Origin of the sequence: Labrys methylaminiphilus subsp. lupini (assembly GCF_051161885.1) — a bacterium.
Lineage (GTDB): Bacteria > Pseudomonadota > Alphaproteobacteria > Rhizobiales > Labraceae > Labrys.
On the sequence record NZ_JBMDIH010000001.1, the window covers coordinates 2,501 to 116,282 of the forward strand.

Consider the following 113,782-nt stretch of genomic DNA (forward strand, 5'->3'; position numbering starts at 1 on the left):
CGCGCAGGCAGCAGCGATTTGGACTTTGGTGTCCGGTGAGTATTGATAATGAGAGCGATCAAGCGTCTTAAGGGCATTTGGTGGATGCCTTGGCACTGAGAGGCGATGAAGGACGTGGTACGCTGCGAAAAGCTTCGGGGAGCTGCGAACAAGCTTTGATCCGAAGATATCCGAATGGGGAAACCCACTTCCGACAATTATTATTTTGGGGTCGTGAGACTGGTGGAGCAATCTGCCGGTCCTGCGGTTCTGGATTAATAATTGTCAAATGGAGGTATTTAGTCCCTGAATACATAGGGGATTAAAAGCGAACCCGGGGAACTGAAACATCTAAGTACCCGGAGGAAAGGACATCAACCGAGACTCCGTTAGTAGTGGCGAGCGAACGCGGACCAGGCCAGTGCTCTTGATTGAGTCAGCAAAAGCAGATGGAAAGCTGCACATGAGTGGGTGATAGTCCCGTATGCGACGATGATATCGAGAGACTTGAGTAGGGCGGGGCACGTGAAACCCTGTCTGAACGTGGGGGGACCACCCTCCAAGCCTAAGTACTCCTCAGTGACCGATAGTGAACCAGTACCGTGAGGGAAAGGTGAAAAGATCCCCGACGAGGGGAGTGAAACAGATCCTGAAACCGGATGCCTACAAACAGGTGGAGCCTGCAATGGTGACACCGTACCTTTTGTATAATGGGCCAGCGACTTAGTGAGACGAGCAAGCTTAAGCCGGTAGGTGTAGGCGTAGCGAAAGCGAGTCTGAACAGGGCGTTCAGTTCGTCTTATTAGACCCGAAACCGATGTGATCTAGCCATGAGCAGGTTGAAGGTGGGGTAACACCCACTGGAGGACCGAACCGGTGTCTGTTGAAAAAGCCTCGGATGACTTGTGGCTAGGGGTGAAAGGCCAATCAAACTCGGAAATAGCTGGTTCTCCGCGAAAACTATTTAGGTAGTGCGTCGCATGAATACTCCAGGGGGTAGAGCACTGGATGGGCTAGGGGGTCTTACCGACCTACCAAACCTAACCAAACTCCGAATACCTGGAAGTAGTGTGCGGCAGACAGACGGCGGGTGCTAACGTCCGTCGTCGAGAGGGAAAAAACCCTGACCACCAGCTAAGGCCCCTAATTCGTGGCTAAGTGGTAAAGGATGTGAGGATCCCATAACAACCAGGAGGTTGGCTTAGAAGCAGCCATCCTTTAAAGAAAGCGTAACAGCTCACTGGTCTAAACAAGGGTCTTTGCGCCGAAAATGTAACGGGGCTCAAGCCACGAGCCGAAGCTGTGGGTGTGCATGCGAGAGTATGTACGCGGTAGCGGAGCGTTCCATAGGCCTGTGAAGGAGTACGCGTGAGCGGCTCTGGAGGTATTGGAAGTGCGAATGCTGGCATGAGTAACGACAAACAGTGTGAGAGACACTGTCGCCGAAAGTCCAAGGGTTCCTGCGTAAAGCTAATCTGCGCAGGGTTAGTCGGCCCCTAAGGCGAGGCTGAAAAGCGTAGTCGATGGGAACAAGGTGAATATTCCTTGACCAGTGGGTAGTGACGGATCTCTTCCGTGGTGTGTGCTTATTGGATTGTGCATGCCATCACGAGGTTCCAGGAAATAGCTCCCACATCAGACCGTACCCGAAACCGACACAGGTGGACTGGTAGAGTATACCAAGGCGCTTGAGAGAACTATGCTGAAGGAACTCGGCAATTTGCCTCCGTAACTTCGGGATAAGGAGGCCTCGTTCGTGGGCAACCATGGGCGAGGGGCACAAACTAGGGGGTGGCGACTGTTTAACAAAAACACAGGGCTCTGCTAAGCCGCAAGGCGACGTATAGGGTCTGACGCCTGCCCGGTGCCGGAAGGTTAAGAGGAGAGGTGCAAGCTTTGAATCGAAGCCCCGGTAAACGGCGGCCGTAACTATAACGGTCCTAAGGTAGCGAAATTCCTTGTCGGGTAAGTTCCGACCTGCACGAATGGCGTAACGATCTCCCCGCTGTCTCCAGCATAGACTCAGTGAAATTGAATTCCCCGTGAAGATGCGGGGTACCTGCGCTTAGACGGAAAGACCCCGTGCACCTTTACTATAACTTTACACTGGCATTCGTGCTTGCATGTGTAGGATAGGTGGTAGGCTATGAAGCATGGGCGCCAGCCCGTGTGGAGCCACCCTTGAAATACCACCCTTACGATCATGGATGTCTAACCGCGACCCGTCATCCGGGCCCGGGACAGTGTATGGTGGGTAGTTTGACTGGGGCGGTCGCCTCCCAAAGAGTAACGGAGGCGTGCGACGGTGGGCTCAGACCGGTCGGAAATCGGTCGTCGAGTGCAATGGCATAAGCCCGCCTGACTGCGAGACTGACAAGTCGAGCAGAGACGAAAGTCGGCCATAGTGATCCGGTGGTCCGTTGTGGAACGGCCATCGCTCAACGAATAAAAGGTACGCCGGGGATAACAGGCTGATGATTCCCAAGAGTCCATATCGACGGAATCGTTTGGCACCTCGATGTCGACTCATCACATCCTGGGGCTGGAGAAGGTCCCAAGGGTTCGGCTGTTCGCCGATTAAAGTGGTACGTGAGTTGGGTTCAAAACGTCGTGAGACAGTTTGGTCCCTATCTGGCGTGGGCGTAGGAGAATTGAGAGGATCTGTCCTTAGTACGAGAGGACCGGGATGGACGTACCTCTGGTGGACCTGTTGTGGCGCCAGCCGCAGTGCAGGGTAGCTATGTACGGTCGGGATAACCGCTGAAGGCATCTAAGCGGGAAACCCACCTCAAGATGAGTTCTCCCTCGAAAGCCGTGGTAGACCACCACGTTGATAGGCCGGGTGTGGAAGCGGAGCGATCCGTGCAGCTTACCGGTACTAATAGCTTGATCGGCTTGATCGCTCTCATTTATCAATACTCACTCGCGGTGAAAAATACCGACAGTGACCTGGAATATTCCATTCTTGCTTCAGATTTTGCTTCGCCGGCCTGGTGGCACTAGCGAGGAGCCTCAACCCGATCCCATCCCGAACTCGGCCGTTAAACTCCTCAGCGCCGATGGTACTATGTCTCAAGACCTGGGAGAGTAGGTCGTTGCCAGGCCTGCAAAGCAAAAATCTCGAATACCATGTAAATTACCTGCCGCGGGGTGGAGCAGCCCGGTAGCTCGTCAGGCTCATAACCTGAAGGCCGCAGGTTCAAATCCTGCCCCCGCAACCAAATCGCATATCAAAAACCCCGATCGAGATAATTACTCGGTCGGGGTTTTGCGTTTGAGTTATGCAATCAAGGCGGGAAATGCGATGTCCCAGGCTGCGCTCTGGATGTTCGAAGCGCTGCCTCGCCATTTTCTCCCTGCTTCGGTAGGTGAACGCAAACACGGGATGATGATGCCGGACTTGATACATGGCATTTCTGTCCAGTATCGACTGCTGCAAAGCTGAATTGGGGGTGCAATGAGTGTTGGCCTGATCGCCCTTCTCGACGACGTCGCGGCCCTGGCAAAAGTCGCCGCCGCCTCACTGGACGACATTGCCGGCCAGGCTGCCAAGGCAGGCGCCAAGGCGGCTGGCGTCGTCATCGACGATGCGGCTGTCACGCCGCGCTACGTCACAGGGTTTGCGGCAAAGCGCGAATTGCCCATCATTGGCAAGATCGCTGCCGGTTCGCTCAAGAACAAGCTTCTGATCCTGCTGCCGGTCTCGCTCGCGCTCAGCCTGCTTGCGCCCCAGGCGATTACGCCCTTGCTGATGATCGGCGGCGTCTATCTTTGCTACGAAGGCGTCGAGAAGATCTATGAACTCATCGTGCCGCATGCAGCCCATCAGCATGAAGCCGAACTCGGTTCGATCAACCCCAATGCGCAATCCTTCGAAGATCAGAAAGTCGCAAGCGCCATCAAAACCGACTTCATCCTGTCGGCGGAGATCATGGCCATCACACTCGGTTCCGTTCCCGATAGCGGATTCGTGACCCAGGCCGTCATCTTGGCCATTGTCGGCATAGGCATTACGGCTGCGGTCTATGGTGCGGTCGCTCTTATCGTCAAAGCCGATGATCTCGGCTTGGCGATGGCCAGGGTGATCTCGCCCTCCTTGATGGGGCGCCTGCTGCGCGGAATGGGCCGTGCGCTCGTCGTCGGCATGCCCTATTTCCTGAAGGTGCTCGGCTTGGTCGGCATTGCTGCGATGATCTGGGTCGGCGGCGGCATCATCCTGCATGGCTTCGAGGCCTATGGCTTGGGCGCTCTCAGCCATGTCCTCCATGAGGCCGCCGAAGCGGCGGCGCATAGTGTGCCGGCGGCTGGTGGGGTGGTGACATGGCTGGTCCAGGCTGCGGGCTCGGGCCTTGTGGGCATTGGCGTGGGGCTGGTGACCATTCCTGTGATCAGCTATGTCGTTGCGCCGATCTGGCGCCTGTTCAAGCGGAGGCCCAGTAGCGCCTGATATCGAGAGCCAATCCCGTCCACACCCAATTCCAAATACCCCCGCCGGAGAAGGCCTCACAGGCTCTCGTCGATCGCGGGGGGGGCATAAAGCCCGTTCTTATGCAGGCGCGTAGCATTGCCGGAAAGGTCATGATAGGTGAAGGCGCCCTGTGCGAAATAGTGGCAGACCATCGCCTTGCGGGAAAGCTTGAGATCCTTGCGAGGCGAGCCGCCGTGCAACAGGTCGGCATGCCAGAACAGGACGTCACCGGCCTTGGCCAGGAAATATTTCGGCTCGAGGCCCAAAGTGTCGATATAGTGTCGGATCGTCGGCTCGTAGCGTGAGCCGTAAACCCCGATATTTTCCTTGAATGCACGCGGCGGAATACCGAGCTCCCCGCTCAGCAAAGGGGGTACGAGCCGGTGGCTGCGTGGATAATATTCCAATGGCCCGCAATCAGTGCCGACATCCTCGAACGCAATCCAACTCGCCAGCATGTAGCCCAGTGGATAGGTCGTCATGTGGATCGTGTCGGAATGCGGACTCTGCCAGCTACCCTTATGTCCCATGATCGTCTGGAACGGTAGGGTCTTGCGTCCGAACAGCACATCCGAAATTCTCAATATCTTGGGATGTTGCTGCAACTCGCGCAGGACCGGCACCGGAATGTGGGGATCGAGCGTACGGCCGGGGTGAATATCGCCGGCACCCCGGCTCTCCGGCGCGACCGTGATCGTTCCATCGGCGATCGCCTTTTCATAGGCTGCCCAGAGGCGATCGAGAAGTTCCGCCTCGATCAGACCAGGCGCGATGCAGTAACCCTCGAATATCCATTGTTTGCACATCGCAGCTTCGGTGTCGTTGAGTTCGCCGGCGGTATGGCGACGTTCGACTTCCAGCAACGCGTTCGGCCTGTCAAGCCAGCAAGCCGGGCCACTGATGGGAAACGCATCGCCGCGAAACTCCTCGATGGCTTCGAGGTCCACCGGCCTCTCCGCGATATAGGTTTCCCGGAATTTCTGCTCGATCACCAAGGGGCTTTCCTTCTTGGGCCCCTTCCTGATTGATTTGGCCTTGATGCCCCGACGGATGAGATTCGCTAGCCCCAACACCGTGTTTCACCTTTCAGCTTGCTGAGCCGTTCGCCGGGCGAAGACGGAAAATGACGGGCCGTTGATGTGTTGGGGATCGTCATGGGCAACGCGCACATCGTCAAAACCCAGTACGCCGAGAACCGCCAGAAGGTCTTCTTTTTCCATCCAATAATGTCGATTGACCGGACCGCCGCAATATGCCGTTTTCTTCCAGGCGCCATAGTAACTGCGCTCGTGCAATTTGATATCGATGCCGCGAAACTCGACTTCGTGGCTGAGTTCCTTGTATGGCGGCTTTTGTGACTTGAACGGAACGCGCCTGAGATCTTCGGGTGGCATTGCAGTTTCGTCGAAGTAATGTGTCCAGATATAGATCGCATCGGCTCTGGCGGCCAGCAATTCGAGCAATCTCAGCGGGTCCTCCATATGATAGAGGACACCGCATGCAACGATGAGATCGTATGGCGGGTCGTCTCGTTCCAGCCATTTGACGAAGTCGCCGAGATGAAAATGCGCACGCTGCAGTCTGAAGATCTCCTTGGCGATCAGGCAGCGCAGGAAGGCCATTTTGTTGGCTTCCACGGCGTCGAGGACGTCTGGACCAAGCCTCTCCAGCATCATCGAGTGGGAGCCTTCCAAAGGGCCCAGCTCGAGAACGCGCCGACCGGAGACGGGCCCGAATTGTTCGACGCACCAGTGGATCCTCCCATCCTCATACATATAGGAAGGTCCCGCCTGGATGCCCAATTCCGGCGGGAAGGCGTGATTCCATCCCGGAATCAAGTCGACAGCGTTCTGGGGCGACGGCTCGGAGAAAACATACCCATCGGTCAGATGGAATTCTTCGACATCTTCTTTCGATTTTGCCGCCCGCACACGGCGGAAAATCTGCTGAAGTGGATTCGTCATTTCTTCCTGCGCTGTAGAAGCATTTATCTCCAAGTCGTCTGTTTAGGTCTAGCTGTCAACTGCATCCCCGGCAAATTTTGTGTCGCTTGTCCAAGCGGTTTAGCAATTGCTTGAGTTAGCCAACTTGCATGGCCAGGAAAGGGGGCTCCATGTTGCCGGTCGGGGGGCCGCGTCGCAGCCCTCACGGTGCTTCGCCGTTGCGTGTCGTGGTGCGCAGATGATCGACCAGCGCACGAAGCTTTGCCGGCTGGCGCTGGCGGCGCGGATAATAGAGATAGAAGCCGGCAAAGGGCGGCCCGAACGCTTCGAGCAGCGGCATCAGGTCCCCGCGGTCGAGATAGGCTCGGAAGGTGTCGTAGACGCCGAAGGTGATGCCGGTGCCGGTACAGGCCAGACGGATCATGGTGCCCATATCGTTGGTCGTCACCCTGGGCTCGACGGCGATCTCGAAGTCGCGGCCGTTCTCGGTGAATTCCCAGCGATAGGGGGCGAGGTCCGGCCGGGCGCGCCAGCCGATGCAGCTATGGGCCAGGAGATCGCGTGGATGCTGCGGGGTGCCGCAGCGGGCGAGGTAGTCGGGCGAGGCCACTGCCAATTGGCGCTGTTCACCTGAGACGGGGATGGCGATCATGTCCTGTTCGATCACCTCACCCAGCCGCACGCCGGCATCGAAACCGGCCTGCACGATGTCGTCTTCCTCGTCCGTCACCGTGAGATCGAGCCGGATGCCGGGATAGGCCTGCAGGAATCCCGTCAGGGCGGCGCCGGACAGGAAGGTCTCGGCGATCGAGGAGACGCTGAGCCGGAGCGTGCCGGCTGGACGCCCGCGCTCGTCTTGAACCGCGCCTAGCGCCGTCTTCACCTCGGACAGGGCCGGGTTGACGCTCTGGTAGAGCTGCTCGCCCGCCTCGGTCAGGCGCACGCTGCGCGTGGTGCGCTGCACGAGCGCGACGCCGAGGCGATCCTCCAGGCGCTGCAGGCCCTGGCTGACAGCCGAACGGGTGACGCCCAGCCGCTCGGCCGCGAGGCGGAAACTGCCGGCCTCCGCCACAGCGACAAAGGTTGAAATGCCTTCGAACACATCTGCCATTGGTTAGGTAACCTAACCAAGTCATCTCGGATTGGCAACTCGATCGCGCCAATTCCCCGGTCTAGGGTGCATTTCAGCGGGGCCGACGGTCGGCCTGCGCGAAACAGGAACCTGACGCGAGGAGGATGGCCATGGCGCATCGCAATGTCGGCGGCCAGATCGCGGTCCATGCGGCGATCGTGACCCTGCTGACGGGGGCGAACCCGGCGCTGGCCTCGAATATGCCGTCCCCCAGCCAGGATCAGATCATGACAAACGAGGCGAACATGGCTGAACACCCTTATGCGGGGATGTGGGTCACGGAAGACGGCCATATCCGGCAGGAACTGCTGCCGAACGGGCGCTATGACGAAGCGCGCGGCAGCCGCAAGAGCGCCTATCGCGGCCGCTACGAGGTCCGTGGCAGGCACATCGATTATTGGGACGACACCGGCTTCACCGCGGATGGCGAATTCGTCGACCGCGACACGCTGCGTCATGGCGGCATGGTGTTCCGGCGCCGCTGAGCGGGCGCCGGGCTGGGGCTCAATGCTCTGGCCGAAAGAGGGGATACTGACATGACAAAGCAAACACCGGTCTGGTTCATCACGGGGGCTTCTTCGGGCCTCGGCCTGGCACTGGCACAGGCCGTTCTCGCCAGGGGATGGCAGGCCGTGCTGGCGGCGCGGCGGTTGGAAGCGCTGGCCGACCTTGCCGCCGCGCATGGCGAGCGTGCTCTCACCGTCGAACTCGACGTGACGGATCCCGGCGCGATCGAGAAGGCCGTGGCGGCGGCCGAGGCTCGCTTCGGGCATATCGACGTCGCCGTCAACAGTGCTGGCTATGGCTATCTGGCAGCGATCGAGGAAGGTGAGGATGCCGCGATCCGGGCCCAGTTCGAAACCAATGTCTTCGGGCTGATCGGCGTTACCAAGAGAATATTGCCTGGCATGCGGGCGCGCCGGAGCGGGCATATCGTCAATATCTCGTCCCTGGGCGGCCTCGTGGCCTTTGCGGCGACCGGCTATTACCACGCCACCAAATTCGCCGTGGAAGCCCTGTCGGAATCGCTCGCCCAGGAGGTCGCACCGCTCGGCATCAAGGTGACGATCGTCGAGCCCGGGGCTTTCCGCACCGATTGGGCCGGCCGCTCCATGGTGGAGGCGCCCACCGTCATCGCCGATTATGCCGACACCGCCGGCAGGCGCCGCGAGCAGACCCGCGCCGTTTCCGGGGGGCAGCCCGGCGATCCCGCCCGCGCCGCCCTTGCCATCATCAAGGCGGTCGAAGCACCGGAGCCGCCACTACGCCTGCTGCTCGGGGCGCCGGCCTTGCGCATCGCCCGCCAAAGGCTGGAGGCGCTGAGCCTCAATTTCGAGACCTGGGCCGAGACCACGCTGAGCGCCGATTTTCCCGACCCGGCGAAGGCCTGATGCCGCGCCTCGGCGCGAACACCTCAACAAGGAACCTATGAGATGAATGCAATTGCAGGAAAAGTCGTGGCCATCACCGGCGCGAGCAGTGGCATCGGCGAGGCCAGCGCGAGAATGCTGGCGGCAGCGGGCGCCCGGGTGGTGATCGGTGCGCGCCGTACTGACAGGCTGGAGAGTCTCGCCGCGGCGATCGCGGCCGAAGGCGGCGAGGTGAGTGTGCGCCCGCTCGACGTGACCTCCCAGGCCGAGGTCGCCGCCTTTGCAGGCTTCGCGCGCCAGGCTTTCGGGCGGCTCGACGTGATGGTCAACAATGCCGGGGTGATGCCACTCTCCCCGCTGTCGGCGTTGAGGGTGGCGGAATGGGACCGCATGATCGACGTCAACATCAAGGGGGTGCTCTACGGCATCGCCGCGGCGCTGCCGATCATGGAGGAGCAGGGCAACGGGCAGATCGTCAACGTCTCCTCGATCGGCGGCCATCGCGTCTCGCCCACCGCCGCCGTCTATTGCGCTACCAAATTCGCCGTGCGCGCCATTTCGGACGGGCTGCGCCAGGAGACGGATCGCATCCGCGTCACGGTGATCTCGCCCGGCACCACCACCTCCGAGCTTGCCGACACGATCGGCGATCCCACCGCGCGGGAGGCGATGAAAGCCTTCCGGGCTGTTACCATCAGCCCGGATGCCGTGGCCGCTGCACTAGCCTATGCCATCGCCCAGCCCGATGACGTCGACGTCAGTGAGATCGTGGTGCGGCCAACGGCGAGCCCGCATTGAGAAAGTTCTTCATTTGCAGGCTACTAAGGCTGCTCACTTCGCAGCCTTCACATAGCGTCGAAGCTGTTCCAGGCTGAGCGCGCCGAAATAGACGTCGTGACCGATCACGAAGCCGGGCGTGCCCTGGAGCTGGAACAGGCGGGCGGCGACGTCGTTCCTGGCCAGCATGGCTGCGATCTCCGGGCCTCGCGCGGCAAGATCCTTGTCGAGCCGCGCGAGGTCCACGCCGGCCTTGCCGGCCGCATCGCGCACGGCATCCTTGTCCATGGTGCGGGGCAGGGCGAAGAGGGCATTGTGCACCTCGCCATATTTGCCCTGCCAATTGGCGGCGAGCGCCACCCTGGCGGCATAGACCGAAGCCTCCCCGAAGATCGGCCATTCCTTCATCACCAGCCTGATCTCCTTGTTTTCGCGCAGGAGGGTGGCGAGACGCGACTGCATCACTCGGCAATAGGGACAGCGATAATCCGTGAATTCGATGATGGTGACCTTGCCCTTGGGATTGCCGAGCACGGGGGAAGAGGGATCGGTGATGATGTCGTTCACGTCGATGTCGGCGGAGGCCGCGCGGGCGGAGCCAGACGGCGCGAGAAAGCCGGCCAGGCTGACGAAGAGGAGAAGGGCCGCGAGAAGCGGGAGCGGAAGGCGCCGAGATGTCATGATATGTCCTTGCTGGCGGGCTGTAGAGCCCGAGCGGCCCGATTCGCCGAGCCCATCGATACTCTTCATGCTGCCGGCATCTTCGGCAAATCACAGTTCTCGGCTGGTGAATCGCATTCACGTGAACGGTCCGCTCAATCTCGTCCAATCATGAAGCGCGAGAGTGCAGCGAAATCGTCCTCGCCCTGGCCGGCCGCGAGCGCCCGGCGGAACAGGCTGTCCTGGCCGAGGATGACGCCGAGGTCGATCTTGCGGGCCTGCATCACCGCCAGCAAATGCTCGAAGGCGTGGTAATGGGTGGCGATCGAGGCAAAGCTCTGCTCGTCACTGGCCAGGCGGCCGGTCTCGTTGCGCTTGATCAGGTCGGCGACCTGACCGTCGATCACCGGCATCAAGGTCTGCCAGAGCCGACCCAGCACGCCGAGTGCCACCCCCTCGGCTTGGCTCACGGCGATGGCGTTGAGCGTGCCGAACAGCGCCCCCCACATCAGGCCGAGCAGGGCGCTGTCGAGCGCATTGGCGAGGCCGGCATCCTCCCCGACATGCTGGACATTGCCGCCGAGGGCCAGGAATAACGGTTTGTTGGCCTCGAAGGCTTGGCTGGGGCCGGCGAACAGGATGGTGCCGGCCTCGGTACCGATGAAATCGGGCGTGGCCATGATGGCGCCGTCGAGATAGGCAGCGCCCTGCGCGGCCGCCCAGCCTCCAGCCTCGCGCGCGCCCTGCGGTGTGCCCGAGGTGAGTTCGACCACGAGCTTGCCTTCGAGGGCCCGGCCGACGCCGGCCTCGCGCAGCAGCGCGGCGGTGGCGTCGTAATCGCTGACATTCACGATGACGACCGCTCCCGCCGCCACGGCTTCGGCCACGGAGGGCGCGACGGTCGCGCCGAGGGCAGCCAGCGCCTCGGCCTTGGCCGGGGTACGGTTCCACACCGTCACCTCATGGCCGGCGCCCAGCAGGGCGCGCGCCAGCGCCGATCCCATGCGTCCCGTTCCCAGCACCGCAATTGCAAGCTTCATCTCGACACTCCATATCCACCAGCGCGGGCTGACGAATTCCTGCCGCGCCTTCCATCGTCCTCGGGCAGATGGGGCTGGCGTGGCGGCGCTCAATACGCACGCCCACGTAAGTGGTTACCAGGTCGTAAGGGGTGGCGAGGGAGAGGGGCATGGCGGATACGGCGAATGATTGCGGCTTTGCGGCGGCGATCCGCATGCTCGAAGGCAAATGGAAGCTCGACATTTTGTGCGAGCTCCATACCGGTGCCCGCCGCTTCGGCCGGCTGCGCCGAGCTATTCCGGCAATCAGCGAGAAGATGCTGGCGCAAAAGCTACGCGAATTGGAAGCCGACAGCCTCATCCACCGCAAGGTCTATGAGCAGATACCGGCCAAGGTCGTCTATTCCCTGAGCGAGCGCGGCGCCGGCCTCATCGCCAGCAGCGCTGCCCTCTGCCGTTGGGGAGAGCAGCTTGGCCTCAGCGAGCCGACGCCGGCGGCCTGCGCGGCGCCGGCCGGGTGAGACCTGCTGCATGGCACTTCCGGCAGGGTCAAAGGAAGGAAATCCAAAGGCTGAACATGCGACACTCAGCCTCGGATTCCCTTGAAAGCAGCGCCTCTGGGGGTGTCGCTACCTTTGGTTGCGCTATGGGCGACACAGGCACTGCGTCGGATCGGGTAATGTCTCCTTCCGCCGGTAAAGGGGTGATTTGCAAGCGGCCTCGCCGTAAGGTGAGGGGCTGTCATGGCGCCGGTCATCAGGTCGGCGGCCTCCCCGCAAGGAGCTGAACTCCATGAAGAATCCCTTCGGTCTCGAACTCCACGGCTCCCTCGCGGAGCTCTGCCGGCCCGACCGCATGGCCGTCATCGTCTACGACATGCAGGTGGGCATCCTCAGCCAGATTGCCGACAGCGCCGCCATCATCGCGCGCAATGCCACCGTGCTGCAGGCTGCGCGGGCGGGCGGTTACCGCGTCATCTTCCTGCGACACATGTCGATGCCGCCCAAATTGATGGGACGCTTCCAATATCGCCAGGCCATGGCCTGGCAGCGCACCGAGGACCCCGCCGCGGTGAAGCCCTGGTTCCTGCGCTCCTCGCCCGGCTTCGAGATCGCGCCGGAACTGGCGCCACGCGAAGACGAGGCCATCCTCGACAAGATCACCTTCTCGGCCTTCGCCGACACGCCGCTCGCCACCATCCTGCGCGATTGCGGTCTCACCTCCTTCGCCATCATGGGCGTCGCCATCGAGATCGGCATCGAGCCGACGGCCCGCCACGGCGCCGATCTCGGCTTCGTGCCCGTTATCGTCGAGGACGCCTGCGGCACCGGCCACCGGGAGGCGGCCGAGCGCAGCTTTACCTCGCTCGCCTATATGGGCGATGCCATCCTCACGCGGAGCGAGGCGCTGGCTGGGATGATGGCTGAGACGGCGGGATGAAGAAGGTGCCTTCGTCGCTGGCTTGGGATTCATCCATTAATAAACGAATCGAGTTGGCTCTTTGTCATTGCCGTGCTTGACCCGGCAATCCAGCTCCTCCCTCCAGACGTCGAAGCAGGGCCCCCTGGATGCCCGGGCATGACAAGGGCGGCGCTTCGGCTATTTCCGGACAATGCCTTCGTTCCAACAAGCCCTGCTCGTGGGTGAACCGGCCGCTTCTCATCCGAAGCCGAATGAAGCGGTGGCCGGTGATGCCTGTGCGGAGCAGATGCCGGTTGCCCACTCCGGCCTCCTTGCCGTCATAGAACAGCCGCAGGCCCCATCGAGGATCGCCGTTCAAATCGGCGTCCGGTTCGGAAATATCCTTCAAAATCATTGGTGCAGGTATCATGAAGCTCTGTACATCGGCTGCTATTGGGGCTGTCCTGCTCGGGACGTTACCCACGCCGTCTCTCGCACAGGCAAAGGGCGAACTCATTCGGGTGGCGGTGTATCGGGGCCCGGCCTCTTGTGAAGGCTGCTCCGAAACCATGAAGACATCGATCGAGCAACTCGGGCCGAACTACCGTGTCGAATTTGTTGGGGCGGGGGAACGGACCGACATCTCCCCCCAAAGCCTGTCACGCTACGACATCTATGTGCAGCCGGGTGGCGGTCAGGACATTCCGGGTGCGTTGCGGAGTCTGGGCAAGGCTCGCATCGGCGCCATTCGCAATTACGTGGCGCAGGGCGGCCATTATGTCGGCGTCTGCATGGGCGCCTATCTTGCGGATGCCACGGGGATAGGCCTGATCCCGCATGATCTCGATTCCGAAGTCGGACGTCCCGGCTTCGCCGTCAAGACGATTGCCGACGCAGCCATAACCGTGCGTTGGGCGGGCCAGAAACAGGGAATATTCTTTCAGGACGGTCCTTACCTGCCGAGCGCAAAGCAGGATGCGGGCTTTCGGCAGATCGCCACCTATGAGAACGGCGATGTCGCGGCGGCGCGCTATTCCTTCGGCAAAGGCAGCGTCGTCTTGAGCGGCCCTCATCCGGAGGCCGACAAGGTCTGGTTCGAGGAGGCCGACATTCCACTGGCGAAAATGCCAGGAGGTAATTTGCTCAGGGATCTGTTTTCACAAGCCAGGCGCTAGCCGGCAATTCTGTCGGGCTGCAGAATCCATCGTGGTGGCCAGCATGTTTCCTGGCGATGCTCGTTCAAGGGCCACGACTATCTGTTCGTTTGGATTGCCGACGGTCACGGCACCGGGATGTCCCGGCGCCGCGCTCCAAGCCTTCCTCCTTCCAACCCGCGGGAAGGAGGACTGGTGATCACTTCGCGGCCACGCCGACCAGTGTGCCGTAAATGAAAGACGTGCCTTCTTTCAAAGACTTGACCGCGATGCGCTCGTCATTGCCGTGCATGCGTTCGAGCGTTTCATTGTCCAGCGGGTATGGATAGATGCCATAGGTCGGTATCCCGCGGTCTCGCCAGGCGGAAGCGTCCGTGCCGGCCTCGAACAAGGCCGAAACCACCGTAGCCTCGGGCCATGTCTTCTTTCCGGCCGTTTCGAGAGCCTTGAACAGGGGCGTGTCGGTCGGGGATGCCTCGGCTTCCGTGCGCTTCTTGTAGTAGGCCTTGGCGTCGGCTTCCGACAGGGTGGTGTCGACGCTGATCTTGATATCCGGATCGGCGATGGCTTTCTCGACCTGGGCTCGCACGTCCCAGGGCGTCGAGCCCGGAATGAGGCGCACGTTCACATAGGCTTCGGCCGTGCCGGGAATGACGTTTTCCTTCACCCCGGCCTTGATGATCGTCGTCGCCACCGTATTGCGCATCAGGGCGTGCCAGAGCAATGGGTAATCACCGGTGGCGGAGACGCGTTTTCCGGCTTTCTTCAGTGCCGCAGGGTCACTGCTTGAGGCCAAGGTCTGGAGATCGCGCTTCATTTGCCCGGTTGCGCTCGATGAAAGGGCCTGGAAATAGGCTTTGGTCTGGCCGGTGAGGGTGGGCTCGGTGTCCCATACCGACAATTTCGCCAGGGCCCTCGTCAATTTGCCGACCGCGCTGTCCGGTTGCGGGCGCGAGGAGTGCGTGGGCGTACCCGTCACCTTGAGCCTGAGGCCGGCATAGATTTTGTCACGCGTCGTGATGTTGACCTGGCGGGTGACGCCCTTCTTGTCCTGGAAGATCCAGCCGCCTTCATTCAAGACGAATTCAGCGTCGATCTTGTCCCAGTGATTTTTCGCCAGCCAGTCGGTGCCGTAATCGCCGGCTTCTTCATCGGCTTCGGCCAGGAAGATCACGTCCCTCGAGAGCGCGACACCGCTTTTCTTGAGCTCCAGGAGAGCCTGGACGAACACCGCCTGACCACCCTTGAAGTCCATGGCACCCCGGCCGAGAACATAGCCATCCTTGATTTCGCCGGCGAAAGGATCGACGCTCCAGGTGTGCCGTTCAACCGGCACCACATCCGAATGCGCAGCCAGAAGCACAGGCTTCTTGCTGCCGTCGCCCTTCAGGCGAGCGATGAAGTGAGCCACGCCTTCCTTCGGGGTCTTGATGATTTCATTCTCGACGCCGGCGGCGTCGAAGATCTTCTTGAGATAGCTCGCTTCCTCCAGCGTTCGTCCCGGCGGGTTGGATGTATCGAAGCGCAGAAGCTGCTGAAGAAGCTCGACCGTCTTGTCGGATTCCTGCGCCGCGAGAGGAGAGGTCGAGCCTATAAGGGCGATGACGCCGAAAACCGTCGCGCAATTTAAAAGAATAGATGGACCCAATTTCATAACTTTTCCTCTTGGTATTCTAAATTTTATGAACCTGCTCCTCTTTCCGGGCGCTTTATGTTGGTTACCCTAGCCAAAAAACCTCGTGCGACAAGCCGCGATAAATCGATACAACATGCCTGCCTTTGATCGTGCCGAAACGACGCAGGCCGTTGCCGATAATTCCGGCATGGGCTTTCGATCGGGAGACCCTCCCGAATACCGTCACACTTGTTACTCCCACCCCTCCTCTTCTCGGTGGCACTCTCTCCTCACCGATGACGAGCCAGCGGCGGCGCGTGCCGATGTGCTTGGCGCGCGAGACGCGACTGGCCGAAATGAGGAGATTTGCGATGACGACTTCAGCCGGAAATGGACAGGACGGAGCCACGGGCATGCACATTCCGCCAGTGGTGTCGCCGCAGGATTGGCAGGCGGCGCATGAGCGGCTGTTGGCGATGGAAAAGGCGCATACCCGGGCCCGCGACGCCCTGGCAGCCCAGCGCCGGCGCATGCCGTGGATGGCGGTGGAGAAGGCCTATGTCTTCGAGGGGCCGCAGGGCCGGGCAAGCTTTGCGGATTTGTTCGAGGGGCGCAGCCAGCTCATCGCCTATCGCGCCTTTTTCGAGCCGGGTGTGTTCGGCTGGCCCGAGCATGCCTGCCGGGGCTGCTCGATGGTGGCTGACCAGGTCGCACATCTCTCTCATCTCAATGCCCGTGACACCACACTCGTCTTCCTCTCGCGGGCACCGCAGGACGATATCGCCAGGCTGAAGCAGCGCATGGGCTGGACCATGCCGTGGTACACCGTGATCGACGATTTCGACTGGGATTTCGGCGTGGGCGAATGGCACGGCACCAATGTGTTCTACCGCGACGGCGACAGGATCTTCCGCACCTATTTCGTCAACAGCCGCGGCGACGAGCAGATGGGCGGCACCTGGAACTATCTCGACATCACCCCGCTCGGCCGCCAGGAGTCTTGGGAGGATTCGCCCGAGGGCTATCCGCAGACGCCGCCCTATAAATGGTGGAACTGGAACGATGCCTACGTCGCGGGCGCGGCACCCGACAAGCGCTGGGTGCAGGTCTCGGATGCGGGCGAGGCGACCTTCCGCAAATAGCGGCGCGCTACTGGTTCGTGGAGGGGCGTTTCCACAACCCTATCAAATCATAAGGGTGGGGGCGGCACACTGATGCACGCCTTGCCTGTGTGGGAATTCGCCTGCCGTCTTGCCAGGGGTGGCGGGTCCCCGCATGATCGTCGGGCAAGGAGGCCCACATGCCCGACGAGATCACGCTGAGCGAGCTGCTACACCAGGAGGCGGTGCTCACCTTCCCGGCCTTCGACAACGACATCGCCATCGATCTGGGCACGCTGGCGCTCGGCATCGCCCGCGAGCGCGCCTTGCCGGTGGCGATCAATGTCAGCCGCAACCGCCAGCAGCTCTTCCATGCTGCCCTGGCCGGAACCTCGCTCGACAATGATCAGTGGATCGCGCGCAAATCGGCGGTGGTCTACCGGTTCGGACATTCCTCCTTCTATATGGGCCAGTCGACGCTGCCGGGCGGTCCCTCCTTCCATGATCGCTTCATGGTCGATCCCAAGGAATATGCCGCACATGGCGGCAGCTTTCCGATCATCGTGGAGGGCACGGGCCTGGTTGGCGCCATCACCATATCGGGCCTGCCCCAGCAGGCCGACCATGAGCTGGTGGTGGAAATCATTACCCGTTTCCTCGAGCAACGCTTCGGCAAGAAAGGGTTGCTGAGCTGAAGGCCGTCCCGCTCAACCGGCTGCTGATCTACGCCAGAGACATCGAGGCGATGGTGCTGTTCTATGAAAAGCATTTCGGCTTCGAGGCGATACGCCACCCCGAGGACAGGATCGTCGAACTCGTCAATCCGGGCGGAGGCATGCGCCTGATGCTGCATCAGGCCGGCAAGGGGCAGCGCAGTGGCCAGTCCCTGGTCAAGCTGGTGTTCGATGTCGAGGACGTGGATGCGTTCTGCGCCCTGAGCGCCCGAAACGGCCTGGTGTTTGGTCCGGTTCATCCGGCGGATGGCTATCGGTTTGCCAATGCCAAGGATCCCTGCGGCAATCCTGTCTCCGTCTCAAGCCGCCATGCCCGGTTAGGCGGCGGGCAACCATCCTGACGGCCTATTGAGTGCAAGACGGCGTCGGGCCCGGATCGCGTGCGGGTACGACCTCGATTGCGATCCGGTACGACCGGCAGGTGCAATCGGAGCAGGCAGGCCTCTCCCGATACCGGATCCGGAGAAGCCCGATGAGACCGCCCGTCCCATTACGCCTGCGCCTGCTGCTGCTCGCTTTTCTGCCGCTGCTCTGCCTGCTGGCACCGGCCGGTAGCCGGGCGGCTGGCCTGAGCCTGATCGAGATTCCGGCCGATGGCGGCCGGCCGGCGCTCACCGGCGGCGTCTGGTATCCCTGCGCCGGCGGCACCCCCACCGCGAACCGCTTCGGCCCCATCGTGGTGGAGGCCGTGCGCGATTGTCCGCCCGCCGGCATGCAAATGCCGCTCGTGGTGATCTCGCACGGCGTCGGCGGCTCCTTCGTCAGTCATCGCGACACAGCGCGGGCGCTGGCCGATGCCGGCTTCATCGTGGCGGCTGTCGACCATCCCCTGGATAGCGGCCGCTCGGCAACGAGGCGGCCGGGGGACATCGCCTCCATGCTGGAACGCCCCGACGACATCAAGCGGCTGGTCGATTTCATGCTGGCGGGCTGGCCCGGCGCCGCCCGGATCGCGCCGGAGCGGATCGGCGTGTTCGGCTTTTCCAGGGGCGGCTATACCGGGCTTGCGGCCATCGGCGGCACGCCGGACTTCCGGCTCATCCTTGGTCACTGCCCGACCTATCCGGGCAACCGCTGGTGCGCACAGATCGAGGTCGGTGCCACCGACGGCCGGGCGCTGACGCATGATGCGCGCATCAAGGCGGCGGTGATCGCCGACCCGGCCTTCGGGGCACAATTCACCGTTGCGGGCCTGCGGCCGGTCACCGTTCCCGTGCAGTTGTGGGCCTCCGAGTTCGGCGGCGATGGCGTGGGGCCGAAGGATGCCGACACGGTGGCGCGCAATCTCACCGCCCGGCCGGAACTGCATGTTGCCGCCAAGGCGGGGCATTTCGCCTTCCTGGCGCCCTGCAGCGCTGAACTCGCCAAGGCCGCCGCCGATTTCGGCGAAGCGGAGATCTGCACGGACGGGGCGGGTTTCGACCGGGTTGCCTTCCATCGGGACTTCAACGCTGAGGTCCTCCGCTTCTTCCGGCGGCACCTTGGCGCAGGGCAGGGGCCTTGAGCCATAGGCCGCGCCCATGCGATGGGTGTTTTGTCGGAGCAGCGTCGGCGCCGGCTCTTAGCTTCCGATCGAAAGCCCCCCGCGATGAGCGTCACCATCTATCACAACCCCGCTTGCGGCACCTCCCGCAATACCCTCGCAATGATCCGTCAGTCGGGCGAGGAGCCGGTGGTGGTCGACTATCTTACGTCGCCACCCTCGCGGGAGAAGCTCGTCGCGCTGCTGGCCGCCATGGCGATGAAGCCGCGTGACCTCCTGCGCGAGAAGGGCACACCCTATGCCGAGCTTGGCTTGGGCGACCCGCAATGGAGCGACGGTGAGATCGTCGACTTCATGCTGGCCCATCCGATCCTGATCAACCGGCCGATCGTCGAGACGGCGCGCGGCACGCGCCTGTGCCGCCCGTCCGAAGCCGTACTCGACCTGCTCGACCATCCGGTTGCGGCCTTCGTCAAGGAAGACGGCGAAGTCGTGACCCCTCGCCGGACCTGATTGCGACTGATCCAGACATGCATGCGGAACGCTCGCCGGTTGCGGCCATCATCGCCCTCGGCATCACCCAGATCATCGGTTATGGCACGCTCTATTACAGCTTCAGCATCCTGGCTGCCGACATGGCGCGGGGCCTGGGCTGGACCACGGAATGGGTGTTCGGCGCCCTCTCGGGCGCGCTGCTGATCGGGGGCGCAACCGCCCCCTGGGTCGGCCGGCTGATCGACGCGATCGGGGCGGGCCGGGTGATGGCGGTCGGTTCCCTCGGCGCTTCGGCGTCACTGGCTGCCTGTGCCATGGCGCCCGGCGGTGTGAGTTTCGTGGCGGCGCTGATCGTGATGGAGATTGCCTCCAATCTGGTGCTCTATGGCGCTGCCTTCGCTCTCCTGGTGCAGATCCGGCCACGCGCGGCCCAGCGCAGCATCACCTATCTCACCTTGATCGCGGGCTTTGCCTCCACCGTGTTCTGGCCCGTTACGTCGGCCCTGCATGAGCGCATGAATTGGCAGGGTGTCTATCTCGTCTTTGCCGGGCTCAATCTCGCGGTCTGTTTTCCCCTGTATGTCTGGCTCTCCCTCGGCCTGTCGAAGCGGGACAGCAGGACGATCGGCCAGCAGCCGGCCGTGATAGGGCTGCTCGCGCCCGCCCAACGCCCGCTCGGCTTCCGGCTGATGATCGTCGGCTTTGCCGCGCTGTCGCTGGTGGTGGCGGCCATTCTGGTCCATATGATCCCGCTGCTGTCGGGCCTCGGGCTCGGTGCGTCGGCAGCGATGATCGGTACGTTGTTCGGCCCGTCCCAGGTGCTCAGCCGCCTGGTCAACATGGTGTTCGGGCGTAACCTGCCGTCGATCGCCCTGGCGCTGATCGCGGCGACGCTGATGCCGGCCTCGGTGGCGCTGCTCGCCCTCACGGCGCCCTCCGCCACGGGCGCGGTGGTGTTTGCGGTGGTGTTCGGCCTGGGCAACGGGCTGTTCAGCATCGTGATCGGCACCCTGCCTCTGGCTCTGTTCGGCAGCGAGGGCTATGGCACACTGCAGGGCAAGGTGATGGCCGCGCGCCTGATCGTGGCGGCGATGGCGCCCTTTGCTTTCGCCTTTGCGCTGACTTCCATCGGCGCCGGCCTGTCCCTGGCGGTGACGGCGCTTCTGGGCGGGCTTGGTGGGCTGTCCTTCCTGGCGATCCGCTTCCTGGTGGAGCCAGCGCGGACAGCTTAGTGGTGCAGGTCAGTGATTGGGTGGAACGGGAGGATGCCGCATGGCCGGCCGCTTGACGATCGAAGCCGAACTGGTGCGCCGCCTGGTCGATAGCCAGTTTCCTGATTGGGCCGATCAGCCGGTCCGGCCGGTCGAGCGCAATGGCTGGGACAATACCACTTTCCGCCTGGGCGAGGACAAGAAGGTGCGCCTGCCGACCGCCGCCTCCTATGTGCCGCAAGTCGAGAAGGAATGGCGCTTTCTGCCCGTGCTGGCTTCGCATCTGCCATTGCCGATTCCCGCACCGCTCGCCCTCGGCCGTCCCGCGGAGGGCTATCCCTATCCCTGGTCGGTCTATCGCTGGATCGAGGGTGAGCCGGCGGTGTTCGAGCATCTCGCCGATCCCGTTGGATTCGCGGCCGACCTCGCGCAGTTCCTGCTGGCGCTGCAGCGTGCGCCCGCAGAGGGGCCGGCCGCCGGTGCGGACAATTTCTATCGTGGCGGGGCGCTGAGCGTCTATGACGCCGAGACGCGGCGCTGCCTCGACCAATTACGGGGCGAAATCGACGCCGGCGCGGCAGGCCGGGTCTGGGAGGGGGCGCTGGCGACACGGTGGCAACGGCCTCCCGTCTGGGTGCATGGCGATATCGCCGTCGGCAACCTGCTGATACGCAACGGGAAGCTGAGCGCCGTGATCGATTTCGGCAGCAGTGCCGTCGGCGATCCCGCCTGCGATCTGGTGATCGCCTGGACCTTCCTCCGGGGCGAGAGCCGGGCGGCCTTCAAGGCGAAACTGGCGGCTGAGGCGGGATTTGACGAGGCTATCTGGGCCCGCGCCCGTGGCTGGGCCCTGTGGAAGGCCCTGCTCATCTGCTGTGGGCACGGCAGTACTCTGCCCACCGAACGATCGGCCCGGGAGGTGATCGCCGCCGTGCTGGATGAGCATGCCGAGAACGGGCCAGCCTGACGCCGCGATTTTGGTTTTCGCGAGCTGTGCCAGGTGCCAATCTCCTACCGGAGCGTTTTCCGGAAGATCGATAGACTCCTCATTGCGAAAACGCGTCAAAGCAAGAAGTCTGAGTGAGCAAGCGTTCAGCCGAGAGGGCGCTTATTGCTGCTGAGGTGTTCGACCATGCTGCCCAGGGCCATTCTCTTTGATCTCGACGATACCCTCATTACCGAAGGGGATCGCCTATTGGCGTTGCAGGATGTGGCTGGTGAATTCGCAGCCGAGCTTGGCCCGCATGCGGCCGACCATGTTGCCGGCGCGCTCGACGAGGCGCTCCAGGCCTTCTGGTCCGACCCCGAGAGGGCCAGGGCGGCGCGGTTGAGCCTCGGCGGCAGCAGTATTGCCGAAGTGCGGCTAGCCGTGATCTCGGCCGCCCTTGAGAAATGGGGGGTGCCGAGCCTGGCCGTGCGCTTCTGCCAGCGCTTTGCGGCGGTACGGGCGGAGCGGCATGGTTTCTTCCCAGGCGCTCTCGAGACCTTGGGGGCACTACGTGCCGAAGGCGTGTGTCTTGCGTTGGTGACCAATGGCGCGGCGGACATGCAGCGCGCCAAGATCGAGCGCTATCAGCTCTCCGGCCTGTTCGACCATATCCAGATCGAGGGCGAATACGGTTTCGGCAAGCCTGACCGGCGGGCCTATGATCATGCTTTGAGCAGCCTCGGCGTGCGGCCGCAAGAGGCCTGGATGGTCGGTGACAATCTCGAATGGGAAGTCGTGGCGCCGCAGCGCCTCGGCATCTATGCCGTCTGGCATGACCCCTTCGGGCGAGGCCTGCCGGCGGCCAGCGACGCTCGCCCGGATGGCATCATCCGGCATCTGCCCGAACTCTTGAAGAGGACGGCACCGGCTTGAAAGGGCCGCCCCCGGCCCCAGCATGCCCGGGGCAGGGGGCGGCCTTATCCGGTATCAGTGATGGCCCGGGCCCTCGACCTTCACCTCGCTGCCCTTGGCATCGTAGAGCTTGCCGTTGAGGAAATAGTCGCCCTCATGCAGCATCGAGATGTCCTGGTAGCGCAAGGTGCGTTCCATGCCGGCTACGAACACGGACTGCTGATCGGAATTACCGGCCCGTAGATGGTTGAACACCAGGTTCAGCGTGATCGCCATCAGGGCGGCCGAGCTGATGCCCGAATGGAAGATGGTGACGAACCAGGACGGGAAATGCTCGTAGAACTGCGGCGCGGCGATCGGAATCATGCCGAACCCGATCGAGGTCGCCACGATGATGAGGTTCATGTTGTTGGCGTAGTCGACCTTGGACAAGGAGCGGATGCCGCTGGCCGCCACCGTGCCGAAGAGCACGATGCCGGCCCCCCCCAGAACCGAGGGGGGTACGGCCGCGATCACCCGTCCCATTACCGGCAGCAGGCCGAGTGTCACCAGGATGAAGCCGGTGGTGGCCACCACGAAACGGCTCTTGATGCCGGTGACCGCGATCAGGCCGACATTCTGGGCAAAGGCGCTCTGGGTGAAGGAGCCGAAGATCGGCGCCAGGGTCGAGGAAAGCATGTCGGCGCGCAGGCCATCGCCCAGGCGACGTGAGTCAACCTTGGTGCCGATGATCTCACCCACGGCCAGGATGTCGGCCGAGGTCTCCACCAGGGTCACGATGATGACGATGAACATCGAGACGGTGGCGGCGACGCCGAAGGTCGGCCAACCGAAATGGAACAGGCTGGGCAGGGCCGCGGTGGGGCCGCTGGCAACCTTGGAGAAGTCGGTCATGCCGAAGGCCATGGCGATTGCCGTGCCGATCACCATGGAGAGCAGGATCGACAGGCGCGAAATGGCGGCGTTGCCGAGTTTGCTCAGGAGCAGCACGGTGCCGAGCGTGGCGCCGGCAAGCGCGATATTGGGCACGCTGCCGAAATCGGGAGACTTGGGATTGCCGCCCATCGCCCAGCGCGCCGCCACCGGCATCAGCGTCAGGCCGATGGTGGTGATCACGATGCCGGTGACCAGAGGCGGGAAGAACTGCGTGATCTTGGAGAAGATCGGCGTGATCAGAAGGCCGAGCAGGGAGGCCGCCATCACCGCGCCGAGCACGGCCGGCAGGCCGCCACCGGTGGGGCTGACGACGATGGCAACCATGGTGGCGACACCGGCAAAGGAGACGCCCTGCACGAGGGGCAGGCGGCAGCCGAAAAGGGGCAGTCCCAAGGTCTGCAGGATGGTAGCAAGACCGCCCGCGAACAGCGAGGCGGTGATCAGCATGCCAACTTCTTCAGGCGCCAGGCCGGCCGCCTGGCCGACGATCAGGGGGACGGCAACGATGCCGCCATACATGGTCAGGACATGCTGCAGGCCATAGGCCAGGTTGGCGCCGATGCCCAGATTCTCGTCTTCGGGGCGCTGCAAGGCAGGGGCAGCGGTGCCGATGGATGTTGAACTCAAGCCGGTTTCCTCCTTCACGCGTTCTTATCGAATGCAATTCCCGGACCAGACGAGCGCGAGGCGATGCCACGACGGCCTGTCAGCCCATGCGGGGGAAGCCCGCATGCAAAACGGGTACTTGGCCTGCTGCTCATCGTCCGCGCGGGGGCGCAGGCAATGGCGGACAGACATGGCGTAGCGAGTGGTGCGCCGCGGCACTTTCAAGAGCCTCGGGCGAAGGAGTGCAGCGTTCCGGTCTCCCTTGGCCAGCATGCACTCGAAGAATTGACTTCGTTCTATTGATTGCAGCTATGATCCAACAGGATAGAAGCTGTTGGAAGTAGGCCCCGATCGGAAGGACTTCCGCGCCGGATGTGATAATGCCTGTGTAGCGCGGCAGGCGGCCTGCGGCGAATATTGCGGCACCGTCGTCAATACGATGCGGCTACTCGGCTGCCGCAGCCAAGGCGCGAGCCGGATCTGTCAGATTGAATGACAGGCTACGATCCTAAAGCAAAAAGCGCTTGAGCGTAAACGCTCCTTTGTTTGAACGCATCTTTGCGGAGGGGCTTTCCTCACGCCGCAAAGTGCTTCGATGCGATCAGCGGCCGGAGGCAAACCACCAGCGGCTCGTGTTGCGCGAGGCAATCTGGCTGCTGGCCTTGCCGTTTCCGGTGACGACCACCAGCCTGTTGACCTCGCCGTTGCGATAGGCGCGCAGGAAGCGAGCATAGTCCTTGAAGGATACGCAACCGTTCGAATCGCCGCGCGGTCCGAGCATGTAGGTGTGCGCCAGCAGGCCGTCGCGGCCGAGGACGGTACCGGATCCGCCGGCAGGGATCATGCGCAGCGCGGCAACGCCATGAAACAGGGCTTCGCGGGGCCTGAGGTCATAGGTCTGGGGCGGCGTGGCGCCCCGGTTCTTCACATGCACCGAGCCGGGATCGTCGAGGAATGGCCCGAGGCCGGAATGGGCTTCCAGGCGCTCGCCGCCGGGCAGATAGACCGTGCGGGCGGAGATGTCATAGACCGCGGTGCGATTGCCGGCCACCGGCCGAGACAGCGGCGCTTCGATGGTGGGGCGGTCGAGAGGGCGTCCCTCATCGGGGGCAATGGAGGCGAGGGCTGTCAGGGGGATGGCCGGACGGGTGGGCGGTAGCGGCACCAGATCGGCTGGATCGCCTTCGGCAAAGCGACTGTCAATCTGGCTGCCATCGATTTGGCCGTCACCGGTCGGGCGGATCGGTGGCAGGGGCAGGGCTTCGGCAGAGGCTTCGGGCAGGCTGCCGGTGACGACGACATCCGGCGCCACCTGCTCCGCTGGCGGCGAAGGCAGGGCCGCGACCGTCTGTACGGAACGAATGACGGGAAGGGCCTCGTGCGTGCCGTCGGCATCCGGGGCAAAGGACATCAGGCTGGCCAGCACGGGTGAGGCCGAGTGAACGCGTCCGCGCGGGGCGGGCAGACGCACGCCCTCCGCGATTTCGGGGCCGGTGTTGTCGGGGGCGGGTTCGGCAGCGGCGACCGGAGTCTCGTGTTCCGTGGGGCGGGGCACCGGCCGGAGCACGCCCGCCTGCACCAGAGCCTTGGGGGCGAAGGGATCTTCGGCGCGTAGTTGGAGATGGGCAGGCCTGGAGGCCGAGACCATCGAGGGCGCCACCAACGCGATCGCTGTCCAGGCCGCGGCGGTCGCTCCGAAACAAAGGCCCGCAAGTGCCATCCAGCCGGCGGTGTTCCGGCGAGGCCTTCGGCCTCGGACATGGCTGCCGGGAGAACGGGCGTGGGTCATGTTACTCGCTTCCGGACGGCCAGGCGGCCTTGCGGCGCGAGGACCTTCGGTTGGGTACTGAATGCGGTTGCTGGCGAGGGGAAACGCCTCGCGTCATCGATCCGCCGATCGACCCGCAAATCTTTGCCCAATCTTGGTAACCAAACCCTTTACATCCGAGCCCGGATTGTCCCGTTCGCACGATTGTGCAGCTCGTTAGCCGCGGCCATCGGCAGAAAGACGGCGCGAGTGACCGTGTCCATGACGATACCGGGCGGCCTCGTGGACCGGGAACGCTGCAATCATACGATGCCCGGCACACCCTCCGGCGGTACCGAAAGCAGGGCTGCCAGCGTGTTGAGGCCCTGGCGCAGGGCATCCTGGCTCGGCGCCGCACCGAGCGAGATGCGCAGGGCTGGTGGCGGGGCGCCGACGGCGAAGGCAGCGCTGCCGACCAAAGCGAGTCCGGCCTTGCGGGCGACCGCGCTGAGATCGGCACCGACCCAGGCTGAAGGCAGGCTGAGCCAGAGATGCTGAGCATCGGAGGCCGCGCGATAGGCGAAGCCGTTCAGCGCCGTCGCGGCGACCGTCTGGCGCGCGTGGTTCTCACGGCGGATGGCGGCAGTCAGGCGCGCCATCGTGCCGTCCTTGATCCAGGCGGTCGCCAAGCCAGCCATCAGAGGTGGCGCCATCAAATTGATGATCCGGGTCTGGGCGGTGATTTCGAGCGCCTCGGCCTGGCCCGGCGTGACGACATAGGCCAATCTCAGCGCGGGCGTCGCGCATTTTGACAGTGTGGCGACATGCCAGCTCCGCTCCGGAGCGAGGGCTGCGAGCGGAGGCGGGCTCTGCTCGGGCAGGGCGCCATAGGCGTCGTCCTCGATGAAGGCGATGTCGTGCTTGCGTGCGATGGCGACCAGGGCCTGCCGGCGCTCGGCGGACAAGGTCGCGGTGGTCGGGTTGTCGAGCGTCGGTACGCAATAGAGCGCCCTCGGCCGGCTCGTTCGGCAGAGTTCTTCGAACGCGTCGGGAAGCAGGCCATCCCCGTCGGTGCGCACCGATGCCAGCCTCACGCCGCAGCGGGCGGCCACCGAGCGTAGGCCGGGATAGGTGACTTCAGGCGCCGCCAGCACGGAGCCCGGCTCGAGCAGGGCCGAGACCACGGCGAAGAGGGCGGCTTGCGAGCCGGAGGTCACCACCAGCCGCTCGGGTGCGACCGGCCCGAGGCGGGGCGCCAGGAAGCGTGCACCGGCCGCACGGTCGCCGGGAATGCCGGCATTGTCCTGATAATGCAGCCGCGCCAGCGCATGGGGCGAGGCGAGGACGGTGGCGATGCCTTCGGCGATGGCCTCGCGCAGCCCGGCCTCGGCCGGCTGGGGCGGCATGTTCATGCTTAGATCGATCAGGGCCATCGCCTCGGCCGAGCGGGGTTCGTCGACGATCACGCGGGGAGGCACGATCCTGGCAAGGCTGACGATGGTGCCTCGCTTGGTGTTGCCCTCCACGAGTCCGGCGCGGCGAACCTCGTTGAAGGCCCGCGTCACCGTGGTGAGATCGACACCCAGCGCCTTGGCGAGCTGGCGCTGCGGCGGCAATTGCACGCCCGGTGCCAGGCGTCCTGAACGGATATCTGCCGAGAGTGCCTGGGCAATGGCGAGATATTTAGGCGCATCGCGGGCCAGTTCGGCGGGGAGCCAGAATGCCGCAGGCGAATTGTCTTGCATTTGTATGCCTACAATAATACAAAGAATGTGCTGATCGTCCGAGAAAATCGTAGGATTTTGATTTTTAAGGGCCGATCTCCTGATTCTTGTAGGCAGGATAGCGATATTTGTATGGAATATCAATCCATACATTTGATGCGGACGAAGGAGCTCTTCGATGGAAGAACAATCGGCAGCCTCTCAATCGATCTGGCGCTGCGGCATGCGTGGCCGCTGCCCGCGGTGCGGACAGGGCAAGCTCTTCAACGGCTTCCTGACGATCGCTCCCAAATGCAACGCCTGCGGGCTCGATTATTCTTTCGCCGATCCGGCGGATGGGCCGGCCTTCTTCGTGATGATGACCATGGCTTTTCCGGCCACCGGCTTCGGCATGTGGATGGAACTGAGCTTCGAGCCGCCGCTCTGGGTGCATTTCGTCACCACGCTGCCCTTCCTGCTGCTCTCCTGCATCCCGATCCTGCGCCCGATCAAGGGGGTGCTGGTGGCAAGCCAATATATCAACAAGGCGGAGGAGGGGCGCCTGGTGCCGCCGGACGAGATCCTGCAAGAGCCGCCGCGCCTGGCTCGGCAGACCTGAAGGGACCCGGTTGCCTCTTCCGGTTGCAATGGGTCAGAATGGCGGGCCTCTCCAAGAGCAAATGCTCAATCGACTGAAACAGCTGGGCTCGCCGTATGTATTCGTCCTTCGCCGCTCCCATATCGCCGCGCGATTTCCATGACCACATCTATGCCGGTGAAATTGCCCGTTTCGCCGGACTGATGCCGATGCAGGCATTGGTGGCCTTCACGCGCAGCCTGCTGGAAGATGCTTTCCATCCGCATCAGCCGACCGAGATTCATCGCCATCTGCCCCATGACAGGCAGGTCGAGGAGTTTTCCCGGCTGCAGAAGGCGTTCGTCCAATCCGCGGAGGTCAAGCGCCTGTGGGGTGAGGTCTTCGCGACGCTCGGGCTCGATCCGGAGAAACTCGCCCGTGACCGGCTGCATCTTCGCTTCCAGCCTCATCAGGCCCCCGCTGTGAACCTGCCGAGGGCGCGCAGCACCGCCACCATCGCCTTCCACCGCGACACCTGGGGCTCCAACCTCTATGCGCAGACCAATTGGTGGGCGCCGATCTATCCGATCACGGCCGGGCGCACCTTTGCAATCTATCCGGATCTGTGGACCCGGGCGGTACCCAATACCAGCGCCTCCTTCGATCTCGAGGCCGTGCTGGCCCGCTCCAGGATCGCGGGCCGCCATGCCGTCGATGCCGATGATGCCATTCCGCATCTGAGCGCACCGGTGGATGTCGGAGCGGTCGAGCCGGTGGTGATCGAGCCGGGCGAGATAATCGCCTTTTCCAGTGCGCATGCGCATGCCGGCGTGCCCAATAGCACCGATTTCACGCGCATTTCGCTGGAGACGAGGACGCTCTGGATCGAGGATGTCGTGGCTGGGCGCGGCGCTCCCAATGTCGATGGCGACGCGCCCTGGATGGCACCCGGGTGGTTCCGGCGCGTCAGTGACGGCGCCAGGCTGACGGAACTCCTAGGGCTCAATGCCCTCGAGCCTTATCGGCGCGAAAGCCCGGTGGCCTGAGGACCGGCCGTCGTAGCGCTCAGGTCGCCTGCTCTGCCTCGTGCCGATTGCGATGGCCGCTCATCGATGCCCCGGCATTATGGGGCAGCTTGGCGCTCACCGGCGAAGCCAACAGTGAAATAGCGGTGACGAACAGGAACGCCATCGAGAAATCGGTCAACGTGGCGTGTTCGTGCCCCAGCACCAGCTTGGAGCCGGTCAGAGCGAGGGCGCCGGCGCAGATGCCGAAGGACAGCATCAACTGCTGGAAGGTGGTGTAGAAGCTGTTGGCCGATGATGTGCGGGTCGGCGGAATGTCATCGTAGCAGACGGTGTTGTAGGCGGTGAACTGCAGCGACATCGAGAAGCCGCAGACCAGCAGCACGGCGAAGATGGCCCAATGCGGCCAGTCGGGACGGAACAGGGCGCAGGCCGCATAGAGCAGGCTGGAAAACAGGCTGTTCCAGATCAATGTGGTGCGAAAGCCGAACCGCTTGAGGATCGGCTTGGCTGCCGCCTTCATCAGCATGGAGCCGCAGGCGGTGGCGAAGGTAAGCAGGCCACTCTCCACTGCCGACATGCCGAAGCCGATCTGCATCATCAGCGGCAACAGGAAGGGCTGGGCGCCTTGCGTGATGCGCGAGAGCGAGCCGGCGACCAGCGAGACGCGGAAGGTGCGCACCCGCATCAGCGTCAGATCGAGGATCGGGGCGAAGTCGCGTGGTTTGCGGGCATGGACGATGTAAACAGCGCCGCTGACGACGCCGATCACCAGCAGTGCGATGGCGAGCGGCGCTTCCTCGGCGCTGCCGCGGCTGGTCATTTCAAAGCCGAACAGCAGGCAGGCGAGCGAAACACCCGAGAGCACGAAGCCTTTCATGTCGAAGGGCTCGCGCTTGTCCTCCTTCATGTTGGGAATGAAGATCTGGGTCAGCACCAGCCCGAGCAGGCCGATCGGGATGTTGATGTAGAAGATCCAGCGCCAGTCGAGGAAGGTGACGATGAAGCCGCCGACTGGCGGGCCGAGGATCGGGCCGATCAGCGCCGGCACCAGCAGCCAGCCCATGGCAGAGACGAGGTCCGATTTGTCGACGGTACGCAGCAGCACCAGACGGCCGACCGGCACCATCATCGCGCCGCCCGCGCCCTGCAGCAGCCGCGCGGCGACGAGGACGGGCAGGGTCGGTGCCCAGGCGCACAGGATCGAGCCGAGCATGAACACGGCGATGGCGATGGAAAATACGCTGCGGGCGCCATAGCGGTCGGCGATCTTGCCGCTGGCGGGGATCAGCACTGCCAGGCTGAGCAGATAGGACGTCAGCGCGATGCTCATATGGGCCGGCGAGACGTCGAAGGAGTTTGCCATGGTGGGCAGGGCGGTCGCCAGGATGGTGGCGTCGAGCTGTTCCATGAACATGGCGCTGGCAATGATCAGCGCGGTGGTTCTGAAATTGGGCCGTGCCATTCGAGGCATCAGGCCGGCGGTCACTTCGGACATGGGAGCAGGCAATTCATGACAAGGCCCGTCCCAAAGGGCGGGCCAAAATTGTGGCCGACTCGACGCCGGTCATGACGCTTGGATATTTATAGGCAGGCTTTTGTTCCGACGAAATGGCAAAAGTAGGGAGAGACAACATATAGTTTCGCATAGCTGAATCGCGCTGCGCGAAACACAAGCCACATCGCAGGCGGAAGGAGCCGATGCCGCGAATCCTCCAGATCTTATCTGCATGTATAAGATATTATCTGATTGGATCAGGCTCATCGGAAAAGAGCCGAATTCTCTCGAAATTTTTGCTGTTTTCGCGAGTGATTGGTGCTTTCGCGCTTGATTTTTGTCGTTTTCGGGCGGCATAAGCCTAGTCATGGAGAAGGGGATGGGCCCCTTCCTTCAAGAACCGGACATGCCGTTGCCGACCAGTTTCAACATCTTTGCGTTTGCGGATGACGCCTCCCAATTGCCGGCCCTGGTGCCGAGCATGGGCATGCCTATCTGCAGCTTGGGCAAAGGTGGCGGCAGCGAATTGTCGAATACGAACCGTATGATCGTCGCCCGACTGGCGCTGGATCACACGAGAATCTGAACCGGCGGCAGGGCAGTCCCCTCCGCCTTGATGGCAGGAGGGTATGTACGCGCGCGGCACATTCCAAACAATCCGAAGCAAGCGGCATGTGCGCATGCCCGGGCATGCGTGCATGCCTGTCCAAGCAGAGTTTCCCAGCGCGGCCCTTGCACGGGCCTCGCCGGGAAACTCTGCAAATGTTCGGTATCGCGCAGAGCTGCGTGCACATCATTCTACTGTCATCATTCCGTCTTTTCGTTGCCGGACAACTGTCCAGCTAGACCAGCCAACGGGGCTGGCCGGGAGTCAGACAGCGAAAACCAGCCGCCGGCCGGATAACCGGTCATCCATTCCTCAAACCAGTGCCCAATCCCCGGAGTTCGAGCGTTGAGGTAGTCATGTCGTCCCACCCCGCTTTGATTTTAAATGCCGATTTCAGACCCTTGCGGTATTTCCCGCTCTCGCTGCTGTCGTGGCAGGATGCGCTGCGGGCCGTTTTTCTCGACCGCGTGAGCGTGGTGGCGGAATATGATGCCGTGGTGCGCAGCCCGTCGACGACGATGCGCCTGCCGTCGGTCGTTGCCCTGCGCGACTACCAGAAGGTGGAGCGCATGGTGCCGTTCACCCGCTTCAACCTGTTCCTGCGCGATGGCTTCACCTGCCAATATTGCGGCGATGGCTTCCAGGCGCGCGATTTGCAGTTCGAGCATGTGGTTCCCCGCTCCAAGGGCGGCGCGACCTCGTGGGAGAACATCGTGGCGGCCTGCGGCGACTGCAACGCCCGCAAGGCGGATCGCATGGACATGAAGCCCCTGCGCAAGCCGGCGAGGCCTTCGCCCTGGGAACTCCTGGAGACGAGCCGGCATTATCCGCACAACTATCTGCATGAAAGCTGGGTCGACTATCTCTACTGGGACAGCGAACTGGTTTCGTGAGGATTGGTGGACCGGAGGAGGGCGGTGGCGACACCGCCCTTTTCGCGTCATGGTGGCATAAGCTTGGCGACGCGGGTGGGATCGCAGGGCCCCGGGAGGAGAAAGAGATGCCGAAACTCACCGATTTCAAGGTCTTGACCTTCGATTGCTACGGCACGCTGATCGACTGGGAAACCGGCATCTGGAACGCGCTTCAGCCGCTGCTCAGCGCCAGCGGTCGCGCGATCGGCCGCGAGGAGGCGCTAACCGCCTTTGCCCGCCGCGAGACCGAGCAGGAACTCGAAACGCCATCGCTGCTCTATTCGACCCTGCTTACCGTCACCCATGCGCGGCTGGCGCATGACTGGGGCATTGCCGTCCATGCCGACCTGCATGAGCGCTTCGGCGCTTCCGTGCCGGACTGGCCGGCCTTTCCGGATTCGCGTGAGGCGCTCGCCTATCTCAAGCGGCACTACCGGCTGGCCGTACTCTCCAATGTCGACCGTCGCAGCTTCGCCGCCAGCAACACCAAGCTCGGTGGCCTCTTCGATGCGGTCTACACCGCCGAGGATGTCGGCTCCTACAAGCCGGATCCGCGTAATTTCAGCTATCTGCTCGAGCATTTGTCGCTGCAGTTCAGCCTCGAACCGGCCGATGTACTGCATACGGCCCAGAGCCTGCACCACGATCACGTCCCGGCATCGCGGATCGGCCTGGCGCGGGCCTGGATCGACCGCCGCGCCGGCAAGCAAGGTGGCGCCACTTTGACGGTCGAGGGTGTGTCCGAGCCCGATTTCCACTTCCACAGCCTCGGCGCGCTGGCCGAGGCACATCGCAAGGCGCATTCAGGCTGAAGGCGCCTTTCAGGGCGCCCTCGCATCGATCAAGCCCTGTTGGCGCAGATCGCTCCAGAAGGCGTCGGGGATGGCGACGCCGAGCAGGCTGACATTCTCGCGTGCCTGTTCGGGCGTGACGGCCCCCGAGATCACGCTCGCCACGATGGGATGGCGCAGCACGAACTGGAAGGCCGCCGCCTTGAGCGGCACGTTGTGGGCGGCGCAGACGGCCTCGATCTTGCGCACCTTCTCGATGATTTCGGGCGCGGCCGGGGTGTAGCGATAATAGGGCGTGGGCACGCCGGCTCCGGTGGCGAGGATGCCGGAGGCGAAGGGCGAGCCGATCACCACACCGACGCCGCGCTCCTCACAGAGCGGGAATTCGAGGTCGAGCGGGCCCTGGTCGATCAGCGTATAGGGCATGGCGACCAGGAAGAAATCGAGGTCGAAGCGCTTGAGCATTTCGGGAATGGTGCCGAGCACATTGACGCCGGCACCGATGCCCTGGATCTCGCCGTAATGCTTGAGCATTTCGAGCGCACGCCAGCCCGAGCGCTCCAGATCGAGGAAATGCTGCGCGACGAGGTCGGCCGAGCCGACATGCGGCACGTCGAGGTCATGGATGAGCAGGAGGTCGATACGGTTGATGCCGAGCCGCATCTGGCTTTGCTCATAGGCACGCATCACGCCGTCATAGGTGTAGTCGAAGCGCTCCTGAAAGGAGAGGCCGCCATACCAGAACGGGCCCTTGTAACTATCGACGTCCTTGGGGCGGTGGAAGGTGCGCCCGATCTTGGTGGAGAGGATGAAATCGGAGCGCGGCCTTTGCCGCAGTGCCTCGCCGAAACGCAATTCGCTGAGGCCGCGGCCGTACCAGGGCGAGGTATCGAAATAGCGGATGCCGGCATCCCAGGCGCCCCTGAAGGTGGCGCGGACTTTCTCCTCGTCGAGATTCTCGAACATGTCCCCCATCGGGCCGCCGCCGAGGCCGACGGGCGTGAGCATGACGGAGGTCTTGCCGAGCCGGCGCGGCGCGGCATTGCCGGGCATGATGGGGAGTTGCATGGGTTCCGTCCCTGGGATTTTGAAGATGGATTCTGATTTGTCCGACAATGGTAGTGGCAAACGCCGCCCTGTCCAGAGGGGGACGGCACAATCACCCTTGCTCAAGCCATGTCCGCGCCGTGCGCAGGATCGAGGCGGTGATGTCCTGGAGGCCTTTTTCGACGGCCCGGCTCCAGTGCCAGTAGAGCGGTACCATCAGCCGCGAACCTGGATGCATCGCGACGAGAGATCCCTGCTCGAGATGGGCCTTTACCAGCGATAGCGGGTTCATGCCCCAGCCGAGCCCGGCCAGGGCGCCGTCGACAAAGGCGCCGGAGGAGGGGATCCAATGGCTGGGCCGGCTGATAGGCCGGCCGAAAGTCTCGACCAGCCAGCGGTCCTGCAGCGCGTCCTTGGTGTTGAAGGTGAGGCAAGGGGCGTGCCGCACCGCTTCCTCGTCGAGACCGTCGGGGAACCAGCGGCGCATGAAGGCGGGGCTGGCGGTGGCGACATAGGTCTGCATGCCCAAGGCGCGGCTGCTACAGCCCTGTACGGGCCCCGGAGCGATGCCCACCGCCGCGCTGACTTCGCCGCGCCGCAGCCATTCGGCTGTGTTGCTTTCATCGTCGAGCACGAGATCGAACAGGCGCCCCTCCAACCCGGACAATGCGGGGAGGAACCAGGTCGCCAGGCTGTCGGCATTGACGGCGATGCGCACGGTGGGAGCCGGGCCGGATGGCACCAGGCCGCCGAGCTCGCTGCGCAGGCTATGCTCCATCAGGCCGACTTCCTCTGCATGGCGGCAGAGGCGTTTGCCGGCTGGCGTCGCCGTGCAGGGCTGCCCCCTGACGATCAGGCCGGTGCCGAGGCGTTCCTCCAGCAACTTCACGCGCTGGGAGATCGCCGAGGGCGTCACGCCAATTTCCTGCGCGGCTTTGTCGAAGGAACCGCTGCGCACCACGGCAGCCACGGCTTCCAGCAGGGCATAGTCCAGCATGGATTAATTTTCCTAATCCAATGGTAGATTATTTAAATTTTCTAATCCCGCCAGGATGTGTAGTCAAACCCTGCTCCGGCGACGACACCGGCGCATGCTCTGAAGGGGAGACCATGACCAACGCGCTCATATCCGGATTCCTGCTCGGCCTCAGCCTGATCGTGGCGATCGGTGCGCAGAACGCCTTCGTGCTGCGGCAGGGCCTGCGACGCGAGCATGTGTTTTGGGTCAGCCTCACCTGTGCCTTGTCGGATGCCGTGCTGATCAGCGCCGGGGTGGCCGGTTTCGGCGCGGTCGGCGTGGCCGTGCCCTGGATCGAGCCGGTGATGCGCTATGGCGGGGCCGCTTTCCTGGCGCTCTATGGCCTGCGCAGCTTCCGCTCCGCCCTTGCCGATCATGGCGGGCTCGATCCGGCCGAGGGCGCCGGACTGGGTTTGGGGCGGGCCCTCATGACCTGCCTCGCCTTCACCTGGCTCAACCCCCATGTCTATCTCGACACGGTGGTGCTGCTCGGCTCGATTTCCACGCAATATCCGAATGCCAAGACCGCCTTCGGCATCGGTGCGGTCTGCGCCTCCTTCCTGTTCTTCTTCTCGCTCGGTTATGGCGCCCGCCTGCTGCGCCCGCTCTTCGCCCGGCCGGGCGCCTGGCGGGTGCTGGACGGGCTGATCGGCATGACCATGTGCGGATTGGCGCTGAAGCTGGTGATGTGAGCATGGGGGCCGGTCTTCAGACCGGCCTGCATTCTTACTCCTCATCCTTCAGCCGGTAGCCGATGCCGGGCTCCGTCTGGATGATGCGGGGATTGGCGGGATCGCGTTCGATCTTGGTCCTGAGCTGACCGATGAAGACGCGCAGATAATGCAGGTCCTCGACATGCGCCGGGCCCCACACCGAGGTCAGCAATTGGCGATGGGTGACGACGCGGCCGGCATGGCGCGCCAGCATGGCGAGCAGGTCATATTCCTTGGGCGTGACGCGAACGGCCTCGCCGTCGCGGCTCACCAGCCGTTTCAGCGTGTCGATGACGAGGCCGTCGCTCTCGAAGCGGGTGGCGTTGCCCTCGTCATGGGCCCGATGGCGCAGGGCCGTGCGGATGCGGGCGATCAATTCGCCGATACCAAAGGGCTTTTCGACATAGTCGTCGGCGCCGAGATCGAGAGCGGCGATCTTCTCGGTCTCGCGGTCGCGGGCCGACAGCACGATGACAGGCACTTTCGACCACTCGCGTACCTTGGTGATGATGTCCTTGCCGTCCATGTCGGGCAGGCCGAGATCGAGGATGACGAGATCCGGCGCGGCGGTGGCGATCAGGCGCATGGCGTCGGCGCCGTTGACGGCCGGCGTCACCTCATAGCCGGCGGCGATCAACGCCGGTTTGAGGAAACGCTGGATCTGCGGCTCGTCGTCGACAACCAGAATGTGCATAAGACGGGAAACTCTTGGTGTGCCGGTCTTTAGAGCTCCATCAAGTGATGGAACGAGACCGGCATGGCAGCGGAGAATGCCGGTCTGAAGACCGGCACACCGGAAAGGTACACGCCATCATGCCCCGACCGGCAGGCGAATGACAATGCGGGTGCCGCGTTTGCGCACGGCCGGACTTTCGGCGGTGATGGTGCCGCCCATGGCTTCGATGAAGCCGCGGCTGATCGAGAGGCCGAGACCCGTGCCCGGCGCGCGGCCGTCGACCTTGCCCCGCCGATAGAACTTATCGAAGATCTTCTCCAGGTCGTCAGGCGGAATGCCCTTGCCCTGATCGGTGATGGTAACAACCACCTCGGCATCCTCGCGTCGGGCGAACACGGCGGTCGAGGAATCCTCCCCGCCATATTTGTGGGCGTTGTCGAGCAGGTTGAACAGCACCTGGCCGAGCAGGGCCTGGTCGCCGCGCACGGGCGGCAGGTCGGTCGCCAGGCTGGTCTCGATCAGGCGGGTTGGGAAAGCTTTGCGGGCGCGATCCACCGCGGCTCGGACGACATCGGCCACGTCGATGAAATCGCGCCGTGCATTGAGGGCGCCCGCTTCGAGGCGACTCATGTCGAGGAGATTGGCGACGAAGCGGCTGAGCCGGGCCGCCTCTTCCTCGATGGAAGCAAGCAGATCGTCGCGGCTTTCCTCGCTCATCTTGGTGCCGAGCTGGCGCAGCGTGGTGACGGCACCGGTGATGGAGGCCAGTGGTGTACGCAAATCGTGCGAGAGGGAGGAGAGCAGGGCGCTGCGAAGCTTCTCGCTTTCCTCGAGGGCGGCGGTACGCACATTCTCTTTGGCGAGCTTTGCCCTGTCGATGGCGATGGCGGTCTGGTCGAGAATGGCAACGAGAATGCGCTCCTCGGCCGGCGAGAGCGGTTCAGCTCCTTCGAGCTGGGCCAGGCCGAGCACGCCGACGGCCCCGTTCGGGGTGAGGATCGGCCTGAATTCGAAGGCGATGTTGGGCAGGGTACCCGTGCCCCGGCCGGCAATTTCCCTCTTCTCGAACGCCCAGCGCAGCGCCGTCATGTCGGTGGTGTCGAGGCTGATGTCCGGCGGCCAGGCGGCGGCGACGCTGAGCTCGTCGTCCTGCGGCACGGCGATGACGACGCGTCCGTGCAGCGTCGCCTGGGCATGGGCGACGGCGGCCCAGAGCACATCGTCCAGGCTGGTAATGCCCGAGAGTTTACGGGAGAACTCGTAGAGCGACATGATGTTGGCGGCGCGCCGCCCTTCGCCCTCCGCCCGCTCGCGTACTCGCCCGGCGAGGTCGCCCGCCACCACGGCCACGATCAGGAACACCGCGAGGGCGAAGACTTCGTGCGGCTCGGCGATGGTGAAGTTGTAGAGGGGTGGGATGAAGAAGAAATTATAGGCGAAGAAGGACAGGACCGCCGCGGTGATGGCGCTCCAGCGCCCGACCGTGAGGGCGCTGGCGAGCACCGCCATGAGGAACAGCATCGAGGCATTGGGCAGATAAACGAAATGCCTGAGGCCGATACCAATGCCGACGGCTGCCGTAACGCAGGCCACCGCCATGGCGAGCCCGGCCAGCGAGGGCTGCAGGGCAATCCGGCGCCACCATCGTCGCGCCGGCGGAGCTCCGGCCATGGTGTTGGTGATGATGGTGACGTTGATCTCTTCGGAGCGGTGCAGGAGGTCGTCGGCCAAAGAGCGCCCGGTCAGGCGCTGCCACCAGCTCGATTTGCCGCTGCCCAGCACGATCTGCGTGACGTTTTCGGCCCTGGCCAGCCTGAGAATCTCGCCGACATAATCGTGGCCATTGAGCCGCCGCACCTCCGCGCCCAGGCGCTCGGCAAGGCGTAGATTGGCCTCGAGCTGGGCAAGCGCCTCCCCCCCGGCCTCCTGTCCCGGGCGCTCAACCGTAACGGCCAGCCAATCGGCGTTCAGCCCGGTGGCCAGGCGCCCGGCCGCCCGTACGACCTGCTGGGAAAAATTGTCGGAGCCGATGCAGACGATCAGCCTGTCTGCCGTCTCCCATGGGCCTTCGATGGCATTCTGGCGCAGATAGGCCAGCATCTGGTCGTCGACGCGTTCCGTGGTCCGCCGCAGGGCAAGCTCGCGCAGGGCGGTGAGGTTGCCGGGCTTGAAGAAGCCGTCGGCGGCGCGCTTGGCGTTATCGGGCAGATAGACCTTGCCGTCCTCCAGGCGCTGGATCAGTTCGGTGGGCGTGATGTCGACGACGATGACCTCGTCCGCCTTCTTGATCACGCTGTCGGGGACGCTTTCGCGCACCGTCACCCCCGTGAGGCGCGAGACGACGTCGGTGAGGCTTTCCAGATGCTGAATGTTGAGCGCCGTCCACACGTCGATACCGGCACCGATCAGTTCCTCAACGTCCTGGTAACGCTTGGGATGGCGGCTGTCCGGCGCGTTGGTATGGGCAAGTTCGTCGATGATGATCAGGCGCGGCCTGCGGGCGAGCGCGCCATCGATGTCGAACTCCTCGAGCTGGCGGCCGCGATAGTCGACCGTCCGCCGTGCCATGATCTCGAGCCCATCCGTCAGGGCGGCCGTCTCGCTGCGGCCATGCGTTTCGACGATGCCGACGACGACGTCGATGCCCGCTTCCTTCTCCCGCCGCGCCCGCGACAGCATCGCGTAGGTCTTGCCGACACCCGGTGCCGCGCCGAGAAAGACGGTGAGGCGGCCGCGACCTTCCCGTCCCGCCAGGGTCAGCAGGGCATTGGGATCGGGACGTTTGTCGGAGGCAGCGCTTGGCATGGGGCCTCAAATGCGATGTGCCGGTCTTCTAAGCTCCATCGAGAGATGGAGCGGGACCGGCACGATTCGATGCTTCACCAGTGGAAGACCAGCACAACATCACTTCAGCTTGATTGCATCAAGCGCAAGGTTCAGGGCGAGAACATTGACACGCGGCTCACCGATCACGCCAAAGAGCCGGCCTGACGTCTGGGCATCGACCAATGCTTTCACGTCTGCTTCCGGCAGGTTGCGAGCCTTGGCGACCCGCGGGATCTGCAGCGCGGCATCGGCTGGCGAGACATCGGGGTCGAGGCCGGATCCCGAGGTCGTCACCGCGTCGGCAGGAACGGCGCCGGTCACGCCCTGCTTGCGCAGGTCCTCGACCGAGGCTGCCACGCGATCGGCCAGCGCCTTGGAGGTCGGGCCGAGATTGGAGCCGGTCGAACCGCTGGCGTTGTATGGCTGAGACACGGTCTTGCTGGAATCATTGGGATCGGTGCCGGAGGTTGCCGAGGGGCGGCCCTGGAAATAGCGTTCCGACGTGAAGTTCTGGCCGATCAGGGACGAGCCGATCACCGTGTCGTTGCTGGCGATCAGGCTGCCATTGGCCTGGCCGGGCAAGGCGACCTGGGCGATGCCGGTGACGAGCAGCGGATAGACGATGCCCAGCAGCAGGGTGAACAGGGCCATCATCACGATGGCGGGGCGAATATGGGTCAACATGGGCTTGCTCCCTTGGAGCGCGAAAACGGGATTGCCTCGGAAGGCGGGAACCCTCCCCGTGGGGAGGGGCAGTGTATGGGCCTGGGATCGGTGCTGGCCGGACAGAGCGAGCCAGCGGGCCACGCTCCATCCGTTCCTCATGCGCATCGCCGTCACACCAGATGCAGGGCGGCGACGACCAGGTCGATCAGCTTGATGCCGACGAACGGCACCAGCAGTCCGCCGAGGCCATAGACCAGGAGGTTGCGCCTGAGCAGCGCGGCAGCGCCGACCGGCCTGTAGGAGACGCCTTTGAGGGCCAGTGGGATCAGGGCGACGATGATCAGGGCATTGAAGATCACAGCCGAGAGGATGGCCGACTGGGGCGAAGCCAGGTTCATGACGTTCAGCGTACCGAGCTCGGGATAGGTCGCGATGAACAAGGCCGGGATGATGGCGAAATATTTGGCGACGTCGTTGGCGATCGAGAAGGTGGTGAGCGAGCCACGCGTCATCAGCAATTGCTTGCCGATGCCGACGATCTCGATCAGCTTGGTGGGGCTGGAGTCGAGGTCGACCATGTTGCCCGCTTCGCGTGCCGCCTGAGTGCCGGTCTGCATGGCGACGCCGACATCGGCCTGGGCCAGCGCCGGCGCGTCATTGGTGCCGTCGCCGCACATGGCGATCAGGCGGCCGCCCGTCTGCTCCTTGCGGATATAGGCGAGCTTCTCCTCGGGCGTCGCCTCGGCCAGGAAGTCGTCGACACCGGCCTCGGAGGCGATCGCGGCGGCGGTGATCGGGTTGTCGCCCGTCACCATGACGGTACGGATGCCCATCGAACGCAGCTCGGCGAAGCGCTCCTTGATGCCGGGCTTCACCACGTCCTTGAGGTGAACGACACCGAGGACGCGGCTGCCGTCCGTGACGCCGAGGGGGGTACCGCCCGTGCGGGCTACCTTTTCCACCGCCTGCCGGAAGGCTGATGGTGCCGCCTCCAGCGTGGTGCCGGCGAACTTCACGATGGCATCGACCGCGCCCTTGCGGATGGAGCGTCCGTCGATGTCGATGCCCGACAGGCGAGTCTGGGCGGCGAAGGCGATGGTGGTGATTGCCTTGCAGGTCAGGTCCGGCTGAGTCAGGCCATATTCGCCCTGGGCGAGCGCGATGATGGAACGGCCCTCGGGCGTCTCGTCGGCGAGGCTGGCCAGGAGCACGGCCTCGGCCAGATCCTGTTCGCTGACGCCCGGCACCGGCAGGAACTCGGTCGCCATGCGGTTACCGAAGGTGATGGTGCCTGTCTTGTCGAGCAGCAGGGTGTCGACGTCGCCGGCGGCCTCCACCGCGCGACCGGAGGTCGCCACCACGTTGAAGCGGATCAGGCGGTCCATACCGGCGATACCGATGGCCGAAAGCAGGCCGCCGATGGTGGTAGGGATGAGGGTGACCAACAGCGCCACCAGCACTGTGATGGAGAGCAGCGTGCCGGAGTAGCCGGCAAGGCCCCAGAGCGTGACCACGGCGATCAGGAAGATCAGCGTCATGCCCGACAGCAGGATCGACAGGGCGATCTCGTTGGGGGTCTTCTGGCGCTCGGCGCCCTCGACCAGCGCGATCATGCGATCGATGAAGGAGGAGCCGGGCTGGGTGGTGATGCGCACCTTGATCCAGTCCGACAGCACCTGCGTGCCGCCGGTGACGGCGGAGCGGTCGCCGCCGGATTCGCGGATCACCGGGGCGGATTCGCCGGTGATGGCGCTTTCGTTCACCGACGCGACGCCCTCGATCACCTCGCCGTCGCCGGGGATGAGATCACCGGCTTCGACGATGACGATGTCGCCAACCACGAGCTTGGTGGCGTCGATCACCTGGAAGTTTCCCAAGGCGGCCGCGGCCGAAGGCATACGCTTGGCCTTGAGGTCGGACTTGGTGCGCTTGAGGCTCTCGGCCTGCGCCTTGCCGCGCCCTTCAGCCACGGCTTCGGCGAAGGTGGCGAACAGCACGGTGAACCACAGCCAGGCGGCGATCTGGGCACTGAAGCCGACGCCGGCCCCGGTGAAGGCGTCACGCAGGCTGAGCACGGTGACCAGGGCGGCCACGACCTCGGTGACGAAGATCACCGGATTGCGGACGAGCAGCCTGGGATCGAGCTTGACGAAGGCATCCTTGATCGCCGGCAGCAGGATGGCCGCGTCGAACATGGAGGGGGAAGTGGGTTTGGAAGACATGACAGCCGTTCCTTAGAAAGTTTTGCCGGCGAGCATGACGAAGTGCTCGACGATCGGCCCCAGCGCGAGCGCCGGGAAGAATTGCAGGCCGCCGACGATCAGGATGACGCCGACCAGCAGGCCGACGAACAGCGGCGTGTGGGTCGGGAACGTACCGGCCGAGGCAGGCACCTTGGTCTTGGCGGCCAGGGAGCCTGCAATCGCCATCACCGGCACGACATAGGCAAAGCGTCCCAGCAGCATGGCGATGCCGAGCGTGGCGTTGAACCAGGGCGTATTGGCCGAGAGGCTGCCGAAGGCCGAACCGTTATTGGCAGTCGTCGAAGTGTAGGCGTAGAGCAGTTCAGAGAGGCCGTGCGGGCCGGCATTGCCGAGCTGCGACAGGGCGAAGGGCGCCATGGCCGAGATCGCAGTGAAGCCAAGGATCGCGGTGGGCAGGATCAGGATCGCCATCACGGCGAATTTCATCTCGCGCGACTCGATCTTCTTGCCGAGGAACTCCGGCGTGCGGCCGACCATCAGGCCGGCGATGAACACGCTGAGGATGGCAAAGACGATCATGCCATAGAGGCCCGAGCCGACGCCGCCAGGCAGGATTTCGCCGAGCTGCATCAGAAACATCGGGATGAGGCCGCCGAGAGGGGTCAGCGAAGAATGCATGGCGTTGACGGCGCCACAGGAAACGCCGGTGGTGACGGCGACGAAGACGGCGGTCATGGCCTGGCCGAAGCGGATCTCCTTGCCTTCCATGTTGCCGAGGGCCCCGTCGAGGCCGAGATGCGCCAGGATCGGATTGCCCGCCGTTTCAGACCAGTAGACCACGGCGGCGCCGGCGATCAGGATGACAGCCATGGCAGACAGCAGGGCCCAGCCCTGGCGGCGCACCCCAACCATCTGGCCAAAGGTGTAGGTCAGAGCCGCGGCGATGGCGAGCATCGAGAAGATCGACAGGTAGTTGGCGAGAGCCGTCGGGTTCTCGAAGGGATGGGCCGAGTTGGCATTGAAGAAGCCGCCACCATTGGTACCGAGCTGCTTGATCGCTTCCTGGCTCGCCATCGGTCCCATGGCAATGGTCTGCTTGGCGCCTTCCAGCGTGGTGACATCGACACTGGCCTGCAGGGTCTGCGGGATGCCCATGGCGACGAAGGCAAGCGCCACGATGATGGCGATGGGCAGCAGCACATAGAGCGTGGAGCGGGTGAGATCGACCCAGAAATTGCCGAGCGTGGCCGCGCTCGAACGTGCAAAGGCCCGGGTAAGGGCGATGGCAAGTGCGATGCCGGTGGCGGCCGAGACGAAATTGTGCACGGTGAGCCCAGCCATCTGGCTGAAATGGCTCATGGTGCTTTCGCCGGCATAGTTCTGCCAGTTGGTGTTGGTGACGAAGCTGATTGCCGTATTGAAGGACAGATCCGGCGGCAGATTGTCGAAACCCTGCGGGTTGAGCGGCAGATAGGCCTGCAGCCGGAAGATCGCGTAGAGCGAGGCGAAGCCTGCCATGCTGAAAAACAACATGGCGAGCGTATAGGCGAGCCAACCTTGCTCCCGGGCGGGATCGATGCCGGAAAGTTTGTAGAAACCCTTCTCGATGGGCGCCAGGACGGGCGAGAGGAAGGTTCTCTCACCGGTGAAGACACGGGCCATATAGGCACCCAGTGGCTTCACCGCTATGAGCACCAGGGCGAGCAGAAGGATGATCTGAAGCCATCCGTTCAGGGACATGGAAATTCTCCAAAAGAGCACGGGCCCCGCCAATTCTCTCGCGAGAACGGTTTCTCTCGAGAGAGCGGCGTGGGGCCCGGAAAAGAGGGGACGAGCAGGGAGCGGGGCCGTTTCCCGATGAGCCGGCCCCGCTCCCGTCACGCGCCATCGCGCCGGCGCGGGGGCGGCCGGCGAAGAAAGGCGGTGAAGCCGTAAAACTCAGAAGCGTTCGGGGCGCACTAGCGTGAACACGAGATAGGCGCCGAGCAGGACGGCCACGAGGAGGCCAAGGAGGGGATCGAACATGATGCGCCTCACAGCCTGTCGAGGACGCGGGCATAAAGGACCATCAGGAACAGGCCACCAAGCCCCAGCGCCACATAGGCAAGATCTAGCATGACAAAACTCCAACCCGATTGGGCATGGGTCTGGTTTGCCACCAAAGCGCGTCAGGGTTCGATTCCGATTATCGGGCCCCGGCATAAGGAAAGTGTAAGGATGGGCCGGGTCGTCGCCGGGGCTGGAGCAGGGCTAACACTTCCCAGTTGCGTTGGCATAAGAGAGCGCCGGATATACGGAGTGTCAGCCTCACAGCTCCATCAGGTGATGGAGCAGGGCTGACATCCTTTGCCGGCAAGCGCTTTTTTCAAGATGTCATCCAGGAGGCTGACACTCCAAACTCCTTCGAAGGAAAACACAACGATCGTGCTAAGGCAGAAATGGATTGACGATCCGCAGGCGCCCGTCGATGAACAGGCCGTTCTGCATGTCCTCGGACCACAGCCTGTCGCAGTTGCTCGTCAGGGCTGCCGCGACGATCATGGCATCGTAGACGGAGAGCTTGTAGCGTTCGGCTAGGTCGATCCCGGTCCCATGGATCTCGACGGTGTTGGGCACCACCTGCAATAGGCTGCGCAAAGGCGACAGGAACTGCCGCGTTTCCTGCCATGACATGGCGAGTTTGCAGCGGGTCACATTGGCGATTTCGTTCAGGACCTGAACGCTGATCGTGCCGCCCGCGAGGAGGAGCTTTTCTGCCCGATCCGCCTTGCTCGTATCCGACGAGGCCAGGTAGAGCAGGATATTCGTGTCGAAGAAATCACCGGGCATCGGCGCTATCGCGCATTTGCTTCATCACGGTCGAAGGTGAAATCCGCAGGCAGCCTTCCGCGAAACGCCCGCAACCGGCGCAGCAACTCTTCGCGACCAGGCTTGCGGGCGATTTCCAACCGACGCTCTTCGGCGATATGGACTTCGATCTCGTCGCCCTCTTTCAACTGGAGAGCCTCGACCACGACGGCGGGGATGCGAACAGCCAGGCTATTGCCCCATTTAGCGACCTGCATGAATATGGCTCCGGATATACATGCTGTAATATGTATAGGGTCTGGTCGCCCGTCAACCTCGTCCCAAGCTATCGCGTGCCCGGCGCCCAGTCCGGCGGGGCCAGCTCGAAGCCTTCGAAGCGGAAGCCGGGGGCAACCGTGCAGCCGACCAGGGTCCAGTCGCCGAGGCTACGGGCCGCCTGCCACACGCCCGTCGGCACCACGCCTTGTGGCCGCTGGCCGGCGTCGAAGTCGGTGCCGAGAATCAGGCGCTCGGTGGTCGCGCCATCGGCCGAGAGGTCGAGGGCCAGCGGCGCGCCGGCATGGAAATGCCAGATCTCGGCGGCGTCGACCCGATGCCAATGCGAACGCTCGCCCGCCTGGAGCAGGTAGTAGATCGCGGTCGAAGCCGGCCTGTCGCCGTGGAGAGTGCCGTCGGAGAAGGTGCTGACATAATGGCCGCCTTCGGGATGGGGCTGCATGTCGAGGAGGGCGATGATCTCGGCGGCGGTCGTCATGGTCATTCCTGTTGTTTTGCGAGGATATCGTGCCCGAGCGCTCCCACCGGTCGCGAAAGGAGTATCCCGGTGCGTTCTTTTGCCCGATCAGAACCGGTTCTTGCGCTCGCGCAATTCGGTGAACACGGCGACAGGATCTGATCCCGCCAGCCCGATCGCCTCGGCAACGCCGGGATCGTCGGCACGCAGGAAGGGGTTTTCGCGCTTCTCGGCGCCAAGAAGGACTGGCAGGGTGAAGCGGTGGGCACCACGCTGCGCCTCGACCTCGGCGGCGCGCCTGGCAAGCGCCTGGTTGGCGGGATCGACCGTGAGGGCGAAGCGCGCATTGGCCAGCGTGTATTCATGTCCGCAATAGAGCTGCGTATCGTCGGGCAGGGCCCGCAATTTGAGCAGCGAGCGCCACATGTCCGCCGGCGTGCCCTCGAACAGCCGGCCGCAGCCGAGCGAGAACAGGGTGTCGGCGGCAAACAACAGCTTCTCCTGCCTGAACCAATAGGCGATATGGCCGACTGTGTGGCCGGGCGTGTCGATGATCTCGGCCACGAGGGAACCGACAGCGACGGTATCGCCTTCCCCGACCATCTCGTCGACGGCCGGGATGCGGTGGGCATCGGCCTTGGCCGCCACCACCCGGCAGCCATAGGACGTCTTCAACGCCTCGATGCCCTCGACGTGATCGGCATGATGATGGGTGACCAGGATGTCGGTCAGCCGCCAGCCTCGCCGTTCGAGGGCCGCTTCGATCGCTTCGGCCTCTGGCGCGTCGATGGCCGCGGTGCGTCCGGTCGCCTCGTCGTGGAGCAGCACGCCGAAATTGTCGCTCCGGCACAAGAACAATTCGATCAGCGCGCTCATTCTCACCCTCGCAGCATGCACATTTCCTTGGAGATGCGACTCCTTCTATGCGATTGGCGATGTTAGGTCACGCAAACGATGGCGCGGACCGATGGTGATGAAGGAGCCCAAGGAATGTCCGGCGAACCCGTGGTGATCGGCGATGCGCCTCTGACCATCGATGCGCTGACGGCCGTTGCCCGCGAGCGCCGCCCGGTCGTCCTGTCATCCTCTGCCCGCGAGCGCATCTGCGCGGCGCGCTCGGTGATCGAGCAAGCCATCGCCGAGAACAAACCGATCTACGGCCTGACCACCGGGCTCGGCGCCGGCGTCGACACCCGGCTCTCGACCGACGATCTCGCCGCTTTCCAACGGCGTGTCGCTTTTGCCCGCGCGGTCGGCGTGGGTGACGAAATGCCGGTCGCCGAGGTCCGGGCTATGATGGCGGCGCGTATTGCCGGCATGAGTGTTGGCCAGACCGGCGTGTCGCTCGCCGTCGTCGAGGCCCTGGCTGCTGCCCTGAATGCGGGCTTTCATCCCATCGTGCCGTCCATCGGCTCGATCGGGGCGGCCGACCTCGCTCCGCTCGCCCATATGGCCCTGGCGCTGCTCGGTGAAAGCGAGGCCGAATATCGCGGCGAACGCCTGGCCGGCGCCGAGGCGCTGCGGCGGGCCGGGCTGCAGCCGGTGCCGATCGGGCCGAAGGATGGGCATGCCCTCGTGGTGGCCAATGCCGCTTCCACCGGGCGCGGCGCCCTGGTGCTCGCGGAGGCGCGCCTGGCGCTCGATACGCTCGACCGCGCCGCCGCGCTGTCGATGGAAGCCTTCGGCGCCAATATCACGCCTCTGGCGGAAGCAGTGAATACAGCCCGTCCAGCTCCCGGGCAAATCGAGGCGGCCCGGACGATCTATGCCCTGCTGGCCGGCGGCCCACTCGGCGACAACAAAGCGAGCCGGCGGGTTCAGGACCCGCTGTCCTTCCGCTGCGTGGCCCCGGTGCATGGCGCCGCGCGCACCGCCTTTGCCGAGGCGGAGGCGATGGTGCTGCTCGAACTCAACCATTCCGGCGACAACCCGGTCATCGTCGAGGGGCAACTGGTTTCCAACGGCAATTTCGACATGACCGGCTTCACCCTGCGTTTCGAGGCGCTGTCGCAGGCGCTCTCCCATGTGGCGACGATCTCGGCCCAGCGCGCCCTGAAGCTGATGTCGCCCGTCTATTCCGACCAGCCGCGCTTCCTTACCCCGATGGGCCAGAGCCGCACCGGCTTCGCCACGCTGCAGAAAGCCATTGGTGCCCTGGAGGGCGAGATCCGGGCTCGAGCCCAGCCGGCGACCCTGGCCTTGCTGCACGCCGCCGACGGCGTCGAGGATCATGCCGCCAATGCGCCGGCCGCGGTGACCAAGCTCGGCGAAAGCGCGGCGCGGGTGCTGGTGCTGGCGGCCTGCGAGATGATGGTTGCGGCCCAGAGCATCGACTTGCGCGGCGCGGTCGCGCTGGGCGAGGGCACCGCGCATATCCGCGATTTCGTGCGCGCCCATGTCGAGCGTCTGGAGGAGGATCGCCCGAGCGGCCCGGACGTCTCCCGCTTGGCGGAGGCGATCCGGACGCGGGGCTGGTGAGAACGCAGTTTGCCTGCTGGTTGACCGCTCAATTGTCAGGCAATAGCATTGGCTCAACCAAAAAGATCAACGCCGTCGGGAGCAAAAGCGCGTTTAAGCGCAAACGCGCTTTTGCGGTTCTTGGTGATTCCACCAAATCGCAAAACGCCATAGGCCCAATATCATGCTCGACTACCCCATCATCGATAGCCACGTTCATCTGCTCGACCCGGCGCGCCTGGGCTATGCCTGGACGCAGGGTATCACCGGTCTGCGGCCGAAGGCAGTGCCGGCGGATGTGTTCGCTGCCGCCAAACCGGTCGAGATCGAGCGTTTCGTCTTCGTGGAAGTCGATGTCGATGCCGGCCAGCATCTCGACGAAGCCGCCTGGGTGACGGAACTTGCGGCAGCCGAACCGCGTCTCGGCGGCATGGTCGCGAGCCTGCCGCTCGAGCGGGGCGCCGCCGTCGAGCGGGACCTCGAACGCCTGCGCGAGCACAAGCCCCTGCGGGGCATCCGGCGGCTGATCCAGGGCCAGTCCGATCCGGAATTCTGCCTGCAGCCCGATTTCCTGGCCGGCCTGAAGCTGTTGGCCCGCCACGACCTGTCCTTCGACATCTGCATTTTACATCATCAACTGCCGAGCGTGATCCGCATGGTGCAGCAATGCCCGGATGTCCGTTTCGTACTCGACCATATCGGCAAGCCGGCCATCAAGGCAGGCGAGATGGAGCCCTGGCGCGCCGATTTGAAGCGGCTCGCAGCGCTGCCCAACGTCTATTGCAAGATTTCCGGCGTATGCACGGAGGCCGATCACCGCACCTGGACCCGCCAGGAGATCACGCCCTATGTCGAGCATGCCCTGGAGAGTTTCGGTTTCGACCGCGTGATGTTCGGCTCGGATTGGCATGTGCTGGAACTGGCGGGGACCTATCCAGACTGGGTGCATGTCGTCGACGAGATCGTGCATGACTGCTCGCCGTCGGAGCGGCGCAAGCTGTTCAGGGACAATGCGGCGGCGTTCTATCGACTCGGGTGAGGGGCTGCGGCTACTGCGTGACGACCTTGACCCGATCACCCGGCCTGACCGGGCTGGTTTCGTCGAAGCCGTTCAGCACGAGGAAGCGTTCCAACTGGTCCTGGGGGTCGGCCATGCGGGCTGCCAGGGATTGCAGCGTATCGCCCGAGCGCACGGTGACGATGTCGATATGCTCGGGGCGCACATTGCGCTGCTCTTCAGGTGTCATGCGCCGGAAGCTGTTGGCCGTTTCCTGGAACAGCGCATCGGTCGTGGCATTGAGATCGCGTGCTGCCAGGATCAGGCGATAGACGTCGCTGCCGAAGCGGATGGCATAGAGGCGGAAGCTCCAGTCCTGGCCGCGGGCGAGGGCTGTCGCCGCCTCGTTGCCGTTGATGCGCAGGGTGGAGACCGAGGCGGTATCGACACCGCTGATCCAGCCAGAGGCGAGATAATCGGACAGCGACTGGCCATCCTTGGTCTTCACCGTATCGAGGCGCAGCGCCCGGCCATTGCCGTCAATGCCGAGAATGGCTTGCGGCGTGTTGTCGAGGGTGAAATTGGGCGGGGAGGTGAAGGTGAAGGCCAGGCGCGGCTGCCAGAAGATGCGGCCCTGCACATAGCCCTGTGCAGGATCCTCGCCATAAGTGAGCCCGTCGATCACCGACAGATAGCGGAACTTGTCATGCTCGCCCGAACCAGGCGCGCCATATTGGGCAGCCTCGGTGTTGGCCTTGGCGATGCGTTCAGGCGTGGAGGGATGGGTCGACAGGAAGTCCGGCGTGGCCTGGCGCGAACGCGCCTCCACCTGCCGGCGCATCGAGGTCAGGAAGCGCGCGGCGCCATAGGGGTCGAAGCCGGCCTTGGCGATGGTGCGGATGCCGATCTCGTCAGCGTTCAATTCCTGCTGGCGCGAGAAGCTCGCCAGACTGTTCTGGCTTGAGGAAACCAGGCCGGGATTGTGCACCATGCTCGCCACCTTGGAGACGACCACGGACTGGCGCTCGCGATCGGCACGTGCTGCGGCATGGCGTGCGGAGACATGCGCCATCTCATGGGCGACCACCGCGGCGATTTCGGCATCGTCATTGGCGAGCGCCAGCAGGCCGCGCGTCACATAAAGCCGGCCGGAGGGCAAAGCGAAAGCGTTGATCGACGAGGCGTTCAGCACCGTCAGCTTGTAGGGAATGTCGGGCCGGTCCGACTGGGCGGCAAGACGCTGGACGAGATCGTCGAGATAGCGCTCCAGGGCGGCATTGCGATAGGCCCCACCATAAGAGGCGAGAACGCGGGCGCTTTCGCGGTCTTCCGCATTGGGAGGAGCAATGACGCGAGGGGCCTCGGCGGGGAGGGCCGCCGGCATGGCGCGCGCAAGCTCGCCCGACTGGTCGTTGTCGCCCACGGTGGCGCAAGAAGACAGGCCGAGCGCGACCGCCAGGGCGCAAACCCGCCACCAGTTCGGTTGTCTTGTCGCACCCCCCAGCATCTCGCTCAGCTCTCCACTCCTTTCACGGCGACACCGGCGCGACCTGTTCGATCGCCGCCGGTTCGGTAATTTCGATGCGAGGCCCGTCGCGCATCGTCACGACACCGCGGGCCCTGACATAGCTGCCCTCAAGGGCAGCAGCGCTGAGACCGGTTGCCTCGAAACGTGGCCATTGTTTGGCGGGGATCGCCAAAGTCACGTCTTCGCGCCAGATTTTGCCGAAATCGATCCACACGGTCGTCTTCGTCACTCCAACATGCAGCACGCGTCCCGCCACGATGGCGAAGCCATCGGCGTGGCGGGCAACGGCCTCAGGAGTCGCCGCATCGGCGACTGCATAGCCCGGTTCAGCCCAGAGGCCAAGCCGAGCCCGACGGGCATTGTCTTCCGCAGTCATTAATTCTGTGTAACACACCTCTTCCCCAACGGAAGGCCGAATGCGCGCCAATCCACGAGCCGCGAGATCGGCCGCCAGGTCGCGCCCCTCCAGATAGAGCGCTCCCCGAAGGGCGCCGTGCCTGTCGGGGCCCGCCGAAGCCACCAGGGTGGCAGTGCCGTTGGTGAGATCGGGCAGGCGCAGCGAGGCCAGATCCACGCCCGCAAGCCTGACCTTGCGGCCGTCCGCGAGCAGGAGATGACCCTCGCCGATCTTGCCGGCAATCGTCACATTCTCGCCCGCTTCCGCCGGGACTGAGCACGGATCCGCCAACGCCGTATGCACATTGCTTGAAAATATCGCAACGACGGCCATTGTGCCCAAAATTTGTGCATGCCTTGGCAAGCGAGTGGTCCTCACATGGCAGGAGGGTAATTTTTGTCGTGATTTTTCATGATGTTAGCATGGCGTTTCGCAGTTGGCACGCGGCTTGAAAGAGCATGTCCGACCGCCAAATCGCAAAACGCTTTAAGGGGATAGAACAGCATGAAAATAGTGATGGCCATCATCAAGCCGTTCAAGCTCGAGGAGGTGCGCGATGCCCTCACGGGTCTGGGCGTGCACGGCCTGACCGTGACCGAGGTGAAGGGATATGGCCGCCAGAAGGGGCATACCGAGATCTATCGCGGCGCCGAATATGCGGTGAGCTTCCTGCCCAAGCTGAAGATCGAGGTGGCGGTGCCGAGCGATCTCGTCGCCAAGGTGATCGATGCGATCTCGGCAGCCGCCAAGACCGGCCAGATCGGCGACGGCAAGATTTTCGTCACGCCGATCGAAACCGCGGTGCGCATCCGCACCGGCGAGCGCGACGGCGACGCGCTCTAGGTCCCCTCTGCCGATGCCCTCGACTTCCATGAGACAGGATGCTTTCCCGATGACTTCCCTTCGTTCCCTCAAACTCGCGGTGTCGGCCTTGCTCGGCGCCGGGCTGCTGGCAGGCCCCGCTCTCGCCCAGACCGCAACGCCGCCGCCCACGCTGAATTCCGGTGACACCGCCTGGATGCTGGTGTCCTGCGCGCTGGTGCTGATGATGATCGCGCCGGGCCTCGGCCTGTTCTACGGCGGCCTGGTGCGCGCCAAGAACATGCTCTCCATTCTCATGCAGGTGCTGATCGTCGCCTCGGTGGTGATGGTGATCTGGGTCTTCTACGGCTACACCCTCGCCTTCAGCGACGGTGGCCCGCTCTTTGGCGGCTTTTCCAAGGCCTTCCTCGCCGGCATCACCAAGGACACGCTGAGCGGCACCATTCCCGAATATGTGTTCGTGTGCTTCCAGATGACCTTCGCTGCGATCACGCCGGCCCTCATCGTCGGCGCTTTCGCCGAACGCATGAAGTTCTCGGCCGTGGTGCTGTTCTGCCTGCTCTGGGTCACCTTCATCTACATCCCGGTCGCCCATTCGGTGTGGCAGTCGACGGGCTGGCTGTTCAAGCTGGGCGCGTTCGATTTCGCCGGCGGTACCGTCGTGCACATCAATGCGGGCGTCGCCGGCCTGGTGGGCTGCCTGATGATCGGCAAGCGCACTGGCTTCGGCAAGGAGCAGATGCCGCCCCATTCGCTCACCCTGTCCTGGGTCGGCGCCGGCATGCTGTGGGTCGGCTGGTTCGGCTTCAATGCCGGCTCGGCGCTTTCGGCCGGTGCCAGCGCGGGCCTTGCCATGATGACGACCTTCGTCGCTACGGCCGGGGCGATCCTCGGTTGGTCGCTGATCGAGTGGCTCACCCATGGCAAGCCCTCGATGCTGGGTGCGATCTCGGGTGCGGTTGCTGGTCTGGTGGCGGTGACGCCTGCCGCCGGTTTCGTCGGCCCTGCTGGCGCCATCGCGCTCGGCTTCATCGCCGGTATCGTCTGCTTCTTCTTCGTGACGACCGTGAAGAATGCCTTCGGCTATGACGACAGCCTCGACGTCTTCGGCGTGCATGGCATCGGCGGTATTCTCGGTGCCCTCGGCACCGGCGTACTGGCGTCGCCCTCCCTGGGCGGTGTCGGCTATGCGGACGGCGTGACCATGGCCAGCCAGCTTTGGGTCCAGGTCGAGGCGGTCGCCTTCACCATCGTGATGACGGGCGTCGGTTCGGCGATCCTGTTCAAGATCATCGATCTCGTCGTCGGGCTGCGCGTCGACCGTCAGACCGAGGCCGAAGGCCTCGATATCGTCGAACATGGTGAACGCGCCTATCACAGCTGATCCCAACGGCATGCAACAGATCCGAACCCCGGCCTATGGCCGGGGTTTTCGGTTATCGGGGCGGATGGGCCTGATATCGTCTGTAATTGCTTGCTTCGTGGGGGATCTCTTTTGGCCGGAAACGATGAAAATCAGGCCTGCTCGTTGAAAATTCGGGCTTTACCTGACGTTCAAATCTGCAAATCTGGCGTGATCTAAGCTTGACGAAAATGAAGGAACGTCGCGCTGCTGTCATTTGATGTCGTTTGTAGGTCTCTTGCACAGCGGCTTGCAGGACACGATAGTGGGCAGGTCGAACGCTCGGGCAACGAGCGCAAATTCCATACAGGCGAGCCGCAGGGAACATTGACATGACGGGTAAGAACTTCACGCAGCAAGGGTCGGGCCTGATCCTTGATCGTCGCGAATTGATGAAGAGTGCGGCTGCGCTCGGCTTGAGCCTCGGCGCCTTGGGTGCGCTCGGCGGCCCGGCCCTGGCGGCCGACACCCCCAAGAAGGGGGGCACCTTGAAGCTGGGCATGGAGGGCGGTTCCGCCTCCGACAGTCTCGACCCTCGCACCTATGCCGATTCCGTGCCGATCTCCTACGGCTACCAGATCTGCAACGGTTTCGTCGAAATCGGCGAGGACGGTCTGCCCAAGGGCGAATTGTTCGAGAGCTGGGAATACAAGCCCGGCGCCAAGGAATGGATCTTCAACATCCGCAAGGACGTCACGTTCCACAATGGCAAGACGCTCGATGCCGATGACGCGATCTATTCGATCAACCTGCATCGCGGCGATACCAAGTCTGCCGCCAAGGATCTGCTGAGTTCGATCACCGACGTCAAGAAGCTCAGTGCCAACCAGGTCCAGATCACCCTGTCCGAGGGCAATCTCGATCTGCCCTACAATCTCTCCGATTACCACGTCCTGTGCGTGCCCAATGGCTACACCGACTTCTCCAAGCTGATTGGCACGGGCGCCTACAAGCTCGAAGTGTTCGAGCCCGGCGTGCGCGTCGTGACCAAGAACACCGGCAATTACTGGAAGCCGGGACGCGGCAATTTCGATGGCATCGAGCTGCAATATATCCAGGACCAGGCGTCCCGCCTGCAGGCCATGATTTCGGGCCAGGTCGATGCCATCAACCGTCTCGATGCCAAGACCATGGATATCGTGACCTCTTCGCCTGACGTGAGTGTGGTACAGAGCAAGGGTACCGGCAACCGATTCGCCTTCGTGGCGCTGTGCGACACCGATCCTTATACCAACGCCGATCTGCGCTGGGCGCTCAAATACGGCATGGACCGCAAGAAGATCGTCGACACGGTCTACCAGGGTTACGCCACCATCGGCAACGACACCACGATCAGCCCGTCACACAAATACTACGCGAAGGACGTGCCGCAGACGCCCTACGATCCGGAGAAAGCCGCCTTTCACTACAAGAAGGCCGGTAGTCCCAAGATGGAGCTCAAGGTCTCGGAAGGCGCCTATAACGGCGCGACGGACGCTGGCTTGCTCTATCAGGAGGCCATTAAGCAGGCGGGTATCGATCTGACGGTCACCCGTGTCTCGGGCGACGGCTACTGGTCGAACATCTGGCTGAAGGATCCCTTCTGCGCCGTCTATTGGGGCGGACGTCCCAACATCGATCTGCAATTGTCCCAGACCTTCCTGTCCACCGCCAATTGGAACGACACCCACTGGAAGCGTCCTGAATTCGACAAGCTCCTGATCTCCGCCCGCGTCGAGAGCGACGAAGCCAAGCGCGCTCAGATCTATGCCGATTGCCAGAAGATGATCCACGACGATGGCGGCATGGTCTGTTATGCGGTCGGCGACTATCTCGACGCCTACTCCAAGAAGATCATGGGGACGGCCCCGCATCCACGCTACGACATGTGCGACCAGCGCGTCGCCGAAAAGGGCTGGTTCGCCTGAGAACTCTGGAGCAAGGGGCGTTTGGCGACAACGCCGCTTTGCCCCTGCTCTTTGTTTCGACGCGTTCCTGCGATCCCTGGTGTATCAGCCAGATCGTGGAGCGCTTCGGGGGCGACGCGCGTGAGGCGCCTCGCTCTTCTCCTTTCATATTGCAGAAGGCCGGGCGCATGCGGGGGGAACTGCTACGTGCCCGGTCTCCGTCGGCAACAGGTCGAAAGGGCACATTGTGGGACGTCTTATTGGTTGGCGCATCGTCCAGGGGCTGGTGACGCTCTTCGCCATCTCGCTCATTCTGTTTATTCTAACCCTCAATTTGCAGGGCAATGCGGCGGACGCCGTGCTCGGCCAGGCGGCCACGGCAGAAACCAAGGCCGCCTTTGAACGCAGCATCGGTCTGGATGTGCCGGCCTGGCAGCGTTATCTGAACTGGCTCTGGAACATCGTCGCGCATTTTGATTTTGGTCGCTCCTACACCAACCAGAACGCCATCGTGAACGATCTGTGGCCGCGCTTCACCAATACGATGTTCCTGGCCTGCTACGCGGCCGTGATCGCCGTGCCGCTCGCCGTCATCACCGGCATCACCTGCGCCATCACCGAGGGGCGCTTGGCCGACCGTGCCGCCAACGTGCTGGCACTGATCGCCATCTCGCTGCCGGAATTCTTCATCGGCGGGGTACTGATCCTGCTCTTTGCCGGTTATTGGCGCTGGTTTCCGCCGCTGGCGACCGTCAATTCCGACATGGGCTTTTTCTTCCGTCTCTATGTGACCTTCCTGCCGGCGGTGGCGCTGACCTGTCTGGTTACCGCCCATATGATGCGCATGACGCGCAATTCCGTGCTGTCGATCATGTCGACACCCTATGTCGAAATGGGCTTCCTCAAGGGCCTGACGCGGGCCCGTGTCGTCACCAAGCATGCGCTACCCAACGCGGCCTCGCCGATCATCTCGGTGGTCGCATTGAACGTCGCCTATCTGGTGGTCGGCGTGGTCGTCATCGAGAAGGTCTTCACCTATCCGGGTGTCGGCCAATACATGATCGACGCGGTGACCAAGCGCGACGTGCCGGCGATCCTGGCCTGCGGCATCCTGTTTGCAGCGGTGTTCATCATCCTCAATACGATTGCCGACGTGCTGGCGATCATCCTCAATCCGCGTCTGCGGCATCCCCGGTAGGAAAGCAGCATGGTCATTTTCGGACACAAGGCGCCGCTCACTGCCGTCATCGGCTTGTTCATCATCGCGCTCAACGTCGTCGTCGCCATCGCCGGCCCTTGGCTCGCTCCTTATTCGGAGACGCAGACTGTCGGCAAGACCTGGGCGACGATCTCGGCGGCCAACTGGCTGGGGACCGACCAGATCGGGCGTGACATGCTCACCCGCCTGATCTATGGAGCGCGCCTCACCATCGGCATCGCCCTGGTCACCACCATCATGTCCTTCGCCATCGGCATCACGCTCGGCCTGGTGGCGGCCGTGACCGGGCGGTGGATCGACGCTGTGCTCTCGCGCGCCGTCGACATCGTCATGTCGGTGCCGCTGCTGATCTGGGCGCTGATCATCCTGTCGATCTTCGGCCAGACCCTGACCTCCCTGGTGCTGACCATCGCCTTCCTCGACTCCAGCCGCGTCTATCGCCTTGCCCGCGCGCTCGGCATGAACCTCGCCTCGCTGGATTTCGTCGAGGTGGCGAGGCTGCGCGGCGAGGGCATCTGGTGGGTGGTCTGGCGCGAGATCCTGCCCAATGCCGCCGCGCCTTTGATGTCGGAGTTCGGACTGCGCTTCTGCTTCAACTTCCTGTTCATCGCCGCCTTGAGCTTCATCGGTCTCGGCGTTCCCCTGCCCTATGCGGACTGGGGCGGCATGGTGCGCGACAACATCACCAGCCTTAAGCTCGGGCGGGCCGCGGCACTCTATCCCGCCGCCGCCATCGCCCTGCTCACCATCGGCATCAACCTGGTGGTCGATTGGTTCCTGTCGATCGATGCCCGCCCATCCGGCGCGCAGGCGGAAATGTAAGGGGGCTGAGATGGCAGACGACAAAACCTCTTCCGACATGATCCTCGAGCTGGAAAAGCTCCGGGTCGAGACCATCACCGGCCGCGTTCTGGTCGACAATGTTGACGTGACGTTGCGGCGGGGAGAAATCCTCGGCCTCATCGGTGAGTCCGGTGCCGGCAAGTCCACCATCGGCCTGGCGTCGATGGCCTATGCCCGGGCCGGCATGCGCATCACCGGAGGCTCGATCAAGCTCGACGGCACCGAACTGCGCGCCTCCACCGCCGCGCAGCGCCGCAATTTCCGCGGCAAGAGCATCGCCTATATCGCCCAGAGTGCCGCCGCTTCCTTCAATCCGGCCATGACGCTGATGGACCAGGTCTGTGAGGCGCCGGTGGTGCATGGCGTGATGACGCGGCCAGAGGCGGAAGCCTATGCCCGCAAGCTCTTTCGCATCCTGCAACTGCCCAATCCCGACACGATCGGCGACCGCTATCCCCACCAGGTCTCGGGCGGCCAGCTCCAGCGCGCCATGGCGGCGATGGCAATGAGCTGCCGGCCCGACGTGATCGTGCTCGACGAGCCGACCACGGCGCTCGACGTCACCACCCAGATCGAGGTGCTGGCGCTGCTGCGCGACCTCATCCGGGAATTCGGCACGGCAGGTCTCTACATCACGCACGACCTTGCCGTGGTGGCCCAGATCGCCCATCGCATCATGGTGCTGCGTCATGGCAAGACCGTCGAGGTCGGCGAGGCCCAGCAGGTGCTGGAGGCGCCGCGGACCGACTATGCCCGGGCGCTGGTGAACGAGCGGCGCGAGGCCGAGCATCTCCAGCTCACCGCCCCGGCGGAGGGGGCCGAGCCCGTACTCTCCATGACCAACGTCACCGCTGGCTACGGCCCGGTGGCGATCGTCAAGAACGCCTCCTTCAAGCTCGCAAAAGGCGAGACCCTGGCGGTGGTGGGCGAGTCCGGCTCCGGCAAGAGCACGATTGCGCGTATCGTGGTCGGCCTGCTGCCGCGCTGGGAGGGGGATGTCTCACTCAACGGCAAGACCCTGCCGCCGGCCTTGCCCCAACGCAGCAAGGACATCCTCCGCCGCCTGCAGATGGTGCACCAGATGCCGGACGTGGCGCTCAATCCGCGCCAGAGCCTGGGGCAGATCATCGGGCGCCCGGTGAGCTTCTACTTCAACCGTTCGGCGGGGGACGTGCGCAAGCGGGTGCTCGAACTGCTGCATCAGGTCGGTCTGCCGGAGGAGTTCGCGGACCGTCGGCCCGGACAGCTCTCGGGCGGCCAGAAGCAGCGCGTCTGCATCGCGCGTGCCCTGGCGGCCGAGCCGGAGGTGATCATCTGCGACGAGCCGACCTCCGCCCTCGACCCGCTGGTGGCGGAAGACGTGCTCAAGCTCCTCAAGAAGCTGCAGGACGATCTTGGTCTCGCCTATATGTTTATCACCCACGACCTCGGCACGGTGCGCCGCATCGCCCATCGCACGGCGGTGATGCTCAAGGGCGAGATCATCGCCCAGGGCCCGACGGCCGACATCTTCGCGCCGCCCTTCCACCCCTATACGGAGAAGCTGATCAGCTCCGTGCCGGAGATGGATACCCACTGGCTCGACAACATTCTCGCCAGCCGCAAGGTGGCGTGATCCAATAGTTCGTAGAAAGGGCCGGTCCTCGGACCGGCCCTTTCGTTTGTCTTTCATAAAGTCTCTTCCGATGACCGCGACCCGCACGATCGAACATTTTTTTATCCCACTCGCCGATGGCACCCGGCTCGCAGCCCGCCTCTGGCTGCCCGAGGATGCGGAGGCCAGGCCTGTGCCGGCGGTCCTCGAATATATCCCCTACCGCAAACGTGATGGCACGCGCGGGCGGGACGAGCCGATGCATGGCTGGTTCGCTGCCAATGGCTATGCCGCCATCCGCGTGGACATGAGAGGCAGCGGCGAATCCGACGGCCTGCTCGAGGATGAATATCTGCAACGCGAGCTCGACGATGCCTGCGAGGTGATCGCCTGGCTCGCGGCCCAGCCCTGGTGCTCGGGCGCCGTCGGCATGATGGGCAAGAGCTGGGGCGGTTTCAACTGCCTGCAGGTCGCGGCGCTCAACCCGCCGGCGCTCAAGGCTGTCATCACCGTCTGCTCGACCGACGACCGCTATGCCGACGACATCCATTTTATGGGCGGCACCCTGCTCAACGACAATCTGTGGTGGGGCAGCATCATGCTGGCCTACCAGGCGCGCCCGGCGGATCCGGCGCTGGTCGGCGAGGCCTGGCGGGCGCAATGGCAGCACCGGCTCGAACGTCTGCCTTTCTTCCCGGCGCTCTGGCTCGCCCATCAGAGGCGCGATGCCTATTGGCGGCACGGCTCGATCTGTGAGGATTTCTCGGCCGTGCAATGTCCGGTTTTCGCAGTCGGCGGCTGGGGCGATGCCTACACCAATGCCATTCCGCGCCTGCTGGAGGGCCTGGAGGTGCCCAGGCTCGGCCTGATCGGGCCCTGGGCCCATATCTACCCGCAGGACGGCGTGCCGGGCCCTGCCATCGGCTTCCTGCAGGAGGCGACGCGCTGGTGGGATCACTGGCTGAAGGGCCGGGATCGCGGCATTATGGCCGAGCCGATGATGCGGGCCTTCATCGAGGAATGGACGCCGCCCGGTCACCGCGATCCGGTGCCTGGCCGCTTTGTCGGCGAGATGACCTGGCCTTCGCCGCAGATCACCGCCAAGACCGTCCATCTAGCGCCGGGCACCTTGACGCCCGAGCCCGGCCCGGCCAGCGAGATCGCCTTCGCCTCGCCGGCCTGGACGGGGGCAGCGGCCGGGGAATGGATGGGCACCGGGGTCAGCGGCGAGGAGCCGGCCGATCAGCGGCATGACGATGCCTTCTCCTGCAGCTTCGACGGCGAGGTCCTGACCGAACGGGTCGAATTGCTTGGCGCCCCGGAGATCGAGATCGAGGTCGCCTCCGATAAGCCTCTGGCCCAGCTCTGCGCCCGGCTCTGCGACGTCGCGCCGGATGGATCTTCTCGCCGCATCGCCTATGGCGTGCTCAACCTGACCCATCGCGACAGCCATGTCGACCCCGAGGCGCTGGTGCCCGGCCGCTTCTATCCCATCCGCCTCAAATTGAGCGATTGCGGCTATGCTCTCGCCCCGGGGCATCGCATCCGCCTGGCCTTGTCGACGGCCTACTGGCCGCTGATCTGGCCGGCGCCGGAACCGGTGACGCTGACCCTGCGCTGCCCGGGTCGGCTGAGCATGCCGGTGCGCGAGGCCCGCGCGGACGACTTCGTCGTCGCCTTCGAGCCCGCCGTGAGCGCGGCGCGTACCCCGATGTCCAAGGTCGCCGAAGGGCGGATGGCGCGTACCACCTCGCTCGATCTCCTGACGAACACGGCCACCTATGTCACGGAGGGGGAGGGCGGCCTGTTCGGAGAGGGCGTGCTGCGCTTCGACGAGATCGATACCACGCTCTCCCATAGTCTCCGGCGCGAACTCACCATCAGAGGCGATGATCCACTCAGCGCGCGCTACCACCTCACCGAGAGCTATGAGATGGGGCGCGAGGGCTGGCAGATCCGTATCGAGGTGAAGACCGCGATGCAGGCGACCGCGGCCGATTTCATCCTGGAAGGCGAGCTCAAGGCCCTCGCCAATGGCGAGGTGGCAGCCGAGCGCCGCTGGCATGAGAAAATCGCCCGCGATCTCTTGTGACCGCAATTGTGCCTCGAGCGTGCCACACCCGGCCATTCCATTGAGGACTTCCCTCGATGGAATGGCCGCCATGACCCGGAGTGTTTTTTGATTTTGGCGGTCACGCCAAGAATCGCAAAGACGCGTCGAAACAAAAAGCTGGAGCAAAGAGACGTTTATGTGAAAACGCGCTTTGCTCAAGGTGGTCACCGAGAACGGCATCAAATGCAAATATATGGGCAAATATATGGACTGTGTCGCCGAGTGCCCGGTGGATTGCTTCCGGGAAGGCGAGATCATGCTTGTCATCGATCCCTAGAGCAAAGCGCGTTCATGACTGAACACTTGTTTGCTCCAGCTTTTTGGTTCGACGCGTCTTTGCGATTCTAGGTGACTCCGCCAAATCGAAAAACGCTTTTGCTCTGCATCGATTGCGGCATCTGCGAACCGGTTTGTCCGGCGGATGCCATCCATTCCGGCGCCGAGCGGGGGCTGGAGGCCTGGGTTGAACTGAACGCGCGCTATGCCTATCTCTGGCCGGAGATCACGATGAAGCGCGAAACCCCAGCGGACGCCAAGCAATGGGACGGCAAGCCTGCAAGCTCGCTTTGCTGTCGCCCCGGCCGGGCGCTGGAGATGCAGGACAGGCCGGGTAGAGGACAGGTCCAGTGCCCCGTTTGTGATGAACTGTGTTAAAGCCAGCACCGCGACGAATGGCTGCTCTGTGCTGGTGCGCCTTGAACCGTCGGCACAGTTCGGCTAGGCAGTTTTAGCAAGATTATAAACTTTCGGGATTTTCTGGCATGACCTACGTGGTCACTGAGAACTGCATCAAGTGCAAATACATGGACTGCGTGGAAGTCTGCCCGGTGGACTGTTTCTACGAGGGTGAGAATTTTCTCGTCATCCATCCCGACGAATGCATCGATTGCGGTGTCTGTGAGCCTGAATGTCCGGCGGATGCCATCAAGGCCGATACCGAAAAGGGCCTGGAGGCCTGGCTTGAGCTGAATGCCAAATTCGCGCAGAGCTGGCCCAATATCACGGTCAAGCGCGACAGTTTCCCCGATTCCAAGGAGTGGGACGGCAAGCCGGACAAGTTGCCGCTGCTCTCTCCGGAACCGGGCCAGGGCGACGCCTGACCGCCAGATCCCGGCCGAATTCGGCAGGGTTCGCCTCCACTGTGCGGGCAGCATGGCTGCCCGTTTTCTGGGCCTCGGCCACAGGTGGCCGTCGGGATGCGCTCGCATGTGCCCGTCGCTTTTTGCATAGCGGCTATTCACAAAAACCGCGTGGTATCAACCTTAACGAGCGCTTTACGCGCCGTTTTTGCGTGTAAAAGCGTTGATTTTTGCCGATTTTTGGTGTATACACACGGGATGGTCAAGAGAGAGACCGAGTTACCCCCGCCGCTGCTCCGCACAGGGGCAATTTTTTTGTGCTCAGCTTCAAGGGACCTCAGTCGGTCGGTGCGGGTAGCGCCGATAGATACATGGAATTTTTGACCGTCCTTCAGTTCGACGTTCCTCGCGGCGGCTCCTTGAAGCTTTGGCCTGGTTCCACTGTCGAATGGTGTTTGCGGCAACAGGCGCGAGCCTGTCCGTGGTTTGGTGCGGCTGCCGGTTCGGCATCCGCCAATGATAGGAGCGTTGAAGCGTCATGACGACAGCGAAAAAGACGTCCACGAAGCAGGGTTTCAAGACGGGCGAGAGCATTGTTTACCCCTCGCATGGCGTCGGCAAGATCGTGTCGATCGACGAGCAGGAAGTAGCCGGTTTCAAGCTTGAGCTGTTCGTGATCTCCTTCTCCAAGGACAAGATGACGCTGCGCGTGCCCACCACCAAGATCGCTTCCGTCGGCATGCGCAAGCTGTCCGAGCCGGCTGTGGTCGCCAAGGCGCTCGAGACGCTCAAGGGCCGTGCCCGCATCAAGCGCACCATGTGGTCGCGCCGTGCGCAGGAATACGAAGCCAAGATCAATTCGGGCGACCTGATCGCCATTGCCGAGGTGGTGCGTGATCTCTATCGCTCCGACGCGCAGCCCGAGCAGTCCTATTCCGAGCGTCAACTCTATGAAGCGGCCCTCGATCGCATGGCGCGCGAGCTCGCCGCCGTGGACGACCTCATCGATTCCGAGGCCGTGAAGGTGATCGAAGCCAACCTCGCCAAGGGCCCCAAGCGTGGCGGTGCCAAGGAAGCCGAGGCAGAGTTCGACGACGCCACCGAAGAGGAGGAGGAGGCCGCCGCCTGAGGCGCTTCCCCATCCATCACAAAAAAACCCCGCTTCGGCGGGGTTTTCTTTTTTCCTGGGATCGCAGGCGTCCTCGCCTGCATCGTCCCATCCTGTGAGCGCTGCCCTTCCAAGAGCAGGCGAGGACGCCTGCGGTCCCAGCAATAACGCCGCCTTAGGTCGGGTCGGGGCAGGCTACCGCCGCTGCCCGCTCGCTACCAACGAAGGTGAGTGCGAGGCCGGCAAGGGCCAGCAATCCGCCAGCAATCGGTATGGCTGCATAACCCAGGCCCAGGCTGAGGGTTGCGCTGCCGATGGCGGCACCGAGGGCGTTGCCGAGATTGAAGGCGCCGACATTGATGGAAGAAGCCAGGCCCGGTGCCGCCGACGCGACCTGCATCACCCGCATCTGCAAGGGCGGCACGATGGCGAAGGCGGCCATGCCCCAGATGACAAGGCCGATTGCGGCGCCCCAATGATTGGTCAGAGCGAGCGGCAGCACCATCATGATCACGCCGAGGGCTGCCAGTGAGAGCCTGGCGGCGCCGTCCAGCGACCAGTCGGCCAGGCGGCCACCCAGCGTATTGCCGAGGGTCAGGCCAATGCCGATTAGGGCAAGGGCGAGGGTGATGAAACTGGCGCCGGCTTGGGTGATCTCGACCAGTACCGAGGTGACATAGGTATAGAGGACGAACATGGCACCCGCACCCATCACGGTGGCCGCCATGGCGGTCAGCACGCTGCGCTGGGCAATGGCGCCGAATTCCCGGCGGATGTCGGGCATGCTGCCGGGGTCCCCTTTCGGGAGAGCCAGGAAGAGCGCCAGGATGGCCGCCAGCCCGAGCAGGGCCGTCGCAGCGAAGGTCTGGCGCCAGCCGATGGCCTGGCCGATCCAGGTGGCCGCCGGCACGCCGCCGATGGTGGCGATGGTCAGGCCCAGGAACATCGCGGCGATAGCGCTGGCTTGGCGTTCCCGTGGCACGATGCTGGCAGCGACGACCGAGCCGAGGCCGAAGAAGGCACCATGATTGAGGCTGGTGACGATGCGGGCGGCCATGAGCGTCCAGTAGCCGGGTGCGATCGCCGCCAGCAGATTGCCGATGGTGAAGATGCCCATCAGCACCATCAGGGCCGTGCGCTTGTGAAGGCGGGCCAGCAGCAGCGTCATCACCGGTGCGCCAGCCATTACGCCGATGGCATAGGCGCTGATCAGCAGGCCGGCGGTCGGAATGTCGACGCTGACGCCTTGCGCAATGTCGCGCAGCATGCCCATGGGCGAGAATTCGGTGGTGCCGATGCCAAAGGCGCCGATGGCCAGCGCCGTCAGCGGCCAGAAGCTGGACGGCGTGCCGGCATTGGCGGTACGTGGTAGTGGGGCCATTGCATCCATTGTCGTTTCTCGACTTTCGATTCCTTGGTTTCCAAGCGGCGACGGCATCAGCGCTGCCGCCTGGGTTCAGGTGGAGGTAGGGCCGCGTCGGGTTCCGGGAAAGGCGCCGGGGATCACCTTATTTATGAAATCGTTTCACGAGTAAGAGCAGGCAGCAGATGGACAACCGCTTTGGCGAGATGCAGGTGTTCCGGCTGGTGGTCGAAACCGGCAGCTATTCGCGTGCCGCCCGGCAGTTGCGCATGACGCCTTCGACGGTGAGCAAGCTGATTGCACGGATCGAGACGCGCCTGGGATTGCGATTGTTCGAGCGTTCGACCCGGCGTCTGTCTCTTACCGGGGAAGGGCGGGCCTATTATGAGCGCGGCGGTGCCGTCATCGACGACTTCGATGCGATCGAGCGGGATTTGAGCGGGCAGGCCGTGACCCCCAGCGGTACCGTGCGCGTGACGGCTTCGCTGGCCTTCGGGGCAATGGCGATCGAGCCGATCCTGCCGGCCTTCTGGCAGGCCTATCCGGAGGTTGCCGTCGACCTGGCGCTTTCGGAAGAAAAGCTCGATCTCTATCAGGAGCATATCGACGTGGCTTTCCGGGTGGGTGCTTTGCCCGACTCGCGTCTGCGGGCACGCCGTATCGGCACCTCGCGACGCCTGATCGTCGCAGCTCCGGCCTATCTCGACCGTCATGGCATGCCGCGATCGGTCGATGACCTCATACGGCACAATTGCCTGGGTTTCAGTTTCCGCCGTGCCGTGCCGGTATGGCCGATCAGTGAGAGCGGCCGCATCGTCGACCGTGCCGTGCGCGCTTCCCTGCTCGCCAACAATGGCGAGACGCTGCGCCGCATGGCCGTCGCCGGTGTGGGTTTGGCGCGCCTTGCCGATTATCACATCCGCGACGAGCTGGCGGCTGGACGCCTCGTCGAGATCCTCGCTGATGCGGTCACGCCTGACGAGGAGGACATGCATGTCCTCTTCTTCGGCGGCGACAACATTCCCCATCGCGTCAGGGTGTTCCTGGATTTTTGCGTGCCGCTGCTGCAACGCTTTCTGCGGGATGGAACTGGTTGAGCGCCTGCTCTAGACGTCAGGCCGGCCAGCGGCCGGCGAGAGCCCGGGCGACGCCACCGAGATCTTTGCGCGCCGGACCGATCATCTCGAAACCGGCTTGACGCATCAGCGCCGCCACGGCGTCCTCCTGGCCGATGCCGAGCTCGAAGACCAGCAGCCCGCCCGGGCGCAGCAGGCGAGGCGCGTCGGCGACAATGGCACGATAGGCGTCGAGGCCGTCCGTGCCACCATCGAGGGCCAGCAGCGGGTCGTGCTGGCGGACCTCGGGTTCCAGCCCGGCAATATCGGCGGAGGGAATATAGGGCGGGTTGGAGACGATGAGGTCGAATTTATCCTCCAGGCCCTCCGTCCAATTCCGGGGCTGGAATTGAGCCCGGTCGGCAACGCCATTGTCGGCGGCATTCAGGGCAGCAACAGCCAGGGCGTCGGCAGAGCGATCGATCCCGATTCCGCTCGCTCGGGGTCTTTCATGGAGCAGGGCAATCAGGATGGCGCCGGTGCCGGTGCCGAGATCGAGCAGACGATAGGCTGCATCCCGCTCGGGCAGCAGGGCAAGGCAGGTTTCGACGATGGTTTCGGTGTCCGGCCTTGGCGACAGGGTGGCAGGGCCGAGGCGGAATTCCAGGCTCCAGAACGCGCGGCTCCCCAGGATGCGGTCCACCGGCTCCCCGGCCAGGCGCCGGGCGCGGAAGGCGTAGGCTTTCGCAGCGGCCTCGGCCGTTATCGGGCTGTCGGGTGAGAGCGTGATCGCGGTCGCCGGCAGGCCTGCGGCCTCGGCGACCAGCCACCGCGCGTCGAGCTCGGGCGTGGCAAGGCTCGCTGTGCGGAAGTCGGTCAGGATCTCCCGATAGAGGCCGCCGAGCGTGGTCATGGAAGCGCCCATGCGCGTCGTTTGCCGTGCAGACCAAGCTTGTCTCTCACGCCCGAGCCTCGCTGGCGGCGAGAAGCCGGGCCTGGTTTTCGGTCACCAGCGCGTCGATCACCTCGTGGAGGGCATCCCCGGTGATGATCTGATCGAGCTTGTAGAGGGTGAGGCCGATGCGATGATCGGTGAGCCGCCCCTGCGGGAAATTATAGGTGCGGATACGTTCGGAACGGTCACCCGAGCCGACCTGGTCGCGCCGGTCGGCCGCACGGGCGCTGTCGACCCGCTCGCGCTCGGCCTCGTAGAGGCGTGCCCGCAGCATCGCCATGGCCTGCGCCCGGTTCTTGTGCTGGGAGCGTTCAGCTTGTACCGCGACGGCGATGCCGGTGGGCAGATGGGTGATGCGCACGGCACTGTCGGTGGTGTTGACGTGCTGGCCGCCGGCGCCGGACGCCCTGAAGACGTCGACTTTGAGGTCCTTCTCCTCGATGGCGATATCCACCTCTTCGGCTTCGGGCAACACGGCGACCGTGGCGGCGGAGGTGTGGATACGTCCGCCTGCCTCCGTCACCGGTACACGCTGCACGCGATGCACGCCGGATTCGAATTTCAGCTTGGCGAAGACGCCCTTGCCCCTGACTGCCACGGCGACGTCCTTGTAGCCGCCCATGGTGCCTTCGGATTCGGTCAGGATCTCGGTCTTCCAGCCCTGGAGATCGGCATAGCGCATATACATGCGCAGGAGGTCGCCGGCGAAAAGCGAGGCCTCGTCGCCGCCGGTGCCGGCGCGCACTTCCAGGATGGCCGATTTTTCGTCGGCGGCGTCCTTGGGCAGCAGCGACAGCTTGATCGCGGTCTCCAACTCGCCGAGCCGTTCGAGCAGCGACTTGCGTTCCTCCTCCGCCATCTCGGCCATCTCGCCGGCCATGGCCGGTTCGGCAATGATGACTTCGACGCCTTTCAGTTCTTCCTGGGCACCCTGCCATTCGCGAATGATTGCCGCGACGGGATCGAGTTCGGAGAGTTCGCGAGCCAAGGCCACATAGGACTCGGCATCCGGGCCGGAGGCGAGCTCCGCCTCGACGAAATCGCGGCGGCGAAGCAAGGCATCAAGGCGGTCGAGGGGTAGCATCTATTCATCCTGGGGGCGCGGACGTCCTCGTCCGCATCTTGGAAACGGTGCGCATGGGGAGAAAAAGCGGGCGAGGACGTCCGCGCTCCCGGAGCAGCCTCGCTATAACGGGATGCCGCGTTCGGCAGCGAATTCCCGCAAGGCAAGGCGCAGCGGCTTCTCCGCTTCCGGCTTGAGGTAGTGGTTGACGAGGTCTGTGATCTCGCGCGTGTCGATTTCGAGCAACATGGCCTTGACCGGGCCGATCGCGGACGGCGTCATCGACAATTGCCGGAAGCCGAGGCCGATCAGGGCAAGCGCCTCCAGCGGTCTGGATGCCAGCTCGCCGCACAGCGTCACCGGCACGCCGGCGGCGTTGGATTTGTCGGCGATCATCTTCAGGGCCCGCATCACCGAGGGCGAGAGCGTGTCGAAACGGCCGGCCACACGCGCATTGCCGCGGTCGACCGCATAGAGGAACTGGAAGAGATCGTTCGAGCCGACGGACAGGAAGTCGGTGCGCTGCAGGATCTCGTCGAGCTGGAAGAGGAGGCTGGGCACCTCCACCATGGCGCCAAGCTTCACGAGATCCGGCAGGGGCTTGCCGTGGCGGCGCAGGAAGGTGATCTCGCGTTCCACCACCCCGCGAGCCTGGTCGAATTCCTCGGCGGCCGAGATCATCGGGAACATCACCCTGAGCTCGCGTCCAGCGGCGGCCTGCAGCAAGGCGCGGAGCTGCGAGCGCATCAGGCCGGGACGGTCAAGGCCGAGACGGATGGCGCGCCAGCCGAGCGCCGGGTTCTCCTCCTCGATCTGGTGCATATAGGGCAGCACCTTGTCGCCGCCGATATCGAGGGTGCGGAAGGTCACGGGCCGGTCACCGGCAGCCTCCAGCACGGCCTTGTAGAGCGCATATTGCTCGCCGGTACGCGGGAACTGCGAGGCGATCATGAATTGCAGTTCGGTCCGGAACAGCCCGATGCCGTCGGCGCCGCTCTCCTTGATATGCGGCAGGTCGACCAGGAGGCCGGCATTGATGAACAATCTGATATCGCTGCCGTCGCGCGTGCGGCTGGGCAGGTTGCGCAGGGCGAGATACTGCTCCTGCCGCTTGGCCCGGAACCTCACCTTCTCGGCATAAGCGTGTTCGACATCGGGCGCCGGACGCACCTGGACCTCGCCCACCGAGCCGTCGACGATGATGGCATCGCCCTGTTCGACCAGGCTGGTGATGCCCTCGACCTCGCCCACGGTGGGAATGCCGAGCGCGCGCGCCACAATGGCGACATGGCTGGTCGGGCCACCCTCTTCGAGGATGAGGCCGCGCAGGTTGTCGCGCGAATAATCGAGCAGGGCCGCCGGCCCCATTGAGCGGGCCACCAGCACCGCATCCTTGGGCATGGCGTCGGAGGACACGTGATGCCCGTCGCCGGTGAGCTGACGCAGCAGGCGGTTGGCGAGATCGTCGAGATCGTAGAGGCGCTCGCGCAGGATCGGATCGGCGACGCGCTGCATGCGCGCGCGCGTGTCGGACTGCACGCGCTGCACCGCCGCCTCGGCGGTGACGCCGGTGGCGATGACCTCGCGCATCTTGGTGATCCAGCCGCGGTCCTGCGCAAACATGCGATAGGCTTCGAGCACGTCGAGCGTCTCGGTGGCGCGGGCGAGGTCGCCACGGTCGAGCATGGCGTCGATGGCGTCGCGCAGGCCGACGATGGCATTGTCGAGGCGGTCTGTCTCGCGCCCGACGTCATCGGCGATAAAGGTCTTCACCACCACGCGTGGCTCGTGCAGCACGACATGGCCGAGGCCGACGCCCTCGGAAAGCGGGGCGCCGGTCAACTGCAGGGCGCGACGGCTGGCGAGATCGGCGCCCGGGCGGGCGAGGGCCTGAAGCTCGCCGGAAGCGATCATCTCGGCCAGCACCATGGCGACCGTGGCGAGCGCCTCGATCTCCTCTTCCGAATAAGCGCGCTGGGCCTTGTTCTGCACGACCAGGACGCCGAGCGTCTCGCCGGCGCGCAGGATCGGCACGCCGAGGAAGGCGTTGTAGATTTCTTCGCCTGTTTCCGGCTTGTAGGCAAAGGAGGGATGGTGCTGCGCGTCCGAGGTGGTGACGGCCTCGGCTTCCTTGGCGACGAGGCCGACCAGGCCCTCGCCCTTGCGCATGGTGGTCAAATGCACCGCGTTCGGATTGAGGCCTTCAGTGGCATAGAGTTCGAGCGTGCCGTCGGTGCGCAGGACATAGACCGAGCAGACCTCCGCGACCATGTTCGCGGCGATCAAGACAACGGTCTTGTCCAGCCTCTCCTGCGCCGAAACAGGCTCCGCCATGACTTCGCGGAGCCGCTTGAGGAGCAGGCGCGGGCCACCGATCGCGCCACGCATCCGATGCCTCCATGTCCTCGACAGATCTGACGACCCGGCGAACCGGGGCCGTCCGCTGTCTCAGAGGGCCGGCCGGTTCTGGCGAAGCGGCCGGTACCATAATGAATAGGGGGCGTACCTCGCGCGAGAATCCAAACGAAGCACGCACTAACTTTTTGTTCTGTCGCAAGATCTCACGGAAATTGAAAGAAGTATTTCCGATCTTGCCGGGCACTGCGTCATCGGGGCGCTATGCCGTCGTCATGAGAACAAGGCGTGGTTGCTCAGGCCTTGTCGAGCCCGTAAAGCGTGTGGAGCGTGCGTACCGCCAGTTCGGTATAGGCCGCGTCGATCAGCACGGAGATCTTGATCTCGGAGGTGGTGATGGCGCGGATGTTGATGCCGCGGCCGGCGAGGGCCTGGAAGCAGGTTGCCGCTACGCCGGCATGGCTGCGCATGCCGATGCCGATCACCGAGATCTTCGAGACGTCCATATTGGTTTCGACATTGTCGCACACCACGTCCTTGCGGGCCTTGTCGATCACGTCCTTGGCGCGCTGAAACTCGGCCTGCGGCACCGTGAAGGTGATGTCGGTGGAAGCCCCGTCGGCGGAAATGTTCTGCACGATCATGTCGACGTTGATGTTGGCATCGGCCAGGGGCACGAAGATGGCGGCGGCGACACCCGGACGGTCGGCAACATCCCGCAGGGTGATCTGCGCTTCATCCTTCGAATAGGCGATGCCGGTCACAACCTGCTGTTCCATGATGTCTTCCTCGTCGCAGATCAGGGTTCCGGGATTGGGGTTTTCTGGATCGTCGAAGGACGATCTTACATAGGTTTTCACCTTGTGGACCATGGCCAGTTCCACCGAGCGGACCTGCAGCACCTTGGCGCCGAGGGAAGCCATTTCCAGCATTTCCTCGAAAGCGATGCGGTCCATGCGCTGGGCCTTGGGCACGATGCGCGGATCGGTGGTGTAGACGCCGTCGACATCGGTGTAAATGTCGCAGCGCTCGGCACCGATCGCGCCGGCAATGGCGACGGCCGACGTGTCGGAACCACCGCGGCCCAGCGTGGTGATGCGCCCGCTTATGGGTTCGACGCCCTGGAAGCCGGAAATCACCGCGACTTCCCCGGCGGCAAAGCCGTCATCGAGATTCTTGGAGGGGATCGCCGAAATGCGTGCGGAGCCGTGAGCGGCCGAGGTCTCGATCGGCACCTGCCAGCCCTGCCAGGACCGGGCCTTGATGCCGATGCTGCTGAGCGTCAGGGCCAGGAGGCCCGAGGTCACCTGTTCGCCGGAGGCGACGATGGTGTCATATTCGCGCTGATCGTAGAGCGGCGACGCCTCGTTGCACCAGCCCACGAGCTCATTGGTCTTGCCGGACATGGCGGAGACCACCACCGCCACGTCGTAGCCGGCGGCGACCTCGCGTTTGACATGCTGCGCCACATTCTTGATGCGCTCGACAGTGGCGACAGAGGTGCCGCCAAACTTCATCACAAGACGGGGACGCGGGCTGCCGGACATACGGCCACTAGGCTCCGATGAACTCTCGAACGTGCTGAGACGCTCTCGATGAGGGGACGCCGCACAAAAGCGGCCAGGATGCGATCCCGGCCGTGGCTGTTATGCATGAGGCGAGGAGACGCGGAGACCAGTTGCCACCGCGCCGCGGGATTTAAGCGAAAGGGGAAGCGATGGCAAGCAAAAGCGGCGCGCATCCGACAGGGATGCGCGCCGCGATCTTTATCGCAGCCGTCACTTCTCCAGCAGAGGCGTGATACGGCGCAGGGTCACGCGGCGGTTTTCCTGCTCGGGCTCCGGCGTCGGGATCTTGAGATAGCGCTCGCCCAGGCCCGCCGTGACCAGATTGTCGGGCGAGATCACGTAATATTGCGTCAAGGCCTGCTTCACAGCCTCGGCCCGCTCCTTGGACAGGCGCAGATTATAGGCATCGTCGCCCACCGCATCCGTATTGCCCTCGATCACGAAGACCTCGCCCGGATGGGCGGCCACGATGCGCTCGAGGATGCGCCCGATGCGGTCGAGATTGGCGATCTCTTCCTCGCGTACGAATGATTCGTTGAAGCCGAAGTGGATGGTATCCAGTTCGACGCTGGGAATGGACTGGCGCACGGCGGGCTGTTCCATCACCACCTCGGGCCGGGCAAGAAATTCGGCACGTGGATAGCGGCGCGGCAGAGGCTTGAGGGGACGGGCGGCAAATTGTTGCTCGATCTGGTCGTCATCGACTTCGGCGGCCCAGACGCTCTGATAGCGCTGCCCGCGCGGGTTGATGTCCATGTCGAATCGCCTGCCGTCTTCATCGCCCCGCAGGCGGTCAGTGCGCTGACCGCGATCGCTGAGCAGGCGGCGGCGCAGATCGTTGCGGTCGTCCAGCAGATATTGCGCGAAGGCCTCACGGTCCTCGGGATTGTAGCGCTGGTCGTTGGAGGCGTCGCGATAGACCAGGATACGGCGGTTGAGCTGTTCGATGGTCAATACGTTGGACGGGCGCCGATCCGCCAGGATGGCGGGAATATCCTGGGGACGGGGCGAACCCTGGCGGAACTGGGAGCGGCCGAACGGCGAGCCGCGCCCGGCCTGGCCTTGCTGCTGCTCGCCGCCATATTCCTGGTCGGCGACGCGGTTGCGCAGGGCCGCGCGTGCGCCGTTGAGGCGCTGGATCAGGGCTTGCTCGGTGGCTTCCGACAGGTTTCCGGTCGCCAGGGCCGAGCGATAGACGTTGAGGCGCTGGCGCAATTGCTGGTCGTTGAGACGGTCGGGCGGCGTGGTATCACCCAATAGGCCGATGGCGCGCTGTTCCGCCGCCCGATCGACCGGGCCCTGCAGGGGGCGGCCCTGGCCTTGCTGGCTGCCGTTGTCCGGCTGCGGCGGAAGGCCCGGGCGCCCCTCCTGACCCTGCTGCGTGCCGTCGGCCGGCAGGGGAATGCCGCCTTGGCCGGGAAGCTGGTTGCGCCCGCCTGAGCGGCCGTCCAAAGGACGGTCCTGGGGGCGGTCTTGGGGGCGTTTCTGCGGCTGGCCGTCGTCGACGCCCTGCGGCACGCCGTCATTGCCGGGCTGGCCCTGGCCAGGCTGGCCCTGCGTGCGGTCGCGGCGCTTGCCGCGCGGTTCGGGCGTGCCGCCGTTCTCCTTGTCCGTCTCCTGGCCTGCAGCCGGCTGGTCGTCGCCGGCGGCAGGCTGCTGGGGCTTGGGCTGGAGAGGCTTGGGTTGCGCGGGGGCAGTACCGGCACCTTGATCCGTATTCGGCTGTACAGGAGCGCCGGGCATGGCGGCCGGTGTGTCCTGCCAGCTGTTTTCGCCAGGGGCGGTGGGTTTCTGGCGCTTCGGCTTGGTCGATGGAGCCGCCGGTGCCGGCTCGCCAGCGGCCGGTTTTCCAGGAGTTTCCTGGCCGGCCGCATCGGGTGCCGGCTTCTTGGGCTTGGGCTTGGCGGCAGGAGGCGTCTCGGCCGGCGCCGGTTCGCCGGGCGCGTCCTGGCTAGCCGCATCGGGCGCAGGCTTCTGACGCTTGGGCTTGGCGGCGGGGGCCTCGTCAGCGCCGGAACCGGGCGCTGCCCCCTCCTGCTCGGCAGCCGGCTTCTGCCGCTTCGGTTTTGCAGCGGGAGCGCCACCGTCCTGGTCCTGCGATTCGGCGGGGGCAGCCCGTTTTGCCGGAGCCCCTTCGCCATCCTGGCCGCTGCCCTTCTTATGGCGCTTCAGAATGTCCTCGACCGAGGGCTTGGCGCCCGGCGCGGGCGCTTCCGTGGTTGGGGCCTGGGCGTCCTGGGCCATGGCATCCTGTACCAGCACGATCGCCGTGGGCGAGACGGCGAGCATCAGGGTTCCAGCCAGACCGAACAGTTTCTTGCGCAGGAGCATCTCGACCTCTCATGATTTGGCCGCCATCATCCCGATTGCGGCTGAACCGAAACTGAACGTCGATTATCGAAGATCCGTCGGTGTCGGGATCGGTCACCGCCCAGCTAACGTTCGATCCGGGTCGACAGGATGAGAGAGGTCGAGGTGCGCTCGACGCCCTCCAGCGCCCCGATGCGATCGGCGAGTTCGTCGAGTTCGCCCACGGACCGGGCCTCGATCACTGCGATCATGTCGAAATTGCCGCTGACCGAGTGCAGGGTGCGCACGGACGGAATTTCGCGCAGGCCCGCTTCCACCTGGCGGATCAGCTTCGGCACGGTGGTCAGCAGGACATGGGCGCGCAGGAGCGAGCGCGTGTGTTCCTCGGAAAGCCGGATGGTGTAGCCGACGATCACGCCGCGATGTTCGAGGCGGGCCAGGCGGCTCTGCACGGTGGTGCGGGAGACGCCGAGGCGCCGGGCGATCTCGGCCGTGGAGGCGCGGGCATTCTCGCGCAGGATGGCAATCAGGGCATCATCGGCGGGTGTCGTCATAATGACGATATAACGCCCTGCATTGTGCAAAGAAAGTTCGGCATATCGTCGAAATGCAGGCTTCGAAACAAAAGGAGGCAGGCGTAGGCTTTTGAGCAAGAATCGCGACAGGGGAGGCCGACGATGCGCAAGATCGTGGTAGCGGGAGCAGGCAAGATCGGGGCGTGTATCGCCGATATTCTGGCGGTCAGCGGAGACTATGAAGTCACAGTCATCGACCGTTCGGCCGAGCAGCTGGAAAGTGCCGAGCTTTCGGCGGCGGTGGCGCAACGTGAACTCGATCTCCAGGACGAGGCTGCCCTCGGTGCAGTGCTCGACGGTGCCTATGCAGTGCTCAGCGCGGCACCCTTTCATCTCACCACCCGTATTGCGGAAGCGGCGGCGCGCGCCAATGTCCATTATCTCGACCTGACCGAGGACGTCGCCTCGACGCGCCGCGTGCGGGACCTCGCGGCTTTGGCCAAAAGCGCCTTCATCCCTCAATGCGGGCTGGCGCCCGGCTTTATCTCGATCGTCGCCAATGATCTCGCCCAGCAATTCGACAGCCTGGATTCCATCCGCATGCGGGTCGGCGCCCTGCCGCAATATCCCTCCAACGCGCTCAACTACAACCTGACCTGGTCGACGGATGGGGTCATCAACGAATATTGCGAACCCTGCGAAGCGATCGTCGATGGCCATCGCGTCGAAGTGCCGGCGATGGAGGAGCGTGAGGAATTTTCGCTCGACGGCGTCACCTATGAAGCCTTCAACACCTCGGGCGGCCTCGGTAGCCTGTGCGAGACCTATCTGGGGCGAGTGCGCACGCTGAATTACCGCACCATTCGCTATCCCGGCCATGCGGCGATCATGAAGGCGCTCCTCAACGACCTCGATCTCAGGCATCGCCGCGACGTGCTCAAGGACATTCTCGAAAATGCCCTGCCGGCGACGATCCAGGACGTGGTGGTGATCTTCGTCACCGTCAGCGGCAAGCGCCACGGCCACCTGGTGCAGGAGACCTATGCCAACAAGATCTACAACCGCCGCGTCGGCTTGCGCCTGCGCAGCGCCATCCAGGTGACGACGGCCTCCGCCATCTGCGCCGTGCTGGACATGCTGGCCGCAGGAGAATTGCCCCAGAAGGGCTTTATCCGCCAGGAGGACATTGCCCTGTCGGCCTTCCTGGCCAATCGCTTCGGCAGCGCCTATGCGCAGACGGCGGCGCGATAGGAAAAGATGTATCCAGGAACTTGGATGCCGCATCCCTAAGCGCCGACTTGGGAGCCGACTTGGGATGTGAGATGCGACGCTAGCCTCTCCCCGTAAGAACGGGGCGAGGGGACACATGCGTCGAGTTCTATTGTCGCCCTTGTCATCTCGCGGGTCCGCTACCTTGAGGACGCATGGACGAGAACGTCCGCGTTTCCGGGAAGCGTTCCCCTCAATCGTGTCATCTCGCTTGATAATTAAGCATAGTGCTTTAATAATTGAAGGATCCTTCCGGCTCGAGATCCTTCATTCATTGGAGCACGATGGCGATCATGTCCCAGCCGAACGCGCCGGCGAGCCGCAAGGGCAGCAATTCCGTCCAGGTCCGGCGCTACAATGAGCGCGTGGTGCTCGAGGCGCTGCAGCGTCTCGGCCAGGCCTCCAAGGCCGAACTCGCCCGCTCAGCCAATCTCACGCCCCAGGCCGTGGCCGTCATCGTCGACCATCTCGAGGAAGTCGGGCTCGTGAGGCATGAAGGCAAGCGCGCCGGACAGGTGGGGCAGCCTTCCACCCTCTATGCGCCGGCGCCCGACGGTGCTTTTTCGATCGGCCTGCATGTCGGCCGGCGAGCCTTCGATGCGGTGCTGGTCGATTTCACCGGCCGCACCCTGCGCATGGAGACCAGCGACTACGAATATCCCGAACCACAGATGGTGGCGGAGCTGGCCGCCGCCTATGTCCGCACCTTCCGGGCCGGCCTGGCGCCCGATTTGCGCAGCCGGTTGGTCGGCGTCGGCGTGGCGATGCCCTATTTCATGGACAGCTGGACCAAGGAGCTGGGCATGCCGGCTTCGATCACCCAGGCCTGGGAGGATTTCGATTTCGCCAAGGCCCTGGCCGACAGCATAGATCTGCCGCTTTTCTTCGAGAACGATGCCTCCGGTGCGGCGACGGCCGAACTGGTCTATGGCCGGGGGCGCGAGGCCAGGGATTTCATCTATCTGTTCATCTCCACCTTCATCGGCGGCGGACTGATCATCAACGGCAATCTGGAGACCGGCCCGAACGGCAATTCGGCCGCCTTCGGCCCCTATCCCGTGACGCCCTCGCTGCTGTCCAGCGTGCCGGCGCCAAAAGGGCCATTCGAGATCCTGCTGCGCCGGGCCTCGATCTATGTGCTGACCAACCATCTGCGCCAGAACGGCGTGCCGATCCGGCGGGCCCACGAACTGGCCGAGATCGGCGAGGCGGCCGAACCCCATCTCGGCGCGTGGGTGGAGGATTGCGCCGACGCGCTCGCCCAGGCGATCGTCGGCGCCATCGCCGTGGTGGATGTGTCGGCGATCGTGATCGACGGCATCCTGCCATCGGCCATCCTGCAGCGGACGGTCGAGGCGGTGTCGCGCCGTTTCCAGGCGATCATGCCGGAAGGGCTGTTCGCGCCTGATATTGCGGTCGGGACGATGGGGCCGCAGGCGGCGGCGATCGGCGCGGCCATCCTGCCGCTCTATGCCATGTTCGCGCCGGACAGTGCCACGCTGGTGAAGGCCAAGGCGCCGGGCATCGGGCGCGCCAGCCTGAAAACCTATATCGGGGCCGGCTAGGGGAAAGGGCATCCGCTTGACAGTCCAGGGGCATCGATATATCCATTTGCTTTAATAATTAAAGGATGCGGGAGGATGATGGTGGGGGTATCTCGGTCGCGTCATCGCCGGCGTGCAATGCCATGAAGAGCAGCCTGGCCGATGAGGGCCTCGGAACCTCGATCGCGTCCCCCGCGGCGGCTGCCGGGTTGGTGAACGCCTCCAAGCGCTTCGGAGGAACGATCGCTCTTTCCAACGCCAGTTTCGATCTCCTGCCCGGCGAGGTGCTGGCCCTTTTGGGCGAGAACGGCGCGGGCAAGAGCACCTGCGTCAAGCTGCTTGCCGGCGTCTACAGGCCGGACGAGGGCGCGGTCGCCATCGATAACCAGCCGGTGGAGCATTGGTCTCCGCTCGAAGCCCAGCGCCGCGGCATTGCGGTGATGCATCAGCATCCCGGCCTGTTCGGCGACCTGACGGTGTTCGAGAACATTTTCGTCGGCCACATGCCGCAGCGCTCCCTGGGCCGCATCGACTATGAGCGCATGCGCGAGGAAGCGCGCGCTCTGCTCGACGTCGTCGGACTGAAATGCTCGCCCGAGGATCAATTGAAGGAGCTGCGCACCTCCGAGCAGCAATTGGTCGAGATCGCCCGTGCCCTATCGGTCAACGCCAAGGTGCTGATCATGGACGAGCCGACCGCTGCCCTGTCCCAGCGCGAGGTCGAGCGCCTCTTCGCCGTGGTCGCCGATCTCAAGGCCCGGCAGGTGGCGATGATGTTCGTCGGCCATCGCATGGAAGAGATCTACCGGATCGCCGACCGCATCGCCGTCCTGCGCGACGGCCATCTGATCGGGGTGAGGCGGGCGGTGGAACTCGATCGCGACCAAGCCGTGCGGATGATGATCGGGCGGCCGCTCAAGGCCATCTATCCGCAATGGGACTCCAAGCCCGGCCGCGAGGTGCTCGCCGTTTCCGGCCTGTCGCGCGAAGGGGCCTTCGACGACGTCTCCTTCAGCGTCCGGGCCGGCGAGATTCTCGGCCTCGGCGGGCTGGTGGGCAGCGGGCGCACCGAGATCGCCCGCGTGCTGTTCGGCATCGACCAGCCGACGGCGGGCCGCATCGAGATGGAAGGAAGGGCGGTATCCTTTGCCGATCCGCCCGCCGCCATGGCCGCCGGCATCGCCTATGTCTCGGAAGACCGGCTCGGCCAGAGCCTGGTGATGGATTTTCCCATCCTCGACAACGCCTCCCTGCCGGTGATCGAGAAGGCCACCATGGCGGGGCTGGTGATGCGCCGGCAGGAACTGGCTTTGGTCGAGCCGCATTTGCGGCGCCTGAAGCTGAAATTCCGCAGCTTCGCCCAGCCTGTGAAGACACTTTCGGGCGGCAATCAGCAGAAGGTGGTGCTGTCGAAATGGCTCGCCACCCAGCCCAGGCTGCTCATCCTCGACGAACCGACCCAGGGCATCGATGTCGAGAGCAAGTCCGAAGTCCATACCATGATCGCCGAACTGGCCCAGCAGGGGCTGGCGATCATCCTGATTTCCTCGGAACTGCCCGAACTGGTGAGCATGTGCGATCGCATCGTCGTGCTGCGCGAGGGCCGGATGGCTGGCGCCTTTGAGCGCGGGGAGGCCGACCAGGAAAAGGTGATACGCGCGGCCACCGATGCCGGTGGGGTGGTTTTGGACAAGCAGTCGGCGCTGGCGCCGCGGGATGAGGCCGCAAAGCTCGATGAGCCTCCGGGCAACTGGCTCAAGGCGCTGCTGCGCCGGCGCGAGGTCGGGCTGGTCGGGGCCATGGCAGCCGTTGTCCTGCCGGTGATGTTCCTCAATCCGCGCATGGTCAGCCCCGAGAACCTGACCGCCATCGCCATGGACGCGGCGCTCCTGATGATCGTCGCTGTGGCCCAGATGCTGGTCTTGCTGACGCGCAACATCGATCTGTCGGTGGCCTCCGTGATCGGCCTGTCGGCCTATGGCGCCGCCAGCTTCATGCATGCCCATCCCGAAAGCTCGGTGCTTCTGGGCGTCGCCACGGCTTGTGCCATAGGCCTGGCCTGCGGTGCCCTGAACGGGCTGGTGGTGACCCTCGGCCGCGTGCCGGCGATCGTGGTCACGCTCGGCACCCTTTCGGTCTTCCGCGGCCTGAACAGCCTGTGGGCGGGCGGTCGGCAGATCAGCGCCGACCAGGTGCCGCAAGCCTGGCTCGACATGACCAGTGCCCGCATCATCGGCATTCCGGCCGTGATCCTCATCGCTCTCGCCTGCCTGGTGGTGATCGGGGTGATCCTGAAGCACTGGCCTGTTGGCCGGGAGCTCTATGCCATCGGCTCCAATCCGGATGGGGCCGTCCTTATCGGCATCCGCCGCACGGCTCTCGTGCTCGGCGCCTTCATGCTGGCGGGCCTGCTGGCCGGCTTCGACGGCGCGCTGTGGGCCTCGCGCTATGCCACCATCGATGCCCGCGTGGCGCTCGGCTTCGAACTCACCGTGATCGCCTCGGTGGTGGTGGGTGGCGTCGCCATCAGGGGTGGTGCCGGAACGGTGCTCGGCGTCGCCCTCGGCGCGCTGACGCTCCTGGTGATCCAGAACGGGCTGACGCTGGTGCGCGTCGATCCGCTCTGGCTGCAGGGGGTCTATGGCCTCGTCATCCTGCTCGCCATCGGTGTCGACACCATCATCGGACGGCGGACCCATCAGGGACGGAGAGGGCGATGAAGACGAGCCTTATCGAAAGGATCGCCAGCTGGGAGAATTTCCTGGCGCTGCTCACCGTAGCGGTGCTCGCCTATGCGGTGCTGGCCGTACCGAATTTCGCCACGGCCTTCAACATCTCGCAGGCCATTGCCGGTGCATCCGAGCGAGCCCTGATCGTGCTGCCGATGGTGCTCTTGATCATCGCCCGCGAGATCGACCTGTCCGTTGCCAGTATCCTGGCTCTCAGCAGCGTGGTGTTCGGCGTGCTGATCCGCGAGGGCCTGCCGCTGGAGGGTGCGATCGCACTGGCGCTGCTGACGGGCATCCTTGCGGGCGCGTTCAACGGCCTGCTGGTGACCTATCTCGGCCTGCCCTCGCTGGTGGTCACCCTCGGCACCATGGCGATGTTTCGCGGCATCGGCTACATCCTGCTCGGAACCGGCTCGGTGAACGAGTTTCCCGAGAGCTTCACCGATTTCGGCATCGACACGCTGGGCGACACGCCGATCCCCTGGACGATCGTGCCTTTCCTCGTGCTGGCGCCGGTCTTCGCCATCCTGCTGCAGGTGAGCAGCATCGGCCGGCGCATCTACGCCATCGGCGGCAGCCCTGATACGGCGCTCTATGCCGGGGTGCGGGTGGCGCGCATCCGCCTCGGCCTGTTCGTCCTCAGCGGCTTCATCTGTGCCATCGCCTCCATCGTGTTCACCGCCCGCCTTGCCAATGCCCGGGCCGACAATGCCATCGGCCTCGAACTCGACGTGATCACCATCGCGCTTCTCGGCGGCGTCAGCGTGTTCGGGGGCAAAGGCAAGCTGACCGGCGTGTTCCTGGCGCTGGTACTGATCGCCACGCTGCGCAACGTGCTGGGGCTGAGCCAGATCGGCGGCGATGCGCAGGGCACCGTGATCGGGCTCTTGCTGATCTTCTCGCTATTGCTCAGCACCACGGCCCAGCGCCTCTATGGCGGTCTCCAGGCCAAGTTCAAGGCAGCCGGCCGGCCGCGAGAACCGGAACGAACGACCTGACTGAAAGCGTAAACCAACAACGACCTGAAGAAAGGCGTGAAGGAGGAGACGAGCCATGAAAAAAGCGATGAGAACACACCTGATCCTGACCACGGCCATCATGCTGGGCGCTCTGGCGGCGCCGGCCTTCGCGGCCGAGAAATGCGCCAAGGAGCCCGTGACCGTCGGCTTCCTGCCCAAGCTCGACACCGATCCCTATTTCCAGGTCGCCAAGACCGGGGCGGAGGAGGCCCAAAAGGAGATCGGCGGCAAGGTGATCCAGCAGGCGCCTTCCCAGGCGACCGCCGAAGCCCAGATCGAGTTCATCAACAATCTGGTGTCCCAGAAGGTCGACGTCATCGCCATCTCCGGCAATGACGCCAATGCTGTGGCGCCGGCCCTCAAGCGCGCCGCCAAGCAGGGCGTCAGGATCGTCTCCTACGATTCGGACGTCTCGGAAGCCGCCCGCTCGCTGTTCTTCAACCAGGCCAAGGGCGACAGCCTGGCCGAGATGATGCTGGAGAGCATGGGGCAGATGATCGGTTATGAGGGGGATTTCGCCATCCTCTCCTCCACGCCGACGGCCACCAACCAGAATGCCTGGATCGACTTCATCAAGAACAAGATGAAGGAGCCAAAATTCGCCAAGATGAAGTTGGTGCAGATCGCCTATGGCCAGGAGAGCGAGCAGGTCAACCAGCAGCAGGCCCTGGCGCTCGTCCAAGCCTTCCCGAACCTCAAGGGCATCATCATCCCCGCCGGCATCGGCCTGCCGGCCGCGGCGCGCGCCCTCGACCAGGCTGGCAGCCTCGGCAAGGTCAAGCTCACGGGCCTGGCGCCGGCCACCCTAATCAAGAAATACATCCAGAACGGCTCCGTCCAGGACATCTGGTGGAACGTCAAGGATCTCGGCTATCTGACCTATTACGGTGCCCAGCAACTGGCGCAGTGCAAGATCACCGGCAAGCAGGGCGACAAGTTCAAGGCCGGGCGGCTTGGCGACTATACGGTGGGCGAAAAGGGTGAGGTGGTGCTCGGCCCCGCCAAGATCGTCACGCCGGCCAATGTCGAGGAATTCAAGTTCTGAGCACGAGTTCCGGGCGGCGACCAATCTTGCCGCCCGGATACTCGCCCCGCCGGAAATCAGGAAATCTACATGCCGCAAACCTGGTCGCTCGACTGGTCGCATGGCCAGGTGACGGTACATGCCGGCGCTGCCGCCCTGGGCCGCACGCGCTTTCGCTTGGAGGACGGCCGCTTCGTCGAACCCTTCCACGAGGCGCCCTGGATCACGGCCGGCGAAAAAGTCGAGCCGGGCCTGGAGAACCTCCGGGGCGACTGGCCCTGCCTGCCCTTCGGGAGGCTCTACAGCAGCGACGATCCCCTGATCGGCGTCTGGCGGGGGCTGGTGGATGCTTCGTTGCCGGACAGCGGCCATCCGCTCGGCCCGAGTGATCACCTGCTGCATGGCCACAGCGCTGCCGCCGAATGGAGCCTGGTGTCGCGCACGCAAGATGCGATCACCCTCGGCCTCGATTATCCCAGCGACTCGCCCATCGAGAGGACCACACGCACGATCCGCCCGATCGACGGGCAGGCGGGACTGGATGTTTCCGTCGAGATCCGGGCCCGGCACCGTTGCGTCAGGCCGTTCGGCTTTCATCCCAACTTCGCCCTGCGTGGAAAACCAGGATCCTTTCGCATCGAGCCCGGTCCCTATCGTTTCGGCCTCAGCCATCCCGTTGCCGAAGCGGCAGCCCGGGCCGAGCCGGACAGGAGGTTCACGACGCTTGCCGATGTCGCGGTCAAGTCAGGCGGGAGCGAGTGTTTCGACAGGCTACCCTTCGCCGACGACCGCGAGGACATAATGCAACTCTGCGGCATCGAAGGCGGCGTCCATCTCGTCGACGAGCACGACCGGGTTGCCTGGGATCTTTCCTGGGACACGACGAAGCTGCCGTCCTGCCTCTTGTGGATGAGCAATCGCGGGCGCAAATTCCCGCCCTGGAACGGGCGGCACCTGTGCGTCGGTGTCGAACCGGTGGCCTCGGCCTTCGATTTCGGATCGGTAATTGGCGCCTCGGACAATCCCATCGCCCAGTCCGGCGTGCGCACGGCGATCACGATCGAGCCGGGAATGCCGCTCACACTCGGCTATCGCATTCGCGGCCATGCGCTGGGGCCAAACTAGAGCGTAGTCTGTGCTGTCGGCTCGGCTTTGCGAGCTCATGTTTCAACGGGCTGACGGGGCGTTGATCGCAAATTGCGCGGCAAAGGCCCTGACATAAGCGGGCCGAACTTCCCCGCGGGCGACATAGGCGGCCAGGTTTTGATATTCGTCCAGAAGGCCCGACATTCTCAGTCGCAGCAGCACGGATACCATCAATAAATCGCCTGCGCTGAACGCCCCATCGAGCCAGTCGGCGTTGCCCAGCCGGGCGGAGAGCTGGTCGAGCCGGGCCCGAACGCGGTCCTTTACCAAGGGCAGACGCTCCTCGCTCCAGGGCTTGTCGGCTTCGAAGATCCGTGCTGTCGTCAGGTCGAGGATCGGCGGCTCGACGGTGTTGAGTGCGGCAAACATCCAGGTGATCGCCCGCGCTCGGGCATCGCGATCCCCAGGCAGCAGGCCCGCATGCCGCTCGGCGAGGTGAAAGACGATCGAGCCGGTCTCGAACAGCGACAGAGAACCGTCCTCATAAGTGGGGATCTGGCCGAAGGGGTGGATGGCCAGATGGTCAGGCGTCTTCATCTGCGCGAAGGAAACCAGGCGAACCTCATAAGGCTGGCCCACTTCTTCGAGCGCCCAGCGAACGCGCGTATCGCGCGCGAGTCCCTTGCCGCCATCGGGTGATCGTTCAAACGCCGTGATGGTGATCGTCATCGTATCCATTTCCTTGCTGGGCGAATTTCTTCGGCCTCCTATCGTGACGACGAATGAGCCCGCCGGAGGGCGACATCGGTCTTGAATTATTTTCATTACCGGGCGCAGATCGCGCATGCCCGATTCCGATCAAGGGTCGTGGGGCAAGAGTGGGGCCGCATGAACTATCCTGCCGGAACAGCCTATATCGATGGCGGCTTCGTGCCGATGTCGGAAGCCAAGATCTCGGTGCTCGACTGGGGCTTCCTGCGTTCGGACGCGACCTATGACGTCGTACATGTCTGGAAGGGCCGCTTCTTCCGCCTCGACACCCATATCGAGCGGTTCCTGCGCTCGGCCGACAGGCTGCGCCTCACGCTGCCGGTCTCGCCCGAAAAGCTGGCTCAGATCCTCGCCGAATGCGTCTCCCGCTCCGGGCTCCAGGATGCCTATGTCGAGATGGTGCTGACGCGCGGCATCTCGCCGACCTTCTCGCGCGACCCCAGGGAGGCCCATAACCAACTGATCTGCTTTGCCATTCCGTTCGGCTGGATCCTCAAGCCCGAACAGCGCGAGACCGGGCTTTCGATCGTGCTGTCCGACATTCGCCGCATCCCGCCGGATTCGGTCGACCCCACCGTCAAGAACTATCACTGGCTGGATTTCGTCATGGGCCTCTACGATGCCTATGATCGCGGCGCGCAGAGCGCCGTGCTGACCGATGCCGACGGCAATCTTGCCGAGGGGCCGGGCTTCAACATCTTCACCGTGCGCCAGGGCCGGATCGCCACACCCGATCGCGGCGTGCTGCGTGGCGTGACGCGCCAGAGCGCGATCGAACTCGCCGCCGAACTCGGCTTTCCCCCGGAGGAGCGGGTCGTGACGGCGGCCGAGGCGCGGGCTGCCGACGAGGTCTTCATTACCTCGACGGCCGGCGGCATCATGCCGGTGACGCGGATCAATGGCGCCGCCGTCGGCGAGGGCCGCATGGGGCCGGTCACCCGGGCGCTGCTCGAGGCCTATTGGGCCAAGCACACGGATGGCAGTTGGTCGACGGCGGTGGAGGATGTGCTGTCGGGCCGGGCGCCGGGATAGGCGCGCGACCTGTCTTCCCCCGCTTCGCGGAGAAGGCAAACAACGCTTCATTCCGCCGGCTGCATGGCAGATGGTTCGACGTCGTCGCGGCATTTTTTCTTGTCTCTTGGCAGGTGGCAGCCCTATGTGCATTCATGCTGTCATGCAGCATGACCATGCTCCCGGCACTTCCCGCCTTTTCGACACCTTGTTCCAACGGCCTAGAGACTTCCCTCCATGTATGATTATGACATGCTCGTCATCGGTTCGGGCCCGTCCGGCCGTCGCGCCGCCGTGCAATCGGCCAAGCTCGGCAAGTCGGTCCTGGTGGTGGAGAAGGGCCGGCGCGTGGGTGGCGTGTCGGTGCACACCGGGACGATTCCCTCCAAGACGCTGCGTGAGACGGTGCTGAACCTGTCGGGTTGGCGCGAGCGTGGCTTCTACGGCCGGGCCTACCGGGTCAAGCAGGATATCGGCGCCACCGACCTGATGGTCCGCCTCCAGAAGACGCTCGACCACGAGGTCGAGGTGCTGGAGCATCAGTTCAGCCGCAACACCGTGCGCACGGCCCGCGGCGAAGCACGCTTTCTCGGCCCGCACGAAATCGAGATCACCACGGAGACCGGCACGCGCAGCACGGTGACGGCCAATTACATCCTGATCGCCTGCGGCACGCAGCCCTTCCGCCCCGACTATGTGCCGTTCAATTCCGACAATGTCTTCGACAGCGACGAGATCATCGAGCTGCCCCGGCTGCCGCGCAGCCTCACCGTGATCGGTGCGGGCGTGATCGGCGTCGAATATGCCACCATCTTCAGTGCTCTCGACGTCGCCGTCACGCTGATCGAGCCGCGCTCGAGCTTCCTCGATTTCATCGACAAGGAGCTGATCGAGGAGTTCATGCATGAATTGCGGGACCGCAACGTCTCGCTGCGCCTGGGTTCCCCGGTGGTCTCGATCGAGCGCGAGGAGAGCCGCGTCGTCACCAAGCTGGGCGATGGCCGCAAGGTGTCATCGGAGATGCTGATGTTCGCCGCCGGGCGCGTCGGCAATACGGACAGGCTGAACCTCGACGCCGCCGGCCTCAAGACCGATCATCGCGGCCGCATCGGCGTCAATCCGGCGACCCTGCAGACCGAGGTGGCGCATATCTACGCGGCCGGCGACGTCATCGGCTTTCCCAGCCTCGCCTCCACCTCGATGGAGCAGGGGCGGGTGGCCGCCTGCCATGCCTTCGGCCTCGAACCTCCGCCGCCACCCGAATATTTCCCCTATGGCATCTATTCGGTGCCGGAGATCTCCACCACGGGCCTGACCGAGGAGGAAGTGCGCCAGAAGGGCATTCCCTACGAAGTCGGCATCGCCCGGCTGCGTGAGACCTCGCGCGGCCACATCATGGGGCTCGACAGCGGCATCATGAAGATGATCTTCTCGACCAAGACGCGCCGCCTGCTCGGCGTGCACATCTTGGGCGAGGGCGCGACCGAACTGATCCATATCGGCCAGGCCGTACTTAACCTCAAAGGCACGATCGACTATTTCATCGAGAACACCTTCAACTATCCCACCCTCGCCGAGGCCTACAAGATCGCCGGCCTCGACGCCTGGAACCGGATGGGGCGCTAGAGCATCGTGTCGAAAAGTGGATGCCGGTTTTCGGAAAAAACGATGCGACAACAAAATCTTACAGTACGGAATCCGATTCCGATATCGGATCCTGTACTGTAGCGCGGCCCTGTCCGCGCCCTGTCCCCACTTTCGCGTAACATCATAGGAGTTCGCCGTGTCCCCTGACCGCAAGCTCGTCGTCCTTCTCGACGTCGACAACACGCTGCTCGACAATGACCGCTTCGGCGAGGACCTCGGCGACCATATCGAGGAAGCCTTCGGAGCGGACCAGCGCGCGCGCTACTGGACGATCTACGGCAAGATCCGCGACGAATACGGCTATGCCGATTACCTCGCCGCGCTCCAGCTCTTCCGCGCCGGGCTGGACGACGACCCCGACCTGCTCCAGATGTCGAAGTTTCTCCTGGAATATCCCTTCGCCGAGCGCGTCTTCCCGAAGGCGCTGGAAGCGATCGCCCATCTCAAGAGCTTCAGCGCTCCCGCCGTGCTTTCGGATGGCGACATCGTGTTCCAGCCGCGCAAGGTGCAGCGCGCCGGCCTGTGGGACGCGGTGGAAGGGCGGGTGATGATCTATCTGCACAAGGAGCAGATGCTTGACTCCGTGCAGCGCCATTATCCGGCCGAGCATTACGCCATGGTCGACGACAAGCCCCGCCTGCTCGCCAAGATGAAGGCGGTGATGGGCGACAAGCTCACCACCATCTTCGTGCGGCAGGGCCATTACGCCCTGGAAGCGGATATGAACACCGTCGATCCCAAGCCCGACGTCACCATCGAGCGCATCGGCGATCTTCTGTCCCTGGACCGGGCTGCCTTCACGCGGGCGGGATAGATGTTTCGTGCTTCCTTGCCGCCGACGGCATGAATCCGGGGGACGGGTCTTCAGATCCCTTTCAAGGTCTTCCGAACAAACCGGAGAAAGGCGGATGAGGGGTTGCATCGCTCTGGCACTTCAGACCCGGCATCTTCATCCCTGGCAGGCGCCGCGCTTCAGGCTGGTCTGAAGACCAGCCCCCCGAGAGCCGGCAGGCTCAGCGCACCAGTTCGAGGATCTCGAGCGTGCTGCAGCAGGTTTGCGGCAGTTCCAGGCGCAGCTTGCGCGGGCCGGCCTTGAACAGATAGGCCACCGCGTCGGATTTGGGCGATGCGCCATAGGCGACCGGCGGATCGTCGCCATTGGCATTGCCGCCGAGGAAGACGAAGCGGGTGTTGCTGACGCGGTAGAGAAAGCCGCTGACGCGCTGGGAGCCGTTCACCTTGGCGAAGAAGAGCTTGCCGCCGCGCTCGCTGATGGCGCATTTGAAATAGGGATAGGCATAGATGCTGCCCTTGCCGTCATTGGCCTTCGAGCCGTCGTCGAGCTGGGCGCTGCGGCAGCGCCAATTGCCGACGAGTTCGCGCGTATTGGCGATCGGCCTGGGATCGCCGGCGAGGATCTCCTCCAGGGCGATGCCGTCGGCGGTGTGGCGGGCATTGGAGCCGAGCACCGCATCGATGGCGCTGCGGCGCGTCTGCTCGAAATTCATCAGACGGGAGCGGTCGGCCTCCTCGATCGAAACAGGCAATAGCGGCGTGGGATCGAATTCGGAGGCGGCCAGGGCCGTGCCGGTGGAGGCCGCGAACCAGGCGAGAGCGACTACGGCCCAATGACATCTCGTCATGATGGAATTTCCAAGTGGCGGGGTGCCCTGTTTGCACCAGTCCACGCGATCCTGGCAAGGCGGCCGCGGCGTCATGGGTCATTGCCCAAAGGCTGGCCCGTCGTAGCCAGGAAGCAGGAGGTCAAGAAGCAGCAGGACGCCAAGAAGCACTTGCCGAGGAGCTCGGCTATGGCGATAGAGAAGGCCGCGCTGGCAGTGGCGGGGCCTTGTTTGTGAACCTTCGGCTGTTCCCAAGCAGAGTTTTCCGACGGGCTCCGTCCATGGACCCCGCCGGAAAATTCTGCAAATATTTGATGTCTTGCAGATTACTCTCGATCGGGCCGGGGCCACGATCGAGAGTAATCTGCTTGACGACGATGCTGCTTCTTGCCGCCTTCGCCGGCATGGCCATGGTGGGCCGAGCCGAGGCGCGCCAGGAGAGCCTGGACGAGGCGATCTGCCGCCTGATCGAGACCACGGCCAAGGACAAGGGTATTCCGCCCGAACTCTTCACCCGGCTGATCTGGCGCGAGAGCAGTTTTCGTCCCCACGTCATCTCCAGTGCCGGCGCGCAGGGTATCGCCCAGTTCATGCCTGGCACGGCGGCCGAATGGCAACTCGACGATCCCTTCGATCCCGAAAAGGCGATTCCGGCTTCGGCCGCCTATCTCAGCGCGCTCAAGACGCAGTTCGGCAATTGGGGGCTGGCGCTGGCGGCCTATAATGCCGGGCCCAAGCGCCTCTCGGACTGGCTGGCGGGCGGGCGCTATCTGCCCTCGGAAACACGTGCCTATGTCTATTTCATCACCCATCGCAGCGTTGACGACTGGGTTTCGAACGACGGGCTCAAGGCCGGGGAGGAGCCCGCCGCCAAGCCGGTCGATTGCCTCGCCGTCGTCACCACCGTGCGCCGGGAGGTGCCGCGCCTGATCGAGGGCCCCTATGCGCCCTTCGGCGTGCAGCTGTCCGGAAATTTCTCCAAGGCGATCGCCATCGCCTCTTATGAGCGGGCGGTGAAGCGCTTCTCGGCCGTCCTGGCGGGCCGGGAGACATTGATTGTCGGCACGCGCATGGCCGGGCGCGGCCGGCGGGCCTTCTATCGTGTCCGCCTGCCAGCCCGCAGCCTGCGCGAGGCGAGCCTGCTCTGCGACAAGCTGCACCGAGTCGGCGGCAGTTGCGCGGTGCTGCGCAATTGAGGCTGCAGCAGCATCGTGCCGAAAAGTGGACTCCGGTTTTCGGCAAAAACGATGCGACAACAAAGATCCACGGCACTGGATCCGCTTCCGAAATCGGATCTTGTGCCGTAGCGGTCGGGCAAAGAAAAAGCCGGATGCGGGGGCACCCGGCAGTTGGGTCGTTGGGTCGGGCCAAAAAGCCCGAGGAAACTACGAGTGCGTCAACAGCTCGAAGTCATGCGGGCGGGCCCGCTCGAATGCCAGGAACGGTCTCAAGGCATCCGACTGCACACTCAACCGGTGGGCCGGGATTTGGTTCCATGATTCGTGCAGATTTTTTCAGGCGTCTTGCCTGGCTGTGGGCGATCGGGAGCAGGCTCGTGTCGGTGTCGTCTATATCAGAACATAACATGAACAAAATGCTCGACAGCCGCAGCCGGCTCGCCTAATTTTCCGGTCTCGAATCCGAAAGCATTTTGCGATTTGCCGAAGCGGATGAATCGCAACGGCATGTCGAAACAAGGCGTTGGAGCAAAAACGTTCTCGCATGAACGCGCTTTGCCCTGCGTTCGTGCCGATCAGGGCCGAGGCGAACCGTCCGTCCCGTCATCGGGGCAGGGCTCATGCGCCGTCCCGGTGGGGCGAGATATCTGCCGATTCCAGTCCTCTGAACAAGGAGAACCGTCAATGACCTCGCAAGCCAGCAAATCCGAACAGGCTTTGCCGGAAGATCTGGAAGCGAGCGTGGAGCGCGTCATCGCCGATTGTGACGGCGATGCGCGTGCGGCGGTGCGCGTCTTGCTGGTCGCCAACAGCCACGCCATGGCCGAGATCGCGGCGATCGAGGGCGAGATGGCCAAGCTCCTTGCCGACGTCTCGCGCGGCTATGCCCGCGGGCACTGGGAGTGGCTGCTGGAACGGGCGGAGATCGCCATTCCCTATTCCAGAGAGTAACCGAACGGAAATCAGTGCAGCCGATTTGTCTGGTCAATGCAGGCAGGAAAAGAAAAAGCCCGCTTGCGCGGGCTGGGAGGTTAGACGAGAGAGAGACGAGCTGGAAAGACACGAACGACACGGCAGGGAGGGGATCTGTTCGGAGAGTGCCGCGCCGTTCGCAGAATCAACTTAGCCGCTACGTTGTGTTCGCGCACACCGGCAAATTTGACGGACATTGAGAGACTCCGGCACGCTGCTTCTGTCAGGCCGCTCCGTGTCGCGGGAGGCCGCCGGATCGCTTGCATCGCTCCGGGCCGGTGGCTTATGACGGCCGGTATATCCGGCCCGGACACAGCGTCCGGGAGCCGGCTTCCGGCGCCCGCCGGGACGGCAGCCGAGAACGGCCGGCCGGGATTTCTGCAATGATGTGAAATGGATAATGAGTTATCTCGATAATTTCATCAATCGCATGACGGCCCAGCGCAACTGCCTCGACCTCGCCGTCGAGCTCATCCGGGGGATCGAGGGGCCGGTGCTCGAATTCGGCCTCGGCCATGGCCGGACCTATGACCATTTGCGCCAGAACTTTCCCGATCGGGATATCTATGCCTTCGAAAAGCGCGTGAGCCCCAATGTCTTCGTGCGCCCGGCGGATGAATTGCTCTTCCTCGGCGATATCGGCGATACCATCCGCACGGCTGGACAGCGCTTGCCGCGCAAGGCCGCGCTGGCCCATTCCGACCTCGGCCTCAAGGACCGGCAGGGCGCCGTGCCGATCGTGGCCGATATCATCGCCTATCTGCCCGGTTTGATGGCGCAGGGAGGCTTCTATATCTCCAATGTCGATATTGCCCTGGTGGACGGCAAGCTGCCGCCCGCCTTCCGGCGCCGGGCGTTTCCGCAGGCGACGGGCGATCAGTATCACATCTACGAGATCGTCTGAGGCGGGCCACCGGGAGAACGACCATGAACGACAGCGTCGAGGAGATCGGCGGCGTCCGGGTGCTCGTCTGTGCTGCAGACGGTGAGAAGCTCGCCAGCGAAGCCGATATAAACGATTTTCTCAGCAAGGCCTGGGAACACGAGGCGGGGCTGGTTGCCATTCCGGTCACGCGGCTTGGCGACAACTTCTTCCGCCTGCGCACGCGGCTCGCCGGCGCCGTGGCGCAGAAATTCGTCAATTATCGCATGCGCCTCGCCGTGATCGGCGACATCTCAGCTTGGATCGCCGGGAGCGATGCCCTGCGCGATTTCGTCTGGGAAGCCAATCGCGGTCAGGACATCTGGTTTGTCGCCGATTTGGCAGAGTTGCGCAGCCGGTTGTAAGCTGGCAGCGGGGCGCCTGTCTCTTCCGCAAATGACGGCGCCGTCTCAAACGGGGTGAGCTACGCGAAAACGGGACCAATGGTACGACTAGTTACCATCAGGCCGAAAACGACAATAATTTCAGGAGTAAATGGCGGAGAGGGAGGGACTGGCCCTTCTGCGCTCATAAATCTTTATATTTCAGTGCCTTAGGCTGTGCTCAGCATAGTGATTTGTACCACCGTCACGTACCAACGTCTACCGGGAGAACACCCTAAATCAAGCAGGGCTAGGCCGCCCGGCCCGTGCATTCCCTCCTGCCGCCCCTTTCGACAGCCTCGGATACTTCACTAGCGCCAATTCCGTGGTAGTAGGCATGGCGGCGTGTGCGAATATGCCCCTGCTATCCCGTTGGAGTGGAAATGTTCTTCCTAAAGACGTGTCGTATAGTCGCCATCCTAGCCTTGGTGTTCGGGGGTCTTCAGTTGACCCATGGGCTCTTGCTAGCGACGGAGGTATGGTCGCCCGCCCCGGGTATCGTCCATGAACCTACAGGACGAAAAATCGACAGGGCAGTGTATATGATATTGTTCAGTTTCGTAATGGGAGCGTTGGCCGAAATGAGCTTGGCAATGGTCCGCATGGAGCGCGGCAAAGAGAAATAAGGGCGGAATAATTTAGGCCAAAAACCTGAGACAGGGCCTCGACTAGAATAGTCGCGCAATCCCCCCATGCCCCCCCTCGCGATGCCACGCACGCGCCCGGAAGATCAAGCACGCGGACGGTATCGCGCCCGCTTTGAAACTTCTATCTATCTCTTTTGCCCCGCTTTCCCCCAAACCAACACGGTGCCGCCCACCACCAAGGACCCCACAATGGTCCACACAACTTGTTCAGGCAGTCCCCTACTCGACAGGTGCGGGGTGTTGAGCCACCGCCAAAAGCCTTCGTTCGAGTCTGATCTTTGGCTATAGGCGAACGCCGCGCCAAGCCATCCGCCTACCACGCATGCCACGACAAGAGCCGCAAAGCGCTCTACCGACCAATTGAACACGGTAAATTCCTCATATCAGCGCAGCGTCACCATAGCACGGCCCAAACGAGCCCGTATCGGGTTGACTAGAGCACGCGGGGAACCCTGCGAACTCTTGCCGTGATTAACTCCCCGCTCTCGCTTGTAAGGCAGACCCGCCGTCCCTCCAGGCTGTCATAGCTCCCATTGTCGGGAGCTTCCTGCCATGAGCCGACGATGGTGTTCACCTCCGGTAGAATAGCGGCATGTGCCTCTTCCCGCGTTATGCCATTAATTTGGTAGAGGCTGTCATAGTCGGTCATCTTGTGACGGACATAGCTGTGGATGGTCATGCCCACGGCACGCCCCAACGTGGTCTTCGTCCACCACGGACGTGAGGCGACCTTGCGTGCAATCGTTGCCTTGGTTGCCTCAGGGCAGAGAGGATGATGGTGTTGTATATGCGCCAGGACCTCTTCAAAAGTGAAGCGCGTAGACGTTCTGCGCCTCTTAGAAGCCGCTGCGGGTTCCGTCATCGGCTCATCATCTGCCACTGCCATGCCGCTTCAGTTCCTCTAGGAGTCCTTTCGCAGCATCGGCAGGCGTCTAAAGTTTGTCGCTGTTGGTTCGGATCACAGGGTCTTGGCCGAAATTGCCTTCGCGCCAATCGTGGAAACCTATGCACATGCCATCGGAATTGAACAGATCCAGGACCACGGGTTCGCTTGGCGCAGCATGGGAAGCCGGCTCTAGTTTTGCGCTGAAGCCCAGCGTCACTTGATGCTCATCATTCGTCAAACGGCCAGAAACGCCATCTATGACCATCATCAGCCCATAGAGTGCGTCATTGATTGCCTTTTCGGCGGCTTCGCGTGCAACCGGATCGAGGCCGGGGGCAATCTCGCCCCGCGCATACTTTCCTACATCCTCGAATAGGATAAGCCCAGCCGCGTGCATCAGCCATAACTCCCGGTCACGACCCGTTTCCGGGGGCGGAGCTAGTTCAAATTCGTAGCTCGCCATCACACACCTTCCAGCGATCAACATCGATACAGCGTTGCATCCTTTCACTTGCGCTTGGCTTGTCAATGCACGCCGCTGGGAGATGGCGTGTCCATTGGACCCTGCCCATCTGGACGTGTCCGCTTTCATGGTGAAAGGCGTCCAATAGGATGGGCATTGACATTTTGGACGCAATGACTCATACGGTCATAACCCTATTGGACATTTTGTAGATTGAACGGGCTCGGGGACCACTATGCTTATCGGATACGCCAGGACATCGACCGTCGAACAGGAAGCCGGGCTTGAAGCCCAAGTGCGAGACCTCAGCGCCATTGGCTGTGGGCGCGTCTTTTCGGAGCGGGTCTCCTCCATGGCCACGAGGGAGCAACTAGGGCACGCCGTGGCATTTGCCCGTGAAGGCGACACGCTGGTGGTTACGAAGGTGGACCGTTTGGCCCGCTCCACGGTGGGTCTCTGGGACATCGTGAAGGAGCTTGACGCCAAGGGCGTGGCGCTGCGGGTGCTCAACCTCGGGGGTGAGACGGTGGATACCAAGAGCGCCACTGGGCGGCTCATCCTGAATATCTTCGCAGGGTTCGCACAGTTCGAGCGAGAGATGATGCTTGAGCGGCAGCGTGAGGGCATCGCCAAGGCCAAGGCTGAGGGGGTCTACAAGGGCAGGAAGCCCACCGCGAGGGCCAAGGCGGATGAGGTTCGCAAGATGCATGCCGAGGGCAAGACCCCTACGGAGATTGCGAAGGTCCTGGGGATCGGCAGAGGGAGCGTCTACAGGGCCATTGAAGCGTAGGCGAGCCCGGCCAATCTAATCGTCACGCCATCCACTGCTGTATCCTTCTGGGCGCGGAATCACGGAGAAACGAGGTTGATCGAAAGCGAGTACGTCAAGACAGGTCCAGCCAGTGACGAGTCTGTAGTGGGTTGCTAGTTCGGGTCCCACCTTTAGGACCGCAGATTGATCCCGCCAGAATTTTGCATTCTCGACCCGATAAGCAAAATGCTCTGGTATCAAGCCTTCTTTTTCCTCGTCCTCTTCTGTGCTGAGGTACATTTCGTCCAGAACTCGCAACATAATCGTGTTATCAAAGGCAGCTCTCAGCGCAGACTTTTCATCATTCGGAATAATGAAATCTGCAACAATACCATCTCCGTTTCCCCTTTTGCCAAGTCGCCAGGCTAATTGAAGCAAATCACTTGCGCTCGCCTGGATGGCTGGGACCGCCGATATAGGAAAATACGTGGGCATGTGGTGAAAAGATCCTGTTTGTCCGCTTTGCGGCCCATCAATCCATTATAACCTGGGCACATTCCACTTTCCTAACCGAGTACCCCTTGTACTCCTTGTAGACCTGAGGTGCCCACAGGCAGCAGGGCGGCATATGGCAAACCTTGTATGGTCCCGAGGTATCGACGCCGGCAGGACCGGGACGGGAATCGTACACGATGCATCCATGTGCGGTCGCGAACTTTTGCCTGACGCCTAGGTCGCTATCCTGCTCCTTCTGTTCCCGCCGTGTCAGGGTACGACGAAGCATCTTCTTGAGGGAGGTATTACGGAGGTATTACGGTGACAGTGCACTTAATTGGCAAGACGCATCTCAGAGATCGCCACCTTCGTGCCAAAAACGATAATGATTTCAGGGATAAATGGCGGAGAGGGAGGGATTTGAACCCCCGATGGAGTTGCCCCCATGCCGCATTTCGAGTGCGGTGCATTCAACCACTCTGCCACCTCTCCGCAGCTGGTCGGGCGCTTCATATAGATATGCGCCGCGCGGGGCAAGACCGGAACGGCGGAAAAATTGGGAGAAAGTTGCGGCAGCGGTGCTGCGCGGGATCACGGCGGGATGATCTGTCCGGGTCTCCCCGGCGCCGGGGTTCCGCCAACAAAATCGAGGCCTGCGTCGGTGTTTCGATTGCCAGCGGCAAGCGAGGTGCTTAAGTCGGGGGGCGCCTGCGTCGGGCAGGCGCCCTCGCGGCATTACAGCGGAGCCCATGTCCGTCACCTCTTCCGCCTATTCGGGATTTCGTCTCGCTCTGGAGGCGTTGCGCGGACATCGCGGCTGGGGCCCGGCCTGGCGCAAGGCGGCACCCAAACCGGCCTATGACGTGGTCATCGTCGGCGGCGGCGGGCATGGCCTTGCCACCGCCTATTATCTCGCCAAGAATCACGGCATCGCCAATGTCGCGGTGCTGGAGCGCGGCGGCATCGGGCTCGGCAATGTCGGGCGCAACACCACCATCATCCGCTCTAATTATTTCTCGCCCGAGAACATCCGCTTCTACGACTTTTCGCTCAAATTGTGGGAAGGGCTCGAGGCTGAGCTCAACTACAATGCCATGGTCTCGCAGCGTGGCGCCCTCAACCTCGTGCATGCGGACGGCCAGCGCGACCTGCTGGCCCGCCGTGCCAACCAGATGCTGCTGGAAGGCGTCGATACCGAACTGCTCGACAAGGACGGCATCAAACGCCTGGTGCCGCTGGTCGATGTCGACAACGGTCGCTTTCCCGTGCTCGGTGGCTTCCTGCAAAAGCGCGGCGGCACCGTGCGCCACGATGCGGTCGCCTGGGGCTATGCCCGTGCCGCCGACCGGCGCGGCGTCGATATCGTCGAGAAGTGCGAGGTCACCGGCCTCACGCGTGAAGGCGAGGCGATCACCGGTGTTGAAACCAGCCTCGGCAGCATCCGCGCCGGCAAGGTGCTGTTCGCGGTGGCCGGGCATTCCTCGCTGCTGGCTGCCATGGCCGGCTTCCGCCTGCCGCTGGAGACCCATGTGCTGCAGGCCTTCGTTTCCGAGGCGGTCAAGCCGCTGATCGACTGCGTCGTCACCTATGGCGCCGGCCATTTCTATGTCAGCCAGTCGGACAAGGGCGGCCTCGTCTTCGGCGGGGCGCTCGATGGCTACAACTCCTATGCCAGGCGGGGCAGCCTGCCGATGGTGGAGGATGTGCTGGCGGCTGGCCTCACGCTGATGCCGGCCCTCGGGCGCCTGCGCGTGCTGCGCCAATGGGGCGGGGCGATGGACATGACCGCCGACGGCAATCCGATCATCTCGACGACGCCGGTGCGCAATCTCTACCTTAATGGCGGCTGGTGCTATGGCGGCTTCAAGGCGATCCCCGCCGGCGGTTTCACCACGGCGCATCTGGTGGCGACCGGCACGCCACACCCGCTGATCGCCCATTTCGGCCTGGAACGCTTCCGGGAGGGGCGGGTGATCGACGAACGGGGCATCGGCCCCTATGCCTGGATGCATTGAGATGAGAAGCATCGCAATGACCGCAATTGTCATCCCCGGCCGAGCAGAGCGAGGGGAAGGGGCCATGGATCGTGCTCGTCAGCCCTTGGATCCCCTTCCCGCCACCTGCGGTGGCGCCGGGGATGACAGCCCTCTCGGTCCAGCGGATTTGCGAAGCGTCCTGACCGTCGAGGCTCGCCCATCATGCTGAGAATTGCCTGTCCCCATTGCGGCCTGCGCGACGAGGTCGAATTCCGTTATCGGGGCGATGCCTCGGTGCGGCGGCCGGGCGAAGAGGCCGAGGCGCAAGCCTATTACGACTATGTCTATGAGCGCGCCAATCCGGCAGGTTGGCATCTGGAATGGTGGCAGCATGTGCATGGCTGCCGGCAGGTGCTGAAGGTGCTGCGCGATACGGTCAGCCACGAGATCCAGACCGTGGTTAGCAGACATGACGAGATCGCCCTGCCGGAGCGTTCGGCATGAGCGGTCCCCATCGCCTCGCCGAGGGCGGGCAGGTCGATCGCGGCAAGCCGCTGTCCTTCCGCTTCGACGGCAAGATCCTGCACGGCTATCGCGGCGATACGCTCGCCTCGGCGCTCCTGGCCAATGGCGTGCGCATCGTCGGGCGCTCGTTCAAATATCACCGGCCGCGCGGCATCTTCACGGCGGGGCCCGAGGAGCCCTCGGCCCTGGTGGAACTGCGCAAAGGCGCGCGGCGCGAACCCAACATTCCAGCGACCACGATCGAACTCTTCGAGGGACTGGAGGCGGTGAGCCAGAACCGCTGGCCTTCGCTCGGTTTCGACCTCGGCGCGGTGAATGGCTGGCTTTCGCCCTTTCTGCCGGCGGGCTTCTACTACAAGACCTTCATGTGGCCGCCAGCCTGGTGGGAGAAGGTGTATGAACCGCTGATCCGCCGGGCGGCGGGGCTGGGGCGGGCGGCGCGGGAGCCGGATCCCGACAGCTACGACACCATGCATGCCCATTGCGATCTGCTGGTCGTCGGCTCCGGCCCATCAGGGCTCGACAGCGCCCTGGCGGCGGGGCGGGCCGGCAAACGCGTGATCGTGCTGGAACAGGACTTCGCCTTCGGCGGCTCGGCGCTGCTCGATCCGGCGATGCGCGATGGCCTGACGGACAAGCTCGCCGAACTTGCGGCGCTTCCCGAGGTGACGCTGCTCAACCGCACCGGTGCCTATGGCCTCTATGACGGGCTGGTGGTCGGCGCCGTCGAGCGGGTGGCCGATCATCGCGCCACGCCGAAGGCAAACGAGGTGCGCCAGCGCCAATGGATCATCCGTCCGGGCAGGATCGTGCTCGCCACCGGCGCACAGGAACGCCTGATCGCCTTTCCCGGCAATGACCGGCCCGGGGTGATGCTGGCTTCGGCGGCCGCGACCTTCGCCGCGCGTTTCGGCGTGGCGCCGGGCCGGCGGGCGGCCTTCTTCGTCAACAATGATCGCGCCTATGAGGCGGTGAGGCAGCTTGCGCAAGCCGGCGTCGAGATTGCCGGTATCATCGATGTCAGGGCTGATTCGGCGGCCGGCCGCGAGGCGGAGCGATCGGGCATCCCCGTCTGGTTCGGGTCGCAGGTCTCCGCCACCGAAGGCACTCCCCTCCATGTCCTGACCATCACCTCGATCGCGGCAAGGCTGCGGCCGCAAATGCTGCTGGCCGATCTGCTCTGCGTCTCGGGCGGCCATGATCCCCGGCTGCAGCTGGCCGGCCAGGCCCGGTTGCCGTTCGAATGGGACGAAAAGGCCGTGTCTTTCTGCACCAGGGGCAATGAGCGGATCGAGCTCGTCGGCGATGCCGCAGGGACGGAGGGCGAGGGCACGCCGCCCCAACCCTTCTGGGAGGTCAAGACTTCGCGCGGCTCCAGCAAGGCCTTCCTCGGAAAGGCCTTCGTCGACCTGCAGCACGACGTCACCGCCGATGACCTGCGGCTCGCGGTGCGCGAAGGCTATGGCCATATCGAGCACGCCAAGCGCTACACCACGCTCGGCATGGCCACCGACCAGGGCAAGACGGGCGGCCTCGTCGGGAGTGCCATCCTCGCCGGCGAGAAGGGCGAGAGCATCGCCGAAACGGGCCTGCCGACCTTCCGGCCCTATGCCGCGCCGGTCTCCTTCGGTGCGCTTGCCGGCGCCGAGACGGGCGAGCATTTTCGGCCCAAGCGCCGGCTCGCTCTGCATGACTGGCATTCACGGCATGGCGCCGTCTTCGTCAAGTTGGGCCTATGGCTGCGGCCCCTGGTCTATTCTCCCTCGCGCGATACAAGCTGGGCGCCGGTGCTGGCCGAAGCGAAGGCGGTGCGCGAGGCCGTCGGCGTCACCGATGCCTCCTCGCTCGGCAAGATCGACGTCCAGGGCCGCGATGCCGGCGTCTTCCTCGATCGCATCTATGCCAATGGCTTTTTGTCCCTGCCGGTGGGACGAGCCCGCTACGGCCTGATGCTGCGCGAGGACGGCATCGTCTTCGACGATGGCACTACGTCGCGATTGGCCGAGGACCATTATTTCGTCACCACCACCACGGCCAATGCCGGGCCGGTGCTGGAGCATCTCGAATTCCACCATCAGGCGGTGTGGCCCGATCTCGACGTCCAGATCACCAATGTCGCCGATCAATGGGCGACCTTCGCGGTCGCCGGGCCGAAGGCAAGGGCGGTGCTCGCCCGCATCGCCAGCCAGGATCTCGATGACCAGGCCTTTCCCTTCATGGCTGTCGTCAAGACCGTGATCGCCGGGGTTTCCGGCCGGCTCTTCCGCATCTCTTTCTCGGGCGAACTCGCCTATGAGGTTTCGGTGCCATCGGGCCATGCCGAGCCGGTATGGGAAGCGATCCTCGCCGCCGGCAAGCCCTTCGGCATCAAGCCCTATGGGCTGGATGCCCTCAATCTGCTGCGGATCGAGAAAGGGCATGTGGCGGGCAGCGAACTCAACGGCCAGACCACGGCCGATGATCTCGGCCTTGGCCGCATGCTCAAGAAAAAGGGCGATTATGTCGGCCGTGTCCTGGCAGGCCGTCCTGGCCTGGCCGATGCCGGGCGCTTTACCCTGGTCGGCGTGAAGGTGGACGACCCCGGCCGCAAGCTGCGGGCCGGTGCCCATCTCACCGCCTCGGCCGAAACCAAGGAGAGCCTGGGCTTCCTCACCGCCGCCTGCCCGACCACGCAGGGGGAGGGGTTCATCGGCCTTGCCCTGCTGCGCGGCGGCAAGGAGCGGATCGGCCAGAGTCTTCATGCCGCCGATCCCGTGCGCGGCGAAGCCTGCGAGGTCACCATCGTCTCCCCGCATTTCATCGATCCGGATAATCTCAGGGTGAAGGACGCTTCGCCGGTCGGAGCCGTCGAGCCGCTGCCTCTGCCGCGTTCCGTGCCCGGTCATCATGCTTTGATTCCGGATCGCCCCTCTGATCGCGTCGCCGAGGTGCAACTGGCCGAGCGCAGTCCCGACATCGCCGAGATCAAGCTGCGGCGGGGCGGCGATGCGGCCCTGCGCCGTGCGCTCCAGGCAGAATTCGGGCTCGATCTACCCGAGCCGGGCCGGTCGGCGGTCTCGGGGGCCCTGAAGGTGCTGTCATCGGGTCCCGGCGATTGGCTGGTTCTAGACAAGTATGGCCGGCCGGGCAGCCTTGCCGTCAGCCTCAAACATGCGCTCGGCGAGAGCGCTTCGGTAGTGGATCTGTCTTCCGCCTTCGGCGTGCTGCGCCTGTCGGGCGCCAAGGCCCGCACCGCCCTCATGAAACTATGCCGGATCGACCTGCATCCACGCGTGTTCGGGCCGGGTCGTGTCGCACGGACCGTGATGGCGCAGATTCCCGTCCTGCTGCATCAGGTGTCCGACGAGCCGGCCTATGATCTTTTTGCGCCCTCGACCCTGGCCCAGGCTTTCGCCGAGGTGCTGGTCGAAAGCGCGGCCGAATATGGTCTGAAGCTGGATTGAGGTGACACGGTGGTTGCGGGCTTGAGGAAGCCCCCTCATCCCCCTGCCGGAGAAGGTGGCGGCAGCCGGATGAGGGGTGAACCTCATCCGGGCCACCCTTGCCTCAATGCTTGCTGGCCGACGCGGCACCGATACCGGTCTGCGAACGGACATACTGATCGTCGAAGCCGGCCCGGTCCTGGGCGGCGCGCTGGCTGTTGTCGAGCTTGGAGAACAGCCAGATCCCGGCAAAGGCGAGCACCATCGAGAACAGCGCCGGGTTCGAATAGGGGAACGGCGCCGAGCCCTTGGGGTGGCCGAGCACGGCTTCCCACACGCCGGGCGAGAGGATGACGCCGACGAGGGCGGAGATCAGGCCTAGATAGCCTCCGATGACCGCGCCGCGCGTGGTCATGCCACGCCACATCATCGACATCAGCAATACCGGGAAGTTGCAGGAGGCGGCGATGGCGAAGGCGAGGCCAACCATGAAGGCGACGTTGACGTTCTCGAAGGTGATGCCGAGCACCATGGCGACCACGCCGAGCACGACGGTGGTGATCTTGGAGACGCGGATCTCGTCCTGCTCCTTGGCCTTGCCGCCCTTGATGACCGTGGCGTAGAGGTCGTGGCTGATGGCGGAAGCGCCGGCGAGCGTCAGGCCTGATACCACCGCCAGGATGGTGGCGAAGGCGACGGCGGCGATGAAGCCGAGGAAGATGTTGCCGCCGACGGCCGAAGCCAGATGCACGGCCGCCATGTTCTCGCCGCCGCGGATGGAGGCCAGGCCCTTGGCCGGATCGGTCAGGAACTCCGGATTGGTCGAGACCAGGGTGATGGCGCCGAAGCCGATGATGAAGGTGAGAATGTAGAAATAGCCAATGAAGCCGGTGGCGTAGAACACCGATTTACGGGCCGCCTTGGCGTCCGCGACGGTGAAGAAGCGCATCAGGATATGCGGCAGGCCGGCCGTGCCGAACATCAGCGCGAGGCCGAGCGAAATGGCCGAGATCGGATTGGAGATCAGCGAGCCCGGCTGCATGATCGCTTGGCCCTTGGGATGGACCTCGACGGCCTTGGCGAAGAGGGCCTCGGGGCTGAAGGAGAAGGTCGCGAGCACCATCAGGGCCATGAAGGTGGCGCCGCCGAGCAACAGGCAGGCCTTGATGAGCTGCACCCAGGTGGTGGCGACCATGCCGCCGAAGGTGACATAGAGCATCATCAAGACACCGACGATAACGACGGCGTAGCTGTATTGCAGGCCGAACAGAAGCTGGATCAGCTTGCCGGCCCCGACCATCTGCGCGATCAGGTAGAAGGCGACCGTGACCAGGGTGCCGCAGGTCGCCAGCACGCGGATCGGCGTCTGCTTGAAGCGGAAGGACGCTACGTCGGCGAAGGTGAACTTGCCGAGATTGCGCAGGGGTTCGGCGATCAGGAATGTCACGATCGGCCAGCCGACCAACCAGCCGATCGAATAGATCAGGCCGTCATAGCCGGAAAGATAGACCAGGCCGGAAATGCCGAGGAAGGAGGCGGCCGACATGAAGTCGCCTGCAATGGCAAGACCGTTCTGAAAACCGGTGATGCCGCCGCCCGCCGTATAGAACTGGGAGGTCGACTTGGTCCGCCTGGCTGCCCAGGCGGTGATAGCCAGGGTAAGGAGCACGAACAGACCGAACATGATGATGGCGTGCCAGTTCGTGGCCTGCTGCTGCACGGGCCCCGAGACCGCATCGGCGAAGGCCCGATTTACAGTCAGGGCGAGGATAGGGGCGGCGAGGAGAAGGGCGCGGCGTGCCATCAGCGGGCCTCCTCGACGATTTCACGGGTCAGCGTGTCGAATTCGGCATTGGCCTTGCGGACATAGATGCCCGTGAGGATGAAGGCGGTGATGATGACGAGCAGGCCGATCGGAATGCCGATCGTGGTCACCCCAGTACCCAGATGCTGGCCCAGCACGCCGGGCAGATAGGCGACGACCAGGATGAAGCCGAAATAGATGATCATCATGATGGCCGAAAGCGTAAGGCCAAGCGTTCGCCGGTGCCTTACGAGTTCCTGATATTTTGGATTTTGCTCAATGGATTTGTAAGAAGACATTGCGTTTCCCCCGACGACACCTTGCAGGCAAGGCGGCCCAAATGTTTTGCAGGCCCACCGTCCGGTTCAACCTAGAATTAAGCCAACATGTCGCGCAATGGACAATTGCGGCTATTCCCAATCCATTGAACGCCTTGCGCTTGTTGTTGGGAGCTATTCCGATGATCGGGCTTCGGCCGTACCGGATTCCTTAGGAGAGTCGTTACCGGCCAGAGGGAATGTTGGATCCGACGCACCCCGGAGAACTGGTGAAAACTCGGACTGGTCAACAATATCTTAACAGCCGCTACCTAGCTTGACCGCGTCACGAGCGGATAAGGTGGGCATGGAGACGATCTCGGTCATTCTACTTTTGTTGCTGGCGGTCGTTCTCAGCGGCGTGCTGGCCAGGATGCTGCCGATCGTCCTGCCGCTGCCGCTGGTCCAGATCGGTTTCGGCGCGCTCATCGCGTCCTTCGCCAGCTTCAAGGTCGAGCTCGACCCGCAGGTCTTCTTCCTCCTGTTTCTGCCGCCGCTTCTGTTCCTGGATGGCTGGCGCATCCCCAAGGACGGCCTGTTCCGCGACAAGGGGACGATCATAGAGCTCGCTTTGGGCCTGGTGGTCTTCACCGTGATCGGTGTCGGCTTCTTCATCCACTGGATCATCCCTTCCATGCCGCTGGCGGTGGCTTTTGCGCTTGCGGCCGTCGTTTCGCCGACCGATCCCATCGCGGTATCGGCCATCGCTGCCAGGGTCCCCGTGCCCAAGCGGCTGATGCATGTGCTGGAAGGCGAATCGCTGCTGAACGACGCCTCCGGCCTCGTTTGCATGCGTTTTGCCGTCGCCGCGGCCTTGACCGGCACCTTCTCCTTCACCAGCGCGCTCGGCACTTTCATCTGGGTGGCGAGCGGTGGCGTCGCCATCGGCATCGCCGTTACCTGGGGGGCGTCCCTCGCCAATCGCTGGGTCGCCCGCCGCTTCGGCGACGAGGCGGGTTCGCAGGTGCTGGTCAGCCTGCTGATCCCCTTTGCCGCCTATCTCCTCGCCGAAGAACTGCATTGCTCAGGCATCCTGGCTGCCGTAGCCGCCGGCATGACCATGAGCTATGTCGAGCGCCTCGGCCAGTCGCTGGTCGCTGCCCGCATGCGCGGCGGCGCGGTGTGGGACATGGTACAATTCGCTGCCAACGGCATCATCTTCGTGCTGCTAGGCGAGCAGATCCCGCAGATCGTCGCCGCTGCGGCCGAAAGCCATGGCGCGATCTGGATGATCGTCTATGTCCTCGCTATCACGCTGTCGCTGGCGATCCTGCGTTTCCTGTGGGTGTGGACCTCGCTGCGCTTCACCCTGTTCCGGGCCGCGCGCAAGGGCAAGGTGGAGGTACTGCCGAGCTGGCGGCTGATCGCCGCCGCTTCGTTGGCCGGCGTGCGCGGTGCCATCACCCTGGCCGGCGTGCTGACGCTACCCCTGACACTGACCGACGGTTCGCCTTTCCCGGCGCGCGATCTTGCCATCTTCCTGGCGGCCGGGGTGATCGTGATGTCCCTGGTGGCTGCGAGCGTGGGGCTTCCCCGCCTGCTCAAAGGCCTTGAGCTGCCGCCCGAGCCCTCGCATCAGGAGGAAGAGGACCAGGCCCGCATCGCCGCGGCGGAAGCCGCGATCAAGGCGATCGAGCGGACCCAGCACGAATTGGGGCTGGGGCGCAGCGATGCCGATCTCTATGCCGATGCCAGCGTGCGCATCATGGATCTCTATCGCCAGCGCATCGACGGGCGGCTGCAGACCGGTGAGGAAGCCGAGCTGACGCGCCGCATCGACGAGATCGAGCGCCAGCTGCGCCTGGCGGGCCTCAGGGCCGAGCGCGACCAGATCTTCCAGTTCGCCCGGACCCGGCGTCTTTCGGATGAGGTGGCCCGCAGATTGGTGCGCGAGCTTGATTTGCTGGAAGCGCGCTTCGCGACGGGGTGAGCCCTGGAATCGCAGGCTTCCAGCCTGCGTCGTGGAAACGCTATGCCTGTGGCAGGCGAAGATGCAGGCTGGAAGCTCATAGGCGCCAACTTTGCGGCCAGAGGCGCGGGTAGCGTGGAGGGTCGATCTCCACAGCTCCATCAATTGATGGAGCGAGATCGACCACCTTTGTCCTCTATCTGGCCGACATTTCCAAGATGGTCGATCTGGAGATCGACCCTCCAATCTGGTGCCACCACCCAAAGTTAGCGCTCATGGGCTGGAAGCCTGCGGTCCCAGGGTCAATGCGTTTCCTTATCCATCATTTGTTTCCTATCCTCACTTTTAGCCTGAAAAATCTGATGAGTTGACTCTGGTCATGTTTGTTTTGTCATCAGGACGTTTTCCCTACCATCGTCGCGGAGCGGCCTGATGTCGTGTATCAGGGACCTGTTGCCGTGAAAGGGTCCCGAGAATGAAGAGCGAAGTGCGTGCCGTGGTCATCGGCGGTGGCGTGGTGGGATGTTCCATCCTCTATCACCTGGCCAAGATCGGTTGGACGGATGTCGCGCTCATCGAGAAGAACGAGCTGACCTCGGGTTCGACCTGGCACGCCGCCGGCGGCATGCACACCTTCAATGGCGATGCCAACGTCTCCAAGCTGCAGAAATATACGATCGACCTCTATCGCGAGCTGGAGGCCCTGACGGGCCAGTCCTGCGGCATCCACGCCAATGGCGGCCTGATGCTGGCCGCCAATGAGGGCGAGATGGACTATCTGCGCCTCGTCGCCAGCCGTGCCCGCTATCTCGACATGGAAACCGAGATCATCCCGGTGGCCGAGGCCAAGCGTCGCAACGTGCTGATCGAGGAGAAATACTTCACCGGCGCGCTCTGGCGCTCGGATGGCGGCCATGTCGATCCCTGGGGCACCACCCATGCCTATGCCGGCGCAGCCCGCAAGCTCGGCGCCGAGATCCATCGATTCACCCGCGTTACAGGCCTCAGCCAGCGTCCCGACGGCTCCTGGGACGTCGCCACCGACAAGGGCTCCATCCATGCCGAGCATGTCGTCAATGCCGGCGGCCTTTGGGCCCGCGAGATCGGGCGGATGGTCGGCATCGAATTGCCGGTGCTGGCGATGGAGCACCATTACATCGTCACCGAGGCCATCCCGGAGCTGGAAGGACTGGACAAGGAGATCATCAACACCACCGATTTCTCCGGCGAGATCTATGTGCGCCAGGAAGGCAAAGGGGCTCTGCTCGGCACCTATGAGCATAATTGTACGCCCTGGTCTGTTGACAAGACGCCGGATGATTTCGCCACCCAGTTGTTGCCCGACAATTTCGACCGCATCGCCCCAGAACTCGAGGTCGGCTTCGAGCACTTCCCCGCTGTCGGCCGGGCCGGCGTGAAGAAATCGATCAACGGCCCCTTCACCTTCGCGCCGGACGGCAACCCGCTGGTCGGCCCGGTCAAGGGCCTGCCGAATTTCTGGGTGGCCTGTGCCGTGATGGCGGGCTTCAGCCAGGGTGGCGGCATCGGCCTGACCCTGTCGCGCTGGATGGCCGAGGGCGATCCGGGTGCCGACATCATGGCCATGGACGTCGCACGCTTCGGTGTGTTCGCCACGCCGCGCTATACCAAGGCCAAGGTGATCGAGAATTACCGCCGGCGCTTCCGCCTTGCCTTCCCGAACGAGGAGTTGCCGGATGCGCGGCCGCTGCGGCGCACGCCTGTCTATGGCCGCCTGAGACGAGCGGGTGCCGTGTTCGGCGCTAATTTCGGCCTGGAGCATGCGCTCTGGTTCGCCCCGCCCGGGGGCGAACCCGTCGAGAACCCGACCTACCGGCGCTCCAACGCCTTCCCGCATGTCAGGGACGAATGCCTGGCGGTGCGCGAGGCCGTCGGCATCTATGAGACCTCCAATTACGGTAAATACGAGATCGAGGGCGCCGGCGCCCGCGCCTGGCTCGATAAGCTGCTGGCCTGCAAGCTGCCGAAACCCGGCCGCATGGCGATCGCGCCGATGCTCAACCCTGAGGGGCGCATCGTCGGCGATCTCTCCATCGCCTGCCTTGCCTTGGACCGCTATCTCCTGATCGGCTCGGGCTTCGCCGAGGCCTATCACCTGCGCTGGTTCTGGCTGCAGAACCCGCCCGCCGACGTGCATGTGCGCTCGGCGGCATCGACGCTCACGGGTTTCTCCATCGCCGGCCCCAATGCCCGCACGCTGATGCAGCGCCTGGTGCGTGAGGACCTCTCGCCCGATGCCTTCAAGCTCTTCGCCGTAAAGGAAACCGCCGTCGGCATGTCCCCGGTGATCTTCTCCCGCGCCGGTTTCACCGGGGAGCTCGGTTATGAGATCTGGGCGACGCCCGACTACCAGGCCACGCTCTATGATGAGATCTTCGAGGCCGGACGCGATCTCGGCCTCAGGCATTTCGGCGGCCGGGCTCTGTCGTCCCTGCGCATCGAAAAGGCCTATGGCTCTTTCAACAAGGATTTCAGGCCCGATTACACGCCTGCCGAAACGGGTCTCGATCTCTTTGTCGACTTCAAGAAGGGAGGTTTCACAGGTCGCGACGCCGTGCTCGCGGAGCGCGAGCGGGGCCCGAAGAAGAAATTCACCGTGCTGGAGGTCGACACCGATACCGAGGTGATCGGCTATGAGCCGATCCTCAAATCGGGCAAGGTCGTCGGCCACGTCACCTCCGGCAGCTATGGCCATTATGTCGGCAAGAGCGTGGCCATCGGCTACATCAAGTCCGAATATCACGAGGACGGCGGCGAATTCGCCATCGACATCTTTGGCAGGGAATGCCCGGCCATCATCCGCAAGGCTCCCTTGCACGATCCGAACGGCGGAAGGTTGCGCGGATGAGCCAGGATCCCTCGGACCAGCCTATCGCCCGCGAGAACACGCCGCCGGAGCACGGTCGTGCCGGCCGCCGCGAACGCGGCAGCCGCAACACTGGGGCGGCAACCCCGCCGATGCCGCGGCTCACCAATCGCTTCGCGCCGGTCGACATCCTCTCGCCCGAACAGGTCGAGCGCATCCTCGATGCCGCCTTCACCCTGCTCGAAACCGACGGCATGAAGATCCTCAGCCCGAGGGCGCGTGAGACCTATCGTACCCACGGAGCGCTGGTGGACGAGGCGACGCAGATGGTGCGCCTCGGCCGCGATATCGTCGAGGCCATGCTGGCCAAGGCTCCGTCGTCCTTTGTGCTGCATGCACGCAACCCCGAGCGGGACCTGCATGTCGGCGGCAATGTCGTCAATTTCGGCCCGGTCAACGGCGCGCCCAATGTGCGTGACCTCGAGCGCGGCCGGCGCTATGGCGACTTGGAGGCCTTCCGCGACATCCTCAAGATCACAAATGGCCTGGGCCTCCTGCATTGGCAGGGCGGCGTGGTGGTGGAGCCGGTCGATATCGCCGTCCCCGTGCGGCATCTGGAAATGTATCGCGCCCATATCGAATTGTCGGATCTGGTCTGGGCGGGGCGCGGTGTCGGCGGCGTGCAGGCGCGTGATGCGCTCGCCCTTTCGGCGATCGAGCACGGCTGCAGCATCGAGGCCCTGGCGGACCGTCCAACCCTGATGACGGTGACCAATGTCAACTCGCCCCGCGTGGTGGACGAGGAGATCATGGACTCCATCATGACCATGGCCGAGCATGGCCAATGCGTGGTGATCACTCCCTTCACCTTGATGGGCGCCATGGCACCGGTAACTTTGGCCGGTGCCCTGGTGCAGCAGACGGCAGAAGCCTGCGCCATCATGGCTCTCTGCCAGATGCTGCGTCCCGGCGCGCCCTGCGTGATGGGCGGCTTCACGTCGAATGTCGACATGAAGACGGGTTCGCCCGCCTTCGGCACGCCCGAATATGTCAATGCGGCCCTGGCGACCGCCCAACTCGGCCGGCGCCTCGGCGTGCCGGTGCGCACCAGCGCCGTCAATGCGAGCCCGGCGCCGGACGCTCAGGCGACCTGGGAGACCAGCTTCTCGCTCTGGGCAGCGATCATGAGCCATAGCCACCTCATCAACCACGCGGCCGGCTGGCTCGAGGGCGGCCTGTCGGCCAGCCTCGAAAAGATCGTGATCGACGCCGAATTGCTGCGCGGCTGGGCCGAGATCCTCAAACCCATCGAGTTCGGCGACGACGAGATCGCCCTCGATGCCATCCGCGGCGTGGCGCCGGGCGGCCATTTCTTCGGCTCGCCCCACACGCTTGCCCGTTATGAGAACGCCTTCTACCGCCCCGTGCTCTCTGATTGGTCCAATTTCGAGAATTGGCGCGATGCCGGTGAGCGTACCGCGACCGATCGTGCGCTGGGGATTTGGAAGAAAACGCGGGATGCCTATGTCCCACCGCCGCTCGATCCGGCCGTGCGTGATGCGGTGGACGCCTATATCGCCAAGCGCAAGGAGGAGATCGGGGGGTGACCCCGGTTCACTTTGGGGAACGGCTCTGATTTGTCATAGCCGGGCTTGACCCGGCTATCCAGAAGCCACGCACGCAACAGGGCTTAGGACTGGATTGCCGAGTCAAGCCCGGCAATGACAAAGCTCGCGCGAGTTCGAATGACGTATGAGTGAACCGTGTTGGGCATAGTCCCTACAAATCCCAGGCCCTATAGAGTTCATTGAGCGCTTTCGCCGTATGGCATTCGACGGCCGGCAGGCCGGACTGGCCGATGATCGCCCTATATTTGCTGCTGCTGTCGCGGGTCTTGACCAGGATCCAGTGGATCATCTCCCATTTGAGGCTGTCCTTGGCGCCCACCAGATGGCCGGCACGGCTGGAGCGGTTGACCAGCGTGCGCTTGAGATAGCGATAGAAGCGCAGCCAGTGATGGGAAGTGATCAGGATCGCGCCGGTGGCCCGAGCGAAGCGCTGGGGCATCAGGCGCGAATAATTACCTTCCATCACCCAGCGCTCTCCCATGATGGCGGCATCGTGCAGGGCCGCGAACTCCGCCTCTGGCCGGGGCTGCCAATCGGTATGGGGCCGATGGTGAAGCTGGTCGAGGTGGATGGCGGGAACCGCGAGCTTTCTGGAGAGGGCGACGGCGAGCGTCGACTTGCCGGCATTGGAGGGGCCGAGGACGACGATGCGCTCGCCGAGGCAGGCCAAGGGCAGCATGGTGGCACCGATCAGGAAAATTGGGGGCGAGCCCAATGCGCCAGGCAGCCGGTCTTGTCAATGCCGGCAAGCCGGTAGATGCGGCTCAATCTTATATCAAGGGCGCCGAACCTGATCCGTCATCCCCTTCCCCTCGTTGCGCTCGCGAGTGGCTCAGCCGGGGATGACAAGTCAAAGATTTCTCTTCTCAATCCCGCAGATAGTCGAGAGCGATCGCCTGCATGGCGGCGCGGTCCATGCTGTCACCATGGCCGCCATGGGCCACCGCGATGTCGAGCCGGGCCAGGCGCTCCATCGTCCTGCGATAGACTATCTTATCGGCGCCCGGCACGTCGTCGACGAGGCCGCCGCGATAGATCGCATCGCCGCTGAAGAACAGGCCGCCCTGCTCGTCCAGCAGTCCGATCGATCCGGGCGAATGGCCCGGCAGATGCAGCACGCGTAGCCTGACATTGCCGAGATCAATGGTGTCGCCCTCCGCCAGACACGCGGTGAGGGGAGTGGGGTCGAGGCGATAGTCTGCCGCCTGCCAGGATGGGACCGGCGGACGTGTGACGGCGCCATCCATGTCGCGGAACAGCGAGGCGAGCGTGTCATCGTCGCGCATCTCGGCGAAGGCCGCCTGCTCGGCGACATGGCCGAAACGCTGCTCGAATTCGTGGAAGGAGCCGACATGGTCGACATGGCCGTGGCTTGCCACTGCCAGGACGGGCTTGCCTTCGGTGAGTTCCAGGGCGCCGCGCAGCGAGGACAGGCCCATGCCGAAATCGAGCACCAGATCGGCATCGCGGCCCCTCAGGTGAAAGATGTTGGCCTGGAAGAAGGCGTGCACGCAGGGTTCCCACAGCCGGGTCAGGTCGGGCGTAAGGCTTTCCCTGGCAAACCAGGCAGTAGGAGGGACCACGGTCATGCCATTACTCCAGGATCAAGGCGTGATTTCTTCGAATGAGGCAGCGCGACGTTTATGGAAGGCGGGAACATCAACGCCGGCCTCGCGCGAAGATCGCCTCGGTCCGCATCTGGATGGCGGTCAGGATCGAGACCATCACGAGATAATAGACCAGCGCTGCGCCATACCACTCCATGAAGCGGAAACTGGTGGCGATGGCATATTGGGTGACAGTCATCAGTTCCTTGAGCGAGATCACCGTGGCAAGCGACGTCGTCTTCAGGAGCGTGATGAACTCGCTCATCAGGGCGGGCAGGGCGATGCGCATGGCCTGGGGCAGCGTGACGAGGACGAAGATCTGGCCGCGATGCAGGCCGAGCGCCGCACCGGCTTCACGCTGTCCCGGCCCCACGGCCGCGAAGGCGCTGCGCAGGATCTCGGTGAGATAGGCCACCTGGATCAAGGTGAGTGCGATGAAGGCGGCCAGGAAGGGCGAGAACCAGCCGGCCCGGAACAGCGGCGAAAGCTGGGGCAGGCCGTTCCAGATGAACAGCAACACCAGCAAAGCCGGCGTTCCGCGCAGCAGCCAGACATAGCCGACGATGCTCCAGCGCAGCAGGCGCCGCGGCGAGGTGGCGAGGGAGGCCGTGCCCATGGCCGTCAGCATCGATACGGCCATTACCACCAGCGACAGCGCGATGGTCAAGAGGGCGCCTTCGGCCAGGGGCCAGCCGAAGACGGCTTCGAGGAACAGATGGAAATCGAACATCGCGCCGGATCATCGAGCCGCAACGCCGTCGATCTCGACGGCCTGGGGCGACAGGTTCCATTTCTTCAGGATGTCCTGCATGCGGCCATCCGCCAAGGCCTCGAGGCCGGCGCGCACGGCGTTGCGGTCGCCAACATCCTTGCGCAGATAGATCGCGTAAAATTCCTTGTCGGCATAGGCATAGGGCATCTGCAGCCGCCCGGGCGTTTGCGCCATGCGATAGGCTGCCGTGGTGTCGAGGGTGATGGTCGCGGCCGCGCGGCCGACGAGGATCTGCTGGATGACGGCCGCGGCCGAGGGATAGGGCTGCAGCACGGCCTCGGGCCGTCCGGCCTTGGCAAAGGTGGCGTTGAGGGCGGCGAGAGTCGGCTCGAAACTGGTGCCGGCCTCGACGGCGACGGTCTTGCCGCTCAGATCCTCGGGGGTGCGGGTTTCGCTGTCGCCGGCGGCCGTCACCATCACGGTGGAGGTCTGGAAATAGGCGATGCCGTCATATTTCTGCAGCCGCTCGGGCCGCAGCGTGATGCCGCTGATGACGGCATCGCAGCGCTGGGAATCCAGCGAAGGCAACAGGCCCTTGAAGTCGCCGACGACATAGTCGGTCCTGGCCCCCCATTGCCTGGCCAGTGCCTCAGCCACATCGATCTCGAAGCCGACCAGGGCCTTGTCGCCGGGCTTTTCGTAGAATTCCATCGGCGGGAATTCGCCGGCGGTGCAGACCTTGAAGGTGCCGTTCTGCACGAATGAGGGGACATCCGCCGCCCGTGCCGACCCGATGAAGATCCACGGGAAGACGGCAAGGCCGCATAGAATGGCGCGTGCGATATGGTTCTTCGTCGAGCGCATGGAAGCATTCCCCTGATGCCGTGATCCCGGCTGTTCTGTTCTGGATTGCCCGACTTTCAGGCAGGGAAAGCATGGAAACAAGCTAAATGTTCTGCTAGTCTAAGAAGCAGAAAAACTAAATGATCTGACTCACATGCTTCCGCCGCTTCATGCCTTCAAGGTCTTCGAGGTCGTCGCCCGGCTCGGCCATGTCGGGGCTGCCGCCGCCGAACTGCATGTCACGCCGGGGGCGGTGAGCCAGCAATTGCGTTCCCTGCAGCTCCATCTCGGCGTGGAACTCTTCACCAAGACAGGCCGCCGGCTGGTGCTGACGGAGGCGGGCCTGGGATTGCGGCAATCCGTCGGGGCCGCCATGGCCGAGATTGGCGAGGGCGTGCGCAATCTTTCGGCGCAGCGCATCGACAGCCAGGCCGAGGTCATCGTGAACCTCTGCATTCCGCCGGTGCTGGGCACGACATGGCTCGCGCCCCGGCTGTTCGCCTTCATGGCGGAGCATCGCCACCTCAGGCTGCAGGTTTCCTCCGGCGTCGAGTTCCACGCCATCGACTGGCGCAGGACCGATGTCGCCATCGTCTATGGCAACCCACCCTGGCCGGGCTTCTGGTGGCGCATGCTGCATGGCGTCTATCTGATGCCGGTCTGCAGCCCGCAATTGCTGCGAGGGCCGCATGCCATCCGCCAGCCTGCCGACGTGCTGCATCATCGCCTGTTGCACGAGGACGACGGCTCGGAATGGCGTCGATGGCTGGCACAAGCCCGGGTGAAATATCCGGGTGCGGCCGACATCTATTTCGGCGACTTCGCCCTCATCCTGCAGGCAGCGCGGGATGGCCATGGCGTCGCCTTGGTGGACGATGTGATCTCGGCGCGCGATCTCGACGAAGGCAGGCTCGTGCAGCCGCTGACGCAGCGTGTGCCGGCGGCCAAGAACTATCACTGCATCTGCAGCGAGGAAAACCTCGCCAAGCCGGAGATCGGCGCCTTGGTCGACTGGCTGATCGATCAGGCTTCGCGCGCGCCGGCGCCGCGCATCGGCCTGGGCTAGGACACGTCGTCTTTCTCCTGCTCACCCCGTTGTGATCGGCCTATCATCGGGAACACGAATAAAATCCGGCCCAGTGTGTTTTCCAGCCGAACCTCCTGTGTGACGGATCGAGACGGAATTGAGCCATGACCACCGCCAGACTGAATAGGCTCTCTCTGGGAGCCATACCCGTGATCATCTGCCTGCTCGGCGCCAGCCAGGCCGATTCTGCGCAAGCGCGCAACTGGCGCATCAATCCAGCCCGAACGTCGGTGGGCTTTGTCGTCGACGGCATCGGCTGGCCGCGCACCAAGGGGCGCTTCCATGATTTCGATGGCAGGATCTCGATCAATTTCGACAATCCCGCCGCCAGCCGCGTCACCTTCAAGGTGGTAGCGAAATCGGTGGATGTCGGCTCGCCCTCCTTCAACGACTATCTGCGCACCGATGCCTTCTTCGACGTGGCGCAGTATCCAACCATCAGCTTCACGTCCACCAAGGTCGAGAAGGTCGATGGCAGCCATGCCCGGGTCACGGGCGACCTCACCATGCGCGGCGTCACCCGCCCGCTCACCATCGACGTCGCGCTGGACAAGCCCGCCAACGGGGGAAGCTCGCAGATCGG

100 protein-coding genes, 2 tRNA genes, 2 rRNA genes and 1 pseudogene (1 of these 105 only partly in view) are annotated in these 113,782 nt (G+C 63.9%); 60 read left to right on the forward strand and 45 right to left on the reverse strand.

Annotation, left to right across the window (positions count from 1 at the left end; genetic code table 11):
• Nucleotides 1–56 precede the first annotated feature (56 nt).
• The 4 genes from ACN6KF_RS00020 (at nt 57) to ACN6KF_RS00035 (ending at nt 4,426) form a co-directional block, all read left to right on the forward strand.
• Nucleotides 57–2,882 (forward strand): 23S ribosomal RNA (locus ACN6KF_RS00020).
• 86 nt (nt 2,883–2,968) lie between these two features.
• Nucleotides 2,969–3,083 (forward strand): 5S ribosomal RNA (gene rrf, locus ACN6KF_RS00025).
• 40 nt (nt 3,084–3,123) lie between these two features.
• Nucleotides 3,124–3,200 (forward strand) — tRNA-Met (locus tag ACN6KF_RS00030).
• Between the two features lie 236 nt (nt 3,201–3,436).
• Nucleotides 3,437–4,426: a DUF808 domain-containing protein gene (locus tag ACN6KF_RS00035; protein WP_434954860.1), complete on the forward strand. Its 990-nt coding sequence runs from the start codon at nt 3,437–3,439 to the stop codon at nt 4,424–4,426.
• A 56-nt stretch (nt 4,427–4,482) separates the two neighbouring features.
• Here ACN6KF_RS00035 and ACN6KF_RS00040 read toward each other — a convergent pair whose 3' ends face one another.
• The 3 genes from ACN6KF_RS00040 to ACN6KF_RS00050 form a co-directional block, all read right to left on the reverse strand.
• Nucleotides 4,483–5,520, reverse strand: a complete 1,038-nt coding sequence (locus ACN6KF_RS00040; protein WP_434954861.1) for a phytanoyl-CoA dioxygenase family protein — start codon at nt 5,518–5,520, stop codon at nt 4,483–4,485.
• A 6-nt stretch (nt 5,521–5,526) separates the two neighbouring features.
• Nucleotides 5,527–6,411: a class I SAM-dependent methyltransferase gene (locus tag ACN6KF_RS00045; RefSeq protein ID WP_434954862.1), complete on the reverse strand. Its 885-nt coding sequence runs from the start codon at nt 6,409–6,411 to the stop codon at nt 5,527–5,529.
• A gap of 181 nt (nt 6,412–6,592) precedes the next feature.
• Nucleotides 6,593–7,501 carry a LysR family transcriptional regulator gene (locus ACN6KF_RS00050; RefSeq protein WP_434954863.1) on the reverse strand — a complete coding sequence of 303 codons (909 nt, stop codon included), beginning with the start codon at nt 7,499–7,501 and terminating at the stop codon, nt 6,593–6,595.
• 131 nt (nt 7,502–7,632) lie between these two features.
• Here ACN6KF_RS00050 and ACN6KF_RS00055 point away from each other — a divergent pair, with 131 nt between their 5' ends.
• From ACN6KF_RS00055 to ACN6KF_RS00065, 3 genes are read left to right on the forward strand one after another with little or no spacing between them, the layout of a single operon-like run.
• Nucleotides 7,633–8,007 carry an Atu4866 domain-containing protein gene (locus tag ACN6KF_RS00055; protein WP_434954864.1) on the forward strand — a complete coding sequence of 125 codons (375 nt, stop codon included), beginning with the start codon at nt 7,633–7,635 and terminating at the stop codon, nt 8,005–8,007.
• A gap of 51 nt (nt 8,008–8,058) precedes the next feature.
• Nucleotides 8,059–8,913 carry an oxidoreductase gene (locus ACN6KF_RS00060; RefSeq protein ID WP_434954865.1) on the forward strand — a complete coding sequence of 285 codons (855 nt, stop codon included), beginning with the start codon at nt 8,059–8,061 and terminating at the stop codon, nt 8,911–8,913.
• A 42-nt stretch (nt 8,914–8,955) separates the two neighbouring features.
• Nucleotides 8,956–9,690 (forward strand): SDR family oxidoreductase, encoded by a 735-nt coding sequence (locus ACN6KF_RS00065; RefSeq protein WP_434954866.1) that lies wholly within the window; start codon nt 8,956–8,958, stop codon nt 9,688–9,690.
• Nucleotides 9,691–9,723: 33 nt separating this feature from the next.
• On the opposite strand, the gene ACN6KF_RS00070 is transcribed toward ACN6KF_RS00065, so the two are convergent.
• Complete coding sequence (locus ACN6KF_RS00070) at nt 9,724–10,419, reverse strand: DsbA family protein (protein ID WP_434954867.1); 696 nt, start codon at nt 10,417–10,419, stop codon at nt 9,724–9,726.
• Nucleotides 10,420–10,484: 65 nt separating this feature from the next.
• On the reverse strand, nt 10,485–11,369 hold the full coding sequence (locus ACN6KF_RS00075) for an NAD(P)-dependent oxidoreductase (protein WP_434954868.1): 885 nt from the start codon (nt 11,367–11,369) through the stop codon (nt 10,485–10,487).
• 149 nt (nt 11,370–11,518) lie between these two features.
• Here ACN6KF_RS00075 and ACN6KF_RS00080 point away from each other — a divergent pair, with 149 nt between their 5' ends.
• A complete protein-coding gene (locus tag ACN6KF_RS00080; RefSeq protein WP_434954869.1) occupies nt 11,519–11,869 on the forward strand; it encodes a winged helix-turn-helix transcriptional regulator in 351 nt (116 codons plus the stop codon).
• A 271-nt stretch (nt 11,870–12,140) separates the two neighbouring features.
• The gene (locus ACN6KF_RS00085; RefSeq protein ID WP_434954870.1) at nt 12,141–12,788 is read left to right on the forward strand and encodes a cysteine hydrolase family protein; all 648 of its coding nucleotides are present in this window, start codon (nt 12,141–12,143) and stop codon (nt 12,786–12,788) included.
• Nucleotides 12,789–12,852: 64 nt separating this feature from the next.
• Here ACN6KF_RS00085 and ACN6KF_RS00090 read toward each other — a convergent pair whose 3' ends face one another.
• Nucleotides 12,853–13,164 (reverse strand): hypothetical protein, encoded by a 312-nt coding sequence (locus ACN6KF_RS00090; protein WP_434954871.1) that lies wholly within the window; start codon nt 13,162–13,164, stop codon nt 12,853–12,855.
• A gap of 13 nt (nt 13,165–13,177) precedes the next feature.
• On the opposite strand from ACN6KF_RS00090, the gene ACN6KF_RS00095 reads away from it, so the two are divergent.
• The gene (locus tag ACN6KF_RS00095; protein ID WP_434954872.1) at nt 13,178–13,924 is read left to right on the forward strand and encodes a BPL-N domain-containing protein; all 747 of its coding nucleotides are present in this window, start codon (nt 13,178–13,180) and stop codon (nt 13,922–13,924) included.
• 178 nt (nt 13,925–14,102) lie between these two features.
• Here the strand turns inward: ACN6KF_RS00095 and ACN6KF_RS00100 are convergent, their stop codons facing one another.
• Nucleotides 14,103–15,557 carry a M20/M25/M40 family metallo-hydrolase gene (locus ACN6KF_RS00100; RefSeq protein ID WP_434954873.1) on the reverse strand — a complete coding sequence of 485 codons (1,455 nt, stop codon included), beginning with the start codon at nt 15,555–15,557 and terminating at the stop codon, nt 14,103–14,105.
• Nucleotides 15,558–15,889: 332 nt separating this feature from the next.
• Between ACN6KF_RS00100 and ACN6KF_RS00105 the strand changes: the two genes are divergently transcribed.
• From ACN6KF_RS00105 to ACN6KF_RS00140, 8 genes are all read left to right on the forward strand, one after another.
• A complete protein-coding gene (locus ACN6KF_RS00105) occupies nt 15,890–16,660 on the forward strand; it encodes a DUF899 domain-containing protein (RefSeq protein ID WP_434954874.1) in 771 nt (256 codons plus the stop codon).
• A 158-nt stretch (nt 16,661–16,818) separates the two neighbouring features.
• A complete protein-coding gene (locus ACN6KF_RS00110) occupies nt 16,819–17,313 on the forward strand; it encodes a heme-degrading domain-containing protein (RefSeq protein WP_434954875.1) in 495 nt (164 codons plus the stop codon).
• Nucleotides 17,310–17,693: a VOC family protein gene (locus ACN6KF_RS00115; RefSeq protein WP_434959578.1), complete on the forward strand. Its 384-nt coding sequence runs from the start codon at nt 17,310–17,312 to the stop codon at nt 17,691–17,693. Before ACN6KF_RS00110 ends, ACN6KF_RS00115 begins: the two co-directional genes overlap by 4 nt.
• A 131-nt stretch (nt 17,694–17,824) precedes the next feature.
• Entirely contained in the window at nt 17,825–18,856 is a 1,032-nt protein-coding gene (locus ACN6KF_RS00120; protein WP_434954876.1) for an alpha/beta hydrolase family protein, read from the forward strand.
• 84 nt (nt 18,857–18,940) lie between these two features.
• Nucleotides 18,941–19,348, forward strand: a complete 408-nt coding sequence (gene arsC / locus ACN6KF_RS00125) for an arsenate reductase (glutaredoxin) (protein WP_434954877.1) — start codon at nt 18,941–18,943, stop codon at nt 19,346–19,348.
• A 17-nt stretch (nt 19,349–19,365) separates the two neighbouring features.
• Nucleotides 19,366–20,562, forward strand: a complete 1,197-nt coding sequence (gene arsK / locus ACN6KF_RS00130) for an arsenite efflux MFS transporter ArsK (RefSeq protein WP_434954878.1) — start codon at nt 19,366–19,368, stop codon at nt 20,560–20,562.
• Between the two features lie 40 nt (nt 20,563–20,602).
• A complete protein-coding gene (locus ACN6KF_RS00135) occupies nt 20,603–21,508 on the forward strand; it encodes an aminoglycoside phosphotransferase family protein (RefSeq protein ID WP_434954879.1) in 906 nt (301 codons plus the stop codon).
• A 165-nt stretch (nt 21,509–21,673) separates the two neighbouring features.
• Nucleotides 21,674–22,402, forward strand: a complete 729-nt coding sequence (locus ACN6KF_RS00140; RefSeq protein WP_434954880.1) for an HAD family hydrolase — start codon at nt 21,674–21,676, stop codon at nt 22,400–22,402.
• A gap of 54 nt (nt 22,403–22,456) precedes the next feature.
• On the opposite strand, the gene ACN6KF_RS00145 is transcribed toward ACN6KF_RS00140, so the two are convergent.
• The 3 genes from ACN6KF_RS00145 to ACN6KF_RS00155 form a co-directional block, all read right to left on the reverse strand.
• Nucleotides 22,457–23,944, reverse strand: coding sequence for a nucleobase:cation symporter-2 family protein (locus tag ACN6KF_RS00145; protein WP_434954881.1), 1,488 nt, complete (start codon nt 23,942–23,944; stop codon nt 22,457–22,459).
• Between the two features lie 580 nt (nt 23,945–24,524).
• On the reverse strand, nt 24,525–25,712 hold the full coding sequence (locus ACN6KF_RS00150) for a DUF2778 domain-containing protein (RefSeq protein ID WP_434954882.1): 1,188 nt from the start codon (nt 25,710–25,712) through the stop codon (nt 24,525–24,527).
• 281 nt (nt 25,713–25,993) lie between these two features.
• On the reverse strand, nt 25,994–27,415 hold the full coding sequence (locus tag ACN6KF_RS00155; protein WP_434954883.1) for an aminotransferase-like domain-containing protein: 1,422 nt from the start codon (nt 27,413–27,415) through the stop codon (nt 25,994–25,996).
• A gap of 157 nt (nt 27,416–27,572) precedes the next feature.
• On the opposite strand from ACN6KF_RS00155, the gene ACN6KF_RS00160 reads away from it, so the two are divergent.
• Nucleotides 27,573–27,992 (forward strand): DUF983 domain-containing protein, encoded by a 420-nt coding sequence (locus tag ACN6KF_RS00160; protein ID WP_434954884.1) that lies wholly within the window; start codon nt 27,573–27,575, stop codon nt 27,990–27,992.
• 95 nt (nt 27,993–28,087) lie between these two features.
• Nucleotides 28,088–28,996 (forward strand): hypothetical protein, encoded by a 909-nt coding sequence (locus tag ACN6KF_RS00165; protein WP_434954885.1) that lies wholly within the window; start codon nt 28,088–28,090, stop codon nt 28,994–28,996.
• A gap of 19 nt (nt 28,997–29,015) precedes the next feature.
• Here ACN6KF_RS00165 and ACN6KF_RS00170 read toward each other — a convergent pair whose 3' ends face one another.
• Nucleotides 29,016–30,473 carry a DHA2 family efflux MFS transporter permease subunit gene (locus tag ACN6KF_RS00170; protein ID WP_434954886.1) on the reverse strand — a complete coding sequence of 486 codons (1,458 nt, stop codon included), beginning with the start codon at nt 30,471–30,473 and terminating at the stop codon, nt 29,016–29,018.
• A gap of 379 nt (nt 30,474–30,852) precedes the next feature.
• On the opposite strand from ACN6KF_RS00170, the gene ACN6KF_RS00175 reads away from it, so the two are divergent.
• The 3 genes from ACN6KF_RS00175 to ACN6KF_RS00185 all read left to right on the forward strand — a co-directional run bounded on the left by ACN6KF_RS00175 (nt 30,853) and on the right by ACN6KF_RS00185 (nt 32,806).
• Nucleotides 30,853–31,059 (forward strand): hypothetical protein, encoded by a 207-nt coding sequence (locus ACN6KF_RS00175; protein ID WP_434954887.1) that lies wholly within the window; start codon nt 30,853–30,855, stop codon nt 31,057–31,059.
• A 377-nt stretch (nt 31,060–31,436) separates the two neighbouring features.
• Nucleotides 31,437–31,973, forward strand: a complete 537-nt coding sequence (locus tag ACN6KF_RS00180) for an HNH endonuclease (RefSeq protein ID WP_434954888.1) — start codon at nt 31,437–31,439, stop codon at nt 31,971–31,973.
• Nucleotides 31,974–32,080: 107 nt separating this feature from the next.
• Nucleotides 32,081–32,806, forward strand: a complete 726-nt coding sequence (locus ACN6KF_RS00185) for a haloacid dehalogenase type II (protein WP_434954889.1) — start codon at nt 32,081–32,083, stop codon at nt 32,804–32,806.
• A 9-nt stretch (nt 32,807–32,815) separates the two neighbouring features.
• On the opposite strand, the gene ACN6KF_RS00190 is transcribed toward ACN6KF_RS00185, so the two are convergent.
• Together ACN6KF_RS00190 and ACN6KF_RS00195 are read right to left on the reverse strand one after the other, a co-directional pair.
• Entirely contained in the window at nt 32,816–33,853 is a 1,038-nt protein-coding gene (locus tag ACN6KF_RS00190; RefSeq protein WP_434954890.1) for an aldo/keto reductase, read from the reverse strand.
• Nucleotides 33,854–33,944: 91 nt separating this feature from the next.
• On the reverse strand, nt 33,945–34,829 hold the full coding sequence (locus ACN6KF_RS00195; protein WP_434954891.1) for a LysR family transcriptional regulator ArgP: 885 nt from the start codon (nt 34,827–34,829) through the stop codon (nt 33,945–33,947).
• A gap of 113 nt (nt 34,830–34,942) precedes the next feature.
• On the opposite strand from ACN6KF_RS00195, the gene ACN6KF_RS00200 reads away from it, so the two are divergent.
• Nucleotides 34,943–35,542 carry a LysE/ArgO family amino acid transporter gene (locus ACN6KF_RS00200; RefSeq protein WP_434954892.1) on the forward strand — a complete coding sequence of 200 codons (600 nt, stop codon included), beginning with the start codon at nt 34,943–34,945 and terminating at the stop codon, nt 35,540–35,542.
• A 34-nt stretch (nt 35,543–35,576) separates the two neighbouring features.
• Here the strand turns inward: ACN6KF_RS00200 and ACN6KF_RS00205 are convergent, their stop codons facing one another.
• The 11 genes from ACN6KF_RS00205 to gloB form a co-directional block, all read right to left on the reverse strand.
• Nucleotides 35,577–36,257, reverse strand: a complete 681-nt coding sequence (locus ACN6KF_RS00205; protein WP_434954893.1) for a response regulator — start codon at nt 36,255–36,257, stop codon at nt 35,577–35,579.
• A gap of 117 nt (nt 36,258–36,374) precedes the next feature.
• The gene (locus ACN6KF_RS00210; protein WP_434954894.1) at nt 36,375–39,044 is read right to left on the reverse strand and encodes a DUF4118 domain-containing protein; all 2,670 of its coding nucleotides are present in this window, start codon (nt 39,042–39,044) and stop codon (nt 36,375–36,377) included.
• 99 nt (nt 39,045–39,143) lie between these two features.
• Nucleotides 39,144–39,749: a potassium-transporting ATPase subunit KdpC gene (gene kdpC / locus ACN6KF_RS00215; protein WP_434954895.1), complete on the reverse strand. Its 606-nt coding sequence runs from the start codon at nt 39,747–39,749 to the stop codon at nt 39,144–39,146.
• A 152-nt stretch (nt 39,750–39,901) separates the two neighbouring features.
• On the reverse strand, nt 39,902–41,953 hold the full coding sequence (gene kdpB / locus ACN6KF_RS00220; protein WP_434954896.1) for a potassium-transporting ATPase subunit KdpB: 2,052 nt from the start codon (nt 41,951–41,953) through the stop codon (nt 39,902–39,904).
• A 12-nt stretch (nt 41,954–41,965) separates the two neighbouring features.
• Nucleotides 41,966–43,675: a potassium-transporting ATPase subunit KdpA gene (gene kdpA, locus ACN6KF_RS00225; protein ID WP_434954897.1), complete on the reverse strand. Its 1,710-nt coding sequence runs from the start codon at nt 43,673–43,675 to the stop codon at nt 41,966–41,968.
• Nucleotides 43,676–43,873: 198 nt separating this feature from the next.
• Nucleotides 43,874–43,972 carry a K(+)-transporting ATPase subunit F gene (gene kdpF / locus ACN6KF_RS00230; protein ID WP_195826137.1) on the reverse strand — a complete coding sequence of 33 codons (99 nt, stop codon included), beginning with the start codon at nt 43,970–43,972 and terminating at the stop codon, nt 43,874–43,876.
• Nucleotides 43,969–44,094, reverse strand: coding sequence for a hypothetical protein (locus ACN6KF_RS00235; protein ID WP_434954898.1), 126 nt, complete (start codon nt 44,092–44,094; stop codon nt 43,969–43,971). Before ACN6KF_RS00235 ends, kdpF begins: the two co-directional genes overlap by 4 nt.
• 268 nt (nt 44,095–44,362) lie before the next feature.
• Nucleotides 44,363–44,764, reverse strand: a complete 402-nt coding sequence (locus ACN6KF_RS00240) for a PIN domain-containing protein (protein ID WP_434954899.1) — start codon at nt 44,762–44,764, stop codon at nt 44,363–44,365.
• Nucleotides 44,765–44,769: 5 nt separating this feature from the next.
• Nucleotides 44,770–45,000: an AbrB/MazE/SpoVT family DNA-binding domain-containing protein gene (locus ACN6KF_RS00245; RefSeq protein ID WP_434954900.1), complete on the reverse strand. Its 231-nt coding sequence runs from the start codon at nt 44,998–45,000 to the stop codon at nt 44,770–44,772.
• A 68-nt stretch (nt 45,001–45,068) separates the two neighbouring features.
• Nucleotides 45,069–45,497 carry a cupin domain-containing protein gene (locus ACN6KF_RS00250; RefSeq protein ID WP_434954901.1) on the reverse strand — a complete coding sequence of 143 codons (429 nt, stop codon included), beginning with the start codon at nt 45,495–45,497 and terminating at the stop codon, nt 45,069–45,071.
• 87 nt (nt 45,498–45,584) lie between these two features.
• Entirely contained in the window at nt 45,585–46,352 is a 768-nt protein-coding gene (gene gloB, locus ACN6KF_RS00255; protein ID WP_434954902.1) for a hydroxyacylglutathione hydrolase, read from the reverse strand.
• 114 nt (nt 46,353–46,466) lie between these two features.
• Here gloB and ACN6KF_RS00260 point away from each other — a divergent pair, with 114 nt between their 5' ends.
• The gene (locus ACN6KF_RS00260) at nt 46,467–47,954 is read left to right on the forward strand and encodes an HAL/PAL/TAL family ammonia-lyase (RefSeq protein WP_434954903.1); all 1,488 of its coding nucleotides are present in this window, start codon (nt 46,467–46,469) and stop codon (nt 47,952–47,954) included.
• A 163-nt stretch (nt 47,955–48,117) separates the two neighbouring features.
• The gene (locus ACN6KF_RS00265; RefSeq protein ID WP_434954904.1) at nt 48,118–48,972 is read left to right on the forward strand and encodes an amidohydrolase family protein; all 855 of its coding nucleotides are present in this window, start codon (nt 48,118–48,120) and stop codon (nt 48,970–48,972) included.
• A 10-nt stretch (nt 48,973–48,982) separates the two neighbouring features.
• Here ACN6KF_RS00265 and ACN6KF_RS00270 read toward each other — a convergent pair whose 3' ends face one another.
• Nucleotides 48,983–50,437: a M48 family metalloprotease gene (locus ACN6KF_RS00270; RefSeq protein ID WP_434954905.1), complete on the reverse strand. Its 1,455-nt coding sequence runs from the start codon at nt 50,435–50,437 to the stop codon at nt 48,983–48,985.
• Between the two features lie 22 nt (nt 50,438–50,459).
• Nucleotides 50,460–51,104 (reverse strand): thermonuclease family protein, encoded by a 645-nt coding sequence (locus ACN6KF_RS00275; protein WP_434954906.1) that lies wholly within the window; start codon nt 51,102–51,104, stop codon nt 50,460–50,462.
• A 255-nt stretch (nt 51,105–51,359) separates the two neighbouring features.
• Here ACN6KF_RS00275 and ACN6KF_RS00280 point away from each other — a divergent pair, with 255 nt between their 5' ends.
• The 11 genes and pseudogenes from ACN6KF_RS00280 (at nt 51,360) to ACN6KF_RS00330 (ending at nt 62,942) form a co-directional block, all read left to right on the forward strand.
• Entirely contained in the window at nt 51,360–51,698 is a 339-nt protein-coding gene (locus tag ACN6KF_RS00280) for a P-II family nitrogen regulator (RefSeq protein ID WP_434954907.1), read from the forward strand.
• A 49-nt stretch (nt 51,699–51,747) separates the two neighbouring features.
• Nucleotides 51,748–53,061 (forward strand): ammonium transporter, encoded by a 1,314-nt coding sequence (locus tag ACN6KF_RS00285; protein WP_434954908.1) that lies wholly within the window; start codon nt 51,748–51,750, stop codon nt 53,059–53,061.
• 350 nt (nt 53,062–53,411) lie between these two features.
• Nucleotides 53,412–54,986 carry an ABC transporter substrate-binding protein gene (locus tag ACN6KF_RS00290; RefSeq protein ID WP_434954909.1) on the forward strand — a complete coding sequence of 525 codons (1,575 nt, stop codon included), beginning with the start codon at nt 53,412–53,414 and terminating at the stop codon, nt 54,984–54,986.
• A gap of 226 nt (nt 54,987–55,212) precedes the next feature.
• Complete coding sequence (locus tag ACN6KF_RS00295; RefSeq protein WP_434954910.1) at nt 55,213–56,163, forward strand: ABC transporter permease; 951 nt, start codon at nt 55,213–55,215, stop codon at nt 56,161–56,163.
• A 9-nt stretch (nt 56,164–56,172) separates the two neighbouring features.
• On the forward strand, nt 56,173–57,006 hold the full coding sequence (locus ACN6KF_RS00300) for an ABC transporter permease (protein ID WP_322434950.1): 834 nt from the start codon (nt 56,173–56,175) through the stop codon (nt 57,004–57,006).
• Between the two features lie 10 nt (nt 57,007–57,016).
• A complete protein-coding gene (locus tag ACN6KF_RS00305; RefSeq protein WP_434954911.1) occupies nt 57,017–58,642 on the forward strand; it encodes an ABC transporter ATP-binding protein in 1,626 nt (541 codons plus the stop codon).
• Nucleotides 58,643–58,712: 70 nt separating this feature from the next.
• Nucleotides 58,713–60,713, forward strand: a complete 2,001-nt coding sequence (locus ACN6KF_RS00310; protein ID WP_434954912.1) for a CocE/NonD family hydrolase — start codon at nt 58,713–58,715, stop codon at nt 60,711–60,713.
• 172 nt (nt 60,714–60,885) lie between these two features.
• Nucleotides 60,886–61,008, forward strand: a pseudogene (locus ACN6KF_RS00315) (ferredoxin FdxA); the annotation flags it as partial.
• Between the two features lie 101 nt (nt 61,009–61,109).
• Nucleotides 61,110–61,388: a DUF3470 domain-containing protein gene (locus ACN6KF_RS00320; protein ID WP_434954913.1), complete on the forward strand. Its 279-nt coding sequence runs from the start codon at nt 61,110–61,112 to the stop codon at nt 61,386–61,388.
• A 107-nt stretch (nt 61,389–61,495) separates the two neighbouring features.
• Nucleotides 61,496–61,834: a ferredoxin FdxA gene (gene fdxA / locus ACN6KF_RS00325; protein WP_105865397.1), complete on the forward strand. Its 339-nt coding sequence runs from the start codon at nt 61,496–61,498 to the stop codon at nt 61,832–61,834.
• Between the two features lie 517 nt (nt 61,835–62,351).
• Nucleotides 62,352–62,942, forward strand: coding sequence for a CarD family transcriptional regulator (locus tag ACN6KF_RS00330; RefSeq protein WP_367624859.1), 591 nt, complete (start codon nt 62,352–62,354; stop codon nt 62,940–62,942).
• Nucleotides 62,943–63,096: 154 nt separating this feature from the next.
• Here ACN6KF_RS00330 and ACN6KF_RS00335 read toward each other — a convergent pair whose 3' ends face one another.
• Nucleotides 63,097–64,302, reverse strand: coding sequence for an MFS transporter (locus ACN6KF_RS00335; protein ID WP_434954914.1), 1,206 nt, complete (start codon nt 64,300–64,302; stop codon nt 63,097–63,099).
• 167 nt (nt 64,303–64,469) lie between these two features.
• On the opposite strand from ACN6KF_RS00335, the gene ACN6KF_RS00340 reads away from it, so the two are divergent.
• Complete coding sequence (locus ACN6KF_RS00340) at nt 64,470–65,381, forward strand: LysR family transcriptional regulator (protein ID WP_434954915.1); 912 nt, start codon at nt 64,470–64,472, stop codon at nt 65,379–65,381.
• A gap of 16 nt (nt 65,382–65,397) precedes the next feature.
• Here ACN6KF_RS00340 and prmC read toward each other — a convergent pair whose 3' ends face one another.
• The 6 genes from prmC to ACN6KF_RS00370 form a co-directional block, all read right to left on the reverse strand.
• The gene (gene prmC, locus ACN6KF_RS00345; RefSeq protein ID WP_434954916.1) at nt 65,398–66,264 is read right to left on the reverse strand and encodes a peptide chain release factor N(5)-glutamine methyltransferase; all 867 of its coding nucleotides are present in this window, start codon (nt 66,262–66,264) and stop codon (nt 65,398–65,400) included.
• A 34-nt stretch (nt 66,265–66,298) separates the two neighbouring features.
• The gene (prfA, locus tag ACN6KF_RS00350; RefSeq protein ID WP_434954917.1) at nt 66,299–67,378 is read right to left on the reverse strand and encodes a peptide chain release factor 1; all 1,080 of its coding nucleotides are present in this window, start codon (nt 67,376–67,378) and stop codon (nt 66,299–66,301) included.
• 102 nt (nt 67,379–67,480) lie between these two features.
• Nucleotides 67,481–69,745, reverse strand: a complete 2,265-nt coding sequence (gene ptsP / locus ACN6KF_RS00355) for a phosphoenolpyruvate--protein phosphotransferase (RefSeq protein WP_434954918.1) — start codon at nt 69,743–69,745, stop codon at nt 67,481–67,483.
• Nucleotides 69,746–70,008: 263 nt separating this feature from the next.
• Entirely contained in the window at nt 70,009–71,259 is a 1,251-nt protein-coding gene (locus ACN6KF_RS00360) for an aspartate kinase (protein ID WP_434954919.1), read from the reverse strand.
• Between the two features lie 231 nt (nt 71,260–71,490).
• On the reverse strand, nt 71,491–73,611 hold the full coding sequence (locus ACN6KF_RS00365) for an OmpA family protein (RefSeq protein ID WP_434954920.1): 2,121 nt from the start codon (nt 73,609–73,611) through the stop codon (nt 71,491–71,493).
• Nucleotides 73,612–73,715: 104 nt separating this feature from the next.
• The gene (locus ACN6KF_RS00370; RefSeq protein ID WP_434954921.1) at nt 73,716–74,144 is read right to left on the reverse strand and encodes an Lrp/AsnC family transcriptional regulator; all 429 of its coding nucleotides are present in this window, start codon (nt 74,142–74,144) and stop codon (nt 73,716–73,718) included.
• Between the two features lie 123 nt (nt 74,145–74,267).
• Between ACN6KF_RS00370 and ACN6KF_RS00375 the strand changes: the two genes are divergently transcribed.
• The 6 genes from ACN6KF_RS00375 (at nt 74,268) to ACN6KF_RS00400 (ending at nt 82,815) form a co-directional block, all read left to right on the forward strand.
• Entirely contained in the window at nt 74,268–75,356 is a 1,089-nt protein-coding gene (locus ACN6KF_RS00375) for a saccharopine dehydrogenase family protein (RefSeq protein WP_434954922.1), read from the forward strand.
• A 311-nt stretch (nt 75,357–75,667) separates the two neighbouring features.
• Nucleotides 75,668–76,939, forward strand: coding sequence for an ROK family transcriptional regulator (locus ACN6KF_RS00380; RefSeq protein WP_434954923.1), 1,272 nt, complete (start codon nt 75,668–75,670; stop codon nt 76,937–76,939).
• Between the two features lie 122 nt (nt 76,940–77,061).
• Nucleotides 77,062–79,638, forward strand: a complete 2,577-nt coding sequence (locus tag ACN6KF_RS00385) for an ATP-binding cassette domain-containing protein (RefSeq protein WP_434954924.1) — start codon at nt 77,062–77,064, stop codon at nt 79,636–79,638.
• On the forward strand, nt 79,635–80,645 hold the full coding sequence (locus tag ACN6KF_RS00390; RefSeq protein ID WP_434954925.1) for an ABC transporter permease: 1,011 nt from the start codon (nt 79,635–79,637) through the stop codon (nt 80,643–80,645). Before ACN6KF_RS00385 ends, ACN6KF_RS00390 begins: the two co-directional genes overlap by 4 nt.
• Nucleotides 80,646–80,700: 55 nt before the next feature.
• Entirely contained in the window at nt 80,701–81,711 is a 1,011-nt protein-coding gene (locus ACN6KF_RS00395; protein ID WP_434954926.1) for a rhamnose ABC transporter substrate-binding protein, read from the forward strand.
• 69 nt (nt 81,712–81,780) lie between these two features.
• Entirely contained in the window at nt 81,781–82,815 is a 1,035-nt protein-coding gene (locus ACN6KF_RS00400; protein ID WP_434954927.1) for an aldose epimerase family protein, read from the forward strand.
• Nucleotides 82,816–82,857: 42 nt separating this feature from the next.
• Here the strand turns inward: ACN6KF_RS00400 and ACN6KF_RS00405 are convergent, their stop codons facing one another.
• Nucleotides 82,858–83,505 carry a glutathione S-transferase family protein gene (locus ACN6KF_RS00405; protein WP_434959579.1) on the reverse strand — a complete coding sequence of 216 codons (648 nt, stop codon included), beginning with the start codon at nt 83,503–83,505 and terminating at the stop codon, nt 82,858–82,860.
• Nucleotides 83,506–83,664: 159 nt separating this feature from the next.
• On the opposite strand from ACN6KF_RS00405, the gene ACN6KF_RS00410 reads away from it, so the two are divergent.
• The 3 genes from ACN6KF_RS00410 (at nt 83,665) to ACN6KF_RS00420 (ending at nt 87,019) form a co-directional block, all read left to right on the forward strand.
• Nucleotides 83,665–84,579, forward strand: a complete 915-nt coding sequence (locus ACN6KF_RS00410) for an aminotransferase class IV (RefSeq protein WP_434954928.1) — start codon at nt 83,665–83,667, stop codon at nt 84,577–84,579.
• Nucleotides 84,580–84,795: 216 nt separating this feature from the next.
• Nucleotides 84,796–86,184 (forward strand): Si-specific NAD(P)(+) transhydrogenase, encoded by a 1,389-nt coding sequence (sthA, locus tag ACN6KF_RS00415; RefSeq protein WP_434954929.1) that lies wholly within the window; start codon nt 84,796–84,798, stop codon nt 86,182–86,184.
• A gap of 157 nt (nt 86,185–86,341) precedes the next feature.
• A complete protein-coding gene (locus ACN6KF_RS00420) occupies nt 86,342–87,019 on the forward strand; it encodes an HAD family hydrolase (protein WP_434954930.1) in 678 nt (225 codons plus the stop codon).
• Between the two features lie 199 nt (nt 87,020–87,218).
• Here the strand turns inward: ACN6KF_RS00420 and ACN6KF_RS00425 are convergent, their stop codons facing one another.
• Complete coding sequence (locus ACN6KF_RS00425) at nt 87,219–87,848, reverse strand: DUF4893 domain-containing protein (RefSeq protein WP_434954931.1); 630 nt, start codon at nt 87,846–87,848, stop codon at nt 87,219–87,221.
• 356 nt (nt 87,849–88,204) lie between these two features.
• Here ACN6KF_RS00425 and ACN6KF_RS00430 point away from each other — a divergent pair, with 356 nt between their 5' ends.
• The 4 genes from ACN6KF_RS00430 to ACN6KF_RS00445 all read left to right on the forward strand — a co-directional run bounded on the left by ACN6KF_RS00430 (nt 88,205) and on the right by ACN6KF_RS00445 (nt 91,264).
• Nucleotides 88,205–89,023 (forward strand): lytic transglycosylase domain-containing protein, encoded by an 819-nt coding sequence (locus tag ACN6KF_RS00430; RefSeq protein ID WP_434959580.1) that lies wholly within the window; start codon nt 88,205–88,207, stop codon nt 89,021–89,023.
• 666 nt (nt 89,024–89,689) lie between these two features.
• Nucleotides 89,690–89,956: a hypothetical protein gene (locus ACN6KF_RS00435; RefSeq protein WP_434954932.1), complete on the forward strand. Its 267-nt coding sequence runs from the start codon at nt 89,690–89,692 to the stop codon at nt 89,954–89,956.
• A 421-nt stretch (nt 89,957–90,377) separates the two neighbouring features.
• Nucleotides 90,378–90,881: a class I SAM-dependent methyltransferase gene (locus tag ACN6KF_RS00440; RefSeq protein ID WP_434954933.1), complete on the forward strand. Its 504-nt coding sequence runs from the start codon at nt 90,378–90,380 to the stop codon at nt 90,879–90,881.
• Nucleotides 90,882–90,904: 23 nt separating this feature from the next.
• The gene (locus ACN6KF_RS00445; RefSeq protein WP_434954934.1) at nt 90,905–91,264 is read left to right on the forward strand and encodes a DUF4180 domain-containing protein; all 360 of its coding nucleotides are present in this window, start codon (nt 90,905–90,907) and stop codon (nt 91,262–91,264) included.
• A 1,098-nt stretch (nt 91,265–92,362) separates the two neighbouring features.
• On the opposite strand, the gene ACN6KF_RS00450 is transcribed toward ACN6KF_RS00445, so the two are convergent.
• Entirely contained in the window at nt 92,363–92,815 is a 453-nt protein-coding gene (locus ACN6KF_RS00450) for a DUF2293 domain-containing protein (protein ID WP_434954935.1), read from the reverse strand.
• Nucleotides 92,816–92,861: 46 nt separating this feature from the next.
• Nucleotides 92,862–93,278: a hypothetical protein gene (locus ACN6KF_RS00455; RefSeq protein ID WP_434954936.1), complete on the reverse strand. Its 417-nt coding sequence runs from the start codon at nt 93,276–93,278 to the stop codon at nt 92,862–92,864.
• A 235-nt stretch (nt 93,279–93,513) separates the two neighbouring features.
• On the opposite strand from ACN6KF_RS00455, the gene ACN6KF_RS00460 reads away from it, so the two are divergent.
• Nucleotides 93,514–94,068: a recombinase family protein gene (locus tag ACN6KF_RS00460; RefSeq protein WP_434954937.1), complete on the forward strand. Its 555-nt coding sequence runs from the start codon at nt 93,514–93,516 to the stop codon at nt 94,066–94,068.
• 15 nt (nt 94,069–94,083) lie between these two features.
• Here the strand turns inward: ACN6KF_RS00460 and ACN6KF_RS00465 are convergent, their stop codons facing one another.
• Nucleotides 94,084–94,524 (reverse strand): hypothetical protein, encoded by a 441-nt coding sequence (locus ACN6KF_RS00465; protein WP_434954938.1) that lies wholly within the window; start codon nt 94,522–94,524, stop codon nt 94,084–94,086.
• Between the two features lie 402 nt (nt 94,525–94,926).
• Nucleotides 94,927–95,016, reverse strand: a tRNA-Ser gene (locus ACN6KF_RS00470).
• A 257-nt stretch (nt 95,017–95,273) separates the two neighbouring features.
• On the opposite strand from ACN6KF_RS00470, the gene ACN6KF_RS00475 reads away from it, so the two are divergent.
• The 3 genes from ACN6KF_RS00475 (at nt 95,274) to ACN6KF_RS00485 (ending at nt 100,468) form a co-directional block, all read left to right on the forward strand.
• A complete protein-coding gene (locus ACN6KF_RS00475; RefSeq protein ID WP_434954939.1) occupies nt 95,274–96,539 on the forward strand; it encodes a sarcosine oxidase subunit beta family protein in 1,266 nt (421 codons plus the stop codon).
• A 183-nt stretch (nt 96,540–96,722) separates the two neighbouring features.
• On the forward strand, nt 96,723–97,004 hold the full coding sequence (locus ACN6KF_RS00480) for a sarcosine oxidase subunit delta (RefSeq protein WP_434954940.1): 282 nt from the start codon (nt 96,723–96,725) through the stop codon (nt 97,002–97,004).
• Nucleotides 97,001–100,468 (forward strand): 2Fe-2S iron-sulfur cluster-binding protein, encoded by a 3,468-nt coding sequence (locus ACN6KF_RS00485; protein WP_434954941.1) that lies wholly within the window; start codon nt 97,001–97,003, stop codon nt 100,466–100,468. The genes ACN6KF_RS00480 and ACN6KF_RS00485 overlap by 4 nt, the downstream gene beginning before the upstream one ends.
• Nucleotides 100,469–100,571: 103 nt before the next feature.
• Here ACN6KF_RS00485 and ACN6KF_RS00490 read toward each other — a convergent pair whose 3' ends face one another.
• Complete coding sequence (locus ACN6KF_RS00490) at nt 100,572–102,251, reverse strand: cation acetate symporter (protein WP_434954942.1); 1,680 nt, start codon at nt 102,249–102,251, stop codon at nt 100,572–100,574.
• Nucleotides 102,251–102,550 (reverse strand): DUF485 domain-containing protein, encoded by a 300-nt coding sequence (locus ACN6KF_RS00495; RefSeq protein WP_434954943.1) that lies wholly within the window; start codon nt 102,548–102,550, stop codon nt 102,251–102,253. Before ACN6KF_RS00495 ends, ACN6KF_RS00490 begins: the two co-directional genes overlap by 1 nt.
• Before the next feature lie 325 nt (nt 102,551–102,875).
• Here ACN6KF_RS00495 and ACN6KF_RS00500 point away from each other — a divergent pair, with 325 nt between their 5' ends.
• The 3 genes from ACN6KF_RS00500 (at nt 102,876) to ACN6KF_RS00510 (ending at nt 108,929) form a co-directional block, all read left to right on the forward strand.
• Nucleotides 102,876–104,498, forward strand: a complete 1,623-nt coding sequence (locus ACN6KF_RS00500; protein ID WP_434954944.1) for a Na+/H+ antiporter — start codon at nt 102,876–102,878, stop codon at nt 104,496–104,498.
• A 454-nt stretch (nt 104,499–104,952) separates the two neighbouring features.
• Nucleotides 104,953–107,364 (forward strand): GcvT family protein, encoded by a 2,412-nt coding sequence (locus tag ACN6KF_RS00505; protein ID WP_434954945.1) that lies wholly within the window; start codon nt 104,953–104,955, stop codon nt 107,362–107,364.
• On the forward strand, nt 107,361–108,929 hold the full coding sequence (locus ACN6KF_RS00510) for a trimethylamine methyltransferase family protein (protein ID WP_434954946.1): 1,569 nt from the start codon (nt 107,361–107,363) through the stop codon (nt 108,927–108,929). Before ACN6KF_RS00505 ends, ACN6KF_RS00510 begins: the two co-directional genes overlap by 4 nt.
• A 172-nt stretch (nt 108,930–109,101) precedes the next feature.
• Here the strand turns inward: ACN6KF_RS00510 and ACN6KF_RS00515 are convergent, their stop codons facing one another.
• From ACN6KF_RS00515 to ACN6KF_RS00530, 4 genes are all read right to left on the reverse strand, one after another.
• On the reverse strand, nt 109,102–109,629 hold the full coding sequence (locus ACN6KF_RS00515; RefSeq protein ID WP_434954947.1) for a P-loop NTPase family protein: 528 nt from the start codon (nt 109,627–109,629) through the stop codon (nt 109,102–109,104).
• 187 nt (nt 109,630–109,816) lie between these two features.
• Nucleotides 109,817–110,539, reverse strand: coding sequence for an MBL fold metallo-hydrolase (locus ACN6KF_RS00520; RefSeq protein WP_434954948.1), 723 nt, complete (start codon nt 110,537–110,539; stop codon nt 109,817–109,819).
• Between the two features lie 70 nt (nt 110,540–110,609).
• The gene (locus ACN6KF_RS00525) at nt 110,610–111,287 is read right to left on the reverse strand and encodes an amino acid ABC transporter permease (RefSeq protein ID WP_434954949.1); all 678 of its coding nucleotides are present in this window, start codon (nt 111,285–111,287) and stop codon (nt 110,610–110,612) included.
• A 9-nt stretch (nt 111,288–111,296) separates the two neighbouring features.
• Nucleotides 111,297–112,133, reverse strand: a complete 837-nt coding sequence (locus tag ACN6KF_RS00530) for an ABC transporter substrate-binding protein (RefSeq protein ID WP_434954950.1) — start codon at nt 112,131–112,133, stop codon at nt 111,297–111,299.
• 133 nt (nt 112,134–112,266) lie between these two features.
• On the opposite strand from ACN6KF_RS00530, the gene ACN6KF_RS00535 reads away from it, so the two are divergent.
• Nucleotides 112,267–113,178 carry a LysR substrate-binding domain-containing protein gene (locus tag ACN6KF_RS00535; RefSeq protein ID WP_434954951.1) on the forward strand — a complete coding sequence of 304 codons (912 nt, stop codon included), beginning with the start codon at nt 112,267–112,269 and terminating at the stop codon, nt 113,176–113,178.
• Nucleotides 113,179–113,303: 125 nt separating this feature from the next.
• On the forward strand, nt 113,304–113,782 hold the 5' portion of the coding sequence (locus ACN6KF_RS00540; protein ID WP_434954952.1) for a YceI family protein. Its footprint extends 112 nt past the window's final position; the window shows 479 of its 591 coding nt (coding positions 1–479); its start codon is at nt 113,304–113,306; its stop codon lies off the right edge, out of view.

Coding starts and splice junctions, on each gene's coding strand:
- ACN6KF_RS00460 (WP_434954937.1), top strand. CDS start 93,514: ATGCTTATCGGATACGCCAGGACATCGACCGTCGAACAGGAAGCCGGG.
- ACN6KF_RS00180 (WP_434954888.1), top strand. CDS start 31,437: ATGTCGTCCCACCCCGCTTTGATTTTAAATGCCGATTTCAGACCCTTG.
- ACN6KF_RS00490 (WP_434954942.1), bottom strand. CDS start 102,251: ATGGCACGCCGCGCCCTTCTCCTCGCCGCCCCTATCCTCGCCCTGACT.
- ACN6KF_RS00520 (WP_434954948.1), bottom strand. CDS start 110,539: ATGACCGTGGTCCCTCCTACTGCCTGGTTTGCCAGGGAAAGCCTTACG.
- ACN6KF_RS00500 (WP_434954944.1), top strand. CDS start 102,876: ATGGAGACGATCTCGGTCATTCTACTTTTGTTGCTGGCGGTCGTTCTC.
- ACN6KF_RS00480 (WP_434954940.1), top strand. CDS start 96,723: ATGCTGAGAATTGCCTGTCCCCATTGCGGCCTGCGCGACGAGGTCGAA.
- fdxA (WP_105865397.1), top strand. CDS start 61,496: ATGACCTACGTGGTCACTGAGAACTGCATCAAGTGCAAATACATGGAC.
- ACN6KF_RS00505 (WP_434954945.1), top strand. CDS start 104,953: ATGAAGAGCGAAGTGCGTGCCGTGGTCATCGGCGGTGGCGTGGTGGGA.
- ACN6KF_RS00300 (WP_322434950.1), top strand. CDS start 56,173: ATGGTCATTTTCGGACACAAGGCGCCGCTCACTGCCGTCATCGGCTTG.
- ACN6KF_RS00210 (WP_434954894.1), bottom strand. CDS start 39,044: ATGCCAAGCGCTGCCTCCGACAAACGTCCCGATCCCAATGCCCTGCTG.
- ACN6KF_RS00090 (WP_434954871.1), bottom strand. CDS start 13,164: ATGATTTTGAAGGATATTTCCGAACCGGACGCCGATTTGAACGGCGAT.
- prfA (WP_434954917.1), bottom strand. CDS start 67,378: ATGCTACCCCTCGACCGCCTTGATGCCTTGCTTCGCCGCCGCGATTTC.
- ACN6KF_RS00150 (WP_434954882.1), bottom strand. CDS start 25,712: ATGACCCACGCCCGTTCTCCCGGCAGCCATGTCCGAGGCCGAAGGCCT.
- ACN6KF_RS00515 (WP_434954947.1), bottom strand. CDS start 109,629: ATGCTGCCCTTGGCCTGCCTCGGCGAGCGCATCGTCGTCCTCGGCCCC.
- ACN6KF_RS00465 (WP_434954938.1), bottom strand. CDS start 94,524: ATGCCCACGTATTTTCCTATATCGGCGGTCCCAGCCATCCAGGCGAGC.
- kdpA (WP_434954897.1), bottom strand. CDS start 43,675: ATGTCCCTGAACGGATGGCTTCAGATCATCCTTCTGCTCGCCCTGGTG.
- kdpB (WP_434954896.1), bottom strand. CDS start 41,953: ATGTCTTCCAAACCCACTTCCCCCTCCATGTTCGACGCGGCCATCCTG.
- ACN6KF_RS00110 (WP_434954875.1), top strand. CDS start 16,819: ATGCCCGACGAGATCACGCTGAGCGAGCTGCTACACCAGGAGGCGGTG.
- ACN6KF_RS00525 (WP_434954949.1), bottom strand. CDS start 111,287: ATGTTCGATTTCCATCTGTTCCTCGAAGCCGTCTTCGGCTGGCCCCTG.
- ACN6KF_RS00475 (WP_434954939.1), top strand. CDS start 95,274: ATGTCCGTCACCTCTTCCGCCTATTCGGGATTTCGTCTCGCTCTGGAG.
- ACN6KF_RS00435 (WP_434954932.1), top strand. CDS start 89,690: ATGACCTCGCAAGCCAGCAAATCCGAACAGGCTTTGCCGGAAGATCTG.
- ACN6KF_RS00280 (WP_434954907.1), top strand. CDS start 51,360: ATGAAAATAGTGATGGCCATCATCAAGCCGTTCAAGCTCGAGGAGGTG.
- kdpC (WP_434954895.1), bottom strand. CDS start 39,749: ATGTTGACCCATATTCGCCCCGCCATCGTGATGATGGCCCTGTTCACC.
- ACN6KF_RS00105 (WP_434954874.1), top strand. CDS start 15,890: ATGACGACTTCAGCCGGAAATGGACAGGACGGAGCCACGGGCATGCAC.
- ACN6KF_RS00510 (WP_434954946.1), top strand. CDS start 107,361: ATGAGCCAGGATCCCTCGGACCAGCCTATCGCCCGCGAGAACACGCCG.
- ACN6KF_RS00175 (WP_434954887.1), top strand. CDS start 30,853: ATGGGCCCCTTCCTTCAAGAACCGGACATGCCGTTGCCGACCAGTTTC.
- ACN6KF_RS00335 (WP_434954914.1), bottom strand. CDS start 64,302: ATGGCCCCACTACCACGTACCGCCAATGCCGGCACGCCGTCCAGCTTC.
- ACN6KF_RS00240 (WP_434954899.1), bottom strand. CDS start 44,764: ATGCCCGGTGATTTCTTCGACACGAATATCCTGCTCTACCTGGCCTCG.
- ACN6KF_RS00190 (WP_434954890.1), bottom strand. CDS start 33,853: ATGCAACTCCCCATCATGCCCGGCAATGCCGCGCCGCGCCGGCTCGGC.
- ACN6KF_RS00455 (WP_434954936.1), bottom strand. CDS start 93,278: ATGGCGAGCTACGAATTTGAACTAGCTCCGCCCCCGGAAACGGGTCGT.
- ACN6KF_RS00245 (WP_434954900.1), bottom strand. CDS start 45,000: ATGCAGGTCGCTAAATGGGGCAATAGCCTGGCTGTTCGCATCCCCGCC.
- ACN6KF_RS00080 (WP_434954869.1), top strand. CDS start 11,519: ATGGCGGATACGGCGAATGATTGCGGCTTTGCGGCGGCGATCCGCATG.
- sthA (WP_434954929.1), top strand. CDS start 84,796: ATGTATGATTATGACATGCTCGTCATCGGTTCGGGCCCGTCCGGCCGT.
- ACN6KF_RS00085 (WP_434954870.1), top strand. CDS start 12,141: ATGAAGAATCCCTTCGGTCTCGAACTCCACGGCTCCCTCGCGGAGCTC.
- ACN6KF_RS00265 (WP_434954904.1), top strand. CDS start 48,118: ATGCTCGACTACCCCATCATCGATAGCCACGTTCATCTGCTCGACCCG.
- gloB (WP_434954902.1), bottom strand. CDS start 46,352: ATGAGCGCGCTGATCGAATTGTTCTTGTGCCGGAGCGACAATTTCGGC.
- ACN6KF_RS00385 (WP_434954924.1), top strand. CDS start 77,062: ATGAAGAGCAGCCTGGCCGATGAGGGCCTCGGAACCTCGATCGCGTCC.
- ACN6KF_RS00065 (WP_434954866.1), top strand. CDS start 8,956: ATGAATGCAATTGCAGGAAAAGTCGTGGCCATCACCGGCGCGAGCAGT.
- ACN6KF_RS00045 (WP_434954862.1), bottom strand. CDS start 6,411: ATGACGAATCCACTTCAGCAGATTTTCCGCCGTGTGCGGGCGGCAAAA.
- arsC (WP_434954877.1), top strand. CDS start 18,941: ATGAGCGTCACCATCTATCACAACCCCGCTTGCGGCACCTCCCGCAAT.
- prmC (WP_434954916.1), bottom strand. CDS start 66,264: ATGGGCGCTTCCATGACCACGCTCGGCGGCCTCTATCGGGAGATCCTG.
- ACN6KF_RS00095 (WP_434954872.1), top strand. CDS start 13,178: ATGAAGCTCTGTACATCGGCTGCTATTGGGGCTGTCCTGCTCGGGACG.
- ACN6KF_RS00375 (WP_434954922.1), top strand. CDS start 74,268: ATGCGCAAGATCGTGGTAGCGGGAGCAGGCAAGATCGGGGCGTGTATC.
- ACN6KF_RS00530 (WP_434954950.1), bottom strand. CDS start 112,133: ATGCGCTCGACGAAGAACCATATCGCACGCGCCATTCTATGCGGCCTT.
- ACN6KF_RS00400 (WP_434954927.1), top strand. CDS start 81,781: ATGCCGCAAACCTGGTCGCTCGACTGGTCGCATGGCCAGGTGACGGTA.
- ACN6KF_RS00205 (WP_434954893.1), bottom strand. CDS start 36,257: ATGCACATTCTGGTTGTCGACGACGAGCCGCAGATCCAGCGTTTCCTC.
- ACN6KF_RS00360 (WP_434954919.1), bottom strand. CDS start 71,259: ATGTCCGGCAGCCCGCGTCCCCGTCTTGTGATGAAGTTTGGCGGCACC.
- ACN6KF_RS00035 (WP_434954860.1), top strand. CDS start 3,437: ATGAGTGTTGGCCTGATCGCCCTTCTCGACGACGTCGCGGCCCTGGCA.
- ACN6KF_RS00425 (WP_434954931.1), bottom strand. CDS start 87,848: ATGACGAGATGTCATTGGGCCGTAGTCGCTCTCGCCTGGTTCGCGGCC.
- ACN6KF_RS00060 (WP_434954865.1), top strand. CDS start 8,059: ATGACAAAGCAAACACCGGTCTGGTTCATCACGGGGGCTTCTTCGGGC.
- ACN6KF_RS00260 (WP_434954903.1), top strand. CDS start 46,467: ATGTCCGGCGAACCCGTGGTGATCGGCGATGCGCCTCTGACCATCGAT.
- ACN6KF_RS00250 (WP_434954901.1), bottom strand. CDS start 45,497: ATGACGACCGCCGCCGAGATCATCGCCCTCCTCGACATGCAGCCCCAT.
- ACN6KF_RS00410 (WP_434954928.1), top strand. CDS start 83,665: ATGAACTATCCTGCCGGAACAGCCTATATCGATGGCGGCTTCGTGCCG.
- ACN6KF_RS00330 (WP_367624859.1), top strand. CDS start 62,352: ATGACGACAGCGAAAAAGACGTCCACGAAGCAGGGTTTCAAGACGGGC.
- ACN6KF_RS00120 (WP_434954876.1), top strand. CDS start 17,825: ATGAGACCGCCCGTCCCATTACGCCTGCGCCTGCTGCTGCTCGCTTTT.
- ACN6KF_RS00395 (WP_434954926.1), top strand. CDS start 80,701: ATGAAAAAAGCGATGAGAACACACCTGATCCTGACCACGGCCATCATG.
- ACN6KF_RS00140 (WP_434954880.1), top strand. CDS start 21,674: ATGCTGCCCAGGGCCATTCTCTTTGATCTCGACGATACCCTCATTACC.
- arsK (WP_434954878.1), top strand. CDS start 19,366: ATGCATGCGGAACGCTCGCCGGTTGCGGCCATCATCGCCCTCGGCATC.
- ACN6KF_RS00340 (WP_434954915.1), top strand. CDS start 64,470: ATGGACAACCGCTTTGGCGAGATGCAGGTGTTCCGGCTGGTGGTCGAA.
- ACN6KF_RS00365 (WP_434954920.1), bottom strand. CDS start 73,611: ATGCTCCTGCGCAAGAAACTGTTCGGTCTGGCTGGAACCCTGATGCTC.
- ptsP (WP_434954918.1), bottom strand. CDS start 69,745: ATGCGTGGCGCGATCGGTGGCCCGCGCCTGCTCCTCAAGCGGCTCCGC.
- ACN6KF_RS00380 (WP_434954923.1), top strand. CDS start 75,668: ATGTCCCAGCCGAACGCGCCGGCGAGCCGCAAGGGCAGCAATTCCGTC.
- ACN6KF_RS00305 (WP_434954911.1), top strand. CDS start 57,017: ATGGCAGACGACAAAACCTCTTCCGACATGATCCTCGAGCTGGAAAAG.
- ACN6KF_RS00390 (WP_434954925.1), top strand. CDS start 79,635: ATGAAGACGAGCCTTATCGAAAGGATCGCCAGCTGGGAGAATTTCCTG.
- ACN6KF_RS00290 (WP_434954909.1), top strand. CDS start 53,412: ATGACGGGTAAGAACTTCACGCAGCAAGGGTCGGGCCTGATCCTTGAT.
- ACN6KF_RS00285 (WP_434954908.1), top strand. CDS start 51,748: ATGACTTCCCTTCGTTCCCTCAAACTCGCGGTGTCGGCCTTGCTCGGC.
- ACN6KF_RS00100 (WP_434954873.1), bottom strand. CDS start 15,557: ATGAAATTGGGTCCATCTATTCTTTTAAATTGCGCGACGGTTTTCGGC.
- ACN6KF_RS00165 (WP_434954885.1), top strand. CDS start 28,088: ATGTATTCGTCCTTCGCCGCTCCCATATCGCCGCGCGATTTCCATGAC.
- ACN6KF_RS00155 (WP_434954883.1), bottom strand. CDS start 27,415: ATGCAAGACAATTCGCCTGCGGCATTCTGGCTCCCCGCCGAACTGGCC.
- ACN6KF_RS00445 (WP_434954934.1), top strand. CDS start 90,905: ATGAACGACAGCGTCGAGGAGATCGGCGGCGTCCGGGTGCTCGTCTGT.
- ACN6KF_RS00430 (WP_434959580.1), top strand. CDS start 88,205: ATGCTGCTTCTTGCCGCCTTCGCCGGCATGGCCATGGTGGGCCGAGCC.
- ACN6KF_RS00170 (WP_434954886.1), bottom strand. CDS start 30,473: ATGTCCGAAGTGACCGCCGGCCTGATGCCTCGAATGGCACGGCCCAAT.
- ACN6KF_RS00195 (WP_434954891.1), bottom strand. CDS start 34,829: ATGCTGGACTATGCCCTGCTGGAAGCCGTGGCTGCCGTGGTGCGCAGC.
- ACN6KF_RS00310 (WP_434954912.1), top strand. CDS start 58,713: ATGACCGCGACCCGCACGATCGAACATTTTTTTATCCCACTCGCCGAT.
- ACN6KF_RS00535 (WP_434954951.1), top strand. CDS start 112,267: ATGCTTCCGCCGCTTCATGCCTTCAAGGTCTTCGAGGTCGTCGCCCGG.
- ACN6KF_RS00200 (WP_434954892.1), top strand. CDS start 34,943: ATGACCAACGCGCTCATATCCGGATTCCTGCTCGGCCTCAGCCTGATC.
- ACN6KF_RS00185 (WP_434954889.1), top strand. CDS start 32,081: ATGCCGAAACTCACCGATTTCAAGGTCTTGACCTTCGATTGCTACGGC.
- ACN6KF_RS00495 (WP_434954943.1), bottom strand. CDS start 102,550: ATGTCTTCTTACAAATCCATTGAGCAAAATCCAAAATATCAGGAACTC.
- ACN6KF_RS00055 (WP_434954864.1), top strand. CDS start 7,633: ATGGCGCATCGCAATGTCGGCGGCCAGATCGCGGTCCATGCGGCGATC.
- ACN6KF_RS00270 (WP_434954905.1), bottom strand. CDS start 50,437: ATGCTGGGGGGTGCGACAAGACAACCGAACTGGTGGCGGGTTTGCGCC.
- ACN6KF_RS00135 (WP_434954879.1), top strand. CDS start 20,603: ATGGCCGGCCGCTTGACGATCGAAGCCGAACTGGTGCGCCGCCTGGTC.
- ACN6KF_RS00485 (WP_434954941.1), top strand. CDS start 97,001: ATGAGCGGTCCCCATCGCCTCGCCGAGGGCGGGCAGGTCGATCGCGGC.
- ACN6KF_RS00070 (WP_434954867.1), bottom strand. CDS start 10,419: ATGAAGAGTATCGATGGGCTCGGCGAATCGGGCCGCTCGGGCTCTACA.
- ACN6KF_RS00450 (WP_434954935.1), bottom strand. CDS start 92,815: ATGGCAGTGGCAGATGATGAGCCGATGACGGAACCCGCAGCGGCTTCT.
- ACN6KF_RS00370 (WP_434954921.1), bottom strand. CDS start 74,144: ATGACGACACCCGCCGATGATGCCCTGATTGCCATCCTGCGCGAGAAT.
- ACN6KF_RS00160 (WP_434954884.1), top strand. CDS start 27,573: ATGGAAGAACAATCGGCAGCCTCTCAATCGATCTGGCGCTGCGGCATG.
- ACN6KF_RS00075 (WP_434954868.1), bottom strand. CDS start 11,369: ATGAAGCTTGCAATTGCGGTGCTGGGAACGGGACGCATGGGATCGGCG.
- ACN6KF_RS00405 (WP_434959579.1), bottom strand. CDS start 83,505: ATGACGATCACCATCACGGCGTTTGAACGATCACCCGATGGCGGCAAG.
- ACN6KF_RS00440 (WP_434954933.1), top strand. CDS start 90,378: ATGAGTTATCTCGATAATTTCATCAATCGCATGACGGCCCAGCGCAAC.
- ACN6KF_RS00050 (WP_434954863.1), bottom strand. CDS start 7,501: ATGGCAGATGTGTTCGAAGGCATTTCAACCTTTGTCGCTGTGGCGGAG.